This is a genomic window from Aeromonas sp. BIGb0405 (assembly GCF_024807335.1).
Lineage (GTDB): Bacteria > Pseudomonadota > Gammaproteobacteria > Enterobacterales > Aeromonadaceae > Aeromonas > Aeromonas rivuli.
Genome location: NZ_JANUEP010000010.1, coordinates 1 through 91,254, shown reverse-complemented (window position 1 = coordinate 91,254; position 91,254 = coordinate 1). Strand labels below are relative to the sequence as shown.

The 91,254-nt window shown below is 62.3% G+C and carries 87 protein-coding genes, 1 pseudogene and 1 riboswitch; of the genes and pseudogenes, 36 read left to right on the top strand and 52 right to left on the bottom strand.

Annotated elements, in window-relative coordinates:
• Window positions 1-230 (top strand): hypothetical protein (locus tag M2366_RS17175; RefSeq protein ID WP_259270247.1); only part of this gene is annotated, 230 nt, incomplete at its 5' end.
• A gap of 191 nt (window positions 231-421) precedes the next feature.
• Entirely contained in the window at window positions 422-1,618 is a 1,197-nt protein-coding gene (locus M2366_RS17170; RefSeq protein WP_259270246.1) for an NnrS family protein, read from the top strand.
• Window positions 1,619-1,649: 31 nt separating this feature from the next.
• On the opposite strand, the gene M2366_RS17165 is transcribed toward M2366_RS17170, so the two are convergent.
• Window positions 1,650-2,216 carry a helix-turn-helix domain-containing protein gene (locus M2366_RS17165; RefSeq protein ID WP_259270245.1) on the bottom strand — a complete coding sequence of 189 codons (567 nt, stop codon included), beginning with the start codon at window positions 2,214-2,216 and terminating at the stop codon, window positions 1,650-1,652.
• Window positions 2,217-2,303: 87 nt separating this feature from the next.
• On the opposite strand from M2366_RS17165, the gene M2366_RS17160 reads away from it, so the two are divergent.
• Complete coding sequence (locus tag M2366_RS17160) at window positions 2,304-3,449, top strand: benzoate/H(+) symporter BenE family transporter (RefSeq protein WP_259270244.1); 1,146 nt, start codon at window positions 2,304-2,306, stop codon at window positions 3,447-3,449.
• Window positions 3,450-3,527: 78 nt separating this feature from the next.
• Here the strand turns inward: M2366_RS17160 and metF are convergent, their stop codons facing one another.
• A complete protein-coding gene (gene metF / locus M2366_RS17155) occupies window positions 3,528-4,418 on the bottom strand; it encodes a methylenetetrahydrofolate reductase (RefSeq protein WP_005907772.1) in 891 nt (296 codons plus the stop codon).
• Between the two features lie 330 nt (window positions 4,419-4,748).
• On the opposite strand from metF, the gene M2366_RS17150 reads away from it, so the two are divergent.
• Window positions 4,749-5,552: a GNAT family N-acetyltransferase gene (locus M2366_RS17150; RefSeq protein WP_259270243.1), complete on the top strand. Its 804-nt coding sequence runs from the start codon at window positions 4,749-4,751 to the stop codon at window positions 5,550-5,552.
• A 92-nt stretch (window positions 5,553-5,644) separates the two neighbouring features.
• Here M2366_RS17150 and M2366_RS17145 read toward each other — a convergent pair whose 3' ends face one another.
• The 3 genes from M2366_RS17145 to M2366_RS17135 form a co-directional block, all read right to left on the bottom strand.
• Complete coding sequence (locus M2366_RS17145) at window positions 5,645-7,105, bottom strand: ABC transporter substrate-binding protein (RefSeq protein WP_259270242.1); 1,461 nt, start codon at window positions 7,103-7,105, stop codon at window positions 5,645-5,647.
• 8 nt (window positions 7,106-7,113) lie between these two features.
• Complete coding sequence (locus M2366_RS17140) at window positions 7,114-9,093, bottom strand: methyl-accepting chemotaxis protein (protein ID WP_259270241.1); 1,980 nt, start codon at window positions 9,091-9,093, stop codon at window positions 7,114-7,116.
• Between the two features lie 175 nt (window positions 9,094-9,268).
• Window positions 9,269-9,880 carry an OmpW family outer membrane protein gene (locus M2366_RS17135; protein ID WP_042042023.1) on the bottom strand — a complete coding sequence of 204 codons (612 nt, stop codon included), beginning with the start codon at window positions 9,878-9,880 and terminating at the stop codon, window positions 9,269-9,271.
• 328 nt (window positions 9,881-10,208) lie between these two features.
• Between M2366_RS17135 and M2366_RS17130 the strand changes: the two genes are divergently transcribed.
• The gene (locus M2366_RS17130; protein ID WP_259270240.1) at window positions 10,209-10,337 is read left to right on the top strand and encodes a hypothetical protein; all 129 of its coding nucleotides are present in this window, start codon (window positions 10,209-10,211) and stop codon (window positions 10,335-10,337) included.
• Between the two features lie 163 nt (window positions 10,338-10,500).
• On the opposite strand, the pseudogene uvrA reads toward M2366_RS17130, so the two are convergent.
• From uvrA to M2366_RS17090, 8 genes and pseudogenes are all read right to left on the bottom strand, one after another.
• Window positions 10,501-13,320, bottom strand: a pseudogene (gene uvrA / locus M2366_RS17125) (excinuclease ABC subunit UvrA); the annotation flags it as partial.
• Between the two features lie 83 nt (window positions 13,321-13,403).
• Window positions 13,404-13,712: a curli-like amyloid fiber formation chaperone CsgH gene (csgH, locus tag M2366_RS17120; protein ID WP_259270239.1), complete on the bottom strand. Its 309-nt coding sequence runs from the start codon at window positions 13,710-13,712 to the stop codon at window positions 13,404-13,406.
• Window positions 13,713-13,891: 179 nt separating this feature from the next.
• The gene (locus M2366_RS17115; protein ID WP_224431879.1) at window positions 13,892-15,466 is read right to left on the bottom strand and encodes a curlin; all 1,575 of its coding nucleotides are present in this window, start codon (window positions 15,464-15,466) and stop codon (window positions 13,892-13,894) included.
• A 34-nt stretch (window positions 15,467-15,500) separates the two neighbouring features.
• Window positions 15,501-16,022, bottom strand: a complete 522-nt coding sequence (locus tag M2366_RS17110; RefSeq protein ID WP_224431878.1) for an RIP homotypic interaction motif-containing protein — start codon at window positions 16,020-16,022, stop codon at window positions 15,501-15,503.
• Between the two features lie 267 nt (window positions 16,023-16,289).
• Window positions 16,290-17,144: a CsgG/HfaB family protein gene (locus tag M2366_RS17105; protein ID WP_042042026.1), complete on the bottom strand. Its 855-nt coding sequence runs from the start codon at window positions 17,142-17,144 to the stop codon at window positions 16,290-16,292.
• 7 nt (window positions 17,145-17,151) lie between these two features.
• Window positions 17,152-17,550, bottom strand: a complete 399-nt coding sequence (locus tag M2366_RS17100; RefSeq protein WP_042042027.1) for a curli assembly protein CsgF — start codon at window positions 17,548-17,550, stop codon at window positions 17,152-17,154.
• Window positions 17,551-17,561: 11 nt separating this feature from the next.
• Complete coding sequence (locus M2366_RS17095) at window positions 17,562-17,999, bottom strand: curli production assembly/transport protein CsgE (protein WP_259270238.1); 438 nt, start codon at window positions 17,997-17,999, stop codon at window positions 17,562-17,564.
• Window positions 17,999-18,643 (bottom strand): LuxR C-terminal-related transcriptional regulator, encoded by a 645-nt coding sequence (locus M2366_RS17090; RefSeq protein ID WP_224431876.1) that lies wholly within the window; start codon window positions 18,641-18,643, stop codon window positions 17,999-18,001. Before M2366_RS17090 ends, M2366_RS17095 begins: the two co-directional genes overlap by 1 nt.
• Before the next feature lie 552 nt (window positions 18,644-19,195).
• Here M2366_RS17090 and M2366_RS17085 point away from each other — a divergent pair.
• Window positions 19,196-19,783 (top strand): single-stranded DNA-binding protein, encoded by a 588-nt coding sequence (locus M2366_RS17085; protein ID WP_042042028.1) that lies wholly within the window; start codon window positions 19,196-19,198, stop codon window positions 19,781-19,783.
• Window positions 19,784-19,969: 186 nt separating this feature from the next.
• Window positions 19,970-20,707: an ABC transporter substrate-binding protein gene (locus M2366_RS17080; RefSeq protein ID WP_259270237.1), complete on the top strand. Its 738-nt coding sequence runs from the start codon at window positions 19,970-19,972 to the stop codon at window positions 20,705-20,707.
• A gap of 82 nt (window positions 20,708-20,789) precedes the next feature.
• On the opposite strand, the gene M2366_RS17075 is transcribed toward M2366_RS17080, so the two are convergent.
• Window positions 20,790-20,912 carry a hypothetical protein gene (locus tag M2366_RS17075; RefSeq protein WP_157013978.1) on the bottom strand — a complete coding sequence of 41 codons (123 nt, stop codon included), beginning with the start codon at window positions 20,910-20,912 and terminating at the stop codon, window positions 20,790-20,792.
• A 413-nt stretch (window positions 20,913-21,325) separates the two neighbouring features.
• Here M2366_RS17075 and yjbD point away from each other — a divergent pair, with 413 nt between their 5' ends.
• From yjbD to M2366_RS17060, 3 genes are all read left to right on the top strand, one after another.
• Window positions 21,326-21,610 carry a DUF3811 domain-containing protein gene (yjbD, locus tag M2366_RS17070; RefSeq protein ID WP_040319253.1) on the top strand — a complete coding sequence of 95 codons (285 nt, stop codon included), beginning with the start codon at window positions 21,326-21,328 and terminating at the stop codon, window positions 21,608-21,610.
• 490 nt (window positions 21,611-22,100) lie between these two features.
• On the top strand, window positions 22,101-22,313 hold the full coding sequence (cspA, locus tag M2366_RS17065) for an RNA chaperone/antiterminator CspA (protein WP_005316548.1): 213 nt from the start codon (window positions 22,101-22,103) through the stop codon (window positions 22,311-22,313).
• Window positions 22,314-22,639: 326 nt separating this feature from the next.
• Complete coding sequence (locus M2366_RS17060) at window positions 22,640-24,595, top strand: ligand-gated channel protein (protein WP_259270236.1); 1,956 nt, start codon at window positions 22,640-22,642, stop codon at window positions 24,593-24,595.
• 85 nt (window positions 24,596-24,680) lie between these two features.
• Here M2366_RS17060 and M2366_RS17055 read toward each other — a convergent pair whose 3' ends face one another.
• The gene (locus M2366_RS17055) at window positions 24,681-26,057 is read right to left on the bottom strand and encodes an ATP-binding protein (protein ID WP_259270235.1); all 1,377 of its coding nucleotides are present in this window, start codon (window positions 26,055-26,057) and stop codon (window positions 24,681-24,683) included.
• Window positions 26,058-26,061: 4 nt separating this feature from the next.
• On the bottom strand, window positions 26,062-26,784 hold the full coding sequence (locus M2366_RS17050; RefSeq protein ID WP_042042034.1) for a response regulator: 723 nt from the start codon (window positions 26,782-26,784) through the stop codon (window positions 26,062-26,064).
• Window positions 26,785-27,000: 216 nt separating this feature from the next.
• Between M2366_RS17050 and M2366_RS17045 the strand changes: the two genes are divergently transcribed.
• Window positions 27,001-27,336, top strand: a complete 336-nt coding sequence (locus M2366_RS17045; protein WP_042042035.1) for a hypothetical protein — start codon at window positions 27,001-27,003, stop codon at window positions 27,334-27,336.
• 126 nt (window positions 27,337-27,462) lie between these two features.
• Here M2366_RS17045 and M2366_RS17040 read toward each other — a convergent pair whose 3' ends face one another.
• The 4 genes from M2366_RS17040 to M2366_RS17025 all read right to left on the bottom strand — a co-directional run bounded on the left by M2366_RS17040 (window position 27,463) and on the right by M2366_RS17025 (window position 30,463).
• Window positions 27,463-27,870 carry a hypothetical protein gene (locus M2366_RS17040; RefSeq protein ID WP_042042036.1) on the bottom strand — a complete coding sequence of 136 codons (408 nt, stop codon included), beginning with the start codon at window positions 27,868-27,870 and terminating at the stop codon, window positions 27,463-27,465.
• A gap of 176 nt (window positions 27,871-28,046) precedes the next feature.
• Window positions 28,047-28,949 carry a sensor domain-containing diguanylate cyclase gene (locus M2366_RS17035; protein WP_259270234.1) on the bottom strand — a complete coding sequence of 301 codons (903 nt, stop codon included), beginning with the start codon at window positions 28,947-28,949 and terminating at the stop codon, window positions 28,047-28,049.
• An 83-nt stretch (window positions 28,950-29,032) separates the two neighbouring features.
• Window positions 29,033-29,764: a bifunctional 2-polyprenyl-6-hydroxyphenol methylase/3-demethylubiquinol 3-O-methyltransferase UbiG gene (locus M2366_RS17030; protein ID WP_259237408.1), complete on the bottom strand. Its 732-nt coding sequence runs from the start codon at window positions 29,762-29,764 to the stop codon at window positions 29,033-29,035.
• Between the two features lie 216 nt (window positions 29,765-29,980).
• The gene (locus M2366_RS17025) at window positions 29,981-30,463 is read right to left on the bottom strand and encodes a GNAT family N-acetyltransferase (RefSeq protein ID WP_042042039.1); all 483 of its coding nucleotides are present in this window, start codon (window positions 30,461-30,463) and stop codon (window positions 29,981-29,983) included.
• 239 nt (window positions 30,464-30,702) lie between these two features.
• On the opposite strand from M2366_RS17025, the gene M2366_RS17020 reads away from it, so the two are divergent.
• Window positions 30,703-31,737, top strand: a complete 1,035-nt coding sequence (locus M2366_RS17020; RefSeq protein ID WP_259270233.1) for an acyltransferase family protein — start codon at window positions 30,703-30,705, stop codon at window positions 31,735-31,737.
• Here M2366_RS17020 and M2366_RS17015 read toward each other — a convergent pair.
• The gene (locus M2366_RS17015) at window positions 31,709-32,086 is read right to left on the bottom strand and encodes a helix-turn-helix domain-containing protein (RefSeq protein WP_259270232.1); all 378 of its coding nucleotides are present in this window, start codon (window positions 32,084-32,086) and stop codon (window positions 31,709-31,711) included. The genes M2366_RS17020 and M2366_RS17015 overlap by 29 nt on opposite strands.
• 119 nt (window positions 32,087-32,205) lie before the next feature.
• Here M2366_RS17015 and M2366_RS17010 point away from each other — a divergent pair, with 119 nt between their 5' ends.
• Window positions 32,206-32,511, top strand: coding sequence for a monooxygenase (locus M2366_RS17010; protein WP_259270231.1), 306 nt, complete (start codon window positions 32,206-32,208; stop codon window positions 32,509-32,511).
• 19 nt (window positions 32,512-32,530) lie between these two features.
• Here M2366_RS17010 and M2366_RS17005 read toward each other — a convergent pair whose 3' ends face one another.
• The gene (locus M2366_RS17005) at window positions 32,531-33,151 is read right to left on the bottom strand and encodes a porin family protein (RefSeq protein ID WP_259270230.1); all 621 of its coding nucleotides are present in this window, start codon (window positions 33,149-33,151) and stop codon (window positions 32,531-32,533) included.
• A 467-nt stretch (window positions 33,152-33,618) separates the two neighbouring features.
• Between M2366_RS17005 and M2366_RS17000 the strand changes: the two genes are divergently transcribed.
• Window positions 33,619-35,010 (top strand): L-cystine transporter, encoded by a 1,392-nt coding sequence (locus tag M2366_RS17000; protein WP_042042042.1) that lies wholly within the window; start codon window positions 33,619-33,621, stop codon window positions 35,008-35,010.
• 140 nt (window positions 35,011-35,150) lie between these two features.
• On the opposite strand, the gene M2366_RS16995 is transcribed toward M2366_RS17000, so the two are convergent.
• Together M2366_RS16995 and M2366_RS16990 are read right to left on the bottom strand one after the other, a co-directional pair.
• Entirely contained in the window at window positions 35,151-35,816 is a 666-nt protein-coding gene (locus M2366_RS16995) for a hypothetical protein (protein WP_042042043.1), read from the bottom strand.
• A 4-nt stretch (window positions 35,817-35,820) separates the two neighbouring features.
• Window positions 35,821-36,831, bottom strand: a complete 1,011-nt coding sequence (locus M2366_RS16990) for a 5'/3'-nucleotidase SurE (RefSeq protein WP_042042044.1) — start codon at window positions 36,829-36,831, stop codon at window positions 35,821-35,823.
• A gap of 244 nt (window positions 36,832-37,075) precedes the next feature.
• Here M2366_RS16990 and M2366_RS16985 point away from each other — a divergent pair, with 244 nt between their 5' ends.
• Window positions 37,076-37,714 (top strand): exopolysaccharide biosynthesis protein, encoded by a 639-nt coding sequence (locus tag M2366_RS16985; RefSeq protein ID WP_259270229.1) that lies wholly within the window; start codon window positions 37,076-37,078, stop codon window positions 37,712-37,714.
• A 472-nt stretch (window positions 37,715-38,186) separates the two neighbouring features.
• On the opposite strand, the gene M2366_RS16980 is transcribed toward M2366_RS16985, so the two are convergent.
• Window positions 38,187-38,768, bottom strand: coding sequence for a hypothetical protein (locus M2366_RS16980; protein ID WP_042042058.1), 582 nt, complete (start codon window positions 38,766-38,768; stop codon window positions 38,187-38,189).
• A 198-nt stretch (window positions 38,769-38,966) separates the two neighbouring features.
• Here M2366_RS16980 and M2366_RS16975 point away from each other — a divergent pair, with 198 nt between their 5' ends.
• Entirely contained in the window at window positions 38,967-39,602 is a 636-nt protein-coding gene (locus tag M2366_RS16975) for a Vat family streptogramin A O-acetyltransferase (protein WP_259270228.1), read from the top strand.
• Window positions 39,603-39,720: 118 nt separating this feature from the next.
• On the opposite strand, the gene M2366_RS16970 is transcribed toward M2366_RS16975, so the two are convergent.
• The 9 genes from M2366_RS16970 to M2366_RS16930 all read right to left on the bottom strand — a co-directional run bounded on the left by M2366_RS16970 (window position 39,721) and on the right by M2366_RS16930 (window position 49,077).
• Window positions 39,721-40,260, bottom strand: a complete 540-nt coding sequence (locus tag M2366_RS16970; protein WP_259270227.1) for an REP-associated tyrosine transposase — start codon at window positions 40,258-40,260, stop codon at window positions 39,721-39,723.
• Between the two features lie 730 nt (window positions 40,261-40,990).
• The gene (thiH, locus tag M2366_RS16965) at window positions 40,991-42,217 is read right to left on the bottom strand and encodes a 2-iminoacetate synthase ThiH (protein ID WP_259270249.1); all 1,227 of its coding nucleotides are present in this window, start codon (window positions 42,215-42,217) and stop codon (window positions 40,991-40,993) included.
• Between the two features lie 35 nt (window positions 42,218-42,252).
• Window positions 42,253-43,020, bottom strand: coding sequence for a thiazole synthase (locus M2366_RS16960; RefSeq protein ID WP_259270226.1), 768 nt, complete (start codon window positions 43,018-43,020; stop codon window positions 42,253-42,255).
• A 1-nt stretch (window position 43,021) separates the two neighbouring features.
• Entirely contained in the window at window positions 43,022-43,222 is a 201-nt protein-coding gene (gene thiS, locus M2366_RS16955) for a sulfur carrier protein ThiS (protein WP_224431855.1), read from the bottom strand.
• Window positions 43,219-43,992, bottom strand: a complete 774-nt coding sequence (locus M2366_RS16950) for a HesA/MoeB/ThiF family protein (RefSeq protein ID WP_259270225.1) — start codon at window positions 43,990-43,992, stop codon at window positions 43,219-43,221. Before M2366_RS16950 ends, thiS begins: the two co-directional genes overlap by 4 nt.
• Window positions 43,982-45,562: a thiamine phosphate synthase gene (gene thiE / locus M2366_RS16945; protein ID WP_259270224.1), complete on the bottom strand. Its 1,581-nt coding sequence runs from the start codon at window positions 45,560-45,562 to the stop codon at window positions 43,982-43,984. The genes M2366_RS16950 and thiE overlap by 11 nt, the downstream gene beginning before the upstream one ends.
• Entirely contained in the window at window positions 45,559-47,604 is a 2,046-nt protein-coding gene (thiC, locus tag M2366_RS16940; protein ID WP_310508879.1) for a phosphomethylpyrimidine synthase ThiC, read from the bottom strand. Before thiC ends, thiE begins: the two co-directional genes overlap by 4 nt.
• A 278-nt stretch (window positions 47,605-47,882) precedes the next feature.
• Window positions 47,883-47,996: riboswitch (TPP riboswitch) on the bottom strand.
• Between the two features lie 65 nt (window positions 47,997-48,061).
• Entirely contained in the window at window positions 48,062-48,562 is a 501-nt protein-coding gene (locus M2366_RS16935; protein WP_232301911.1) for a hypothetical protein, read from the bottom strand.
• Between the two features lie 98 nt (window positions 48,563-48,660).
• Window positions 48,661-49,077 carry a hypothetical protein gene (locus M2366_RS16930; protein ID WP_042039967.1) on the bottom strand — a complete coding sequence of 139 codons (417 nt, stop codon included), beginning with the start codon at window positions 49,075-49,077 and terminating at the stop codon, window positions 48,661-48,663.
• Window positions 49,078-49,167: 90 nt separating this feature from the next.
• Between M2366_RS16930 and M2366_RS16925 the strand changes: the two genes are divergently transcribed.
• Window positions 49,168-49,836, top strand: coding sequence for a response regulator transcription factor (locus tag M2366_RS16925; protein ID WP_042039968.1), 669 nt, complete (start codon window positions 49,168-49,170; stop codon window positions 49,834-49,836).
• A gap of 67 nt (window positions 49,837-49,903) precedes the next feature.
• Window positions 49,904-51,157: a HAMP domain-containing sensor histidine kinase gene (locus tag M2366_RS16920; protein WP_259270223.1), complete on the top strand. Its 1,254-nt coding sequence runs from the start codon at window positions 49,904-49,906 to the stop codon at window positions 51,155-51,157.
• Between the two features lie 51 nt (window positions 51,158-51,208).
• Here the strand turns inward: M2366_RS16920 and M2366_RS16915 are convergent, their stop codons facing one another.
• Window positions 51,209-52,114, bottom strand: coding sequence for a 1,4-dihydroxy-2-naphthoate polyprenyltransferase (locus tag M2366_RS16915; protein ID WP_259270222.1), 906 nt, complete (start codon window positions 52,112-52,114; stop codon window positions 51,209-51,211).
• Between the two features lie 210 nt (window positions 52,115-52,324).
• On the opposite strand from M2366_RS16915, the gene M2366_RS16910 reads away from it, so the two are divergent.
• The 8 genes from M2366_RS16910 to M2366_RS16875 all read left to right on the top strand — a co-directional run bounded on the left by M2366_RS16910 (window position 52,325) and on the right by M2366_RS16875 (window position 63,210).
• Window positions 52,325-53,626, top strand: coding sequence for an isochorismate synthase MenF (locus tag M2366_RS16910; protein WP_224431847.1), 1,302 nt, complete (start codon window positions 52,325-52,327; stop codon window positions 53,624-53,626).
• A 25-nt stretch (window positions 53,627-53,651) separates the two neighbouring features.
• Complete coding sequence (gene menD / locus M2366_RS16905; RefSeq protein ID WP_224431846.1) at window positions 53,652-55,367, top strand: 2-succinyl-5-enolpyruvyl-6-hydroxy-3-cyclohexene-1-carboxylic-acid synthase; 1,716 nt, start codon at window positions 53,652-53,654, stop codon at window positions 55,365-55,367.
• Window positions 55,336-56,136: a 2-succinyl-6-hydroxy-2,4-cyclohexadiene-1-carboxylate synthase gene (gene menH, locus M2366_RS16900; RefSeq protein WP_404972807.1), complete on the top strand. Its 801-nt coding sequence runs from the start codon at window positions 55,336-55,338 to the stop codon at window positions 56,134-56,136. Before menD ends, menH begins: the two co-directional genes overlap by 32 nt.
• Window positions 56,129-56,989: a 1,4-dihydroxy-2-naphthoyl-CoA synthase gene (gene menB / locus M2366_RS16895; protein WP_404972806.1), complete on the top strand. Its 861-nt coding sequence runs from the start codon at window positions 56,129-56,131 to the stop codon at window positions 56,987-56,989. Before menH ends, menB begins: the two co-directional genes overlap by 8 nt.
• Entirely contained in the window at window positions 56,989-57,918 is a 930-nt protein-coding gene (gene menC / locus M2366_RS16890; RefSeq protein ID WP_259270220.1) for an o-succinylbenzoate synthase, read from the top strand. The genes menB and menC overlap by 1 nt, the downstream gene beginning before the upstream one ends.
• A complete protein-coding gene (gene menE, locus M2366_RS16885; protein WP_259270219.1) occupies window positions 57,911-59,308 on the top strand; it encodes an o-succinylbenzoate--CoA ligase in 1,398 nt (465 codons plus the stop codon). The genes menC and menE overlap by 8 nt, the downstream gene beginning before the upstream one ends.
• Before the next feature lie 178 nt (window positions 59,309-59,486).
• Window positions 59,487-62,231: a collagenase gene (locus tag M2366_RS16880; RefSeq protein WP_259270218.1), complete on the top strand. Its 2,745-nt coding sequence runs from the start codon at window positions 59,487-59,489 to the stop codon at window positions 62,229-62,231.
• 202 nt (window positions 62,232-62,433) lie between these two features.
• On the top strand, window positions 62,434-63,210 hold the full coding sequence (locus tag M2366_RS16875) for a vancomycin high temperature exclusion protein (protein ID WP_224431841.1): 777 nt from the start codon (window positions 62,434-62,436) through the stop codon (window positions 63,208-63,210).
• A gap of 248 nt (window positions 63,211-63,458) precedes the next feature.
• On the opposite strand, the gene M2366_RS16870 is transcribed toward M2366_RS16875, so the two are convergent.
• Entirely contained in the window at window positions 63,459-64,076 is a 618-nt protein-coding gene (locus M2366_RS16870; RefSeq protein ID WP_042039985.1) for a superoxide dismutase, read from the bottom strand.
• A gap of 30 nt (window positions 64,077-64,106) precedes the next feature.
• Complete coding sequence (locus M2366_RS16865) at window positions 64,107-64,550, bottom strand: DUF2753 family protein (RefSeq protein ID WP_224431840.1); 444 nt, start codon at window positions 64,548-64,550, stop codon at window positions 64,107-64,109.
• A gap of 214 nt (window positions 64,551-64,764) precedes the next feature.
• Here M2366_RS16865 and M2366_RS16860 point away from each other — a divergent pair, with 214 nt between their 5' ends.
• Together M2366_RS16860 and M2366_RS16855 are read left to right on the top strand one after the other, a co-directional pair.
• A complete protein-coding gene (locus tag M2366_RS16860) occupies window positions 64,765-65,676 on the top strand; it encodes a triacylglycerol lipase (RefSeq protein WP_042039989.1) in 912 nt (303 codons plus the stop codon).
• On the top strand, window positions 65,673-66,425 hold the full coding sequence (locus M2366_RS16855) for a lipase secretion chaperone (protein WP_224431839.1): 753 nt from the start codon (window positions 65,673-65,675) through the stop codon (window positions 66,423-66,425). Before M2366_RS16860 ends, M2366_RS16855 begins: the two co-directional genes overlap by 4 nt.
• Window positions 66,426-66,487: 62 nt before the next feature.
• Here the strand turns inward: M2366_RS16855 and M2366_RS16850 are convergent, their stop codons facing one another.
• The 4 genes from M2366_RS16850 to sgrR form a co-directional block, all read right to left on the bottom strand.
• Window positions 66,488-67,195: a hypothetical protein gene (locus tag M2366_RS16850; protein WP_259270217.1), complete on the bottom strand. Its 708-nt coding sequence runs from the start codon at window positions 67,193-67,195 to the stop codon at window positions 66,488-66,490.
• 30 nt (window positions 67,196-67,225) lie between these two features.
• Entirely contained in the window at window positions 67,226-67,621 is a 396-nt protein-coding gene (locus M2366_RS16845) for a thioesterase family protein (protein WP_042039991.1), read from the bottom strand.
• 183 nt (window positions 67,622-67,804) lie between these two features.
• Window positions 67,805-69,982 (bottom strand): catalase/peroxidase HPI, encoded by a 2,178-nt coding sequence (katG, locus tag M2366_RS16840; RefSeq protein WP_259270216.1) that lies wholly within the window; start codon window positions 69,980-69,982, stop codon window positions 67,805-67,807.
• A gap of 147 nt (window positions 69,983-70,129) precedes the next feature.
• Window positions 70,130-71,842, bottom strand: coding sequence for an HTH-type transcriptional regulator SgrR (gene sgrR, locus M2366_RS16835; protein WP_259270215.1), 1,713 nt, complete (start codon window positions 71,840-71,842; stop codon window positions 70,130-70,132).
• Between the two features lie 100 nt (window positions 71,843-71,942).
• Between sgrR and M2366_RS16830 the strand changes: the two genes are divergently transcribed.
• The 3 genes from M2366_RS16830 to M2366_RS16820 all read left to right on the top strand — a co-directional run bounded on the left by M2366_RS16830 (window position 71,943) and on the right by M2366_RS16820 (window position 74,228).
• A complete protein-coding gene (locus tag M2366_RS16830) occupies window positions 71,943-72,119 on the top strand; it encodes a hypothetical protein (protein WP_157013858.1) in 177 nt (58 codons plus the stop codon).
• A gap of 111 nt (window positions 72,120-72,230) precedes the next feature.
• Window positions 72,231-73,499, top strand: coding sequence for an O-acetylhomoserine aminocarboxypropyltransferase/cysteine synthase family protein (locus M2366_RS16825; protein WP_259270214.1), 1,269 nt, complete (start codon window positions 72,231-72,233; stop codon window positions 73,497-73,499).
• 102 nt (window positions 73,500-73,601) lie between these two features.
• Entirely contained in the window at window positions 73,602-74,228 is a 627-nt protein-coding gene (locus M2366_RS16820) for a glutathione S-transferase family protein (protein ID WP_259270213.1), read from the top strand.
• A 133-nt stretch (window positions 74,229-74,361) separates the two neighbouring features.
• Here M2366_RS16820 and M2366_RS16815 read toward each other — a convergent pair whose 3' ends face one another.
• Together M2366_RS16815 and M2366_RS16810 are read right to left on the bottom strand one after the other, a co-directional pair.
• Window positions 74,362-75,513 carry an iron-containing alcohol dehydrogenase gene (locus tag M2366_RS16815; protein ID WP_259270212.1) on the bottom strand — a complete coding sequence of 384 codons (1,152 nt, stop codon included), beginning with the start codon at window positions 75,511-75,513 and terminating at the stop codon, window positions 74,362-74,364.
• Window positions 75,514-75,533: 20 nt separating this feature from the next.
• Window positions 75,534-75,695: a hypothetical protein gene (locus tag M2366_RS16810; protein WP_157013861.1), complete on the bottom strand. Its 162-nt coding sequence runs from the start codon at window positions 75,693-75,695 to the stop codon at window positions 75,534-75,536.
• Window positions 75,696-75,756: 61 nt separating this feature from the next.
• On the opposite strand from M2366_RS16810, the gene M2366_RS16805 reads away from it, so the two are divergent.
• Window positions 75,757-76,338, top strand: coding sequence for a hypothetical protein (locus M2366_RS16805; RefSeq protein ID WP_042039998.1), 582 nt, complete (start codon window positions 75,757-75,759; stop codon window positions 76,336-76,338).
• 105 nt (window positions 76,339-76,443) lie between these two features.
• Here the strand turns inward: M2366_RS16805 and M2366_RS16800 are convergent, their stop codons facing one another.
• From M2366_RS16800 to M2366_RS16790, 3 genes are read right to left on the bottom strand one after another with little or no spacing between them, the layout of a single operon-like run.
• Window positions 76,444-77,190, bottom strand: a complete 747-nt coding sequence (locus tag M2366_RS16800; RefSeq protein WP_042039999.1) for an SDR family oxidoreductase — start codon at window positions 77,188-77,190, stop codon at window positions 76,444-76,446.
• 60 nt (window positions 77,191-77,250) lie between these two features.
• Window positions 77,251-77,490 carry a DUF3624 domain-containing protein gene (locus M2366_RS16795; protein WP_042040000.1) on the bottom strand — a complete coding sequence of 80 codons (240 nt, stop codon included), beginning with the start codon at window positions 77,488-77,490 and terminating at the stop codon, window positions 77,251-77,253.
• Window positions 77,480-77,983, bottom strand: a complete 504-nt coding sequence (locus M2366_RS16790; protein WP_042040104.1) for a GNAT family N-acetyltransferase — start codon at window positions 77,981-77,983, stop codon at window positions 77,480-77,482. The genes M2366_RS16795 and M2366_RS16790 overlap by 11 nt, the downstream gene beginning before the upstream one ends.
• Window positions 77,984-78,169: 186 nt before the next feature.
• On the opposite strand from M2366_RS16790, the gene M2366_RS16785 reads away from it, so the two are divergent.
• Entirely contained in the window at window positions 78,170-79,609 is a 1,440-nt protein-coding gene (locus M2366_RS16785; protein ID WP_259270211.1) for a RimK family protein, read from the top strand.
• A 105-nt stretch (window positions 79,610-79,714) separates the two neighbouring features.
• Here the strand turns inward: M2366_RS16785 and rimK are convergent, their stop codons facing one another.
• Window positions 79,715-80,611: a 30S ribosomal protein S6--L-glutamate ligase gene (rimK, locus tag M2366_RS16780; RefSeq protein ID WP_042040002.1), complete on the bottom strand. Its 897-nt coding sequence runs from the start codon at window positions 80,609-80,611 to the stop codon at window positions 79,715-79,717.
• 214 nt (window positions 80,612-80,825) lie between these two features.
• Window positions 80,826-84,497, bottom strand: coding sequence for a methionine synthase (gene metH, locus M2366_RS16775; protein WP_259270210.1), 3,672 nt, complete (start codon window positions 84,495-84,497; stop codon window positions 80,826-80,828).
• A gap of 201 nt (window positions 84,498-84,698) precedes the next feature.
• Between metH and M2366_RS16770 the strand changes: the two genes are divergently transcribed.
• Window positions 84,699-85,973 (top strand): sodium:proton antiporter, encoded by a 1,275-nt coding sequence (locus tag M2366_RS16770; RefSeq protein WP_042040004.1) that lies wholly within the window; start codon window positions 84,699-84,701, stop codon window positions 85,971-85,973.
• Between the two features lie 95 nt (window positions 85,974-86,068).
• Here M2366_RS16770 and metA read toward each other — a convergent pair whose 3' ends face one another.
• Window positions 86,069-87,016 carry a homoserine O-succinyltransferase gene (gene metA, locus M2366_RS16765; protein WP_042040005.1) on the bottom strand — a complete coding sequence of 316 codons (948 nt, stop codon included), beginning with the start codon at window positions 87,014-87,016 and terminating at the stop codon, window positions 86,069-86,071.
• A gap of 142 nt (window positions 87,017-87,158) precedes the next feature.
• Between metA and M2366_RS16760 the strand changes: the two genes are divergently transcribed.
• Window positions 87,159-88,397, top strand: coding sequence for a DUF3391 domain-containing protein (locus tag M2366_RS16760; RefSeq protein ID WP_224431825.1), 1,239 nt, complete (start codon window positions 87,159-87,161; stop codon window positions 88,395-88,397).
• Window positions 88,398-88,527: 130 nt separating this feature from the next.
• Window positions 88,528-89,682, top strand: a complete 1,155-nt coding sequence (locus M2366_RS16755; protein ID WP_259270209.1) for a molybdopterin-binding protein — start codon at window positions 88,528-88,530, stop codon at window positions 89,680-89,682.
• Window positions 89,683-89,722: 40 nt separating this feature from the next.
• Here M2366_RS16755 and M2366_RS16750 read toward each other — a convergent pair whose 3' ends face one another.
• From M2366_RS16750 to M2366_RS16740, 3 genes are read right to left on the bottom strand one after another with little or no spacing between them, the layout of a single operon-like run.
• Window positions 89,723-90,817 carry an ABC transporter permease gene (locus M2366_RS16750; RefSeq protein WP_259270208.1) on the bottom strand — a complete coding sequence of 365 codons (1,095 nt, stop codon included), beginning with the start codon at window positions 90,815-90,817 and terminating at the stop codon, window positions 89,723-89,725.
• Complete coding sequence (locus tag M2366_RS16745; RefSeq protein WP_259237492.1) at window positions 90,814-90,957, bottom strand: hypothetical protein; 144 nt, start codon at window positions 90,955-90,957, stop codon at window positions 90,814-90,816. Before M2366_RS16745 ends, M2366_RS16750 begins: the two co-directional genes overlap by 4 nt.
• A complete protein-coding gene (locus M2366_RS16740; RefSeq protein ID WP_259270207.1) occupies window positions 90,954-91,097 on the bottom strand; it encodes a hypothetical protein in 144 nt (47 codons plus the stop codon). Before M2366_RS16740 ends, M2366_RS16745 begins: the two co-directional genes overlap by 4 nt.
• Window positions 91,098-91,254 lie beyond the last annotated feature (157 nt).

Sequence of the window (91,254 nt, the reverse complement as noted above, 5' to 3'; positions counted from 1 at the left end):
TCACTTCACCAGACATTGAAAATCAAAAATTAATTTTGATGCTCGATGCTGTGAGTGCCCACACAGATTGCTTGATTCAAATTGTTAAAGAGCGTCACGCTTATCGCGTTGAGGAGGCGCATCTTACGCTCCTCACTTCTAAAGTCAAGCGGTTGTTTTCGCTTTTCTTTCGGCGCCCGCTTCACTGTGAAGCTAGCTCATCAGTCCGGCGTGTTGTGCCGTGCTGGTAGGGGCGCATTATAGGGATGGCAGCCGCGCTGGCAAGGGCTTTTTCAGCATAAATGTTCGTTCGTTCAGTTATCCAGCAAAGCGGGTGAAATACCGCCGTTTATGGCTCTCAAGCTGCTGCGCGTGGTTTTTAATTGAACATTTGAAAAGCCACTTTATAATTGTCTTTTCAAATGTTCATTAAGGTCGCCCCATGCACCAGATCCTCGACAGCCAGAAAGAAGAGCGGATCCTTCCCCTGTTTCGCCTCGGCTTTCGTCCCTTCTTCTTATTAGGAGCCCTGTTCGCCACGCTGGCCATGTTCGCCTGGCTAGGTCAGCTCAATGGCTACGTCTCCTTGCCCGGGTTACAGAACCCTGTCTGGTGGCATGGTCATGAGATGCTGTTCGGCTTTGCCGCCGCGATAGTGGCAGGCTTTCTGTTGACGGCGGTGCAGAATTGGACGGCTCATCCGGGCGTGCGAGGATGGCCGCTGGCCCTGGTGGTCGGGCTCTGGGCCCTGCCCCGGCTCTTGCTACCCTGGCTGGGTGAGAGCACAACGGTATTGATGGTGGCCGATCTCATCTGGTTACCACTCTGCGCCTGGTTTCTGGCCAAACCCATCATGGTGACTCGTCAATGGCGCAACCTCTTCTTCGTGCCTCTCTTGTTGCTACTGACTCTGCTCAATGGCGCCAGCTGGTATTGGCGCGCAGACTGGCTATTCGCGGAGCGGGGACTGATCGCCACCGTCTTGCTGTTCATCACGCTGATTGCCGTCATGGGAGGGCGTGTCATTCCCTTCTTTACTGCACGCGGTACCGGGCAAGATAAGGTACCTGCGCAGCCCTGGCTGGAGCGGGCGGCACTCGGCACACTCTGGCTGCTGCTTGCCTGCTGGCTGTCTCTGCCAGGTGACTGGTTGAACTCGGGCCAACTCGCCCCTCTATATATAGTGGCGGCCCTGCTCAACCTGTGGCGGCAACTGCGCTGGCGTCTGCCAAGTACACTACCCCATCCCCTGCTCTGGTCCCTGCATCTGGCGTATCTGTTTATTCCCCTTGGCCTTGCTGCCTTTGCCGCCCAGGCCATGGAGCTCCCCATCACAGCCTCGGCGGCCAGCCACTTTCTTAGCGCCGGGGCGATGGGTACCATGATATTGGCGATGATCGCCAGGGTCTCGCTAGGTCACAGCGGACGAGCCCTGCAGCTTGGCCGCCGCATCATTCTGGCCTTTGTCCTGATCTTGCTGGCTGGCCTGGCGAGACCACTGCTTCCTCTGCTCTGGCCCGCCCAGACCCTGCTTGGCTGGAACCTGAGCGGTGTGAGCTGGGCCCTGGCCTATGCGCTCTTCGTCTGGGTATATGCGCCCATATTGAGCCGCCCCCGACTTGACGGCAGACCCGGCTAAGCGGGTTGGCCGCTGGATGGCCCAGGAGGATTCAGCTCCGGGCGGGATAGTGGATCAGGTTATGGAACCTGGCTGGCTGCTCGCCCAGGTTGCGATAGCCATGGGGGCGGTCGGCGGCAAAGCGCATCGCTTCCCCATTGCCGAGGCGGTGCCACTCCCCCTCGACCAACAGCTCCATCTCTCCGGCGATGACGATGACATGTTCGGTCACCCCCACCTCATGAGCGTCGGATTCGCGCCGATAGCCGGGCAGCAGGGTCAGTTCAAACAACTCAAAGCCGACACTAGCCTCGAATGGAAAGAGCGGAGCGACCAACATTCCCTCCCCGGCGGGCTGCTGACGGATCTCGTCAGCGACCCGTCGCAGGGTTGCACGGCTGGGCTCTGGCGCCGGCTCGATGAAGCTGGAGAAAGAGACCCGAAAGCCGGTCGCAATCTTCCAGAGGGTTGCCACTGTCGGGCTGGATTCGCCACGCTCTATCTGACCGAGCATGGCCTTGCTCACCCCGGTTTCCCGTGCCGCGACATCCAGGCTCCAGCCTAGCTCACTCCTCAGGCCTTTTAATCGTTGTGCCAGATGCTGGCTCATGGTCTGCATGACAACCCCTTGTGCGTTATAGCGCTCAACCTTATACTCAGCCCTTATTGTACGTAATAACGCACAAACTGACACAAGGATGTCCCCATGCCATTCGCACTCCCCCATCTGGTCGCCGGCTTCATTGCCGTGCTGGTCGGTTACACCAGCTCAGTGGTGCTCATCATCCAGGCGGCCAGTGCCGCCGGTGCCGATCCCGCCCAGACCGCCTCCTGGCTCTGGACGCTGGGGATAGGCATGGGCCTTAGTTGCATTGGGCTCTCCCTTTATTACCGCACGCCCATACTGACGGCTTGGTCGACCCCGGGGGCGGCACTGCTCATCACCAGCCTGGGTCAATTCAGCCTGGCAGAGGCCATCGGCGCCTTTCTGCTCTCTTCGCTCCTGATCACCCTGTGTGGCATCACTGGCTGGTTCGAGCGGCTGATGCGGCAGATCCCGGCCAGTCTGGCCGCCGCCATGCTGGCCGGGGTGCTGCTGCGCTTCGGCCTGGATCTGTTCAAGCTCACCCCGACAGACCCGCTGCTTATCGGGGCCCTGTTGCTGAGCTTTATCGTCGCCCGCCATCTCTGGCCACGCTATACCATGGTGGTGGTGCTGGCGGTGGGGGTTTCCCTGTGCGGCCTGCGTGGTCAGTTGCAGCTGGCCGAGATCAGCTGGCAGCTGGCAAGCCCGGTCTGGGTCAGCCCGCATTTTTCCCTCGATGCCTTGTTTGGCATTGCTCTGCCGCTGTTCATTGTCACCATGACCTCTCAGAACATGCCGGGTATCGCCACCCTCAGAGCCCATGGTTATCACATTTCCTCTTCTGCCCTGGTGGGTTGGACGGGATTCATCGGCGTCATATTGGCCCCCTTCGGAGGCTTTGCCTTCAATCTGGCCGCCATCACCGCCGCCATCTGCATGGGCAAGGAGGTGGATCAGGATCCGACCAGACGCTGGGCGGCATCCGTCTGGGCAGGTGGCTTCTATCTGATCAGCGGCTGCTTTGGCGCCACTGTCGTCGCCCTGTTCAACGGTTTCCCGCCAGCCCTGGTGACAGCAATCGCGGGCCTCGCCCTGCTCGGCACCATAGGCAACAGTCTCTACTCGGCGCTGCAACACGAGAGGGAGCGGGAAGCCGCCCTGCTCACCTTCATGGTCACGGCCTCGGGCATCAGCCTGATCGGTGTAGGATCCGCCTGCTGGGGCCTGCTCATCGGCTGGGGCCTGTATCGGTTAAGGCGCAGCTGATCCTCATTTGTGGATCCCTCACATAGCAAAAGGCCAGTGCAGTGCACTGGCCTTTTTGTCGCTGGCAGAGCCACAGGCTCACACCTTGGGACGTACCCCCAGGGTGTGGCAGATGGCATAGGTCAGCTCGGAGCGGTTCAGGGTATAGAAGTGGAAATCCTTCACCCCTTCCTGGCTCAGCACCCGTACCTGATCGATGGCGATGCTGGCACCCACCAGGTTGCGGGTCATCTGATCGTTATCCAGCCCTTCGAAACGCTGGTGCATCCAGCGTGGCACCTTGACGTTGGTGAAACCGGCAAACTTGGCCAGGGTCTGGAAATTGGAGACCGGCAGTATGCCCGGCACTATCTCGGCATCGATGCCGATGGCGGCGCAGCGATCCCTGAAACGCAGGTAGGTTTCCACATCGAAGAAGAACTGGGTGATGGCCCGATTGGCACCGGCATCTATCTTGCGCTTCAGACTCAGCAAGTCTGATTGCGCGCTCCGGGCTTCCGGGTGCCCTTCCGGATAGGCGGCCACCGAGATATCGAAGTCGGCCTCGGCCTTGAGCAGCGCGACCAAGTCCGTTGCATACATCTCCGGCTTGTCGACGCCCTGGGGCAGGTCACCGCGCAGGGCAACGATGTGACGGATACCGCTGTTCCAGTAGTCGCGGGCTATGGTGCGCAGCTCGTCACGGCTGGCATCGATACAGGTCAGGTGTGGCGCGGCGATGAGGCCGGTGCGATCCTTGATGTCCTTGATCACCTTGTGGGTGCGATCCCGGGTACCCGAGTTGGCACCATAGGTCACGGAGACAAACTTGGGTTCCAGTACCTTGAGGCGCTCTATGGATTGCCAGAGGGTATTCTCCATCCCTTCGCTGTTGGGCGGGAAAAACTCGAAACTGACCCCTATGTCACCGCTTAAATCGGCCAGACTCTGGTTGAGTGCTTCAACCTGACGTGCACTGTGAAATCCCATCGCTCTACTCCCTGCCCTGCTCGCTGCTCTTCCTGACGCCAAATGAATGTCTGGACGTCTAAACGTCTTGCTATCTTTAAGACAAACCGCTCGAATGTCAATCAGGAAATGGCTCACCACCAAAATAGGGCCCATATGTGGCCACATTATCTCGTTATTGCGAGTTGGCTCCCATGCCAAAACGCTTTGGCTCAGGGTATGATGGCGGCGGATCGTCCTGGACGCTCTGAATCTGCGTGTGATTGTTTGGCCGGAGCCCCGCTCCGGCCCCTTTTTCAATATCCAGCCTCCCCTGCCGATAACCCAGTATCCCACTAGCAGGAGCTCATCATGGATACCCATCCCGGCTTTGCCACCGACCTGCTGTTCGACCGCTATCAGGGCGAGGTCAGCGCACATCCCCACTTTTGGGCGGTGCGCACCCCCACTGCCCCCGATTACTACTTCGGCAACTACCTGTTGCTGAGCGCGGCCCCGAGCGATCGGGACAAGGGCTGGCTGGAGCAGAGCTTCGACAAGCTGATTGCGACGGATCCCAGGGTACGCCATCGCACCTTCCAATGGCCTCTGGCCGAAGGGCAGAACAGCCGGGTTGCCGGCTTCGTTGCGACCGGTTACCAGTATATGGAGTGCGTGGTGCTGACCCTGGAGCGGGCGCAGTTGCTCACTCCCCCCGACAGCGCAGGAGCCCATATCCGTCCTTTCACGGCGACAGACTGGGCCGATTGGCTCGCCCTGGAGTTGGAGGAACGCGAGCCAGACTACCCGGCCGAGAGTTATCTCGCCTACCTCGAGAGCCGCCAACGGCTCTATCAGACCATGACGGACGATGGGTTGGGCAACTGGTGGGGTCTCTGGCAGGGCGATCAGCTGGCGGCGAGTTGCGGCCTCTTCTTCACCGCAACCCTGGGCCGCTTCCAGCTGGTGCGTACTCGCCAGGCCTGGCGCAACCGTGGCCTCTGCAAGCTGTTGCTCGCCCGGGTCGCCGAACAGGGCCTGATCCGGGTACCACAATTGGTGATAGTGGCGGACGAGCAGTATCACGCCCAGCGGGTTTATCGTGACCTGGGCTTCATCCCCACTGCCCGCATCGCCAGCCTCTGCCGCTGGCCCCGGGAAGAGGAAGCCCCCTGAGGAGCTTGCTCGGCGAGCATCGACATAGAGAAGGGAGGCCTTCGCCTCCCTTCTCTATTTCTGCAACCAGGTTCATCGGGCCCCGCAGCCAGTCACTGATCCCCCTCCAGCTGCTGAACCAGGGCCGCCTCCGTCTGCGGGCTGGCCGCAGGCAAAGGGGCGGCCTCAGCCACAGTGGCCGCACTGCCCTCGGCCTGCACCGGCACTGACGTCTGGGCGGGTGCTGTGGTCAGCGTCTCGTCGATAACCGGGGCTGTCACCAGGGGATCGCTGGAGGCCGCTGGAGCCTCGCATTGGCAAGCGGCGCCCTTGGCCTTGTTGCCCTGATGGGGGGCATACCAGGCCTTGAGCTCCTCTTCAAGCAAGGTCGCCGCCCCTTGCGGCGTCTGCTTGCCCAGCAGCACGGCCTGACTCTGGCTTGCCAACTCATCCCCCAGTTTGGGTTCGCCGCGAGACAGGATCTGCGTCGCAACCCGGATGGTGGAGTCACACTGATCCCGCCACTCCATCATCTCCCGCGCCGCCGGATTGCTCACCTCGAAGAAGTGGTTGGAGAGGGAGAAGAAGCCGGGCAAGGCATTGGTATACAGCTCGGCAAACTGGGCGCTGGTCAGCCACTGCAGGAAGGCCATGGCAGCCTCCTTGTTTTTGCTGGCGGGGTTGAGCCCCATGCCGATGTCGGTGTGATCGGTGAAGAAGCAACCGTCACCATGCTTGGCGACCGGGGGACGCATCACCCCGAAGTCCAGCTTGCCGGTGAAGGGGGCTATTTCCCAGGAGCCCGCCACATAGAAGGCCGCCTTGCCACTGGTGAACAGCTCATTGGTCACGGCGTAGTCCCGCGCTGCGGCACCCTCGCCCAGATAGGGGCGCCAGCGCGCCAGCTCCTCGAACACCTGCCGGTACTGAGGATCGTCGAGTCGCTCCTGGCCATTAACCAGCGCCAGGCGACCATCTTCCCCCTTCCAGTAGTTGGGGCCTATGTTCTGGAAGCCGAGCTCGGAGGCGACCCAGCTCTCGCTGCCGCTCATGGCCAGCGGCACATAACGGCCGTCTGCCTTCACCTTCTCCAATACCTGGAAGAAATCCTCCCGGGTCTCGGGCAGGCTCAGGCCCAGCTCCTTGAAGATCGTCTTGTTATAGAAGAAGCCGTGAATGACGGAGGCCATGGGCACACAGAAGGTCTGAGCCCCGGAATCCGTCTGCCAGGGCGACTGGGCGAAGCTCGGGAAGTTCTCCATCCCGGCCATCTCGGTCAATTCGGCGAGATAACCCGCCTTGAACAGTGCCAGGGAGTCATCAAAGGGGCGACAGGTGATGAGGTCCCCCGCCTTGCCCGCCTTCAGGCTCTGCCACAGGGTCGGCATGTACTCGACGTTCTGCACCCCGTTGAATGTCACCTGGATGCCCGGGTGAGCGGCCTCGAAGGCCGGAATGATCTTCTGCTCCCACAACGCCTTGTCATCTATCCGCCAGCTCTCGATCACCAGCTCACTGGCCATCAGCTGACCACACAACAGGAGACTCAGGGCTCCGATCCACTTGTTAGCCATAAGTCCTCTCATACCTTGAAATGGGCGATCAATTGCTGCTGCTTGGCGACCAGATTGGCGAGCACCTCGCTGCTGCTGGCCGATTGACGGGCTTCCCGCTCCGTCTCGTAGGCCACCTCGGCAATACCGGAGATGTGGCGAGCTACCCCCTGGCTGACCGAGATCTGCTCCTGGGCCGCGTGGGCAACCTGATCCGCCATCGACTTGATGGCGCTCATCCGCTCGGCGATGGATTGCAGGGCCGCATCCATCTGGCGGGTCTGGTCGACACAGCTGCCGGTCTGCTCCTGGCTGCGGCCCATCACCTCGACGACCTGGCTGCTGGCGCTCTGCAAGTTTTCGATCATGGCCTGGATCTCTTCCGTACTGGTCTGGGTCCGGTTGGCCAGTGCCCGCACCTCATCGGCCACCACGGCGAAGCCGCGACCGGCTTCACCGGCCCGGGCCGCCTCGATGGCGGCGTTGAGCGCCAGCAGATTGGTCTGCTCGGCGATGCCGCGAATGACGTCCAGAATGCTGCCGATGTTGTGACTGAACTCCCCCAGCTTGTGGGTGATGCCCACGGCCTCGGCCATGGCACCGGCCAGCTCTTCGGTAAGGCGGCGAGTCACGGCGACCTGCTGCCGACCGGCGCGAGCCTCTTCGTCGGCAAGATCGACTTCGTGTTTGGTGCCATCGGTGGAGCGAGCCACCTCGGTGGCGCTCACCTCCAGCTCGGTGATGGCGGCGGCCACCTGATCGGTCTGGCTCTTCTGATCCTGCACCCGGGCCATGGCTCGCTCGCTGATCTCGGCGGCGCGACTAGCCTCCTCCACCAGATGGCGGGAACCGGCATTGATCTGAGCCAGCAGTTCACCCGTCTTGCCCGCCAGGGTATCGATGGAGCGAGACAGGCTGCCGAACTCGCAGCGACTGCGATAATCGATGCGGCGGGTCATGTCCCCTGCGGCCATCAAGCCAAGCTCATGACCAATGCGCTGCAAGGGGCGCTGTATGCTGCGGGCCGTGGTGTAACCGATCAGCAGCGCGGCGGCGGCAGACACTGCCGCCACCAGCAGGATCCAGATGCTGGCACTGCTGACGGCGTCATCGGCCAGGGAGCGGCTGGAGCTGGCGATGGTGCCGGCACTCTTGCCCATCTCATCGAGCTGGCTCAGGCTGCTGACCAACGCGGCATCGAGCTGCTGGTTGAGTTGAGTCAGGGAGCTGGCCAGCTGCTGGCTCTGGCGCATGGTGGCGAGCAGACCCTGTTTGCCGAGGGCCAACTCCTGCATCCTGTCCAGGTTGGAGACGAAGCGCTGCTTGACGTCGGCGGGCACATCGACCCGCTCCAGCCGCTTGCGGGCCATCTCGATATCCTTGCCGAGCACCCGCTCCAGTTCATTGAGATCCGTGCCTGCATCGGCGCGGCGTATGTTCTTCAAATCCCGGGCGATGCCGGAGGTGATGAGCTCAGCCTTGTTGCGCATGGATCGCTTGGCGGACGCCTGCTGCAACAGCAGATCCGCAGCCCACTGGTAGGTATCTTCCAGACGGATGAAGGCCATCTCCAGCTGGTGACGCTGGGCCAGGGTATCGACCCATTGGCTATGTTGACTCAGCACCTGACCCGCCAGGGCGAAAAACTGTCCCGTAGCCTGCTCCACCCCGGCGAAGCGCGACCGGGCCTCGTCCAGCTCGGTGAAGCGCCCCATCTGCTGACTCAGGGTCTTGAAACCGGCCTGCTGCTGCTCGAAGCGACTGGCCAGCTCAGGCAGGCTGCCGGCCTGTTCGCTGGCCCTGTACTCCAGTACCCAGCGGTTGCTGTCTTGCAACGCTCCCTTGAGGCCCGCCACAGTGATGACCAGAGGGGTGGCCTTATCCGAGACCTGAGAGAGGCCGTCACTGATCCCCCGTATCTTGAGGGCGCTGACGACCCCCAGCAGGACCAACAACAGCAGCATCAACACGAATCCGGCAATGATCCGCTGCACAATAGACAAACCCATGAGACATCCTCACTCGTTGGGGAAAGGGACAGTGCTGAGGGTATCGGCCGGGAAGTGAATAGTTGGAGCCTTGATAGGGGTATTTATGCCCTTGAAACAGCAAGGGTATCAATGGAAACCATAAAAAAGCCCGGCAGCGCCGGGCTAAAGGGACGTGCAGTGCAACTCGCGAGTATTAGAAGCGGTAGCCGACGCCGACCATGAAGGCCACGGGGTCGATGGAGGTCTTGATCCCCTCACCGCCGTTGACGTGCACCTCGGTGTCTATGTCCATGATCCAGGCCGAGCCGTTGACGAACCAGCGGTCATTGATCGCCATGTCGATACCAATCTGACCGGCCACCCCCCAGGAGTCATCCAGCTTGACGTCGGCACCATCCAGGGCACCCTTGCCCTTCTCGCTGAAGAAGGTGGTGTAGTTGATGCCGATGCCCACATAGGGGCGCACCTTGCTTTGGGCATCCCCGAAGTAGTATTGGGCCATCAGGGTCGGTGGCAGCTGTTTGACCTTGGCGACCTCTCCCAGCCCCGGCGTGCTGACCGAGTGGGAGAAGGGGGTGGCGGCCAGGAGCTCGACGCCCCAGTTGTCGGTGATCAGATAGGAGAGGGTCAGCCCGAGCTGCATGTCGTCATCAATCTGGAACTCGCCCGAACCCAGTACATCGTCGCTGCTCTCCTGAGGAGAGACGAAGGCCAGGCCACCGCGCACCAGGATATCCCCGGCCTGATGGGCCATGACGGGAGAGGCAAAGGCGGCTGCGATCATCAGAGGAAGAAACTTGTTCATCACCATATTTCCTTTTTTAGTTTTCGTTCTGTGTTGTAAGCAGGGCGACTATAAAAGGATGTGACTGGCTGGTTATTGATTTAGCGCAAAAGTTACCAATAAATAGATAGATGTACGAAATAGCTTATTCATGCGCAAAGCGCCGCATGTGAATAACATAACCAACTGATTTAAAATGATTAATAATAATAACGTTCTTTATTTGCAACGATTAATGCATAAACGGAATATAAGTTTTGTGATACGAGTTGGCTATTTTTTGATTGCAGCTTGTTATCGGCTAGCGTATTTTCCGCATCCATTGTTGTCGAGTTGTCACCCTGTTTTTATGAAAAAGCCCTATCAGCCTCATCCCGTCACCAGCACACTGGCCGCTATCTTCGGCCTCGGCTCCCTGCTGTTTATCTTCGTCGGCTTCTGTCTCGGGCTCGCCTGGCTGATGGTGCGGACGCACTGAGGCTGGATAGGAGAGAGGGGCCCGATGGGCCCCTCTCTGTTAACGGTCACGTTGCCCGTTGTTCATATGTTGACTGCGGCGGCTATTCGCTCTGCGCTGCCTGGCGCGGTTTGCGCCCCTTGCGCACTGCCGGTTGGCTGGCTTGCCTGGCCCCATGCTTGTCCAGCAAGGGGGCCAGGAAGCGCGCCGTGTGCGACTCCTTGTTCTTGGCAACCTGCTCCGGGGTACCGGTCACCAGGATACGGCCACCACCGGCCCCCCCTTCCGGCCCCAGATCCACCACCCAGTCCGCGGTCTTGATGACATCCAGATTGTGCTCGATGATCACCATGGTATTGCCCCTGTCCCGCAACTGATGCAGCACCTTGAGCAGTTGCTGAATGTCGTGGAAATGCAGGCCAGTGGTCGGTTCATCCAGGATATAGAGGGTCTTGCCGGTGTCGCGCTTGGAGAGTTCCCGCGCCAGCTTGACCCGCTGCGCCTCCCCTCCCGACAAGGTGGTCGCCGACTGGCCGAGCCGGATGTAGGAGAGACCCACGTCCATCAGGGTCTGCAGCTTGCGCGCCACCGCAGGCACCGGGTCGAAGAAGCCACGGGCATCTTCCACCGTCATCTCCAGGATCTCGTTGATGTTCTTGCCCTTGTACTTCACCTCCAGGGTCTCGCGGTTGTAGCGCTTGCCCTTGCAGACATCGCAGGGCACATAGACGTCTGGCAGGAAGTGCATCTCCACCTTGATGACCCCATCCCCCTGACAGGCCTCGCAACGACCCCCCTTCACGTTGAAGGAGAAGCGACCCGGCTGGTAGCCGCGTGAACGCGCCTCCTGAGTGCCGGAGAGCAGCTCACGGATCGGGGTAAACAGCCCGGTGTAAGTCGCCGGGTTGGAACGCGGGGTGCGGCCGATGGGGCTCTGATCGATATCCACCACCTTGTCGAGCTGATCCAGCCCCTCGATGCTGCGATAAGGGGCCGGGGTCGACTCGGTCGCCTTGTTCAGCTCCCGGTGGGCAATGCGGAACAGGGTGTCGTTGATCAGGGTCGACTTGCCGGAACCGGATACCCCGGTGACGCAGGTCATGACCCCGAGCGGAAGATCCAGGTTGACGCTGCGCAGGTTGTTGCCGCTTGCCCCCTTGAGCTTGAGCCAGCGATCGGTGAGCGGGGTGCGCTGCGCAGGGACGGCGATCTCCTTGCGCCCCGAGAGATAGTCACCGGTCAGGGAGTCCGGGTTATTGATGATCTCCTCCGGGGTGCCTTGCGCGACGATGGCGCCGCCATGTACCCCGGCCCCGGGGCCTATGTCGAGCACATGGTCGGCGAGGCGAATGGCGTCTTCATCGTGCTCCACCACTATCACTGTATTGCCGAGATCGCGCAGGTGGGTCAGGGTCTTGAGCAGCCGTTCGTTGTCCCGCTGGTGCAAACCGATGGAGGGTTCATCCAGTACATACATGACCCCCACCAGACCGGCACCTATCTGGCTCGCCAAGCGGATGCGCTGGGCTTCGCCACCGGACAGGGTCTCGGCGCTGCGGGACAGGCTCAGATAGTTGAGCCCCACGTTGACCAGGAAGCCGAGCCGCTCGACGATCTCTTTCAAGATCTTGTCGGCTATCTGGGCACGCTGGCCGGTGAGCGCCAGCCCCTCGAAGAAGGCCAGGGCATCGCCGATGGATTGCTCGGCGATGGCGGAAAGGTTGCGATTATCGACGAACACATGGCGCGCCTCCTCCCGCAGTCGGCTGCCACCGCAGCTGGTGCAGGACTTGTTGGCAATGTATTTGGAGAGCTCTTCGCGCACCGAGTTGGATTCGGTCTCCCGGTAGCGGCGCTCCATGTTGTGCAAGATCCCCTCGAAGGGGTGCTTGCGCACCACCACATCGCCGCGATCGTTCATGTAGCGGAACTCGATCTCGGTTTTGCCCGAACCCCGCAGCAATACTTCCTGTACCTTGGCGGGCAGATCCCCCCAAGGGAGCTCCAGATCGAACTTGTAGTGCTCGGCGAGGGACTTGAGCATCTGGAAGTAATAGAAGCTGCGCTTGTCCCAACCGCGGATGGCGCCCCCGGCCAGGCTCTGGCTCGGGTCGTGGATCAGCTTGGCGGGATCGAAGTACTGCTGCACCCCCAACCCATCGCAGGTCGGGCAGGCTCCGGCCGGGTTGTTGAAGGAGAAGATGCGCGGCTCCAGCTCCGACATGGAGTAGCCGCACTCGGGGCAGGCGAAGTTGGCGGAGAAGGTCATGACCGGCACCTGCTCCTCGCCATCCATGGGCGCCACCAGCACGATGCCGCCGGAGAGGGTCAGCGCCGTCTCGAAGGATTCGGCCAGGCGCAGCGCCAGATCATCGCGCACCTTGAAGCGATCGACCACCACCTCGATGGTGTGCTTCTTGTGCAGCTCCAACGGGGGAGGATCCGAGAGATCGCACACCTCGCCGTCGATGCGGGCGCGGATATAACCCTGGGCCGCCAGGTTCTCCAGCAGCTTGCTGTGCTCACCTTTGCGATCGCGCACCACCGGGGCCAGCAGCATCAGCTTGCTGCCTTCGGGCTGGGCCAACACCTGATCCACCATCTGGCTGATGGTCTGGGCGGCGAGCGGGATGGCGTGGGTCGGGCAGCGTGGCTCGCCGACCCGGGCAAACAGCAGGCGCAGATAGTCATAAATTTCGGTGATGGTGCCGACGGTCGAACGCGGGTTGTGCGACGTAGACTTCTGTTCGATGGAGATGGCCGGGGAGAGCCCCTCGATATGATCCACATCCGGCTTCTCCATCAGGGAGAGGAACTGGCGGGCGTAGGCGGAGAGAGACTCCACATAGCGGCGCTGGCCTTCGGCATAGAGGGTATCGAACGCCAGGGACGACTTGCCGGAGCCGGAGAGGCCAGTGACCACGATCAGCTTGTCGCGGGGCAGAGTCAGGTTGATGTTCTTGAGGTTGTGGGTGCGGGCACCCCGGATCACGATTTTTTCCATCTTGTTGCGCGCTCGATACGGTAACCAGAGCGGGCCAGTATGGCATAGAGACTACTGGATGAATAGACAGTCCAGACGGGAAATCATGGGGAGGAGGGACAATGGAATGTCTGGTCGAGCTCGCTCAGCAACAAGGTTTCCTGCCACAGTTGCAACCGTATTCTGACCTGGTAGGGGCAAGCCAGCCCCAGACTCAATCGCCCCAGGGCATGGGGTTGGTTGGCGACCAGTTCGGCCCCCCCGCTCTGGCGCTGATGACTGCGCCCTCCCGCCCCCTGACTCCAGAGATCAAGGGTGAAGGTCAGGGTTCCCGGCTCGGCGCTGTGCAGGGTCGGTGACACCGTGAGGCCGGTCGGCCCCTGCTCGGCATTGAGGCTTATCTTGGGGATCATCTTGGCCTCCTTGGCCGGGTCAGACTCGCCCGCCCAGACCGTTGGAGACAAGCTGAGCCACAGGAGCAGCATCACTAGCCGCCGGTGCAGGGGAGTGGTCTGGTGACATGAGCCAACCGACCCGTCCCGAGTCCGCCCCAATAAAAAAGGGGCCCGCAGGCCCCCGAATATGCAAATCATCAGTTGCCGCCCTGATAGACATAGGCGTGGTTGTTGCTGCCATAGACATCGACCTGAGCCGTGTTGTAGCTGGCGGTCTGGACCACATCGACCAGGTTGCCACCGCCGTTCATCCCGGCGTTGACATAGACGTCGGCCACATGGTTGTTGCCGGTCTGGCTGACGGTCAGATCGTTGTCGCTGCCCAGGTAGGACTCGACGGAGGCGTTGTTCAAGTCGCCGGTCTGGGTGACCGTCACGGTCGAGCCGGAGTGGGACGCATCGGCATAGGCCCAGTTGTCGTTACCGGTCTGGGTCACGGTCAGCTCGTTGTCCGAGCCCCAGGTCCAGGCGCCTTTGCCTTCCACATCACGGGCGGCGGCAACCTGGTTGCGATCCCCTTGCTGGTCGATGGCGATCTGGTTGTTGCTGCCCGCTTCCTGCACCGCGTTGGCGTAGTTGTCGTCACCGCTCTGATCGATGGTCACCACGCCAGCGGTGCTGCTCGCCAGCTGCTTGACCACGGCCTGGTTGCCGTCCCCCATCTGCTCGACGCTGGCCTGGTTGCCCGCGCCCCGCTGCTCGGTGTCAGCGCGGTTGCCATCACCCACCTGGATGATGGTGCCCTGCTCGCCGACCCCACCCTGGTAGGCAATCGCCTGGTTGTCATCACCCAGCTGATCGATGGTCAGCACATCGTCACGGCCAGTCTGATTGGTGTCGATCTCGTTACGGTTGCCAACCTGAGTCAGGGTGGCACTCTCGTTGGTACCGGCCTGGTTGGCGGTCAGGACGTTGCCCTCACCGGCTCCGGAACCGGACTGGGCCGTTTTCACATAGCCATCGACACCGCTCTGGGTCACATAAGCCTTGTTATCGAGATCGCGCTGCTCGACCTGGGCCTCGTTGCCACTTCCCGATTGAGTCACCTTTGCCAGGGTACCCTCCGGATAGACGTAACCGTAGCTATTGGTTGCCTGGGTGACGGTGGCCTTGTTCAGCTGACCGGACTGGGCCACCTGGGCTTCGGCACCATCGGCAATCTGCTGGGAGACGCTGGCCTCATGGCTGTTGCCAAGCTGGCTGACATTGGCGATGGCTTTATCGGACCAGTAGTTGTTGATACTGGCATCGTTGTTGTTGCCAATCTGGCTCACGGTGGAGCTGGCACCATCACCGTTATCCTGCATCACATCGGCACTGTTGTGGTTGCCGACCTGGGCGACGGAGGCGTGGGAGCCTTCGTTGAACACCTGCTGGGTCACGGTCGCGACGTTGAAGTTGCCCGTGCTCGCCACCTGGGCAACGGATCCTGCGGTGCTGGACTCCTGAGTCACCAGGGCATCGTTGCCTGCCCCGGTCTGAGCCACGCTGGCCTCAGACTGGCTGGTGTTCTTCTGGATGGTTTTCGCCTCGTTATCGGCACCAATCTGGCTGATGCTCGCCTGATTGTGGTTGCTGTCATCGAGCTGCTCGACCGTGGCCAGGTTGTTGTTGCCGGTTTGGGCGACAGTGGCCTGGTTGTTGGCGGAAGCCGCCCAGACGCTGGAAGTAGCCAGTAATACGGCAGAGGCGATGATGGTACGTTTGAACATGATTTCCCTCTCGTGCTTTGGTGTGAGCCTGGGCTCAGTTGGTTTGAACTACTCTCACTTGCTGGTTGGCGCCCGCCTGAATGACGGTGGCCGACAGACCGGAGCCGTTCTGCTCTATGCTGGCCAGGTTGCCATCACCGAGCTGAACGGCCCGTGCCCTGTTGTCATATCCGCTCTGGCTGATCCAGGCCTGGTTGTCCATGCCCTGTTGCCACAGCCACATCTGGTTGCCGATGCCGGCCTGATAGAGCTCGGCGCTGTTACCAACCCCGAGCTGAACGGCATCGACCCAGTTATTGTCACCGACCTGCTCCAGGCTCAGCTGTTGCTGCTGGCCCTGTTGCATCAGGCGGACCTGGTTGTCGTTGCCTGACTGGCTGAGCTGCAATTCGTTATCCGATCCGAGCTGCCAGAGATGGGCCTGGTTGCCCTCCCCCCGCTGGATCAGTTCAAGCTCGTTGCCCTGACCCAGTTCGCTCAGGGAGGCCAGGTCCTGCGCCAATGCGGGCAGGCCTAGCAGACTCATGATCAGCAGGACAGGATTCAGGTATTTCATCTGTGATTACCTTTTTGAAGTGCGGGTCCAGTATCCCCAGCCCCCCTGGCCAGGGCCATCAGCCACACAGCTGATTCGAGGCTGATTCGGATCCCGGGGTTATCTGGGAGAAAAGGCTGAGGTCGCGCTGAGCCACCCCCCTCGTGAACAGAGATGGCGCCGAAGGGAGGGATGGGAAATAAACATAAAAAAAACAGGCCCATGACGGGCCTGTGCTGACGTTTTCGAGGAGTGAGCGCGCTCGCCAGAGGAGGTGCGCTCCTGTCGCTAGAGAATGGGGGCGCTGTCTTGCAGATAGCCCTGCAGTATGGGGTTTTCCATGTCCCGCGCATCGGCAAGCTGCCAGAGGTTGTCTCGTACCCCGTTGGCAATGAGCCGGATCACCGCCGATTCGATGGCAGACATGACACACATCTGTACCGGCTCGTTGGTACTGAAACCCGCCTCCGCCTCCAGCAGCCGTTTGTACTCGACGAAGCGGAACACCCCGGCCTGCACCTGCTGGGAGAGGATGGTCTTGGAGGTGGTGACACTGTTGAGAATGCGACCGGAGCGGATATCGACGGCCCTCAGGTTGACGGTCACCTGATCGACCCGGTATTCGCCACTCGCCCCTATGCCGAAGTACTTGGCCCCGGCACCGCCGGTGCGCACATTGCTGTCATAGGCGACTATGCCCCCCTCGATCAGGATATTGGCCGCCACCAGCGAAGGTAACTGATGCTGATTATTGCCGGGTACATTGGGTTTGTTTTGCGTGGCCCGCACTATCTTGCGCTCGGTCAGCAGGTTCTGCAGCCCTTCCCGCTCCAGGGGCACGAACCACTGGGAGTCCCAGAGCGCCGTGCTCAGCATCGCGACCCCGCCCTGGGTCACGGCCGTGGAGAAGTTGGAGGCCGGGGCTGGCAGATACTGACCGGTCTGATCGCGAAAATCGTAGACGGCAGCCACTATCTTGCCCTTGGGCTTGGGCAGGCTGATCAGCTCTTTATAAGAGATGGATCTCGGCATCAGGGTCGCCTTCTCGTCTGCCTCGGGAGAACCTATATGCGTGGCACAGCCCCCCAGGAGAGAGAGGGTAGCAAGCAAAGGCAGGGCGGCGAACAGGGGTATCCGTTTCATAGCATCCTCAGTCGGCGATCAGGCCATTCACTTCGATCAGGGTGGTTTCATTCGTCGCTCTATCTGTGATGGAGATGGCCAGGGTGCCATCCTCATCCACCACGTTGATCGCGAACTCGTCGGTGACCAGGCTACCGCTTTGGCTGCCATCCTTGCCGACATCGGCCAGCAGCTGGCTCACCAGCCGCGACTGCAGGCTGGAGGTGAGTCTGTCCAGTGCCGAGGTGCCACTGCTGCCACCGGCTGAGGGATCCTTGTAGTCGTTCTGGGCATTGGCCGTGCCCAGCAGGTGACTGCTGTTGAGCGGGTTGCCGCCAAAGCTGGGGTTGACGGGCCGATAGATAAGCTCGGAGGCAGAGGCGGTCATGCTGACCGTCAGCGCCAGGAGCAGGAGGCGTGAGCACATATGCCATGTCCTTATAGTTCATCGTGTTCCAGATCGAAGGTATCCATGAACAGGATGGCGACCTTCTGCTGTCGTAAAACCTCGCTCACCTGAGCCCAGGCCTGCTGCGCGGCAGCCTCCCCCTGACTCCGTACCGGAGAGAGCGCCGTCCTGAACAACACCTTGCGATTGTGGGTGATCCAGATAAGGCTCCCCCAGCGCGCCGTCGGCCGTTCATGTATGGTGATATTCTCTCGGGCATGGGGATCTTCATCCTCCCGCAGCCGGCTGAAGTGGTGATAAAAGCCCTGGCCAAAGCGGGTGAAGGTGCGATCTATGACCAGGCCGCCTATCTCTATCCGGTCGTTCTCCTGCTCGGGTTGCAGGGACTCCAGCGGCGCGTTGGCATCCCCCTCGCTGGCCGCCAGGGCCCCAGAGAGCAACCAGAGACAGAGCAGCCAGCTGCGCATCAGTGGGAGCTCGTCATATCGAGGTACTCTTTGGCCCAGCTCACCGCCTGCAACCTATTCTTGACGTTCAGCTTCTTGAAGACGTTATAAAGGTGAGACTTGATGGTGTGCTCGCTGACAAACAGGGTGTCGGCTATTTCGGTATTGGAGGCCCCCGTCATCAAGTAACGAATGATCTCGCGCTCGCGGACCGTCAGCAGATTCTGGCTGCGCTGAGCCGGCTCCATGCCCTGCCGGTAATAGCTGACCAACTCGCACATCAGATGACGCGGGATCCAGAACTCCCCCTGCATCACCTTCTTGATACCGGCCACCAGACGATCCAGGGGATCCTGACGGAAGAAGAGACCGCTGGTGTTGGGCCACATCAGCAACAAGTCGCGATCCGTGCTGGTTGGCGCATTGAGCAACACTGTGCTGGCCGATTCGAAGGCGGCAATATCCCGGTTCCAGCCAAACTGCTGGCTCGACTTGAGATAGTCCAGATCGATCAGGAACAGGTTGCAATCTTCGATGGCCAGCAGTTGATCGGGATGGCTGATCAACCGTATCGGCTCACCGAGTTGGGCCATCAGGTAGGTAGTGAAGGTCGTCGCCTGAACATTGCCTTCGGTCACGAGTACCAACGGAGTCTCTGTCATCATGGGGCTCTTCCTTGAACGGTGTGCCTGTCGGCTTGCATCGTTTTTATGTGCCAATAATGGTCGCAAGAGAGTAACAAGCCCCGATTTTTACACAGCATTAAAAAAGCATTAGGCGCCATTCAAACCCAAGTGAAACTGTTTTTTTACTAGACAATACAGAGGACTAGGACAGCCCCCCTATTTGGGGGGGGCAAATGAGACATAGATACTCCGGCTGTCATCTCTCTCCGTATCCCTCTGCTATGGGCAATATCTCAAGAACGTGAAGCAGCCCTCACAGCGCCGCTTGCCCGGATCCCGGCACCTGCGTTAGCGTATTGCCGAATACAGAACCCGCGCGTCAAACCCGTTTCGGGTTGCTAAAGATGTGCTATCAACGGCATCAACTGTTACTATGGCGGGCTAATCCGAACGTCGATGGCAGGGCCCATGCCCCATCGACGACAGGCCAGGGCCCCCGCAGGCAAGATGGCGCCGGGCCTGGGCGGCAGCAATATTTTGAGTAAAACCAGACCAGGTAGCTGGTCGGCATATAAAGGTGGAAGAGAGATTATGGCCAGTCGAGGCATCAACAAAGTCATTCTGATCGGTAACCTGGGGCAAGACCCGGAAGTGCGCTACATGCCGAGCGGCGGTGCCGTGACCAACATCACCCTGGCCACCTCCGAAACCTGGCGCGACAAGCAGACTGGTGAGCAGAAAGAGCGCACCGAATGGCATCGTGTGGTGTTCATGGGCAAACTGGCCGAAGTCGCTGGCGAATACCTGAAGAAGGGTTCCCAGGTCTATGTCGAAGGCAAACTGCAGACCCGCAAATGGCAAGATCAGGGTGGCCAGGAGCGCTATACCACTGAAGTATTGGTAGACAGCTTCAGCGGCGTCATGCAGATGCTGGGTGGTCGTCCTCAAGGCGGCGCCGGTCAGGGAATGGGTGGTCAACAGTCCCAGGGCAACTGGGGTCAGCCCCAACAAGCCGCTCCCCAGCAGAATATGCAGCGTCCCTCTGCCCCCCAACAGAATGCAGCGCCGCAACAGAACATGCAGCAGGGTGGTTACAGCCGTCCGCAGCAACAGCCTCAGTCCGCACCGCCGGTTTACAACGAACCGCCGATGGACTTTGACGACGACATTCCGTTCTGACTAATAGCTCTGCAAAGGCCCTGACCATTCAGGGCTTTTTTTTTTGCAAACCTGTGCAACATTGCGTGCATTCCTGACGCAAAGAAGCCGCATCCCCCCCCGATTTCAGCCCAACTCTTGTCCCGAGACAGAGGGCGTGCAAGGGGGCAGGTTATGATGCAGTGAATCGCCATCGAGTAGTGGGACATGATAAAACGCGGGATCCTGATCATTGGGTTAGTAGTGAGTGGATTGCTGAGTGCCGCACCGCTCAAGGTCGGTGTCAGTTTTGCCATTCCACCCTACGTCATAGAAAAACAGGGCAAGGGCATAGAGCTGGATCTGCTGCACACCGCCTTCATGGACAGTGGCTATCAACTCGATTTCCAATATCTGCCCCTGGAACGCACCTTCCGCATGCTGGCCGACGGCAAGCTGGACGCCATCATCAATGTCAGACCCGGCATGCTGGATGGGGCCTTCCTCTCCCGCCCCGTGATCCGCTTCCACAATCAGGTATTCACCCTTGCTCCGCTCACCGTGACCAATCTCACGGCGCTCACGACCCTCAAGGTGACCGCCTTCCAACGGGCGACTCAGATACTGGGCCCCGAGTTTGCCACTATGGCCGCGAACAATGCCCGTTATGAAGAAGTCGCCAAGCAGCAGGGCCAGGTGCACCAGCTGCTGCTTGGCCGGGTTGATGCGGTGGTGATGGATGAGCGCGTCTTCTATTACCATCTGGCGCAGTTAAGGCAGGAGAGAGCCGAGCCCCACATTTATAACCGGGAACGGATACGGGCCAACGCCCTGTTCAAACCCACCCTCTATCACTTCGCCTTCAGGGATGCGGCAGTACGGGATCATTTTGATCGGGCACTGCTGGCGATGCGAGTGGATGGTCGGTACGAGCAGATCTTCGCCAACTATGGCGCCGAACCATGATCCCTGCAGCAAGCACCCGATGAGCGGCAATAGAAAAGCCAGCCCGAAGGCTGGCTTGTGGTACTGGCTCGAGTGAGCTGAGTTACTTCATGACGCTATCACTCTTGAGATCGGCTTTCTGGCGCTTGGCCTCTCGCTTTTCCTTCAGTGACATCTGCGGCTTCTTCTTGCCATCTTTGCCGTTGTGATGTTCTTTGTTACTCATCATCAAACTCCAAAAATGTGACCGACACTCGGGGGGCTAACCCCTGCTGCAATCCGAATCGTAAACTACAGTACTTCCTTGCCTCCCCATTGAGCGGGAAGCAAAATCAGCATACTCCCTAATCAAGGCCGGGATCCATCCCCATTTGCTCCCCCTCCTCATTCCCTTTGCATCGGCTTTTTTGACCTGAAGAGCGAGCAAACCATTCATGCATATCACTATTTAATTTAACGCCTGGCCAGAACCCGCATTTAATGTTCTATCTCTCGTCACAAATATGTCCGGCAGAGAGCCAAGTGAACAGGGAAATAATTCGGCACTAACAGGGGGTAAATGTGATGGCAAGCGGAGAATAAGAAATAATCAGCGAAATGTGATAAGGTATTTCATTCCCAACTTGCCAGGAGAGCCCCGTGAAAAAATTGGAAATGAAAGATCTGACCGATAAAGAAAAAGCCGATATCGCCCAATTGCTGCAAAAGGCACAGGCCAATGCGGATCATCCGCTGACCAATGGCGAGCGCAACAAAATCCGGGAAGAGGGCCGCCTCAAGGTGGTTGCCGATCGCGCCGAAGCCGCCAAAGAGGCCTCTCGCCTTGCTCGCGAGAAAGCCAAGGAACGGGCTCGCAACCAAGTGCTGCCAGAAACCTTCAGCTGGATTGACTCCGTCAGCGACAAGTTCCGCGGCCGCCGCTGACCACTCAGGCTCGTCACCCAGGGACAAAACATCCCGAGTGGCGAGTTCGAGCCTGACCCGGATCGCCCCTTAACCACAATTTTTTCAGGTTTTTTCACCCGACCCGCCCTCCGGCATTATACCCAGTAGGCAGGGGCGATAATTCAGCGCCAAGGCAGGCCATACAAGGTTCTGCCTCTTTTCTCCTCAAAAAGCACCTGAACCATTCAAGTCTCTTTTTTGGGGAAAGTGATCACCAGATCGGCTGCTGAAAGAAATGATTTACGAGATAAAGATTGCCATCACTGAGATGGCATGTTTTAATGTTTCTCGATGGTTCGGTAGTTCAGACCACATTATGTTAGGTAGTCTCTAGTAAAGCAGTGATTAGATAAGAGTTGTCCTCGGATTCCACTTATCAAATAATTCTCCTTCTTTAGTGCGCCATACGTATTCTGACGAAAAATCATAAATTGCCATATGGCACTTAAACACTGTAAAGGAAATTATTATGTCTAACAAAATGACTGGTACCGTTAAGTTCTTCAACGCTGAAAAAGGTTTTGGCTTCATCTCCCCGGCTGACGGCAGCAAAGACGTGTTCGTACACTTCTCCGCTATCCAGTCCACCAGCTTCAAAACCCTGGACGAAGGTCAGCGCGTTGAGTTCACCATCGAGCAAGGCCAGAAAGGTCCTGCTGCTGCCAACGTAGTTGGTCTGTAATTCAAGCCAAGGGCCAGTAACCAGACCCAAGTCTGCTGACTGACCACTGCAAGAATTAAAAAAACCCGCCTAGGCGGGTTTTTTGTTGTCTGAAAGTTGCCTGAAAAACGGTGAAGCCCCCTCCTCCTTGCCCTGACACGTTCCCTCTCTCCTGCCCCCATCAAGATGATAATAGATATCAATTGCGTTTAATTCTCATTTAATTAGAATGCCTGCCGAAACGGTTTCCCCGTTTGAGGCTCAATCCAGCCGTCCCAGTGCGACACCAAGATCCCGGGATGCCATGGCGGATTGAGAAACTTTCCTTCCCAGGAGTTCAGGTTCCCATGACCAGCATACGCATTACCCCCCTTGCCCCTCTGATATTCGCAGCCCTTGCCAGCCAGGCTCATGCCAGCCAGAACGAAGTGATGGTTGTCACGGCTTCAGGTTTCCAGCAGAAGATTGAAGACACCGCCGCCTCCATCTCGGTCGTGACACGCGAACAGCTGGAGAAGCGCGCCTATCGTGACGTCACCGATGCCTTGAAAGACGTGCCCGGGGTTGTGGTGACAGGGGGTGGCAGCAGCAGCGACATCAGTATCCGGGGCATGGGCTCCAAATACACACTGATGCTGGTCGATGGTAAACGGGTCGACAGTCGTGGCACTCGCCCCAACAGCGATGGTCCCGGCATAGAACAAGGCTGGCTGCCTCCCCTGCAAGCCATAGATCGCATTGAGGTGGTACGCGGCCCCATGTCCTCCCGCTATGGTTCCGATGCCATGGGCGGCGTCATCAACGTCATCACTCGCAAGAGCGCCAGCATGACCGCATGGCAAGGCTCACTCCACGCCGACTCCACCTTTCAGGAAGATCAGGAGTCCGGAGATATCTTCCAGACCGACGCCTATGCAGCGGGCGCCTTGGTCGAGGGATTGCTGGGGGTGAGGGTCAATGGTCTGCTCTCCCATCGGGATGAGGATCAATTCGAGAATGGCTTTGCCGAACAGGAGATGCGCAGTGGTACTGCCGTATTCAGTCTGACGCCAGATGAACACAACAGGTTCGACTTCGAGGCCAGTCGCGGCCTGCAAGACAGGGATCGCACACCAGGTGACTCGATTCCCACCAAAGCCAAGCCGAGCCTGAATCGCTACGAGCGCACCAATTACGCCATCACCCACGACGGCCAATATGAGTTCGGCTCATCCTCCAGCTATCTGCAACACGAGGAGAACACCAATCCGGGTCGGCAGATGAAGATGCTCAACACCATAGCCGACACCCACACCCAGTTCATACTCGGCGATCACTATCTGAGCATCGGTGGCCAGTACCGCTATGAGGATCTGCAGGATCAGGGCAACCAGCTCAAGGTGGCCAATAGCGCCGATCAGCTGACGCGCTGGAGTTGGGCGCTGTTTGTGGAAGATGAGTGGGCCATGACCGAGAGCTTCGCCCTCACCGCCGGTGTGCGCCTGGATCAGGACGAGAATTATGGTGACCACTGGAGTCCACGCCTGTATGGCGTCTGGCATCCTGCCGAATTCTGGACCCTGAAGGGAGGCGTCTCTACCGGCTATCGTTCCCCTGACTTGCGTATGTCTGCCGCCAACTGGGGTCAGGCCACCGGAGGTGGCACCCAGGATGGCATCTTGGTCGGTAATGCGGACCTCAAGCCAGAGACCAGCCTCAGTGAAGAGATAGCGCTGCTGTGGGATGGTCAGCAAGGGTTGAATGCCAGCTTGACCCTGTTCAACACCGATTTTAACAACAAAATCTCCGAGGTTCGGCGCTGTTCCAGCAAGAGTGACCCAAGCTGTACCCTGAATGGCTACACCTATGACTTCATCAGCGATCGCATCAACGTCAACGAGGCGAACATGCGCGGGGTGGAGAGCACGGCCAACTGGGCGATCAATACCGATTGGTCCCTGGCCTCCAGTTATACCTACACCCAATCCGAGCAGAAAAGCGGTCTCATGGCTGGCAAACCCCTCAACCAGATGCCGCGCCACATGTTCAATACCTCGGTGGATTGGCAAACCACGGAGCAAGTCAGCCTCTGGTCGCGGGTCAACTTCCGCAGCAAGACCTCGGACTACCAGAGTCGCGCCAAAATGGCTGACGGCACGCCCTCCTACACCTTCTTCGACACGGGATTGGTCTACAAGGCCAACCAGGACTTGAGCGTCACTGCGGGCATCTACAACCTGCTGGACAAGACGGTGGATTACGGCAGCTACGGCACAGTGCTGGACGGGCGCCGCTACAACCTGGGGCTGACCTATCAGTTCTAATCACCATCCCGGCAATACAAGAGGCCCGCATAATGCGGGCCTCTTGTATTGTGGCGAGTGGGGCGTGCTGGCGAGCGTCATCGCCCTAGCGTGGCAGGCTGATCCTGGCTTCCAGTCCCCCTTCGGCCCTGTTATGCAGGGTCAACTCACCGCCGTGCTGGTGCACCAGGGTACGGGCGATGGAGAGCCCCAGCCCCACGCTGCCCGATTCGGTATTGCGGGCCTCGTCCAGGCGCACGAAGGGCTTGAACACTTCGTCGAGCTGGTCATGGGCTATGCCTGGCCCCTGATCGAGCACCCGAATGATCAACTCCTGAGGGCCAGGTTCGAGGCGAACCTCCACCTCCCCCGCGTACTTGAGGGCATTGCCTATCAGGTTCTGCAACACCCGGCGCAGGGTGTTGGCACGGCAGGCGTAGACCAGCTTGCCTTCTGCCTCGAAATGCACCGGCTGACCCATATCGGCATAGTCGTCGCACAGACTCTCCAGCAGGCTGACCAGGTCCAGCTCCCGAGTCTGCTCCTGGGTGCCTTCGTCCCGGGCAAAGCTCAAGGTCGCCGCCAGCATCTGCTCTATCTGTTGCAGGGTCTGCTGAATGCGCTCCTTGTCCTCACCATCGGCCAGAAACTCGCTGCGCAGCCGCAGGCTGGTGATGGGCGTGCGCAAGTCATGGGAGATGGCAGCCAGCATCTGGGTCCTGTCCTGCACGAAGCGATCGAGCCGGGTGTGCATGCGGTTGAATGCCTGGATGGAGTCGCGGATCTCGGTCGGCCCCTCCTCCTTGAGCAGCGCCGTCTCTTCGCCACGCCCCAGCTTGTCGGCATTATGGGCCAGCTGCTTGAGGGGGAGCGTGGCACGGCGAAACAGCCAGATCATCATGCCGATCACCAGACTGGCCACCAGCAGCAGGTTGAAGGTGGTCTGCCGCGACCAGGTCCCCGCCTCCTTGTCTACCAGGGAACTGAACTGCAACCACTGGCCCCCCGGCAGCTCGATGGAGCCGTAGAGCCGCATATCCTGAGGAGGCGGCCCCTTGCGATCGTCCATCATGCGCACATGATGGCGCCAGGCCCGGCTGCGGGGCGCATCCTTGCTCAGCTCGGCACTGATCTCCACCATCAGATCCGGGGGATAGCCCAGCTTGCTGCGCACCAGCGCCTCGAAGCGGGGGCTGCGATTGTCCGGTTGCAGCGGCTCGGGGGCGAGGCGCAGGAACAGGGTCTCGCTGCGGCTCGCCTTCAATATCTCCCGGTGCAACTCGGGGGGGGAGAGGGTCAACAGCCTGACCACAGAGACGATGCGCTGCATGGCATTGCGGCTATTGATAAACCCCAGCGCCTCCTCCCTGTCTGTGCGGTAGATCTGGATGCTGAGCAGCTGGATCAGGATAAGCCCGGCCAGGGCCACCAGCACTATCTGACCGGTGAGCCCCTTGGGCCAGAGCCGCTTGAGGAAGGCCATGGCGTCAGACCTGGGTCACATCGGCGGCGAACAGGTAACCGCCGCCCCAGATGGTCTTGATGAGTTCGGGATTCTTGGGATCCCGCTCCAGCTTGCGCCTCAATCGGCTGACCAGGGTATCGATGGCGCGATCGAAGGCTACCGCCTCCCGGCCCCGGGCCAGATCCAGCAGCTGATCCCGGCTCAATACCCGCTGGGGCCGCTCCAGAAACACCTTGAGCAAGTCGAACTCGGCGGTAGAGAGGCTCAGCCCCACCCCATCCTCATCGAGCAACTCCCGGCGATTGATGTCGAGCAGCCAGCGGTCGAAGCGCAAATCCCGGGACAGCGTCTCCGCGGCGGGTTGCTGATCGGCCTGGGTACGGCGCATCACCGCCTTGATCCGGGCCAACAGTTCGCGAGGATTGAAGGGCTTGGCCAGATAGTCATCGGCCCCCATCTCCAACCCTATGATGCGATCTGTCTCCTCCCCCATGGCGGTGAGCATGATGATGGGCAGCCTGGATTTGACCCTGAGCTCGCGGCACAGGGTCAGACCATCCTCGCCGGGCAGCATCAGATCGAGCACCAGCAGATCGAACTCGCGCTCCTCCAGCAATTTCTTCATCTCGCGCCCATCGCGGGCACAACTGACCCGCATGCCATGCTGCTCCAGAAAGCGCTTGAGCAAGTCGCGGATCTCGCCGTGGTCATCGACCACCAGGATATGGTTGTTCAACTGATTCATGACGCGACTCTCTCTCAGACAAAGGGGCGTGAGCGTAACTGGCCCGATTATACGAAAATCCCCCGGGGGGTTTGTGTCAAACTGTGGCAAATGGGCGGGGTGGCACAGTCTGCTACAAAAAAGCCCCTTGCTGGCAAAGTTCAGACACGGACTGGGTGTTTACTTGAGGTCAAGGCAACACGCCGACTCTGCATTCATCCCTTGAGGAGCAACACCATGAAGAAACTGACCAAGACACTGCTGACCGCCACCCTGATCCTGGGCCTGCCGCTGGGTGCCTATGCCGCCAGCGAAGCCGTCACCACAGCCCAGCCCGGTGCCATGAGCGAGTGCGCCATGAAGGATGGCAAGCATCACGGTGGCCGCCACGACAAGATGGAACGCATGCAGAAAATGACCCCGGAAGAGATCCAGGCTCATCTGCAAAAGCGTTATGACAAGATAGAGGATCCGGTCAAGCAGGCCGAGTTCATCAAGAAGCTGGGCGAGCGCGCCGAGGGCATGACCAAACATGCCGACGCCATGAAGGCGTTCGCCGACGCACACAAGTAAGACCCATCAAGACACAAAAAAGGGGCCTCTGGCCCCTTTTCTTATCCGCACTCTTCTTGCCCGTCTTCATGCAGCCATACAAAAAGGGGCTCATCAGCCCCTTTCTCTCTGCACTCTCCCGTCGGGCTACGCCTTGGGCTTGTCCGCCACCCGCAGGCTCTTGACCGTCTCGCCTTCGAAGCGGATGACCACGTTTTTATTGTCGAGGTTGGCATCCGGCAGCAGTGTCTTGGTGGTCTGAGCCAGGGTCGGTGAACTCTCGTTCAGGGTCGACAGGTCGTAGTTCCACAGCTCCAGTTTATCCTCGGTGCCCGTGCTGGTCGGCGCACCAAACTTCTCCTTGATGCTCTCTTTGGTCGAGACACCGGACTTGATGCCAAGCGCCGTCTGCACGGCATCATTGGTATAGCTATCCGCGGCGCCGAGAGCCATCTCCTTGGTACTGTCGGAGACGGCGCCCGTGACGGCATCGAGCAGGCCAGCCTGTGCAAACAGCGGCAGTGAGGTCAGGGCAATCAACAGGATTTTTTTCATGGCAAGGTTCCAATGAATAGCAGGGAGGGGCTATGAGAACAGTTCGCAATCCTGTTCGTCAAGGTACCAGGCCAAGGAAAGAGTCATCAAGAACGCGACCAAGCGCCCGCCCCATGGGAAAAGCGCCCTGATACCGTCATCGCCCTGGGGCGGGATGGGCCAGAAAGTGTCGTGATTCAGGGTGCCGGACAGTGGGCCGCCTGATTGCGGCCCGCCCGCTTGGCGCGATAGAGCCACTCATCGGCACGGGCTAGCACGGCCCCCGCCTCTTCCCCCGGTTGTATCTCGGTGGTGCCCATGCTGACGGTGATGTGCAGCTCGGGCGTCCTGTCATCCAGCACCATGGCCGCGACGGCGCCACGAATACGCTCGGCCAATTGCCAGAGCCCCTCCCCCTGCAACTGAGGGAGCAGGAGCAAGAACTCCTCGCCACCGCTGCGCACGAAGAGATCCCCCCGGCGCAGCTGGGCCGCAACGCAGGCACAGAACGCTTGCAGCACGCCATCCCCCTGCTGATGGCCATAGCGATCGTTGATCTGCTTGAAGTGATCGATATCCAGCATGATGAGGCCCGCCGTTACGTGGCCCGCCACCAAGCCGGGGAAGTGTTCGAAGAAATAGCGACGATTGTGCAAGCCGGTGAGCTGGTCCGTCTCGCTCAGCACTTGCAGGCGCCGCTGCAGGTCATGCTGGCGGGTGATATTGCGCGTCATCCAGGAGACGGCGCGCTTGCCCTCGTAGCGCGAGGGCAGTGGCGCTATCTTGCCCTCGAAGCGTTGCATCCCCTGAGGGCCCGCCTCGCTATAGATATCCTTTACCTCGGCGGCGGCCAGCTCGTACTCCACCACCTGCACCTGGTTGCTATCGAGGGTGAGGGCAATCTGCGCCATGATCCACGCCGCCTTGTCCGCTGGCAGCATGTCCTGCAAGCGCTTGCCGACCAAGGGGTTGCCATCCTGATAAGATTGCTGCTCTATGCCGCCCAGGTATTCGATGTAGTAACCATCCTCGCTGAGCACGAACAGGGGATCCGGTAGTTGAGCCATCACTTCATAGAGTTGTTCAACCGTCAGCGCCATACGCGGTGTCCTGTCTCTAGATGGTAAGGGGCGCCAGCCAGGCGCCCTTCTGTTATCTCACGGCCCGGGGAGTCGCACCAGCCTCAGGGCTTGCTGGCGGCCACCAGCAGCAACATCGGGCGTTCGGCCTCTTCGCTCAGGGCCGGGTTGGCGGCGATCTGGGCGACGCTCGGCCCCCAATCTTCCACATGGACGAGCCGGAAACCATTTTCGATCAGAGGGTTGAGATAACCGCCCAGGGTACGGTGATACTTGATGACCCCCTCCGCCAACCAGTTGCTCAGCCGTGGCCCTTCGGCTTGATAACTGTTGATGGGCCAGGAGCGCTGGCCGCCCTCATCGTGCAACCAGCCCTGCTGGCGTGGGCAGGTGAAGATGGGATGCTCCACCGAGAACACCAGGCGGCCGCCGGGTCTCAGCGCCGCGAACAATTGACCAAACAGGGGGCCAACCTCGGCCAGATAGTGCAGCGCCAGCGAGCTGTAGATGAGGTCATATTGCGCGCCGTCCAGCGCCAGGGCCGCCAGATCTTCCCGCCGGTAATGAATGGCCGGGTCCCGGGTCAGCTCCGCCGCCCGGGCCAGCATCCTGCTGGAGAGATCGATGCCCACCACTTCGCTCGCCCCCTGCTCCCGGGCGCTGCGGCAAAACCAGCCATAGCCGCAGCCGAGATCCAGCACTCGCTTGCCTGCCAAGGCTGGCAACATGGCCTGCAGCGAAGACCACTCAGGAGCCCCCGCCAAGCCTTGAATTGAGCGGGGCAACTGGGCATAGCCTTCGAAAAAACCCTGATTATCATAGATATTTTGTGACATTTTTCACTCCTGGCACCTGAGGCCATCCTAGCAAACAAGATTCATATGATCACGAAGACCCGGCTGACAACTTGACGATCCACGGTCAGACAATAACGCCCCAGGGGGCCGCCTGGCCTCGGCGACCGGCATCCAGCGCAGGCAACGGCAATGAAAGGGGCCACGGACAGTATCAGCGCCGGCTTGGCGCCCACTACAGTGCCGGTCTGGAGAGGGTCACGAGAGCTTCTTCTGCCAGAACATGGCCCTGCCCAGCTCGGGATCGAGTGCGTAGCCGGCGAAGCCACTGGCCCGATAGGCGGCCTGGGCCACCCGGTTGCCCTCCAGTACCTCCAGGGTCACCTTGCAGCAACCCAGCTCGCGGGCGAGCCGCTCCGCCTCGGCCAGCAAGCGCTTGCCCAGGCCGCGGCCGCGGTAGTCCGGGTGCACGGCCAGATCGTGAATGTTGAGCAAGGGACGGCAGGCAAAGGTGGAGAAACCCTCGAAGCAGGTCGCCACCCCGGCTGGCTGACCATCGACCCAGGCCAGCAGTACATGGGCCCCCTGACGCTTGGCCAGCGTCGCCGCCAATTGCGCCTTCACATCCGCAGGCAGTGCCGTGCCACCGCCCATCTCATCCCTGGCATAGGCATCGAGCAAGAGCACCAGCGCCTCCCCATGTTCCGCCCTGTTCAGATCCGCCCTGATCACCTCTTCCATCCCTGACTCCCTGATCCATGATGAGGCCACAACGACTGTGGCTTGCTGCCCTCGATGGTAAACCCGCCATCCATGGCAGACCAAGCCCTGCTATGCCCTCCCGGGGAGCCAGGTCCGCGCCAGGGTAACAAAGGGTAACCGGCCATCGGCAGGGGTCACAGTTGTCGCAACCCAGGCTGGAGGAGCGTCAGTTGCGACTGCTATGCTGCGCCCCTGATCCAGAGCGCCAACGAGGTATCATGCGCATCTCCAGCATCGAATGCGGGCGAGTCCTGGCCATCCTGGCCGTGATGACCATTCACCTCTCCCCCTTCAGCAATCCGTTCGATCCCACCCTCTGGGACGGCACCCCCTACCTCTGGCTCGGGGCCATCATCAACCAGCTCTGCCGCTTCGCGGTGCCGCTCTTCTTCCTCTGCGCTGGCTACTTCCTGCAACCCGCCCTGGCTGCAGGCAAGCCTATGGCGGTGGCGCTGCGCTACTGCCGCCCCCTGCTGGGGCTTTGGCTGGTGTGGAGCCTTGTCTATCTGCTGGTGCCCTTCAACCCGGTCGCGGCCATGACGGAAGGCTATCTGCCCGCCATGGCGGGCCAGTGGCAGATGCAGCTGGGGGATCCCCTCAACGCCTGGTGGGTGGGGGGCATGATCCACCTCTGGTTCCTGCCCGCCCTGATGCTGGCCGTTCTGCTGCTGGCCCTCTGCTGGCGGGTCAGGCTGCCCCGGCTGGCCATGGTGGCGGGCGCCCTGCTCTACGGGCTTGCCCTGATCGGCGGCTCCTATGGCCCGCTGCTAGGGGGCGAGTGGGCCCTGCTGACCCGCAACGGCCCCTTCTTCTCGCTGCTGTTCGTGGCCCTTGGTGCCGAGCTGCGCCTGCGTGGCTGGCAACCCGATGCCAGGCGCTGCGCCCTGCTGATGGTGGCGGGGATGGGCCTCTATGCCCTGGAGGCCACGGGCTTGCTGCGTTTCACCGCCGTGCCCCTCAATCGTCATGACTTCCTGCTGGGCTCCCTGCCCTGGGCGCTCGGCCTGTTCGGCCTGCTGCTGGCCAACCCAAGCTGGGGCAAGGGCAGCTGGCTGGAACGCCAGGCCCCCAAGGTGCTGGGTCTTTACTGCCTGCACATGATGCTGGTGGTCTGGCTGATGGTGTTCGGCCCCCAGGGCAAGCTGCTGTGGTGGGAGCTGGTGAAGGTGCCGGTGCTGCTGGTGCTCTCCCTGCTCGCCTACCGACTGCTGGCGGCGAACCGGATCAGTGGCTGGCTACTGCGGGCTCGCTGAGGGGGCTAGCGCTGGCCGCTGCGGATCCGCCCTCCCCGGCCAGCAGGTCGGTGTGGGCGAGGGCGAAGTCATGCATCTGTTGCAGCAGGGGGAGAAGGGCTACCCCGAGCGGGCTCAGGGCGTATTCGACCCGGGGTGGAACCTCGGGATAAAGAGTGCGCAGGATGACGCCGTCCGCCTCCAGCTCCTTGAGCTGGGCGGTCAGCACCTTCTGGCTCACCTCGGGCAGGCAGCGGCGCAGGTCGCCAAAGCGCAGGGTCTGGGCCCGCAGATGAAACAGGATGGCCGGTTTCCATTTACCGGCGAGCAGGCGCAGCACCTGATAGGCGGGGCAAGAGAGTGGGGACAAGGGATAGCTCGCAGCTGGTTACTTTGGGGTAACTATGCCACCAAAATGTGCCTTCTTGCAGCCAAAATACCAGCTTCCTATGATACGGACTCCACCATCAAACGCCCAAGAGGTTCATCATGCCCAGCCTGCTGCAGATCCATTTCACCTTCCCCGCCGAGATGATGGGGCCGGCCCTCACCGCCGCCGCCCTGCCGCTGGCCGAGTCCATCACCCGGGAGCCGGGCTTCATCTCCAAGATCTGGACCGAGAATCCGCGCACCGGCGAGGCGGGGGGCATCTATCTGTTCGAAGATGAGAAGAGCGCCCTCGCCTACGCCACCATGCACGAGCAGCGAGTGCTCGCCATGGGCGCCAGCGCGGTGCAGTTCAAGCTGTTTGACGTCAATGAGCCCCTGAGCCGCATCACCTTTGGCATCCCATAAACCGGGCCGGAAAGCGGACTCAGAATCTCAGGGTCAAGCCGATATTGGCCTGCCACTGGGTGATCAGATCCCCCCGTACCCGGAAGGCACAGACCTCGGGATTGCAGAGGAACTGGCTGTCGTCATTGACCAGGGAGCCGTAGCCGCGCACCTCGGCCCGCAGCGCCAGTCGCTGGGTCAGACGGGGTTGCACCCCCAACGCCAACGACATGGAGGGCGCCACCTCGCTCTCATAGGCATCGAAGCGGGTCACCCCGATGCCGGCACCTATATAGGGGGCCATGACGTTGTCGAAGAGGGTGAGGGCGCCGGCGAAGTGCAGGGTGTCCACCGTCAGCCTGTCCGGCTGCTCCGGGGCGATGGGGGTGGATTGATGGCTGTAGAGCAGCTCTATCATGCCGGGGTCGTTGACTTCCTTGCTGATGAACAGGCCCCAGTTGCCCGAGCTCTCCCCCTGCAGGGAGTCAACGGCGGTCGAGACCGGCATGGGGGCCAGCTCATCCATCTTCTCGAAGTCGATCGATGAGCTGTAACCGAGAAAAGGGGTCAGCTGCCAGCCCAGATCGGCGGCCGACTCCTCTCCCCAGCTCTGACCCAGCGGCAGCAACATTCCCACCACCATCACTCCTGCTCTCGTCATGACCATTCCCTGATGTGCATTGGTTGTGCCAGAGCATATCAGAGCCCGCTTCACCCACTCCTAAACAGAGGCTGTATAACGCCATTTTGGCTTGCCGGGCTGACGCGGCCCCGCCGCATCCCCCAACATGTGCGCCACGCCACACTGTCTATCTGGCATGATTCTGTGCCACACAAGCTGGCGGCGCTGCACCACCCTGTGGCAACGGGATGGCCCTTGGTCGCGATGGTGGTGATGGCCGCGCCCCCTCGCGAAGTGCAAGACTGGCAAGGCAATCCCCTCTTGCTTGCCCCGCTGCCATGGCCAGTGGACTCGACAGCTTGCTCAGAAATCAATCCAACAGCCTGATCCTTCTATAAAATTCCATTTCTGTCTAAGCCAGCCTCGAGCGCGCTGGTACCATACGCAGCCCTGCCGGATCCGGGCTCCCCCGTCCGCAGTGACTCAACTCTGCCGCTGGAGGCCCCATGAATCTACCCCTCATCATCAATGTGTTGCTGTTCGCCGCCCTGCTGACGGCCCTGGCCAGACTCAGCAAGCCGAGCTGGAGCCTGTCTCGCAAGGTACTGACCGGCCTGTCGATGGGGGTGCTGTTCGGTTTCGCCCTGCAACTTTGCTATGGCACCGGTCACCCCGTCATCGCCGCCTCCATCGAGTGGTTCAATCTGGTCGGCAACGGCTACGTGCAACTGTTGCAGATGATTGTCATGCCTCTGGTGTTCGCCTCCATACTGAGCGCCGTGGCCAAGCTGCACAACGCCAGCTCCTTGGGGCGCATCAGCCTGCTCACCATAGGCACCCTGCTGTTCACCACCCTGATTGCCGCCCTGATCGGCGTGCTGGTCACCCAGCTGTTCGGCCTGACCGCCGAGGGCCTGGTGCAGGGCGTCAAAGAGAGTGCGCGCCTCGATGTGATTGAGACCAGCTACCTTGCCAAAGTGAGCGAGCTGGGTGTGCCGCAGCTGCTGCTCTCCTTTATTCCCAAGAACCCCTTCGCCGATCTGACCGGGGCCAACCCCACCTCCATCATCAGCGTGGTGATCTTCGCCGCCCTGCTGGGTGTGGCCGCCCTGCAGCTGAAGAAGGAGGATGCCAGCAAGGGGGACAAGGTGCTCGCCGCCATCGATACCCTGCAAGCCTGGGTGATGAAGCTGGTCCGCCTCATCATGACTCTCACCCCCTACGGCGTGATGGCGCTGATGACCAAGGTGGTCGCCAGCTCCAACCCTCAGGAGGTGATGACACTGGGCAGCTTCGTGCTTGCCTCCTACCTGGGGCTGGGACTGATGTTCCTGGTCCATGGCCTGCTGCTCGCCCTGGTTGGCGTCAATCCCCTCAGCTTCCTGCGCAAGGTCGCCCCCGTGCTGAGCTTCGCCTTCAGCAGCCGCTCCAGCGCCGCCACCATTCCCCTCAATGTGGAAGCCCAGACCCGTCGCCTCGGGGTGCCCGAGGCCATCGCCAGCTTCGCCGCCTCCTTTGGCGCCACCATAGGCCAGAACGGCTGCGCCGGTCTCTACCCGGCCATGCTGGCGGTCATGGTGGCCCCGACCGTGGGCATAGACCCCCTGGATCCGATCTGGATAGCCACCCTGGTCGGCATCGTCACCCTCAGCTCCGCTGGCGTGGCCGGTGTCGGCGGCGGCGCCACCTTCGCCGCCCTGATCGTGCTGCCCGCCATGGGGCTGCCGGTCACGCTAGTGGCACTGTTGATCTCGGTCGAACCCCTCATCGACATGGGCCGCACCGCCCTCAACGTCAATGGCGCCATGACGGCCGGCACCATCACCAGCCAGCTGCTCGGCCAGACCGACAAGGCGCTGCTGCACGATGAGCACAGCGCCGAGCCTGTGCAGGGTTAGCAGTATGATGAAGGTGCATGGTTGATATAACACTATGGTGAAGCGGCATGGTTGAACCCTGTCCGCAGCAGATAGCAAACAGGGAGCCTCGGCTCCCTGTTTGCTATCGGTGACTCGGATACCGCGAGAGATGACCCCGACTAACTGCCGGTGACACCGCTCGGCCCGTCCTCTTTGAGCCAGGTAACAGGCAGTGCCTCATGCGGGCTCTGCAGGTTGAGGCTGATCAGCTGACCATGTTCCGTGGCCAGCTCAAGGGGCCCGCTCAGGCCATCGACACCACAGCCATCCTCACTGAACTGATAGCGGCCGCTGGTTGCCCCCTGCCCCGCCTGCCAGGAGCCCGTGCTCTGACAGCGATCACTGGCCAGGGTCAGCCCGCCCCGCTCATTGAGGCTCAGCCGATAATGCTCCCCCTCTGATACGGCGCTGTACTCTCCCACCCAGGACAGGGGATCCACGCTGGCGCCCTCCGCCAGGGGATAGAGGATGAATTCCCCCTGGGGTGAGCGGCAATCGACACGCTCCTGCCCCGCCCGGCACTGATACTCTCCCTGAGCGAAGCTGAGTTCGGCGCTCTCCTGTTCATCCGGGGCATAGCTTTGCTGGTTATCCCGCTCATCCCAGCGGGTCAGCAACTGCCGGCCCTGACTGTCCTGGCTCAGCTCAAACAGGGTGGCACGCCCCGCCTCATCCTGGGTGCTGCCCTTGTATTGCGTCCAGGAGAGGGCGGGGGCCTGGCTCTCATTTTGCTGACAGCCAGCCAACAGCAGGATAAACGGCATGCAGAACAGTAACTTGTTCATGGGTTCACTCCTGAGCCAGACCGAACAGGCGCTGCCGGGTCAACTGCACCTTGGCGCTGGAGGCCTGAATGATGCCATCGAAGGTACTGATGGTGATGTAACCCTGCTTCACCACCACCCCTTCCGACTGTTCATCCTGATCCTGGTTATCCCCTGGGGCTATGGTCACCGCCTGTTTGCCCTTGAGCCCTTGCTTGACCAGGGGACGCACCACGGCCGCCGGTTGACCCGTGGCCTCGGCCGCCTTCTGCGTCAACACATCCACCACTTGCGGATTCTGATCCAGGTCACTGGCAAAGGCCCAGGTCATGCCGCCGCCGTTCCAGCCGATGTCGGTGAACTTGTAGCCGAGGTTGCTATCTATCTCCTCGGGCAGATTGATATTGAGCCCCATATAAGGTGGCAGCAGCGGCTGGCCCGCCGGACGGGTCGCCTCAAGCTGGCGCACTATGTCGACCACCACGGCGGCTATCTTGTGACCCTGACTGGCGTCCGTGCCCGAGTTCTGATGGGCACTGACCGCGATGGCCGGCACCTCCTGAGTCAGGGCCAGAATGGCCGCCCCGATAGTGCCCGAGTTCTCGTTCATGGCCCCCAGGTTGTTGCCAACGTTGGGGCCGGAGATGAGCAAGTCCGGCTTCTTCTGCCACTGGGCCTGGGCCGCGACCTGAATGCCATAGAGCGCCGCCATGACGGGGGTGCCTTCCGAGTAGTCGGCAAAGGATTTGCTGCTGTCCGTCTCCCCCACGCAGTAGATATTCTCTGCCGCCTGGCTCTCATCGACCGGCACCGGTTTGAAGATATTGACCGCCCCGCCCTTGCCGCTCTGCTCGGTACAGGGGGCCGAGATGATCACCTGATGACCGGCCGCCACAAGATCTTGCTGCAGGGTCTGGATGTTGTTGGTCTGCCAGCCATCATCATTGCTGATCACTATGTTGAGGGCCTGGGCCGACTGGGAGAATAGCAGGGCCTGAGCCAGGCTCACGCAGAGAATAAATGGCTTCTTGTTCATGATGTTATCCTTGAAAGCGAGGTCGCCATCCTGACGTTGCCAGATGACAGAAACATGAAATAAGCCACCAACGACATCCTCCAATGGAACCCTTTTCCCTATTTTAATTATTCAGCGAGTGACACTCTCCTTGGCCCAGCGCGGCTCCGACGCCCTATTCATCGGCGATTCACCCTGCCCCCGTATGCTGTGGCGCGCCCGGGCCCCGACAATGCGGCCCCATACTTTTTTCAAGGACACAAACATGGTTGGCATCGAGCTCAAGGATCCTGACGTCCTGCTTTCCCAGACCCTGCGCAGCACAGCCCAGGCCATGGGTGAGGGTCAGATCAGCCTGCGGGAGCTGCTCGGTCTGGTGGGGGAACAGGGCATGCTGCTGTTCTGCCTGCTGCTGACGGTGCCCTTCCTGCTGCCAGTCAGCATTCCCGGTATCAGCAGCGTGTTCGGCCTGCTGATCCTCTTTATCGGTATCGGCATCACCCTCAACCGGGTGCCCTGGCTACCCGCCAGACTGATGGCACGCAGCTTTGCCACCCAGCAGCTCAAAACAACCCTGCACAAGGGCGCCGATCTGCTGGCCCGGCTCGACAAGTTCGTGCGCCCCCGCCTGCTGGTGCTGACCGCCAGCAGCAGTATCAACAGGGGCAACGGCCTGATGATCATGCTGGCCGCCGTCTTGCTGATGATGCCCTTTGGCGCCATCCCCCTCACCAATACCCTGCCTGCCTGGGCCATCTTGCTGCTCTGTACCGGCATGTTGCAGCGTGACGGTCTGTTCGTCGCCCTTGGCTACACCCTGGTCGCGGCCACCCTGATCTGGTTTGCCGTACTGGCCACCGGCGTCTTGATGGCAGGACAAGGGATCTCCGGCTTGCTCGGCTAGGCACAGCCGCCCCGGCGGCGTCATGAAACCACCCTTCGCGGCCCTGCCCCTGGCACTCTGGCCGCGTTTTTATGGTCTGCGATCAGTAGGCATGGGAGAGGCAATACCCGCCGCGACTGCCCCCAGGAGGAAGTCATTGGGTCATGAGTGGAAAGGCAATATGGAGAGGGGGAGTAGCGGCAAGGCCCGATGAGGTCGTCAGCATATGGCGGGCGGCAGGCACTGCCCCCAGGAGGAAGTCATTGGGTCATGAGTGGAAAGGCAATATGGAGAGGGGGAGTAGCGGCAAGGCCCGATGAGGTCGTCAGAATATGGTGGGCAGCAGGTGCCCCCAGGAGGAAGTCATTGGATCATGGGAAGAGCGGCAACATAGAGAGGAGGGCTAGCGGCGGGGCCCGATGAGGTCATCAGAATATGGCGGGCAGCAGACACTGCCCCGTCGATGACCACATAGGGCCAGATAACTCATGGTTCAGCGGTTGGCGGCGCGGCTCTCGTTCCAGAGCAGCTCGCCGCTGTGCAAGTCCATCAGGCTCATGGTGAGTCGATAGCGACTCCCCTCGGAGACCAGATCCCCGTACAGCATGTAACCGGCCCCGGTCTGACGGCCCAGCCGCACCAGGGAGGCTGGATTCATCCCCCCCTGCTGATACTCGAGCTGGCTGGTGATGGCGGAAACCTGACCGGGGTCGGCGAAGCTGAAACCGCCGTGGGACTGGATCCGCTGGATCATGGCCACCGCCATGGACTGGGTGTTGAACGGCTCGCCCGTGCCGTTCTGGGGCGCCATCAGCAGCAACACAGGGCTGCCACCCTGGCTCAGCCCCTGCACCTCGGGGGCTTTCAAGAAGGCATCCGCCATGGCCAGCGCCAGACCGGTCGGCGCCACGGGTTTGGGGGCAGGCTTGACCGCTTCGGGTTCGGGCACCGGCTTGTCCGGCTGACTCACCGGCTGGCTCGGCTCAGTGACCGGCGCCGGAGTGCCGCCATAGGGATTGACCGCACAACCGCCCAACAGCACAGCACTCAGCAGCAACAGGGGACGCATCTTCATCATCTCTTCTCCGTCAAAAATCCGTGTGACGGAGCCCGCGCCCCGCATCAGCTCATGCTAGAGAAAAAGTGGCTTCGGGTCGATGGGCACATGGGCCGGGGGCGACAAAGGCTGGCGAACCGGGGCGAACAAAAAGGTGGCACAGGGCCACAAGGTTCCGTTAGGGTGTTCAAAATCCACAGCCCAGAGGAGCGCCCCATGCACGGCCCCGATCCCGCCAATCCCCACCCCATGACCGGCTTCCCCCAGGTGTGCTTTATCAAGAACACCATCAAGGGGCCCAATATCGAGGTGGGTGACTACAGCTACTACGACGACCCGGAAGACTCCGCAGGCTTTGAGCGCAACGTCCTCTACCACTTCCCCTTCATCGGCGACAAGCTCATCATCGGCAAGTTCTGCGCCATCGCCCGCGGGGTCAAGTTCATCATGAACGGCGCCAACCACCAGAGCTCCGGCTTCTCCACCTACCCCTTCTTTATCTTCGGCAACGGCTGGGAGAGCGCCGCCCCCGCGCCGGGCACGCTTCCTTACAAGGGAGATACCGTCATCGGCAACGACGTCTGGATAGGCTATGAGGCGCTGATCATGCCGGGGGTCAAGGTCGGCAACGGCGCCATCATCGCCGCCCGCTCCGTGGTCACCACTGACGTTCCCGACTACGCCGTGGTCGGCGGCAACCCCGCCAAGCTGATCCGCCACCGCTTCGACGACGACACCATAGCCCGCCTGGGCGCCCTCGCCTGGTGGGACTGGCCGGTGGAGCAGATCAGCCAGAATTTGAAATTGATCAGCGGCGGGGAGATAGCCGCGCTGGAAGCTGCGGCCCAATAAACACCATCAAGTGCCGTAGGGTGCAATGAACGAAGTGAATTGCACCTCAATACACCCAACCACAGGTACCGAAAATGGTGCAATGCGCTCCGCTTATTGCACCCTACGTTGATACCGCTTATGTATTGTCGCGTGGTATTTCATATTCTGGCGTGGCGGTATCTCCCCATGATAAGGGATACCTGCCCTGCTGAACCCAGCGATGGAAGGTGGAATAGGGCCAATCTTTCGGGGCTGTTACCAATCCATGTTTGACGGGATTGATATGTATGTAATCGAGGTGATGATTGAAATCTTCCTGATCGCGGATCAAATGCTCCCAATAACGCCGCTGCCAAATACCCCGCTCACCACGATTCCAGCGTGATTCAGAACGCCCCTCTGTGTTGGGGATGGTTCTTGAAAACTTGCCCTTTATTTGGCGCCAGCGCAGGGGAAAATTTGTATCCCCTTGCGGCAATTCCAACAAGGCGTGTAAATGCTCGGGCAAGACCACCCAGCCGTGGATCCGGAATGGATGGCTCTCTTGCACCTCCCTGACAACCTTCCTCAACAGATCAATCCGTTCGACCAGTAGATGGTTGTTCTGACGTTCAGCCAGCACGACCGTAAAAAACCAGGTTCCCCCCGGTTGCCATGCCCGTTTGTAATTCGCCATGCCTTGCCCAATCCACAATCAACCATGTTGTTAAATGTGGTTCAAACGAAGCAAAACATGGGGTGCAATGAACAACGTGAATTGCACCGTTAGCCGTAGCAAGGCCCTTCATTAGCGGTGCAATGCGCTCCGCTTATTGCACCCTACGATTCTCCATACATCCCGAGGTTATGGCGGGCACGGTATTGGTCCCCCCTCCAATCCGCCGAGGGGAAGGGGCAAGGTCAGGAGCGCCATCAGGGATGATGGCGCAGACGCAGTCGGCACAGGGGCCAGATCGGGAAAGGGCGAGCGCAGCTCGACCCGATTTGGCGCGAGAACAGGATGTTCGAAGCGGGCTTTGGCCGAAGCCATGGATGGCGAAGGCCAAAGGCCCGTCGGCGCATGCCGTCGGACAAGCGGGTGAGCCGAAGGCACCCGACGTAAGTCGGGCGAATAAGCGGGGGAGAAGACCTTTGGTGCATTTTTTGAAGAGAGCGGGTCTTTCCAAAGTCACTCGCCCCGGCCCGAAGGGCGGGCGAAACCCCTTCGAGGCCAGCGGCCTCGCGTCCTGCACGGCAAAGCCGTGCCATCAGGCTAACCGCAGCAGCGGAGTTCGGCCCAACTCCCCAAACATCACGGAACGGACGATTACGCCTACCGGCTAATCGACCCTACATCAGACTTGCCACAGGCACGAAGTCTGGCCGAACTCACCGGGGGCCACCGGTAAAGGGGGGCCTGGCCGCCCCTATCGGCCCAGGAAGGGTTCCCAGTCCTTAAACACCGGCTGCAACCCTGCCTGGCGCACGGCGGCGGCCACCTCCCCTAAGGATCTGTCGTCGTGGATGGCGAACTGCTCCAGCTCTTCTTTATCCCCTTCTGCATAACCCCCCGGCTGGGTGCGGGATTCCGCCGACATCTGGGTGATGCCAAGGCGCAGGGCGCCGTTGCGAAACGCAGGCGACTCCCGGGTGGAGAGGGACAGATCCAGGGTCGGCGAAAGCAGCCGCCAGGCGCAGATCAGCTGCACCAGCTGGCGATCCGTCATGGTCACCTCGGGCTGCAAACCGCCGGTGCAGGGCCGCAGCCGCGGGAACGACAAGGAATAGCGGCTCTGCCAGTGGTGGCGCTCCAGCCAGCTCAGGTGCTCGGCCACGAAATAGCTGTCGGCGCGCCAGTCCGGCGAGAGGCCGATCAGCGCGCCCAGGCCAATCTTGTCGATGCCAGCGCGCCCCAGCCGGTCAGGGGTGGCGAGACGCCACTCGATGTCCTGCTTGTTGCCGCGCAGGTGGTGGCGGGCGTAGGCCGGGGCGTGATAGGTCTCCTGATAGACCATGACGGCATCCAGCCCTAAGGTTTTCAGTTCGGCGTACTCGGCCTGCGACAGGGGCTGCACCTCCATCGCCAGGGTGCTGAAGTGGCGGCGGATCCGCGGCAGGTGCTCACGAAAGTAGTCCATGCCCACCTTGCTCTCGTGCTCGCCGGTCACCAGCAGCACGCTGTCGAAGCCGCGCGCCTTGAGGGCCAGGCACTCGCGCTCAATTTCCTCTGCATTCAACGTCTTGCGCTTCAAGCGGTTGCTCATGGAGAAGCCACAGTAGGAGCAGTCGTTGGCGCAGAGGTTCGACAGATAGAGTGGCACGTAGAAGCCGACTGTGTTGCCGAAACGCTGGCGGGTGAGCCGCTCGGCCAGCTCCGCCATCCGGGGCAGGAAGGGCTCGGCGGCCGGGGAGATCAGCGCCATAAAGTCATCCAGGCCGCGCCGTGGGTTGGCCAGCGCCCGCTCCACGTCCCGCGCCGTCTTGGCGCGGATACTCATGCCCACATGGTCCCAGTCCAGCTCGCGCCAGCGGTCGAGAAAGGAGGGTTCTGCTTCATGCGCCCTCACCCCCGACGCCCTCACCCCCAGCCCCTCTCCCAGAGGGAGAGGGGGGCACAGTGCGGCAGAATCGGGGGACGCGTCGAAAGAGGGCATTGCCATTGGCTCTCGCCCTAAGCCAGCATCATGATTCATAACGCCCCCAGGAAATCAGTCAGGGGGCTGGAGGCCTGGGCCTGGCTGCCGCGCGACCCGAGGCCCGCCTCATAGGCACAGCGACCGGCCTCGCAGGCCAGCGCGAAGGCGCGGCCCATGGCGACCGGATCCCGGCTCACCGCGATGGCCGTGTTGACTAGCACGGCATCGGCGCCCAGCTCGAAGGCCGCTGCCGCGTGGCTCGGCGCCCCGATCCCCGCATCCACCACCACGGGCACCCGGGCCTGCTCGACGATGATGGAGAGGAATTCCCGGGTCACCAGCCCCTGATTGGAGCCGATGGGGGCGCCGAGTGGCATGACGGCGGCGCAGCCCACCTCTTCGAGCCGCTTGCAGAGCACGGGATCGGCGCCGCAATAGGGCAGCACCACGAAGCCCTCTTTCACCAGCTGCTCCGCAGCCTTGAGGGTCTCTATGGGGTCGGGCAGCAGGTATTTGGGGTCTGGGTGGATCTCCAGCTTGAGCCAGTTCGTCCCCAGCGCCTCCCGGGCCAGGTGGGCGGCAAACACAGCTTCGGCGGCTGTCTTGGCACCGGAGGTGTTGGGCAGCAGCTTGACCCCGAGGGCCAGCAGCGGAGTGAGGATGTCGTCATGGCGCTTGCCGGGCTCGAGGCGCTTGATGGCCATGGTCACCAGCTGGGAGCCGCTCGCCGCGATGGCTGCGACCATCAAATCCGGGTGGGCAAACTTGCCGGTGCCGGTAAAGAGGCGCGATGAGAAGGTGTGATTGGCAATGGTCAGCATCTCAGCCTCCGGCGATGGCAGTGAAAAGGTGGATCTCGTCCCCGTCCTTGAGGCGGGTCTCTGGCCAGCGGCTGCGGGGCAGCACGGCGCCGTTGAGGGCCACCGCCACCCCCTGGGGGGCAATCTCCTGCACCGCCAGCAGCTCGGTCAGGCGCTGGCCGGTGGGCAGCGTCAGCTCGATATCGTTCAATCGAATATTCATTGGTCATCCTTATGGCTGCCACACACCGGGCAGGCTGGATCGGCGGGCAGGCGCAGGGTCTGCCACTCATGGGCCAGGGCATCGAAGCGGCGCAGGGTGCCCGCCACCGGGCTGGGGCGCCCGAGCAGCAGTTTGAGCGCCTCCAGGGCCTGCAGGGAACCCATCACTCCCACTAGCGGGCCGGTGACGCCGCTGCTCTGGCAGCTCTCCCTGATTTCGGTGTCCGCCGGGTAGAGACAGGCGTAGCAGGCATGTTCGGGGGCGCTGCGCACCATCAGTTGCCCTTGCCAGCCGACGGCGGCGGCGGAGATCCAGGGTTTCCCCTGGGCCACGCAGGCGGCGTTGATGGCATGGCGGCTGGCCAGGTTGTCGCAGCAGTCGATCACCAGATCCACCTCGGCCACGAAGGCTGGCAGGCTATGGGCGTCGAGACGCTGGTTGATGGCAATCAGTTCCACATGGGGGTTGTGAGCCGCCAACCGCTCCCGGGCCAGCTCCGCCTTGGAGCGGCGCAGCCCCTCCCCGTCGAACAGGATCTGGCGCGGCAGGTTGCTGGAATCCACCACGTCGCCGTCGGCCAGCCACAGGGTGCCGACCCCGGCCCCGGCGAGATAGAGGGCGAGCGGCGAGCCGAGGCCACCCAGACCGACGATCAGCACCGACTTGGCTTTCAGCCTCACCTGCCCGGCTTCCCCTATCTCGGCCAGCATCAGCTGGCGGCCATAGCGCAGATACTCTTCGTCACGAAGAGACGCCTCGTCAGAGCGCATGTGCCACCTCCTGCACCGCTATGGCGGAGCGCGCCGGATCCCCGGCCCCCACGGCGGCCAGCAATCGGGCCGTGGCCCCCTGCCAGTCGTCGCTCCCTGTGATGGCGGAGACCAGGGCGATGCTGCCCACCCCGCTCTCCTTGACCGCCGCTATGCGCTCCTCGCTAATGCCGCCGATGGCGACCGTGGGCCAGTCCTGCATCAGGGCGCGGTAGTGGTGCAGCCGCACCAGCCCCTGGGGGCGGGAGGGCATCTGCTTGGTGTTGGTGGGGAAGATATGACCCAGGGCTATGTAGGAGGGCGCCAGCTCCCGGGCTCGCATCAGCTCGAAGTAGCCGTGGGTGGAGATGCCGAGGCGCAGGCCGGCGGCCTGGATGGCGGCGAGATCCGCGGATCCCATGTCCTCCTGCCCCAGATGCACCCCATAGGCACCGGTGGCGATGGCCTGCTGCCAGTAATCGTTGATAAAGAGCCGCGCACCGAAGCGGCGACCCAGGGCCACCGCCTCGGCGATGGCTGGTGCTACCTCATCGGCGGACAGATCCTTGATGCGCAGTTGCAGTGTCTTGACACCGGCTTCCAGCAACCGCGCCAGCCACGGCACCGAATCCACCACGGGGTAGAGGCCGAGGCTATGTTCGGTCTCGGCGAAGGGGCCCTGGGGCAGACGGGCCGCGCAGTCAGGACAGAGACCGAAACGACGGTCGAGGCTTGATCCCGCCAGCACGGCCCGGGGGAAGTGGGCGAGACTGACCGGCCAGCCGAGGTGGGCGATGGGGCCGGGGCCGACCCCCACCCCCTGCGCCCCTGCCAGCCCCTGCTGCAGATAAGCGCGGGCCAGGGTGATGGCGTCTTCCACCGGGTAATCCAGTGCCACCACGGCGGCGATAGCGCTGGCGTAAGCGCAGCCGGTGCCATGGCCGTGGCGGGTGGCAAGACGAGGAGCCGCGAGCCAGAACTCCCGCTCTGCATCCTGGTAGTAATCGAGGCAGTGATCCCCGCTCCACTCAAGGTGCCCCCCCTTGACCAGCACCGCCTTGGCGCCGAGTTCCCGCAGCCGCGCAGCCCCCGCCCGCACCAGGGCGGGGCTGGTCGCCGGAATGCCGGTCAATGCTTCCAGCTCGGGGCCGTTGGGGGTGATGAGCGACAGACGGGGCAGCAGCTGTTCGCGCACCGCCACCAGCATGTTGGGCTCCGCCATGGGGGTGCCTGTGCTGGCGATGGCGACCGGGTCATAGATCACGAAGGGGGCGTTTATCGTATCGAGCCGCCGGGCCAGCACCTCCACATGGAGCCGGGTCGGCAGCAGGCCTATCTTGATGGCGGCCGGGGGCAAGTCGACGCCGAGGGCGTCGATCTGGGCGGTGAAGCTCTGCATCAGCACCGGATCCACCATCTTCACCGCCACCGAGTTCTGGGCGGTGATGGCGGAGATGACGGTGCAGCCGTGCACCCCGAGCGACTGCATAGTGTGCAGATCGGCCTGGATGCCGGCGCCGCCCCCGGAATCCGAACCGGCTATGGTCCAGACGATGGGTTTGGCTGCCGGTTGTGGCGCCATTGGCTTCATGCCTCTTCCTTGAGGTTGGCGGCTTGATGGTAAATTTCGCCCCCCTTCTCCTTGAACGTTTCCGCCATCTTGGCCATGCCGCTCTCCACCTCGGCCTGCACCCGCTGCTGCTGGCCATCCATGCCCACCAGCTTCACCTCTATGGTCTCCAGCTTGGCGGCATCGAGCTTGGCGGCGTAGTCACGTACGTCCTGGGTGATCTTCATGGAGCAGAACTTGGGGCCGCACATGGAGCAGAAGTGCGCCACCTTGCCGGACTCCTGGGGCAGGGTCTCGTCGTGGTAGGCACGGGCTGTCTCGGGATCCAGCGCCAGGTTGAACTGATCCTCCCAGCGGAACTCGAAGCGCGCCTTGGACATGGCGTTGTCGCGGATCTGGGCGCCGGGGTGACCCTTGGCGAGATCGGCGGCGTGGGCGGCGATCTTGTAGGTGATGAGGCCCTGTTTGACGTCCTCCTTGTTTGGCAGCCCCAGATGCTCCTTGGGGGTGACGTAGCAGAGCATGGCGCAGCCGTACCAGCCGATCATGGCGGCACCTATGCCGGAGGTGAAGTGATCGTAGCCGGGGGCGATGTCGGTGGTGAGCGGGCCCAGGGTATAGAAGGGCGCCTCGTGGCAGTGCTCCAGCTGCTCGGTCATGTTGCGCTCGATCATGTGCATGGGCACGTGACCCGGCCCCTCGATCATCACCTGAACATCGTACTCCCAGGCAATTTTGGTCAGCTCCCCCAGGGTGCGCAGCTCGGCGAACTGGGCCTCGTCGTTGGCATCATAGATGGATCCCGGACGCAGGCCGTCGCCTAAGGAGAGCGCCACGTCATAGGCGGCGCAGATCTCGCAGATCTCGCGGAAATGCTCATAGAGGAAGCTCTCCTTGTGGTGGGAGAGGCACCATTTGGCCATGATGCTGCCGCCACGGGAGACGATGCCGGTGAGGCGCTTGGCGGTCATGGGCACGTAGCGCAGCAGGACACCGGCGTGGATGGTGAAGTAGTCCACCCCCTGCTCGGCTTGTTCGAGCAGGGTATCGCGGAACAGCTCCCAGGTCAGATCCTCGGCGATGCCGTTGGTCTTCTCCAGGGCCTGATAGATGGGCACAGTGCCGATGGGGACTGGGCTGTTGCGCAGTATCCACTCGCGGGTCTCGTGGATGTAGCGGCCGGTGGAGAGATCCATGACGGTGTCGGCGCCCCAGCGGGTGGACCAGACCAGCTTCTCCACCTCCTCCTCGATGCTGGAGGTGACCGCCGAGTTGCCGATGTTGGCGTTGATCTTCACCAGGAAGTTGCGGCCGATGATCATCGGCTCGGCCTCCGGGTGATTGATGTTGCTTGGGATAATGGCGCGGCCGGCGGCCACCTCGGCGCGCACGAATTCCGGGGTGATGTTTTCCGGCAGGCGGGCGCCGAAGCCCTGGCCGGGATGCTGGGTCAGCAGCAGCTCGGAGCGCACCCGCTCACGGCCCATGTTCTCGCGAATGGCGATGAACTCCATCTCCGGGGTGATCATGCCCTGACGGGCATAGTGCAGCTGGCTGACCCACTTGCCAGCCTTGGCGCGGCGCGCCTTGGGCAAGTTATCGAAGCGCAGGTGATCCAGTCCCTCGTCGGCGAGGCGCTCCTGGGTGAAGTGGGAGCTCAGCCCCTCCAGGGATTCGGTGTCGCCCCGCTCCAGGATCCACTGTTCACGCAGACGCGGCAGGCCGCGGCGCACGTCGATCTCGGCCAGCTCGTCACCATAGGCACCCGAGGTGTCATAGACCGGCACGGATTCATTGGCTTCGAACTTGGGGTGCTCCTCGCTGCCACCGATGAAGGTATCGGCCAGGGCGATCTCCCGCAGCCCCACCCGGATGTCTGGGCGCGAGCCCTGGATGAAGATGCGTCTGGAGTTGGGGTGGGCCATGCCCTTCAAGTTATCGATAAAGCGCTGGGCGCTGGCGCGTTGCTGACGACGGCTGGCGACGGCTGGCTTGATCTGTTCAGATACGGCGTTTTCTGAAACGGACTCTGCTTCTGGTGCGGACTGGATGGGGGTAGACATAGCAAAACTCACATTAACTGGTTGAAGTTATGGGTGTTTGCTTGTCTGGAGTTCGAGGAGAAGTGATGAACCAGCGGATAAAGTTTGCTCTCAAGAGGGAGCGAGCCCGGGAGCTGTGCCTCCCGGCTCTGCTGTCTGGATCCCCCCTGTTCGGGCGGGCCGTGCGGCGCCGCGATGGACAGGCTGGACGGGACAGACTCCCTCTCGTGCGCCCTGACTCATCGCGGATTGACCCTTCGATGAGCGGGAGAGGCTTGTCCCTCTCCCCGCGCGGCAACCCACTGGTTACCCTTGTTTCCCTTCGCAGGTTCTAGCCTGATCAGGTTCCACGGATCCCGAATTAACGGTCTCAGCTTCGCGTCGTTCGACGGTCGGCACTCCGACAAGATGGCGCCAGTATAGGTGGGGAAATGGAAAGCACAAGCCTTTAACAACTCCGATCTCTGGCGAGCGGGGTCTACTCCTCCGGATTGGGGATCAATATCTCGAGCAGCCGCCCGTCGGCATCCCGACTCAACACCAGACGGCGACCCTGTTGCAGATCCCCGGGCCCGCCGTTGCGCCAACGGGTCTGAGGCAATATCTCGACAGTACCCAACGCCTGCAGGGTCAGGCGATGACCGGCCACGGCCAGCAGGTTGGCCTCTGCCCGCTGCCAATGACCCTGCTCGTTGGCGTGCCATGAGGATCTGGGGCGGATCTGCAAGGCGATGCCATCCCGGCTCAGGATAGCCAGACGAGCACCTGGTCTAAGCCGTTCCAAAGCCATCTCTCCCATATCCGCACTGCCCAGTTCCAGCTCGGCCCCTTGAAACTGCAGAGTGATCCCATCTTGTCGTTCCAGCTCGACCAGCCAGAGTTCATCGGCGCAGGCGGTCTGATACACGAGAGGGAGTGATAGCAGCAAGCCCATGACTGGGCGGATGATGGGCAGGAGCGTGGAAAAAAGAGAGGGCATGGCCACCTCGATGACGGAGCAGGGTCTGCTAACTATGGTTCCTGGCGCCGGATCCTGCCGTTGAGGATGGATGACTTGGCACGGCCACCCCTCTGGCCTCAGTCATCTTCGCGACACTGGCTCAGACGCTGGCCATCGAAGCGACACTCCAGCTCCAGCCAACGCCCTTCAAACGGAGTCAGACTGCCATCCGAGGTGATGTAGCCCCAGATCCGCCCTTGTGCGACCGGCCCTTCCAGCTCCATCTCGTCGGTCTCCTCCAGGGCTTCCACCTCGCGGATCAACCTCTGCTCCCCCTGTACCACCCCCTCCAAGTCAACCCAGGTCCCCCCCAGATCATCCTCGCTCAGCCCATCCTTGAAACGGGCCTGCCCATCGAGCACGAAGGGGATGCCATTGACCATCAACTGGCCCAGTTGCCAGGTGGTACGACCGGTCAGCTTGAACTCGGCCGACTGTGCAGTGCCAAGTGGCAACAAGATCAGCAGCAGGAGAGCGCAGAGAGACTTCTTCATCGGGGATCCTCGGGGTTACACTGCCATACAGGATGTCTTATCCGGTGTGAAATGGCCGTGAAATATCGGTCAAGATCAGGAGATCAACCCATGAAAATATTGGTGGTGGAAGACAATCCCCAGGTGGCAGAAACCATCATGGATTATCTGGCGCTGGCGGGGCACAGCATGGACTGTGTCTATCACGGCCAGGCCGCCCTGCAACTGCTGGCCGAGCAACGCTTCGACGTCATCATCATGGATGTGATGATGCCGCGCCTCGATGGGCTGAGCACGGTCGAGCGGCTGCGGGCCGATGGCAACGCCACCCCGGTATTGTTCCTCACCGCCCGTGACAGCCTGGATGACAAGCTGGCCGGCTTTCGAGCGGGCGGCGATGACTATCTGGTCAAGCCGTTTGCCATGGAGGAGCTGGAAGTTCGGCTTCAGGCGCTGGCGCTGCGGGGTGCCCGAGTCGATGTGGGACAGCTCAGCTTCGGCGACCTCAAGGTGGATCCCGCCAACGGCCTCGCCACCCGGGCCGGCGTGACGCTGAGACTCGGCAAGATCCCGTTCCAGATCCTCACCCACCTGGTGCGTCGCGCGCCTGCGCTGGTGAGCCGCCAGGAGCTGATCGACAACGTCTGGGGGGATGAGGAGCCCGATTCCGATGCCCTGCGCAGCCACATCTACGCCCTGCGCAACGCCCTCGACAAGCCCTTCCCCAGCCCCATGCTGGAAACCCTGCACGGTCAGGGTTACCGCTTGGTCACCCCATGAATCACGCAGACCCGCGCCCTGTCAGCCCGTGGCCAGGGGTCATGACCCCATTCAGCAAGGTGACAAGATGAGCCTGCCCAGTTTACGCCGCCGCCTGATCCTGAGCCTGAGCGCGGCGGGTCTGTTGCTGCTGACCCTCATCAGCCTGCTGATGGTGGTGGCCGAAGACAAGATGGAAGAGCTGAGCCTGCAGCACTGGCTGGAAGCCGAAGTCACCCGCTACAACGATGACTGGTTGCGACTCGGGCTGGCGGCCCCGGCCCCCAGCCCGCGCCAATTCTCCAGCTACTGGACCGAGCGGGGTCGCCTGCCAGCCTGGCTCAAACCCTATCAGAGCCCGGGCTTCTTCGAACACCAGCTCGGCAAGGAGGACAAACACTTCCTGGTGCGGCCCCACCCATCCGGCCAGGGCTTGCTCTATCTGGTGTTCAATGACGATGCCGATGACTATCTGGATCCTTATGAAGACAAGTTGCATCTGACCACCCGCCTGATCGGGCTGGCCCTGCTGCTGGGTTGTATCGGCTTTGGCATCTGGCTGGTGCGCCTGATCTCCGGGCCCCTTGAGCGATTGCAGCAGAGGGTCGCCCACCTTACCCCGGGCAGCGAGGATTTCATCCCCGACGCCCCCTGGCAGGAGCTGCGGGACATAGAGCAGGCACTGCTGGCTGGCAAGCAGGAGGTGGCCGCCGTGTTCGCCCGGGAGCAGGAGTTCAGCCGCTTCGCCAGCCACGAGCTGCGTACCCCCAACATGGTGATCCAGGGCTCGGCCGCCCTGCTCGGCAAGGTAACAGACTTGCCCGCCCCCGCCGCCCGGGCCACCAGCCGCATTCGCGCCGCCAGCGAGGAGATGGCGCTACTGACCGACACTTTCCTGCTGCTGGGTCGCAAGGAGACGGTGGAGCGCTCAGCTCAGCGCGTCGCGCCGCTGATCCAGCGGGAGCTGGCCCGCCTCGCCCCCCTGCTGCAACGCGAGCCCCTGGATATCCGCCTCGACCTCGATGCCCAAAGCGAAGTGCAGGCCCCCCTCTCCCTGCTCGCCATTGCCCTTGGCAACCTGCTCAAGAATGCCCTGAGCTATGCCGAGGGCCACATCGAGATAGTGCTCAAGGGGGATCATCTCACCATCAGCAACCCCACGGCAGCGGCGCCGGATCAGATCCTCGGCTACGGCTGCGGCCTCACCATCATAACGCGCATCTGCGATAAGCTCGGCTGGCAGATAACAACCCGCCTGGAACAGGGGCTGTTTTGCGCCAGCCTGCGGATGAGCGACACCCGGCCGGTTAGCCCGCGCGAGATGCCACCGCCTTCACCATGAGAAGAGGCGCCCCAGGGCGCCTCTTCTGCACATGACGTCAAGGGCAGGTACTCAGGAGAGCGCCAGGCCGACGGAGAGCAACAGACTGTAGAGAAACGCGCTGATGGCGGTCTTCTTGAGGGCGCCGGTCAACACCTCACCGTCATAGCTCTGGCGCAGGGTGCGCGCGGCATCGGTGAGCGGCTTGAGGGCGGGCAGGAAGATCCAGGGCCAGGGGCTGGCAGGCTGAATCAGCAGAAAAGCCATGGTGGCGAGCAATGCCGCCCCCAGCAGGCTCCAGTGGTAGGCGATGGCACGGTTGCGACCGAGCCGCACCGCCAGGGTGATCTTGCCGCTGGCGGCGTCCGTCTCGATGTCGCGCACGTTGTTGATGTTGAGCACGGCGGTGGCCAGCAGGCCGCAGGCGGTGGCGGGCAGCAGCAGATCCCACTGCAGGCTCTGGGTGAACAGATAGTAGGAGCCGAGCACACCGAGCAGGCCGAAGAAGAGGAACACCGAAATATCGCCGAAGCCGCGATAGCCATAAGGGGTCTTGCCGACCGTGTAGGTGATGGCCGCGATGATGGCGGCCCCCCCCAGACCGACGAAAGCGAGGATCTGCAGCCACTGCTCACCGAAGACAGTGATCAACAGGGCGAGGCCGCTCACCACGGCGGCCAAAGCGGTCAGCCCCATGGCCAGACACATCTGCTGCCTGGTGATAAGTCCGGAGACCACGGCGCGCTGGGGGCCGATCCGCTCGCCATTGTCCGCCCCTGAGACAGCATCGCCATAGTCATTGGCCAGATTGGAGAGGATCTGCAGCAAAATGGCGGTCAGCAGGGAGAGCACCATGATGCCAAGATCGAAGGCGCCACGACTGGCGGCCAGGCCCGACCCCAGCAAGATGGAAGAGCAGGCCAGGGGCAGGGTTCGCAAACGCGCCGCCAACAACCACACAGAGAAGGTATTTGTCATATTTTGATGGCCAAACAATCAGATATTGATCGTGTTAAGGGTTATCGAAACGGATTTGGGTATACTTGCCAGCCTGGGAGCCGGGCTCCCTCGGGCAATGTACATGGATGAATGGGCAGATAATATATAGGAATAATCGCCCTTTTGGCATCAACCAGCGGCCGACACCCGCCCATTAGACCGCTACCCCAAGGCTCGGATACGAAATCCATGTTGGCTCAGACCCATATCAAGGAACAACTGGACGCCCTGCGTCACGACAAGGCCTGCGGCCTGGCAAGAGTGCGCGTGGCTATTGAGGTGGACTCTTTCCTCGGCTGGCTCAACGCCCAGACCCTGTACCCACGCATCTACTGGCATGCCAGGGGGAGTGATAAACCCCACTATGTGGCCCTGGGTTGCATCCACGAACTGACCGGGCCCGAGCAGATCCAGCAGACCTTTGCCCATGACAATCAGGATGAGAGCCCGCGCTATTACGGCGGCCTCGCCTTCGATCCCAGGCAGCATGACTGGCAGGGCTTTGGCTCCTGTCGCTTCGTGCTGCCACGCATCGAGCTGATACGCCGGGGCGAATGCACCCACCTCTGCCTCAATCTCTGGTTCGATGAACACAACCGGGAAGCCGAGCTGGACAGCGCCATCGCAGCCCTCGCCAGCCTGCAACCCGAAGCGCCTCTGCCGCCCCTGCTGCCCCAGCAGTGGCAACGCCACGACAGCCCGGATTTCCCCCAGTGGCAAACGCTGGTGGCGGCGGTCACCGCCCCCGACTTCCAGGCGCAAACCCCGAAGGTGGTGCTCTCCCGGGAGAGCCGGCTCGAGGGGGCCAGGGTCAATCCCTGGAGCCTGCTGGCAAGCTGGACGCTGCAGGCCGAGGAGTGCTTCCAGTTCGGTTTCCAGTTCGAGCCAGAGCAGGCCTTTATCGCCTGCTCCCCCGAGCGTCTCTATCGCCGGGAGCAGCGCCACCTCTATACCGAAGCGCTGGCGGGCACCATACGCCGCTGCGGTGACGAGGCGGCGGATGCCCTGCTCGCCGCCGAGCTGATGGGCGATGGCAAGAACCGGCTCGAGAATCGGCTGGTGCAGGCCGACATACTGCAACGCCTCGCGCCCCTGACCCATGACGCCACCCTGACCGAGCCTCGCGTACTGAAGTTGCGGCTGCTGCAACACCTCAAGTGCGACATCGAGGCCGAATTGCATCCCACCGTGAGCGACGGGCAACTGCTGGCGGCCCTGCACCCGACCCCGGCGGTAGGCGGTGCCCCCCGGGAAGCGGCCCTGCGCTTTATCCGCGACCATGAACCCCATGCTCGCGGCTGGTATGCGGGCGCCTGTGGCATGCTGAGCCGGGAAACCTCGGAATTCAGCGTCGCCATTCGCAGCGCCCTGATCAGGCCCCAAACGGTCACCTTGTTCGCCGGGGCAGGCATAGTCGCAGGGTCAGAGCCTGCCGCCGAGTGGGCCGAACTCGACAACAAGATAGCCAACGTCCTGTCCCTGCTGGGATAGCACCAACCCCCATAGCGAGAGCCTCATGTTCGCGAGCCGTCATGCCACCTTCAATCACGTCTGGTCCTCCCTCCTGCTGGAGGAGCTCCATCGCCTCGGGGTACGCGACCTGGCGCTGGCCGCCGGATCACGCTCGGCACCGCTGACCATGGCGGCGGCGGCCCACCCCGGTTTTCGCCGTCACCTGCACTTCGACGAGCGGGGACTGGGCTTCATGGCCCTGGGGCTGGCCAAGGGCAGTGGCCGCCCGGTTGCCATCATCACCACCTCGGGCACGGCGGTGGCCAACCTCTGGCCCGCGGTGGCGGAAGCCCAGCTGACCGGGGTGCCCCTGATCCTGCTGACCGCGGATCGCCCCCCGGAGCTCATCGACAACGGCGCCAATCAGGCCATAGATCAGCAGGGCATCTTCGCTCGCTACCCCGTCTATCAACAGAACCTGCCGAGCCCAAGCCCAACCATCCCCGCCGCCTTCGTGCTGAGCTCGGTGGATCAGGCCCTGGCCAGGCAGGCGCTGACCCCGGGGCCGGTGCACTTCAATTGCATGTACCCAGAGCCCCTCTACCCGGGGGATGAGTATCTCGATGTCAGCGAGTATCTGGCTCCGCTCGGCGACTGGCTGCAGTCGGATCGGCCCTGGAGCCCCTGGCAGACGAGTGACACCCCCTGCCCGGCCCAGCCGGATTGGTCTGAATGGAGTACCAAGCGAGGCATCATCGTCGCCGGTCGCATCGAGGATCCCGCGCAGGCCAGCGCCATCGCCGCCCTGAGCGAGCGGCTCGGCTGGCCGCTATTGGCGGATCTGCAGAGCCAGCTCCACTTCGATGATCGCAATCTCGGTCACCATGATCTGGCCCTGCAAGATGACCACTTTCGTGCCGAGCTGGCCCGGGCCGAGGTGTTGCTGCAATTTGGCGCCCGCCTCATCTCAAAACGGCTCGGTCAGTTTATCAAGAGCCATCCCTGGCAGGATTACTGGCTCATCGACCCCCAACCGGCCAGGCTCGACCCCGACTATCGGCTGCGCCGCCGCCTGCTCTGCTCCCCCGCCGCCTTCATGGCCGCCCACCCCCAACCCTCGGCTCATGCCCCCTGGCACCGACTGCACGACGTGCAGCACGCCAGCAGCCAGAAGATAGCCGCCGCCTGCGATCGCTTCTCCGAACTCGGTGTGTGTCACCGCCTGGGGTCGCTCATCGAGGGGCAGCTGTTTGTCGGCAACAGCATGCCAGCCCGGCTGATGGACATGCTCGGCGAAACGGGCAAGGGCCCCTGCCGGGTGATGACCAATCGCGGCGCCTCCGGCATCGATGGCCTGATCGCCACCGCCTACGGTTTCGCCCAGACCAGCCCCGAGCCCACCACCCTGCTCATCGGCGATCTCAGCGCCCTGCACGATCTCAACAGTCTGGCCCTGCTCACCAAGGCGCAGGCCCCCCTGGTGGTCATCATTCTCAACAACGATGGCGGCAGCATATTTCGCATGCTGCCCGTGCCCAGGGGCGAGCTGCTGGAGCATTACTACTGCCTGCCCCACGGACTGGGCTTTGCCCAGGCCGCCGCCATGTTTGGCCTGGGCTATCATGCCCCGACCACATTGGCGGAATTTGAACATGCCTATGTTGCCGCCTTGGAAAACCGCCCTCGGGAAAACGGCGCAATCCTGATTGAAATCAAGGTACCGAGCCGCGAAGTGGCCGAGGATCTCCATGCTCTGGGGGTGCAGATCCGTGGCCACTGAGCCGCTGTCCGCCGACAGGGTGCCCCTGGTACTGCTCCATGGGCTGCTCGGCGATGGCCGCGACTGGCAGCCGGTGATGGATGCCCTGCCAGAATGCCCGATGATTGCGCTGGACTTGCCTGGCCATGGTGACAATCGGGGGCTCGGAGTGAATGGCTTCGAGCAGGCTGATCAATGGCTGTGCGCTGCGCTGCGGGCGAGAGGCATCTCCCGTTACCGGCTGGTGGGTTACTCCCTCGGCGGTCGGCTCGCCCTCTATCACGCCAGCCAGCAGCCTGCCGGTCTGTGCGCGCTGCTGCTGGAGAACAGCCACCCGGGCCTGCCGCAGGCAGAGCGGGCCGCCCGCATCGCCCACGACGAGGGCTGGGCCAGACGCTTCGACACTGAACCTCTGGCCCAGGTGCTGGCAGACTGGTATCGCCAGGAGGTGTTTGCGGATCTTGATGAAGGACAAAGAGAGCGGCAGCGAGCCAGACGACTCGGCAATGACGGTCGCGCCGTCGCCGCCATGCTCAGAGCCACCTCCCTCGGTCAGCAGCCAGATTTGGCACCCTGGTTGGCAGCCACCCCGTTGCCGGTCGCATATCTCTCCGGCCAACGGGATCGGAAATTTCACAATCTGGCTTGCCAGCTGGGGAGCCAGAACCCCAGAATCAGACACTTGACGCTGGATGGCGGCCATAATCTGCACGCCAGCCAACCCGCGCAATTTGCCCGGATCCTCAGGGAGTGGGCAGGACAACAACGAGAAGAGAGCACAGATGATTGAAGCAATGACGGAAGCGGAACTGTACGCCCCCATTGAGTGGCAGGATTGTTCTGCCGGTTACGAGGACATCCTCTATCACAAGTCTCAGGATGGCATCGCCAAGATCACCATCAATCGTCCCCAGGTGCGCAACGCCTTCCGCCCCCGCACCGTCAAGGAGATGCTGCAGGCCCTGGCCGATGCCCGTTACGACGATCATATCGGTACCATCATCCTGACCGGCTTCGGTGAGAAGGCATTCTGCGCCGGTGGCGACCAGAAGATCCGCGGCGACTACGGTGGCTATCAGGATGACGAGGGCACCCATCACCTCAACGTGCTCGACTTCCAGCGCGACATCCGCACCTGCCCCAAACCCGTGGTCGCCATGGTGGCCGGTTATGCGGTCGGCGGTGGCCACGTGCTGCACATGATGTGCGATTTGACCGTCGCGGCGGACAACGCCCAGTTCGGCCAGACCGGCCCCAAGGTCGGCTCCTTCGACGGCGGCTGGGGTGCCTCCTACATGGCCCGCATCGTCGGCCAGAAGAAGGCGCGCGAGATCTGGTTCCTGTGCCGCATGTACGACGCTAACCAAGCCCTCGACATGGGGCTGGTCAATACCGTGGTACCCCTGGCCGAGCTGGAGCGCGAGACGGTGCGCTGGTGCCGGGAGATGCTGCAAAACAGCCCCATGGCCCTGCGCTGCCTGAAAGCGGCCCTCAATGCCGACTGCGACGGTCAGGCCGGTCTGCAGGAGCTGGCGGGCAATGCCACCATGCTGTTCTACATGACCGAAGAGGGCCAGGAGGGTCGCAACGCCTTCAACGAGAAACGCCGCCCCGACTTCTCCAAATACAAGCGCAACCCCTGATGAAATATGCCCTGTACCGCTACCAGCTCCCCTTTACCCAGCCCCTGAGCTTCCACGGCCGGGTCGAGTCGGTGCGCCAGGGCCTGTTGCTGCGCACCCCCCTGGGTTGGGGCGAGATAGCCCCCCTGCCCGGCTTCTCCCAGGAATCCCTGGCCGAGGCCGAAACGGAGGCCAGAGCCAGCCTGGAACAGCTGGCCCGGGGGGAGACACCGGCCCCGCGCCTGCCCTCGGTGCAGTTCGGTTTTGACTGCGCGCGCCGCCACTGGCCCGCTCAGGACAAGCCGCTGCCCGAGCCTTATCCGCTGATCCAGGGCGCCCCCCAGGATCTGCTCAAGCACTGGAAGGAGTGGCTGCACCAGACGCCAGCCAAAGCCAAGCTGAAGGTGGCCCGCTATCCCATGCGCGACGAGCTGGCGCTGATCCGCCTGCTGCTCGATCGGCGCCCCACTCTCAATCTCGTGCTGGATGCCAACCAGGGTTGGACCCGAGAGGAGGCCTGGGCCTTCTGCGGCCACCTGGATCCAAACCGCATCGAATACCTGGAAGATCCCTGCGCCAGCTTCGAGGATATCGCCTTCGTCGCCAGCCGTACCGGCATGCCCGTCGCCCTCGACGAGTTGCTGGTACAGGGCAAACCCTGGCAACCCATCCCCCAACTCAAGGCGCTGGTGCTCAAGCCCATGCTGCTCGGGGCGCTGGCCAACAGCGAGGCACTGGTGGCCCGTGCCCGCGAACTGCGGCTGAAAGTGATCGTCTCATCCTGCTTCGAGTCGGGAGTGGGGCTGGGTCAACTGGCCCGCCTCGCCGCCGAGTGGGCGCCGGATCAGGCCCCGGGTCTGGACACCCGCCGCTGGCTCGCCAGCGATCTGCTGGGGGCAGATGGCGAGCCCGATCCCGCCTGCCTGGAGACCCTGTACCTGCGTGATTGAACAACCCCCCTCGACTCACTGCCCGGTACGCCACTGGGCTGGGCTAGCCCCGACCCGCATCGCCATTCATGCCGCCACCCCGCTCAGCTATCGGCAACTCGATGAGCGACTCAACAGTCTCTGCCAACAGCTGGCACAAGCGGGAATCCACAGAGGGGATCACTTGGCCGCCTTGGTGCGCGGCGCCCTGGACGATGTGCTGCTGGCATGGGCCTGTGTGCGCAGCGGCATTCTGTTTTGTCCCCTCAATCCGGCCTTTCCCCTTGCCAGACAAGGGGAGCTGGCCCATCAGCTGGCCGCGACCGCCTTCTGGTCGGCAGATGAGACACCGGCTGGCCCATGGCAATCGCTCAGGCTGGATTTCAACCATGCACTTCCCGCCACCGGCCAGACCCTCTCATGGGATCCCGATGGGCTGAACAACATGGTGCTCACCTCGGGGTCCAGCGGCACCCCCAAGGCGGTGGTGCATCGCCTCGCCAATCACCTCGCCTCGGCCCGGGGCTCGGCCAGCCTGATCCCCCTCGATGGCGACTGTGGCTGGCTGCTCTCCCTGCCGCTGTTTCACGTGGGCGGCTACGCCATCCTGTTTCGGGTCTTCCTGGCGGGGGCCAGTCTGGTGCTTGACGATCGCAGCCAGCCCCTCAAGGAGCGCCTCGAACGCCTGCCCATCACCCACCTCTCCCTGGTGCCGACCCAGCTCTGGCGCCTGCTGGCGCAAGGCTTCGACCCCGCCCGCACCCGTTTGCGCGAACTGCTGCTCGGCGGCGCCGCCATCCCGCAACCGCTGGTGAACCGCCTCACCACCATGGGCTTTACCCCCAAGTCGAGCTATGGCCTCTCCGAGATGGGCAGTCAGGTCTGCACCGGCCAGCCTGCCGCAGCGGGTGTGGTCGGCTTGCCCCTGCCGGGGCGGGAAGTCTGCATCCAGCAAGACGAGATCTGCGTGCGCGGCGACACCCTGTTTGCCGGTTATTTCAGGGAGGGGAGGCTGGAACGCCCCCTGGACGAGGAGGGCTGGTTCCACACTCGGGACAAGGGCCACTTCAACGCGGACGGGGAACTGGTGGTGGAGGGGCGGCTCGACAACCTGTTTATCTCCGGGGGCGAAAATATCCAGCCCGAGACCATAGAGCAGCGACTGGTGGATCACGGCGCCGTGGCCCAGGCGCTGGTGGTGCCCATCCCGGATGAAGAATGGGGCCAGCGCCCCGCCGCCTTCATCGACTGGCACGGCGAGCCCGTGCCCCACGCCGAACTGGCCGCCTGGATCAGGCAGGCGTTACCCGGCTTTATGGTGCCGGACCGCTGGCTGCCCTGGCCGGATCTCGGCGGCAGCCTGAAACCCTCCCGCACCCTGCTCGCCCGGAGCCTGCAAGCCGGGGACTGAGAGCGCCCCCCAAATGGCGCTGAGTCCTTGCTATCACGCCAGCCCCTTATGGGGCTCATTTTGTTATTCACCAGATTAAATACATGATTTATAAGACCAAGATGGTCAGTTGATACCCTTTTGGGGCCCTGTACATTGCCCGCGCTAACCACGCAGACAATAACGCAAAGGGATAACAATGAACTATCTGGGTACAAGGCTGCTGCTCCTGGCAGCTCCCGGCCTGCTCGCCACCTCGGCACTGGCCAACTACTCCCCCGACTGGCAAGAGTACCGGCTGAACGGTGAATCCAGCCGCCAGCTGAGCGATCGGGTCACCGAAGTGACCTACGAGCTCAGCGCTCGCGATGACAATGCCCCCTATCAGCAACTGAGGGTCTACCGCCGCTTCGACTGGAACGATAGCGACCTCAGTGCTCTGGCGGAGCAAGCCTGCGGCGAGCCCCAGCTCAGGATTGAGCAGGGCTGGCAGATCCGCTATCGCAGCTGCGAGGAGGTGGTGCCTTTGGGCAAGGCCATCCCGGCCAGCAGCTATGACTTTGGCTACGGCCTGAAACAGGGCCGCTGGGAACCGCTGACGGGCACCCCGACCGCCCCGCGTCAGGACAGTCTGCCGCTCCCCGAGCGCATCATACTGGGTCACAGCGAGCAGGAGCTGGATCGCTGCGAGCTCAATACCGAGGGGCGCTGCGCCGAGCAGCTTTGGCAGTACCAGCCCCGAGACTGGCAACAGCTCAGCGTGCTGGAGGAGACCCCCAATGAGCGGGATGGCCGCCTCGAGCAGATCTTCTTCCGCCTGCAACCCGTGCCAGGCAGTCAGGCCGCCAGCCAGATCCGCGAGCTGCACCTCTGGCGTCAGTACAGCTGGCAGCTCGGCGAGAGCAAGACCCAACAGGAGTGCGATGAGCCCCAGACCCGCCAGGAGGGGGACAACACCATCAGCTACCGGGTGTGCCGCCAGATCCTGCCCGCCGGCAGCGAGGTGCAGGTGGTGCTCAAAGACAGCGGCTATCAATTCCCGGTCGGTGGCAGCGAGTGGCAGGCCCTGCCGGACACCAGCGCATGGCAGGAGAGTCGGGTGCTCAATCGCCCCATAGTGCTGGCCAGCAAGGAGGAGCAGCTCGATTGCCACCGCGCCGATGGCCGCCCCTGCGCCGAGCCGGAGCAGCCGGGCACGGATCTGCTGGATGCCGAGGCCGCCAGGATAGTGCAGGATGCCAGCGGCCAGCCCGCTCCCGTCTGGCAGGAAAACTATGGCCACGACGACCGCAAGCTGCTGGCGGTGTCGCGGGGCATGCAGAGTCTGCTGGCGGCCAATCAGCCCGCCCATCCGGCCATGAAGCTGCTGCTGGAATATGTGCGCGCCCACAACTATCACAACCATGGCAAGCACAAGGAAGATGGCCCGGCCGCCGCCGAGGCGCTGGCCGAGGCCCTGACCGCGCTAGGCGCCCATCCGCTGCTCTACCCGGAGCAGGCCAGCGATGAGGTGGGCGCCGTCATGGGGGCCTGGAGCATAGCCCTCCATGGCCAGTTCAAGAGCCCGGCGCTGCAGAGCCGTTTCGGCACCCTGCTCGGCCAGTTCAACCAGATGCTGGCTTATAGCACCCGCCACGCCAGCGAGATCAATGGTCAGCATGCCTGGGCCACCGGCCTGTTCGATCTGCTCAACTTCCTCGACTTCGCCAGTGACCATAGCGACGCCTTCGCCGCCGACTTCCGCCAGCAGGATGGCGAGCTGCGCAAACAGCTGCACGCCCTCGCCATGAGCGAGCTCGCCTTGTGGCAAGGACGGGACGGAGCGGATCTGTTCCTGCTCAACAACGTGCTCGATGCCTATACCCGCCTCTACCGGGTCGCCCGTTATACCCGTCCGGACGAGAGCGAAGGCTATCGCACCCTGCTGGATGGCTCAGTCATCGCGCTCATCCGTCATCACGGCCTGATCCCGGGTGGCCAGCAGAGCCAGACGCTGCTGGACGACATGTCGCTGACCCTCTCCACCTACTACCTGACCTACACGGATCGCACCGGCGAGGCCTGCATCAGCGGTGACTTTGCCGGACTCTGCACCCCGATCCGGCTGGAGGATGTGCTGCCGTTCGAGCACACCTGCTCGCCGACCCTGCGCCTGCGGGCCCAGCAGCTGAGCCAGGCCGAGGCCGACGGCATCTGCCGCGAGCTGGGGGCCGAGGAGCTGCAGTTCCATCGGCAGCTGGAAACCGGCTGGCAGCCGGTGGCGGACGATCTCAACGAGGCACTGGAGCTGGTGATCTTCGACTCCTCCGCCGACTGGAAGCGCTACGGCAGCGCCCTGTTTGGTGGTGTCTCCACCGACAACGGCGGCATCTACATCGAAGGGGATCCGGCCCGTCCCGGCAACCAGGCCCGCTTCTTCGCCTATGAGGCCGAGTGGAAGCGCCCGGCCTTCCAGGTGTGGAACCTGCGCCACGAGTACGTCCACTACCTGGATGGCCGCTTCAACCAGTACGGCAGCTTCGGCCACTACCCCCTCAACCGCACCACCTGGTGGTCGGAAGGGTTGGCGGAGTTCATCGCCCACGGTCAATGCTTCGCCCGTGGCATGGACAACGTCGCCGGTCGCCCGGCGGCCGAACGACCGAGCCTGGCCGACATACTGCATCTGGATTACGACAAGGGGGGCGAGCTGGTCTACTCCTGGTCCTATACGGTGCATCGCTTCCTCAGCGAGACCGGTCGCGGTGCCAGCTGGCAGGCCATGGCCCAGGCCCTGCGCAACCCGAATCAGCAGCAGGCGATGAGCGACTTCGAGGCCGAGCTAGGTGCGCTTATCGCAAGCGACAGCGAGGCCTACCAGCAGTGGCTCGGCCGCGAGTTGCTGCCCTGGTGGGAGTCCAACAAGGAGTCCGACGAGTGCAAGGCGAACGACTCCGCTCATTGAGGATGAGGGTTAGCAAACAGGGGCAGCCATCGCTGCCCCTTTGCACAAGTTTCGTACTCTATCAAGGGGTTAGAAACGATGTGCTGCGACAGGTACAGGCTGCTGCCCACTCGAATAAGGCCATTGCCCATGACGGGGGCAACCAAGATGTAATAGAATGACGGCCACGCTGTTTCACCCTCAAGCCAGACTCTGACCGCCCATGACGAAGCTTCGCAAGATACTGCTCATCTGCCTCTGCCTGTTGCTGGGCTCTGCCGCCCTGCTGCTGGTTTACGGGGAGTGGGCCGTGTCCGGGAGCCGTCAATACACCTATGACGATGTCGACAAGGTGCCCTACAACAGAGTGGCCCTGGTGCTTGGCACCTCCAGATACCTGGTCGGCGGCGGCACCAATCAATATTTCCAGACCCGGATCAAGGCGGCGAGCGCGCTCTATAACAACGGCAAGGTGGACTACATCCTGGTCTCAGGCGACAACGCAACCCTGCAGTACAACGAGCCGCGCCAGATGCGCCGCGCCCTGATCAAGGCGGGGATTCCCGCCAAAGCCATCTATAGCGATTACGCCGGTTTTCGCACCCTGGACTCCATGGTGCGCGCCAGGGAGGTGTTCGGTCAGGAGCGCTTCACCGTGGTCTCCCAAGCCTTCCACAATGAACGCGCCATCTTCATCGCCCGCCACTTCGGCATAGAGGCGGTTGGCTTCAATGCGGAAGATCCCAGCGCCTATCAGGGCATCCGCACCCGTGTGCGTGAAGTCTTCGCCCGGCTGATGGGGCTGCTCGATCTCTATATCCTCGACAAGGGCCCCAAGTTTCTCGGTCAGCCTGTCAATATTGGCGAGCCCATCCCCTGTCGCCCGCTCAGCACCCTGGGGCTGAGCCAGCCCTGCCTGCCGTTGCCAACCGAGCCCCTGGCCAGTGGCGAGCAGGTGCTGATCCCGCCTTCGGCAGCGAGTGCGACCCAGGTCGAGTGACCCGGTTCACACCCTTGCAGCCATTGGCCAGCAACAAGCTGATCCCGCCTTCGGCAGTGAGTGCGACCCAGGTCGAGTGACCCGGTTCACACCCTTGCAGCCATTGGCCAGCAACAAGCTGATCCCGCCTTCGGCGGCGAGTGCGACTCTGGCCGATTGATTCGACTCAATGCCATCAGCTAGCAAGAGAAAGACCCGCCTCGGCGGGCCTTGCTATATGGGCTCACAGCAGACTTGGCACTGCCTGCTTAACGTGCCAATGCCTGTCGATAATGCTCTGCCACCTGCGGCCAGTCGATCACCTCATAGAAGGCGGCAATGTAGTCCGGGCGCTTGTTCTGGTACTTGAGGTAGTAGGCATGCTCCCACACATCCAGACCCAGCACCGGGGTCAATCCCAGCATCAGCGGGCTATCCTGGTTGGCGCTGCTCTCGACCTGCAACTTGCCAGCCGGGGTGACCACCAGCCAGGCCCAGCCACTGCCAAAGCGGGTTAGAGCCGCCTGGGTGAACAACTTGGTGAACCCTTCGAAGCCGCCGAGATCCCGCTCGATGGCCACCAGCAACTCCCCCTCTGGCAGGCCGCCCCCCTGAGGGCTCATCACCTGCCAGAACAGGCTGTGGTTGGCGTGGCCGCCACCATGATTGCGCACCGCACCTTGCAGGCTGGCGGGCAGGCTGTCGATGCCGCGCAGCAGTTGCTCGAGGGGCCTGTCTGCCCACTCAGGCGCAGTGGCCAGGGCGGCGTTGAGACCGTTCACATAGGTTTGATGGTGGCGGCTGTGATGGATCTCCATGGTGAGCGCATCCAGGTGGGGCTCGAGTGCATCATAGGCATAGGGCAGAGCGGGCAGGACATGATTCATGGCAACTCCTTGCGACTGGGTAATGGGCGATCAATGAAGAGTGTGGGCGCTGCGCCCCTGACAATGGCACTGGTCGAGGCAGGCCTGGATGACGACGTTGGGTCCCCGTTTGCGCAGGAAGGCAAGCAGCTCCATCTGGGTGTGGCGACTGTGATTGAGGGCCGCCACCCTGAGTGCGTTGCGACAAGAGGGTGAATGGGACAGCTGCAGCAGTTGTTGGTGAGCCTGACAGAGCAAGGTGGTGGCATTCGACTCCTCACCCATGGCCATCATCAGGTCGGCCAGGTTATGACAGGCGACGACCAGGGCGGCAACCACCTCATCCGCATCCTGCCAGCTCAACAACTGCTGCTCGGCCAGGCGCAGGGCCTGCCGGTAACCGGGCAGAGCCGCCAGGTGATTGCCCTCGGCAAAGTGGTGATTCGCCAGCCGGGTATGTTGCCGCCACTGGGCCATGGGATCCTGTCTCGCCATCTCTGCTCCACCCACAAGTTGAATGATATTAATTATCATTTCATACTAATCCGCAGGAAACAAGCAGACCCGGCCAACCCCATATGGGGGAGCCACGACCGAGGCTGACCGTTTAGTGATCCCCCGCACAGCCCGGTTCCCCTGCGGAAGCCATGCTGCTCGGACTGGCATGATGCCGGACGTGGTCCATGACCCTATCAACAAGGATGCTGATATGAAGAGATGGTTGTTACTGCTGCTCTGCGCCCTGCCCCTGCTGGGTCAGGCGAGCGGCTATACCCAGACCCGTTACCCCATAGTGCTGGTCCACGGCCTGTTCGGTTTCGACAAGCTGCTGGGGGTGGATTACTTCTACGGGATCCCCCAGGCCCTCGGTCGGGATGGCGCCAAGGTATATGTCGCCCAGGTCTCTGCCACCGCCAGCTCGGAGCTGCGGGGCGAGCAGTTGCTGACCCAGGTGCAGCAAGTGCTGGCCGTGACCGGTGCCGACAAGGTCAACCTCATCGGCCACTCCCACGGCGGCCCCACCATTCGTTACGTGGCCTCGGTCGCCCCCGAACTGGTCGCCTCGGCCACCAGCGTCGGCGGCGTCAACTTCGGCTCAGAGATAGCGGACAAGGTGCGGATGCGAGTCCTCCCCGGCTCGGCCGGGGAAGCGCTGGCGGCCTCCGCCGCCTCCGCCCTGTCCGGGGTCATCTCCCTGCTGTCCGGCACCGCCACCCTGCCTCAGGATCCTCTCGCAGCCCTGGATGCCCTCACCAGTACAGGGGCTGCCCGCTTCAACGCCGCCTACCCGGAAGGCCTGCCCAGCCGCTACTGTGGCGAGGGGCCCCTGCGCGCCGATAACGGTGTCTACTACTTCTCCTGGAGCGGGCGCGGCAACCTGACCAATATCCTGGATCCCGTGGATCCGGCCCTGGTGCTCACCGGCACCTTCTTCAGCGAGGCCAATGATGGTCTGGTGGGGGTCTGTAGCAGCCACCTCGGCAAGGTGATTGGCACCGGCTACCGGATGAACCATCTGGACGAAGTGAATCAATCATTTGGCATCCATCATCTGTTCGAGACGGATCCGGTCAGCCTCTACCGTCAACATGCCAACCGCCTCAAGGAGATGGGACTGTGAAGAGCAACACAAGGCTGCTGACACTGGCGATAGCCAGCCTGTTGCTCGGCCTGCTCGGCTATTGGCTGAACCAGGGGCAGGACAAGCCCCCGGCTCCCGACCCATCCAGCCTGCGCCAACAGCTCGTCGAGCACCTCGCCAGCGGTCAACCCATCGCGGATCCCCTGCTGAGGCGCTATCAGGCATTTCTCCAGCAAGAGGCCAGACTGGCCCTGCCCCAGGCCCCGGATCTCGCCAGCCTGAGCCAGCTGTTCGACTCCCGCGAGCAACTGCGCCAACGCAGTTTCACCCCCCAGGAGCAGGCCAGATTGTTTGGTGAGGAGAGGCTGATGGAGCAGTGGACCCTGAGGCGCAAGGGGCTGGCCGAGGCGAGTCCCGCCGAGCAGGCGGCCCTTGGGGAGGCGCTCGACATCTGGCTCGCCGAGCAGCCGGACTGGTTTCAGGAGGCGGAGGCCAATGGCCGGCTGATAAGCGATCTGCAGCACATGGCGCACCTGCCCCCCGAGGCCCGGCGTCTCGCCATGCTGGAACGGGTCGGACCCGAGGCACAGGGCCGATTGCAGCAACTCGACCAGGATAGTCAACACTTCGAACGGCAACTCGATGGCTATCTGGGAGCGTTGGCGACCATGACAGACCCGGATCCCCAGACCCGCCAGCAGTTGCTGGCGTCATGGTTTCCCGAGCAGCAGTGGCGCCGGGTGGCGGCCCTGACCCGGCTGCGCCAAGCGCAGACCCCCTCACAATGACAGAGGGGCCCTGGGGCCCCTCTGTCATTGTGATAAAGAGCGTCGCCGCACGGCGAGCATCATCACTGCGGCTTGTTGGCTCCGGGCAAGGGCTGCCAGGTGAGGCGAGTGACCCGTCCGGCCTGCAGATCGCAGCGCAGGGAGAGCGGCTGCCAGCCTTTATCGAGGCGCAGATTGACGGCCCCCACCACCTGCTCTTCGCTCACCTTGAGCCCGGATTGCTCCGAGGTCACCTTGTCCCCACCGGTCAGAGCCATCAGCTTGTCGTTGCACAGCCAGTGGGCGAGCTCCGCCCCCTTGAGCTTGATGCTGGCATCCCCTTTGGCCAGACGCAGCTCCCCCGGACTCAAGGCAAAGAGCGCGGTCAGCTCGGTGGCGCGCTTGCTAAGCCAGGCTTCACGCTGCTGCATGCTCATCTTGCTGACGAACTCGGCCGGTTCACCCTTGGCATCCAGCCACTGGGTCAGGGCACCTTGCTCATCGAAGCCAAATTGGGCCTCGGGCTCCTTGACCCCAAACAGCTTGCCGCCTTTGAAGTAGTAACGGCTCTCGCCGACCAGCTTGCCCTGCTCGTCACGAATGGGCACGGCAATGATGACCGGGGGGCCATCTATCCAGGCCTGGATCTCGACACCGTCATGACTGAACAGCCGGGTATCCAGAGCACTTTGGGCACCTTGCTCCATCAGGGTGAACTGTTGTGCGAGAGAGGCCGCCAGTGCGGGCAGTGAACCTAACCCCAAGGTCAGGGCGATGAGGATCTTGCGCATAGATATCCTGTGATTGGCCAATGGCCAAGGTTAACGCTCGAGTAACCAGCTCCTGAGCCCGTCCCGCTGCGCTTCGCTCAGCGCCACGGACTGGCGGGTCTGGTAGTCAAAATGGATCAGGGTCGTCTCACCGGTCACCGCCAGCTCGCCCTCCTGCCAGGCCTCCTGCCAGAGGGTGAAGGAACTGCTGCCGATACGGCTCACCCCCGTCTTGATCAGCACCGGCTGACCGTAGAACAGCTCCCGTTTGAACTGCACCGTATAGCCCGCGATGATCAGATGCCAGTCATGGACATCCAACTCGGGGGAGAAGATGCGAAACAGGGGGTCCCGCGCCGATTCGAACCAGACCGCTGGCACTGTGTTATTGATATGCCCCAGGGCATCCGTCTCCTGAAAACGGGGGAAGATCTGCATTTCCAGCATGGGTGACTCCTTGTCAGTGGATGAGCGGGGGCTGGCCATCATCGGCTGACAGGATGTTACCGATATCCGGCCTCAAAGGACAGGGATGCCCCTGGTCAGACGACGTCACTGCGCCATATCAAGGTATGTGGCAGACAAAAAAATGCCCCGCACAGGGTAGTGTGCGGGGCAATGAGGTCGAGCTTAGCTTATCAGGTCGAAGCGATCCGCATTCATCACCTTATTCCAGGCCGCGACGAAGTCACCCACAAACTTCTCCTTGCTGTCGTGCTGGGCATAGACCTCGGCATAGGCACGCAGCACCGAATTGGAGCCGAACACCAGGTCGATCCGGGTCGCCGTCCACTTCACCTTGCCACTCTTGCGATCCCGCACCTCATAGAGCTGCTTGCTGGTGGGATGCCAGAGATTGGCCATGTCGGTGAGGTTGACGAAGTAGTCCGTGGTCAACGCCCCTTCACGCTCGGTAAAGACCCCGTGCCGGGTACCGCCATGGTTGGTGCCAAGCACCCGCATGCCCCCGACCAGCACCGTCATCTCATGGGCGGTCAGCCCCATCAGCTGGGTGCGATCCAGCATCAGCTCCTCGGCACTGACGAGGTACTCCTTCTTCAGCCAGTTGCGATAGCCATCGTGCAGCGGCTCAAGGGGCTCGAAGGAATCGACGTCCGTCATCTGCTCGCTGGCATCACCGCGACCCGGGTAGAAGGGCACTGTCACCGGCACCCCGGCCGCCTTGGCCGCCAGTTCGACGCCCACATTGCCCGCCAGCACTATCACATCCGCCACGCTCACCTTGGCGGCCGCGGCAATGGGTTCCAGCACCTTGAGCACCTTGGCCAGTCGGGCGGGCTCGTTGCCTTGCCACTCTTTCTGGGGCGCCAGGCGGATGCGGGCACCGTTGGCGCCACCGCGCATGTCCGAGCCACGGAAGGTACGGGCGCTGTCCCAGGCGGTGGCGACCAGTTCCCCTACGCTGAGGCCACAGTTGCGGATCTGCTCCTTGAGGGCCGAAATGTCGTAGCCACTGCGGCCAGCAGGCACAGGATCCTGCCAGATCAGATCCTCTGCCGGCACATCAGGTCCCAGATAGCGCGCCTTGGGCCCCAGATCCCGGTGGGTCAGCTTGAACCAGGCCCGGGCGAAGGTATCCGAGAAATAGGCAGGATCATCGCGGAAACGCTCGGCTATCTTGCGGTATTCGGGGTCGACCTTCATGGCCATGTCGGCATCGGTCATGATGGGCATGCAGCGGATCGAGGGATCCTCCACATCCACCGGCTTGTCCGCTTCCTTGATGTCGATGGGTATCCACTGCCAGGCCCCTGCCGGACTCTTGGTCAGGGTCCACTCGTGGCCGAACAGCATATCGAAGTAACCGTTGTCCCAGCGGGTCGGTTGCGTCGTCCAGGCCCCTTCGATGCCGCTGGTGACCGTATCGCGGCCGACGCCTCTGCTGGTCTTGTTGAGCCAGCCGAGCCCCTGATCCTCAATCTCGGCCCCTTCCGGCTCAGGACCAAGCTGCTTGGCGCTGCCATTGCCGTGGGTCTTGCCGACGGTGTGGCCACCGGCCGTCAGGGCGACCGTCTCTTCATCATTCATCGCCATGCGGGCGAAGGTGACGCGAATGTCTTGCGCCGTTTTCTGTGGGTCCGGGTTGCCATCCACCCCTTCAGGATTGACGTAAATGAGCCCCATCATCACCGCCGCCAGCGGGTTGTCGAGGTCTCGCACCCCTGAGTAGCGGCTGTTGGGGTTGTCGCTGGGTGCCAGCCACTCTTTCTCTGCACCCCAATAGATATCTTTCTCCGGATGCCAGATATCCTGGCGGCCGAAACCGAAGCCGAACGTCTTGAGCCCCATGGACTCATAGGCCAGGGTGCCAGCCAGCAAGATGAGATCCGCCCAGCTGATCTTGTTGCCGTATTTCTGCTTGATGGGCCACAGCAGGCGCCTGGCCTTGTCCAGGTTGGCGTTGTCTGGCCAGGAGTTGAGCGGCGCGAAGCGCTGGTTGCCTGTGCCACCACCGCCACGGCCATCGGCGATGCGATAGGTACCGGCGGCATGCCAGGCCATGCGGATCATCAGGCCGCCATAGTGGCCCCAGTCTGCCGGCCACCAATCCTGGCTGTCGGTCATCAGGGCGATCACATCCTGCTTGAGGGCGGCCACGTCCAGGGTTTTGAGCTCTTCGCGGTAGTCGAAGTCGGGCCCGAGGGGGTTGGTCTTGGTATCGTGCTGATGAAGGATGTCGAAGTTCAGGCTCTTGGGCCACCACTCCATATTGGCCATCTCGGTCGTCGTGCTGCCTCCGTGCATGACCGGGCATCGTCCTTGGGAATGTTCTGAATTGTTGCTCATCATTTTCCTCACTTGCTCTGCTTTCCATAACCAGAATCAGCATGGCACATGAGGATGATCTCTTCTGTGATCCCCCTACCCCTTCCTGGCTTTTTGAGACGCAACATAATAGTCAGGAGGGGCGGCGGCAACAATGCGCGCCGCGAGCTAAGCCGTGCCCTCCTCCTCGGCGGCTCCGTTCGCCAGCTCGGGCCGCAGCCAGGCACTGCGAAAATCGAACCAGCCCAGCGCCGTCATGCGCACCCCGTGCACCCCGACCCGGCTCTCCAGCTCCAACCAGTGGTGAAACAGCGGCACAAACCAGGCTTGCTGCTGCAACCGGGCGAGCAGGAGCCGTGGCCCGGACTCATGACCAGATGCACGCCAGGCGGCCAGCCCCTGCCACAGGGCGCTCTGCTTGCTCCAGACCCTTTGCAACAGGGGGGTCCCCTGCAGCCAGGCATAGGGGGCGAAAGGCCCTTCATGCTCCAGGTTGAGGGTGCCGAGCCAGAGATCAACATCCTCATCTTCGCCGCTGACCCAGCGACCGTAATCCAGGGTACGCACCTCCAGCGCGATGCCCCGCTCTGCCAGCAGGCTGGCCATGGCGCCGGCGCACTCGTGAAACTCCAGATGCTGGTTGAAACAGGCCAGCACCAGTCGCCTTGGCAGGGCCGCGGGTTCGGGCTGAGGTGGCGGCAAGGCTTCACGCCAATGGGGTAGCAAGCCTAGCGCACTGGTCCAGCCCCGTTGCAACTCGGGGGCCACCCTGGCCATCAGGGCGACCGGATTGAGCAGGGTCAGCAGCCAGCGCCGCAGGGAGAGATCGGCCAGGGCCGCTGACCTGTCATCTTGCAACAAGAAGTAGCAACCGGACTCGAGTTCTGACTCACCCTGCATGGTACCCAGCTCGGGGCTGTCGCTGCCGAGGCGCAGGTGGCTCTCCAGCCGCTCCGCCAGTTCGGGCAGCATCCAGATGTCTATCTCGTCGAGCAGGGCACGCAGACCGAAGTAATCATCGAAGGCGGTCAGCCGGAGCTGCAAGGGATCATTGGCGCCAACCTTGTAGGGACCTGTGCCGACCGGGCGCAGGGCAAAGCCGGGCTGATCCTTGAGTTCCCGCGGCAAGATGGCAGCCATGGGCTCGGCCAGCAGATGGGGCAGCCAGGGATCCGGGTTGGCGAGGTGTATGTCCAGGGTACGCGGCCAAGGGTGATCAAAGCCGACGATATGCTGGAACAGGGGGCGATCCCCGAGCGCGGCCAGGCTGTCGATCACATCCTGGATATCCAGGGACCGGCCATGGTGAAAGCGCACCGCAGGCCTCAGATAAAAACGCCAATGACAGGGGCTCAACAGCTCCCAGTGGTGAGCCAAATCCCCCTCGATTTCCCCATTTTCCTCATTTCGCCGGGTCAGGCCGTTGAACAGCTGACGGGCCAGATGCACCTCGGAACGACGCAGGGGGCCGCTCGGCAGCAGGCCAGGCAGTGGCCGGTAATAGGGTACTCGCAGGATCTGACGCCCCTCCCGGGTCGCTTGACCCAGCTGCTCATAGAGCAAGGGGGTGACCAGATCGAGCCGCTCCCCCGCCAACGCCATGGCCTGAGCGAGCTGGCCCTGGCTCAGCAGAGCCCGCAATCTGCGCTGCAGGGATCCCTCCTGGCTGTCGAGCAGTTGCAGGGTGGATCGCTTGCCACGCCCGGCCCGGGCCGACCAGCTGAGCCACCCCTCCTGCTCCATGCGTCGCAGCAAGAGCCGGGCGTTACGGGGAGTACAGCAGAGCAGCTCGGCCACCTCGGCCAGGCTGAGTTCCAGTCGATCCGCCTCAAGCAGGCGGCTCAGACGCTGAAAATGCTGATAGAGACGGGGGCTGGTCATAAAAGAGGAAATCCTGGTTGGCTAAGTCGTCAGTTTTTACTTCCGCATTTTAGCTCAATACTGCTGGCGAACGTGAGAACCACAGCACAGGAGCACTCAAATGAACTCAGTACAGCCCCTCAAACCAAGCCGGATCCAGCAAGGGATGCGCCGTTACTTCAAGCGGATCCTGCCCCGCCCACTGTCGCTGGTGGAAGATCCCATGGCCCAGCTCAATCGCCTGATGCAGTGGGACATGCACCAGATCGACGACAAGGAGTACCGTCGCCGCCTGTAGCAGAGATGCGCAATAGCTTTGCCAATACGGTCTGTTTACAACGAGTGAGGGCCTGCTAGATTGGACGTCTATCCATCCATAATGGCGACGACGTCCAACAAGGAGTGTGTGATGAAAGATGCGACCCTGGCCCTGCACCACGGCTTTTCCCACGATCCCGCCACCAAGGCGGTGGCCGTGCCCATCTACCAGACGGTGGCCTACGAGTTCGACAGCGCCCAGCACGGGGCGGATCTGTTCAACCTGGCGGTGCCCGGCAACATCTACACCCGCATCATGAACCCCACCAACGACGTGCTGGAGCAGCGAATGGCCGCCCTGGAGGGGGGCATCGCCGGGCTGGTGGTCTCGGCGGGGTCTGCCGCCATCACCTACGCCATTCAGGCGCTGACCGCCGCCGGCGACAACATCGTCTCCACCCCCCAGCTCTACGGCGGCACCTACACCCTGTTCGCCCACATGCTGCCGAGTTTCGGGGTCGAGGTGCGTTTTGCCAGGGATGACAGCGCCGAGGCCATCGCCGCCCTCATCGACGACAAGACCAAGGCGGTCTATTGCGAGAGCATCGGCAACCCGGCGGGCAACATCGTCGATCTGGCGGCCTTCGCCAGGGTGGCCCACGCCCGTGGCGTGCCGCTTATCGTCGACAACACGGTCGCCACCCCGGTGCTGTGCAAGCCCATCGAGCACGGCGCCGACATAGTGGTGCACAGCCTCACCAAGTACGTGGGCGGTCACGGCAACTCGCTGGGCGGCGTCATCGTCGACTCGGGCAAGTTCCCCTGGGCGGATCACGCCGAACGCTTCCCCCAGCTCACCCAGCCGGAGCCCTCCTACCACGGGGTGGTCTACACCGACGCCTTCGGCCCTGCGGCCTTCATCGGCCGGGTGCGCACCGTGCCCCTGCGCAATACCGGTGCGGCCCTGGCCCCCATGAACGCCTTCCTGCTGTTGCAGGGGCTGGAGACCCTGAGCCTGCGCATGGAGCGCCACGTGGACAACGCCCTGCGGGTCGCCCACCACCTCAAGCATCACCCCAAGGTGGCCTGGGTCAGCTACGCCGGCCTGCCGGATCACCCCCACTATCCGCTGGCGGAGAAGTACATGGGCGGCCGCCCCTCGGCCATCCTCTCCTTCGGTCTGAAGGAAGGGTATGAGGCCGGGGTGCGCTTCTACGATGCGCTCAAGATCTTCAAGCGACTGGTCAATATCGGCGACGCCAAGTCCCTGGCCTGCCACCCCGCCTCCACCACCCATCGCCAGCTGAGCGAGGAGGAACAGACAAAGGCGGGGGTCAAGCCGGAGATGATCCGGCTGTCGGTGGGGATCGAGGCCATCGAAGACATATTGGCGGATCTGGATCAGGCGCTGGCGGCCTGAATCAGTACAGAGCGGGCATCTGCCCGCTCTTTTTTGTCTGCCGGTGAACCAGTCACCACGCCGGCGCGTATCATGCCCTTCCGCCACCCCATCGAGGTTCCCATGATAGTCCTGCATCACCTGAACAAGTCCCGCTCCCAACGCATCATCTGGCTGCTCGAAGAGCTGGGGCTGCCTTACCAGATAAAGGCCTACCAGCGCGATGCCGCTACCTTTTTGGCCCCCCCCGAGCTCAAGGCCATTCATCCCCTTGGCAAATCCCCTGTCATCGAGTTTGACGGGCGGATCCTGGCAGAATCCGGCGCCATCACCGAATACCTGATCGCCCGCCATGCTCCCCACACCCTGGCTCCTGATCCCGAGAGCCCGGAGTACGCCGACTACCTGCAGTGGCTCCACTTCGCCGAGAGCTCAGGCATCTTGCCGCTGCTGCTGGACATGTTCGTGCGCAAGGATGGCAGCCCGATGCGCTTCCTGCCGGGCTACGCCCAGGTGGAGTGCGCCAAGGTGCTGGGCTATCTCAATGAGGTGCTGGCGACTCGCCACTATCTGGTGGGGGATCGCCTCTCCGGCGCCGACATCATGAACTCCTTCCTGGTCGATCTGCTGGCCCAGGGCGGCCAGCTGGCCCAGTTCCCGCACCTTAAGAGCTACTGGGAACGCCTCAATACCCATCCGGCCCGTCAAAAGGCGGCAGCCCTGGAACGCGAGCTGGATCAGAGCGCCTGAGCCCCCGGCACGCCACCACAACATGCAAAACGCCCCGAATGCGGGGCGTTCTCTTTTCAGCTCGGGAGCCGAGGGATCTGAGTGCACAGGGAAGATCCTGGCAACCTCTCCCCCTTGGCTCCAGCGCCCGGGCTTAGAGGGCGTGGGAGAGGATCCGCGCCACCTTGTCCGGATCTATGTCCTGATGCTCACCCAGCGCCGTCAGTTCGAAGCGCTTGAGGTTGGAGCAGATGGCCGGAATGCAGCTCTCGTTGAGGCCGTAATCCGACAAGCGGGTGCCGACGCCCATCTGCTGGAAGAACTGCTCGGTACGGATGATGGCCTCCTCGATGCGCAGCGCCTTGTCCTCCCGACTCGCCTGCCAGACCCGCTTGGCATATTGGCACAGCTTCTCCTGCTTCTGGGCAGATTGCTCCCGCAGCAGGGAGGGCAACACCACCGCCAGGCTCTGGGCGTGATCCAGCCCGTACAGGGCGGTGAGCTGGTGACCGATGGCATGGGTGGACCAGTCGTGGGGCACACCGCGGCCGATCAGGCCATTGAGGGCCAGGCTGGCCGCCCACATGATGTTGGCGCGCACCTGATAGTTCTGCGGCTCGGACAGGGCCAGGGGGCCATTGTCGATCAGCACCTGCAGCAAGCCCTCGGCCAGTCGATCCTGCACATCCCCCCCGACCGGGAAGGTGAGGTACTGCTCCAGGATATGGACGAAGGCATCCACCACGCCGTTGCCCACCTGGCGCACTGGCAGGCTGTAAGTCGTCGTGGGATCGAGCACCGCAAATTGCGGCAGCACCAGCGGATTGTAGAAGGAGAGCTTGGCATCGCCCCGACTCACCACGGCAGCGGGATTGCTCTCCGAGCCGGTAGCGGGCAGGGTCAGCACGCAGCCAAGGGGCAGAGCGTGCTCGAAAGGTGCATTGCTCTTCAATATGTCCCAGGGATCCTCGCCCTGATAACAGGCGGCGGCAGCGACAAACTTGCTGCCATCCACCACGGAGCCGCCACCCACGGCCAGCAGGAAATCGATCCCCTCGCGTTTCACCAGGGCGACCGCCTCCATCAGCTGATCGTACTGGGGGTTGGCGCCTATGCCGGAGAACTCTTGCCAGTCCAGACCCGTTAGCGCAGCCACCAGCTGGTCATAGACGCCGTTGTGTTTGATGCTGCCACCGCCATAGAGCACCAGCATGCGACTGCCTGCCGGGATAAGGTCGGGCAGGCTGGCAATCTGGCCTTCGCCAAAGCAGACCCGGGTCGGATTCGAGTATTGAAAGTTGTACAAGGCAGGATCCTCACAGATGGTCAAACGGGGAGCGTTGTGCCGTCATTGTGCCCCTGCCGCCCCATGAGGTCAAAAAACGAGAGCTGACCATCAAAATGAAGATTGTCACCAATCTCAATGAGGTAGCCAAGCGCGACTCTGTTATGGTCGTTCAGGGCAAGACTCCGGTAAATAAGCATCATGCCGCGTCATCTTTCACAGAGGCCCGCTTTGCCACTACTTCCCAGCTATGAGGTGTTAAAAATGAAATTGAAGCATGCATGGATTGCCGCCCTCTTCACCCTCTCGACCGGCCTGGCCCAGGCAACCGAGCTCACTGCCGAAGTATTGAGCGCGCCAGGTAAGGCCAACTTGATGGAGGTCATGACCGCCTCAGCGACCGTCACCGCCATCGACATGGCAAGCCGCAAGGTCAGCCTGAAGAATGCCGCAGGGGATCTGTTCGACATAGTGGCCGGTGACAAGGTCACCAACCTGCAGAGCCTCAAAGTCGGTGACACTATCACGCTGGAGTACCTGCAGATGCTGGATCTGGAGCTGCTCAAAGGCACCGCCGGGGTGAGAAAGCGCATCGTGGAAGTGGCTGCGGATAAAGCCGCCGCGGGTCAGACCCCAGAGGCGGGCGTTGGCGCCAAGGTCACCCTCTATGGGGACATCATCGCTCTCGACAAACAGCAGCAAACGGTCACCGTCAAAGGTGTGGATCACACCGTCGTCGTGAAGGTCCAGAACCCGGATCAGTTTGCCCTGATGGCAAAAGGCGATCAGATCAAGGCAATTCAGACCCAGGCGGTGGGGATCAGCATAGCGCCAGCCCAGAAATAACCCCCGGGCGAGCGCTTCCCATCGCCCGTCAACATCAGTCCGCATAACAGAAGAGGCACCCTGGGGTGCCTCTTCTTGTTTGGTCAACGCAATACCTGTGACCCCTCAGCCACGGCTGATGTGCAGGGGGCCGAAGGTCTGGGCCACCGGCATGATCTCGATGCTGTTGATATTGACGTGGGCGGGCTGCTCGCCGATCCAGAGCACCGTATTGGCGATGTCTTCTGGCAAGATAGCCTGTACCCCCTGGTAAACGGTCGCCGCCTTGGCATCGTCACCATGGAAGCGCACGTTGGAGAACTCGGTGCCACCGCACAGGCCGGGCTCCACATTGGTGACCCGCACCGCCGAGCCGGCCAGATCGGCACGCAAATTCAGGCTGAACTGCTTCACGAACGCCTTGGTGGCGCCATAGACGTTGCCACCCGGATAGGGGTAGGTGCCCGCGATGGAGCCGATATTGATCACATGGCCGCGGTTGCGCGCCACCATGCCCGGCAGCAGCAGCCGGGTGACCAGAGTCAGGCCACTGATGTTGGTGGCTATCATCTGCTCCCAATCATCAAGATCCGATTGGTGGGCCGGTGCCAGCCCCAGGGCCAGACCGGCATTGTTGACCAGCAGATCCACCTCGCTCCAGCTTGCGGGCAATCCCTCGAGGGCGGCGCGAGTGGCCGCCTTGTCCTGCACGTCAAACACCAGCGGCAGAAAGCTGTCACCCAGCTCATCGGCCAGGGCTGCCAGACGCTCGGCGCGCCGTCCTGTGCCAATCACCTTGTGACCCGCCTGTACCAGCGCGCGGCTGATCGCCTCACCAAAACCGGACGAGGCGCCCGTTACCATTGCAATCATCTGAGCCTCCTTGGCTGCTATTCAAATCGGTTATCGAAGATTCTCATCTCTTGAGATGTGTCAGTCGAGCTCGCGTCCCCCGACCTTGCGCCAGATAAAAACCAGCAGGTGCAGCGCAAACAGCAACGAACCGGCGAGTCCGAACAGCAGGGCCGTCAAGGCATGAACCGAGCGGTCTGCCCCCAGCCACCACCAGGCGGCCCACCCCATCAGGCCGATGACCAGGGTCTGGATGGCGCAGACCGGGCAACGGCCCAGCTTGGCGCGGATCGCAGTCGCGAGACAGGCCTCACAGCTCACGGAGATAATCCGGGATGGCGACAGCGCCCGCCCTTTTGGGTTCACGCAGTCGCAGCACCAGTCGATGGGCATGCTGATCCCGGCCGTAATAATCGGGCAGTCGTTGCTGGGCCTTGAAGCCGAGCCGCTGATAGAGAGGCAGCGCCTCATCGTTGCCATCGGCCACTTCGAGCCGGATGGCCCCCCATCCCTGGGCCTTGCCTTTGGCGATCACCTGCTCAAGCAGACGACGGGCCCAGCCCTGGCGCCGCATCCGCCAATGAATGGCCAGGGTCTGGATCACCAGTCGATCCCAGCCTTTGTGTTCCAGCAGGCAGAGATAGCCCATCAGCTGGCCCTTGGTATCGTGCAGCAGCAGGGTGCGCCCCTTGGCATGACCGAGCAGATAGTGCCAGCGATTGCGGCCAAAGGCGACCTCGGGTGGGAAGCAGTAACGCTCCAGTTTTACGATGGCGCCCAGATCATCGGGAAGGGCGGCGCGCAGGGTCAACACAGGGAAGTCCTCGTTTGAGTTATTTATCTTCAGCACCAGAAATGCGACTTGTATCACAAGTTACCAAAGCGTCATATTAGGCACTCTAACCTCTTGTCCCCCCTCGCGCCATGGTCGTGCTGTCGGTGCATCGAAGCCCACCGGGGATACTGCCATACCGGCAGTCCGATCCCTGGAGCCGAAAATATGAGTACCTATGTCATCGTCGAGGAGCCGGGGGACTGGCCCTGTCACGGCGATTATCTGCTGACTGCCCGTTCCTATCTGCAACATGGCCTGCCCACTACCGGGGGACGCGGTCGCATCATCAACCTCTGCCGCAGCCTGGATCACCTGAGCGCTGGCTACTACTGCTCACTGCTGGCCCAGGCCCGTGGCCACCACTGTCTGCCCGGGCTGCAGGCCATCAGTGTGCTGCAACCCCAGCAGCCCCCCGCCAAGCTGTGGCGCAAGCTGCAATGCTGGCTGGCCCAGCAGAATGAAGACAGGATCCGGGTGCGCGCCATCTTCGGACAATGCGAGCAAGAGGCGCTGGCGGGGCTGGCTCGCTACTACTATGGCCTGAGCCAGCTGCCGCTCCAGGAGCTGACCCTGAAACGCGGCCGCCACGGCTGGTCGGTGCGCCAGCAGCAGAGCCTGTCACCCCTCGCCCTTGGCGAGGGGGAGCGCGCCCTGATGTTGAGTCATGTCCAATCCCTGGTCGGCGATCGGGCCGAACCCAGCACACCGCGCTACCAGCTCGCCATCTTGGCCGATCCTGGCGATGGTCGCGCCAGCAGCGATGATCTCGCCCTGGCTCGCTTCATCCGGGCCGCTGCCGTGCAGGGGATCCACGCCGAGCTCCTGACCCCCAATGCCATCGAGCGACTGCCTGAATTCGACAGCCTCTGGCTGAGATCCGAAACCGCCGTCGGCCACTACACCTTCGAGTTTGCCCGTCGTGCCGAGCAGCTCAAAATGCCGGTCATCGACAGCTCCCGCGCCATTCTCGCCTGCAGCAACAAGCTCTATCTCTATGAATTGATGGTGCGCAGCGGCGTGGCCATGCCCCCGACCATGGTGGTCACCCGGCGCGGTCGCCATCAGGTCGAGGAGCTGGTGCAGCGGCTCGGCCTGCCTTTGATGGTGAAGATCCCGGACGGCGCTCAGGGACGGGATCTGGCCATGGCCAGTGACGAGCCGCAGCTCGCCCGTCTGCTGGAGGAGGGCTTGAGCCGCTCCGCCCTGCTGCTGGTGCAGAGCCGGATCCCGGCCGAGTTTGACTGGCGCATCGGCTTTCTCGACGGCTCCCCCCTGTTTGCCTGCCGCCGCTACCGTCCCGAACCCGGCAACCGAATCCGCCGCCGCAAGCACCCCCTCGACATGAGCCGGATCGAGGCGATAGCGATGAACGAGGTGCCGGAGCGGGTATTGCAGATGGCGCGCCGGGCCGTGCATCAGCTCGGCAACGGCCTGTTTGGCGTGGATCTGCGTCAACAGGGGCAGGGCTGTGTGTTGCTCGAGATCATCGACAACCCCTGGATCCGCGGCGACATCGAGGATAAAGAGGCGCCGGATCTCTACGATAGGCTGGCCCTGGCATTTCGCGAGCGCCTTGAAAACCGGGGGCAGCAGGCCCTGACATGAGCCCACCCTGGTGCCTCTGCCCCGCACCGGATATGACAGAGGGGAGCCCTGGCTCCCCTCTGCTATTCAGTCCCGCTGACCCATTGCAGGTGTCAGCTGGGGCACTTACTCCGCCGGCTTGTGTTTGCGACTCGCCTTGAGCTCCAGATACTCGATGATCTTGCCCGCCACATCCTTGCCGGAGGCCGCTTCCACCCCTTGCAGGCCGGGGGAGGAGTTCACCTCCAGCACCAGCGGGCCGCGGGCGCTGCGCAGAATGTCGACACCGGCCACGTCCAGTCCCATGATCTTGGCGGCCTGCACCGCCGTCGCCCGCTCTTCCGGGGTGATCTTGATGGCCTCGGCCGTGCCGCCGCGATGCAGGTTGGAGCGAAACTCCCCCGGCTGCGCCTGACGACGCATGGCGGCCACCACCTTGCCATTGACCACCAGGCAGCGAATGTCGGCCCCATCGGCCTCGCGGATAAACTCCTGCACCAGAATATTGTTATTGGTCTGGATGAAGGCTTCGATCACGCTCTCGGCGGCCTTTTGGGTCTCGCACAGCACCACCCCTATCCCTTGGGTACCCTCCAGCAGCTTCACCACCAGGGGGGCGCCCCCCACCATCTTGATGAGATCCGGCACATCATGAGTGCTGTGGGCATAACCTGTCACCGGCAGGCCGATGCCGTGGCGCGACAACAGTTGCATGGCACGCAATTTATCCCGGGAGCGGGAGATGGCCACCGAGCTGTTGAGGGCCATGGTGCTCATCATCTCGAACTGGCGCAGCACTGCGGTGCCGTAGAAGGTGATGCTGGCGCCAATGCGCGGGATCACCGCATCGTAATTGCCAAGCTCCACCCCTTCATAATGGATGGAGGGATTATGGGAAGCGATATTCATGTAGCAGCGCAGGGTGTCGAGCACCTCGACCTCATGACCACGGGCACGAGCCACCTCGACCAGACGGCGAGTGGAGTAGTTTCTAGGCTCACGGGATAAAATAGCAATCTTCATGAAAGTTCCGCTAGGAGGCAGTGCCTGGGCAGGATAGGGCGGGAGAGTATAAGGTGCCACAGCCCTATGACAACGCCAATCGTTTATCCTGACAACAAGACAATCCACACAAAAAGTGCAAAAACTCGGTCTCTGTCATCCAGATGTAAAACGGCGGCTCCAGAGTGGGGCCGCCGTTTTCATGGGCCTATGGCCAGTCGGGCCGAACCGCGCCTCAACCCAGGTTGGGCCCCAGCCAGCGCTCGGCCTCGGCCAGGCTCATGCCCTTGCGCATGGCATAATCCTCGACCTGATCTTGCTGGATCTGCGCCACCGCGAAGTACTTGGCTTGCGGGTGGGAGAAGTACCAGCCCGATACCGCGGCACCCGGCCACATGGCGTAGGATTCGGTCAGCTGCATGCCGATCGCCTGCTCTACATCCAGCAGCTCCCAGATGCTGCCCTTCTCGGTGTGCTCGGGGCAGGCCGGATAGCCAGGGGCTGGCCGTATGCCCTGATAGTTCTCGCGAATGAGATCCTCCTTGCTGAGCGCCTCGTCCGCGGCATAACCCCAATGCACCTTGCGCACCTGCTCGTGCAGGTATTCGGCAAAGGCTTCGGCCAGGCGGTCACACACCGCCTGCACCAGAATGGCATTGAAATCATCATGCTGCGCCTTGTAGGCGTTGGCGATGGCCTCTTCCCCTATGCCACCGGTCACCGCGAAGGCACCGATCCAGTCCGGCTTGCCGCTCTCCTTGGGTGCCACATAGTCCGCCAGGCAGTAGTTGGGGAAGCCCTGCTTCTCGCTCTGCTGACGCAGGTGATGCAACACCTTGCGCACCTCGCTGCGTGACTCATCGCTATAGACCTCGATGCTGTCGCCGACCCGGTTGGCCGGGAACAGCCCTATGATGCCGGCGCAACGCACGCTCTGATCACGCTCGAGCAGATCCAGCATGGCGTTGGCCTCGGCGAACAGCTTGGTCGCCTCCTCGCCTATCACCTCATCTTCCAGGATGCGGGGATACTTGCCCGCCAGCTCCCAGCTCAGGAAAAACGGCGTCCAGTCGATGTAGGGGCGCAGCACCGAGATGGCAATGTTCTCGAATTTTTGTACCCCAGGCTCGCGGGGGGCGGGGGGCTGATAGTTCACCCAGTCCAGCTGCTGGCGGTTGGCGCGGGCGTGGGCCAGGCTGACCGGCTTGGATCTCGGCTGCTTGCGGGCATGCTGCTCCCGGGCGATTTCGTACTCCTTGTCGATGCGGGCGACGAAGGCGGGTTTGAGCTCGGGGTTGAGCAAACTCTGGGCCACCCCGACCGCCCGGGAGGCGTTCGACACATAGACCACGGGCTCGGAGTAGTTCTGCTCTATCTTCACCGCTGTGTGGGCCTTGGAGGTGGTGGCACCGCCGATCAGCAGCGGCAGCTTGAAGCCCTGACGCTCCATCTCCTTGGCCACGTGCACCATCTCGTCGAGGGACGGGGTGATGAGGCCGGACAATCCGATCATGTCGGCATTCACTTCCCGGGCGGTTTTGAGGATCTTCTCGCAGGAGACCATAACCCCGAGATCGACGATCTCGTAGTTGTTGCACTGCAGCACCACCCCGACGATGTTCTTGCCGATGTCGTGCACGTCCCCCTTGACGGTGGCCATCACTATCTTGCCGTTGCTCGACCCTCCCGACTTTTCCGCCTCTATATAGGGTTGCAGGTAGGCGACCGCCCGCTTCATCACCCGGGCAGACTTGACCACCTGGGGCAGGAACATCTTGCCCGCGCCAAACAGGTCGCCGACCACGTTCATGCCATCCATCAGCGGCCCTTCGATCACGTGCAGCGGCTTCTCGGCCCCGGCCCGCGCCTCTTCGGTATCCTCTTCGATGAAGTCGGTGATCCCCTTGACCAGGGCATGCTCCAGCCGCTTGCCCACCGGCCAGCTGCGCCACTCCTGATCCCGGGGATCCTCGGCCTGGGCGCCGGCACCGCGATACTTCTCGGCGATGGCCAGCAGATCCTCGGTGGCGTTGTCGTTGAGGTTGAGCACCACGGCGATCACTTTCTCTTTCAACTCCGCCGGAATGTCTTCATAGATGGCGAGCTGACCGGCGTTGACGATGCCCATGTCCATGCCGTTCTGGATGGCGTGGTAGAGGAAGACCGCGTGGATGGCTTCCCGCACCGGCTCGTTGCCCCGAAACGAGAAGGAGACGTTGGAGACGCCGCCGGAGATCATGGCGTGGGGCAAATTATCCTTGATGTCCTTCACCGCCTCGATGAAGTCCACCGCGTAGTTGTTGTGCTCGTCGATGCCGGTGGCGATGGCGAAGATGTTGGGATCGAAGATGATGTCTTCCGGCGGGAAGCCGACCTTGTCCACCAGCACCCGGTAGGCGCGCTGGCAGATCTCGAACTTGCGGGCCCGGGTATCGGCCTGACCCTGCTCGTCGAACGCCATGACGATGACGGCGGCGCCGTAGCGACGCAGCAGCTTGGCCTGCTCGATGAACTTCTCCTCCCCCTCCTTCATGGAGATGGAGTTGACCACCGGCTTGCCCTGCACGCACTTGAGCCCCGCCTCCAGCACCTCCCACTTGGAGGAGTCGATCATCACCGGCACCCGGGCGATGTCCGGCTCGCCGGCGATGAGGTTGAGGAAGCGCACCATGGCCGCCTCGGCGTCCAGCATCCCCTCGTCCATGTTGATGTCGATGATCTGGGCGCCGCTCATGACCTGCTGCTTGGCCACATCGAGGGCCTCGTCGTAGAGCCCCTCTTTAATCAGTCGCTTGAACTTGGCCGACCCGGTGACGTTGGTGCGCTCCCCCACGTTCACGAACATGGACTCCGCGGTGATGATCAGCGGCTCCAGCCCCGACAGACGGCAGGCCACCGGCAGTTCGGGCAGGGCGCGCGGCTTGATGCCCGCCACCGCCTCGCTCATGGCGCGAATGTGGGTCGGGGTGGTGCCACAGCAGCCCCCCACCAGATTGAGGAAGCCGCTCTGGGCCCACTCGCGGATATGGGCCGCCATCTCATCGGCATCCAGATCGTACTCGCCGAAGGCATTGGGCAGACCGGCGTTGGGGTGGGCGCTGACATGGCTCTCGCTGATCCGCGACAGCTCAGCCACATATTCCCGCAACTCGTCCGGGCCGAGCGCGCAGTTGAGGCCAAACGACAGCGGTTTGACATGGCGCAGGGAGTGGTAGAAGGCTTCGGTGGTCTGGCCGGAGAGGGTGCGGCCGGAGGCATCGGTGATGGTGCCGGAGATCATCACCGGCAGGGCATAGCCCAGCTCTTCGAACACCCCTTCCACCGCGAAGGCGGCCGCCTTGGCGTTGAGGGTGTCGAAGATGGTCTCGATCAGAATGATGTCGGCGCCGCCCTCGATCAGGGCGTGGGTCGATTCGGTGTAGGCGGCCACCAGCTGGTCATAGGTGACGTTGCGTTTGCCGGGATCGTTCACGTCCGGCGAGATGGAGGCGGTGCGGTTGGTGGGGCCCAGCACCCCCGCCACGAAGCGCGGCTTGGTCGGGTCCTTGGCCGTCCACTCATCGGCGACGGCGCGGGCCAGACGGGCCGCTTCCAGGTTGATCTCCGCCGAGAGGGCTTCCATCTCGTAATCGGCCATGGCGATGGGGGTGGCGTTGAAGGTGTTGGTCTCGAGGATGTCGGCCCCGGCGGCGCAATATTGATCGTGGATCTCACGAATGATCTGGGGCTGGCTGAGCACCAACAGGTCATTATTGCCCTTGATGTCGGTATGCCAGTCGGCGAAGCGCTCGCCCCGGTAATCCGCTTCTCCCAGCTTGTAACCCTGGATCATGGTACCCATGGCGCCATCTATGATCAGGATCCTCTGCGCCAGACAGGCCTGTAGACTCTTGTTATTTATCGACACCGCTCTTCCCTCTTACATCCATGCAACTGCGTGGCTTCATCCTAACAGCAAAGGAAAAAAATGGAAATCTAGCCGTCTATCTGTCTAAAACTTTCGTCTCGATACCCAAAAGTAGGTAGTGAGTAAACTATCACCACAGAGTACCCTATGCCCGTCCTATAGGGACTCGTGCTTGCTGTAACTCCAACGAGAAAAATAACTATGAGCGTCTACTACACTCTCTGCTTCTTGGCAGCATTGGCGATTCTTATCGCCTTCGCCAACCAATATGTCCTCAAAATCCAGACCACCATCGCCATCACGGCGGGCTCCATGCTGATCTCCTTGTTGATGGTCATGTTCGGCAAGCTGGGTTGGTTCAATCTGGAACCCCTTGCCGTCTCCACCATGGAGAGCATCAACTTCCAGGACTTCCTGCTCAAGGGGATACTGGGCTTCCTGCTGTTTGCAGGCGGGATAGGGATCAACCTGCCAGCACTGCGGGATCAGAAGTGGGAAATCACCATTCTCGCCCTCTTCTCCACCCTGCTGTCGACCTTCCTCATCGGCTACGGCTTCTGGGGCATCTCGGCGCTGCTGGGCTGGGAAATTCCTTTCATCTACTGCATGTTGTTCGGGGCACTCATCTCCCCCACCGACCCTATCGCCGTGCTGGCCATCGTCAAGAAGCTCAAGGCGCCACCCCAGATCGCCATCCAGATCGAAGGGGAATCCCTGTTCAACGACGGTGTGGGTCTGGTGATCTTCGTCACCGTCTTTGCCGTGGCCTTTGGCGGCAGCGAGCCCACCTTCTCGGGGGTGGCTTCCGTCTTCATGCATGAGGCCGTCGGCGGCATACTGTTCGGTCTGCTGCTTGGCCTGTTGGCCCACGTCATGATCAGCGCCACCGATGATGGTTCCCTCGAACTGTTGCTCACCCTCTGCATCCCGACTGCCGGTTTTGCCCTGGCCAACATCATGGGTGTCTCCGGTGCCCTGGCCATGGTGGTCACCGGTATCATGATCGGCAACTGGACTCGTCACACCGGCTTCTCCGAACAGAGCAAGCACTATCTGGATCACTTCTGGGAGTTGATGGATCAGTTCCTCAATGCCTTGCTGTTCCTGCTGATCGGTCTGGCGATAGTGTTGCTCGATATCGGCTGGGAGTTCTGGCTGTTGCCCATCATCGCCATTCCACTCTGCCTGGCTGCGCGTTTCATCAGCGTCTCCCTGCCCTATGTGGCGTTTCGCAAGTTCCGCAGCTACAACACCTTCTCCATCCGCATCCTGACCTGGGGCGGCCTGCGGGGCGGCCTGGCCATGGCGATGGCGCTGGCATTGCCAACCGACACCATGATGCTCCCCTCAGGGGTGGACTTGCGCGAAGTGATACTGATCATGACCTATGCCGTGGTCATGTTCTCCATCGTGATCCAGGGGATGACCATCACCCCCATGATCGAAAAAGCCAAGCGGGCCCACGGCGATTACTGAGCTGACTGATAAAGGTTGCACTCAGACCGCCCTGCAAGGCCAAAAAAGCCGCTCATTGAGCGGCTTTTTCATGGGGGAGAGACGGCAAGTCACCCTCAGTTGCGGGGCTTCTCGTAGGTGAACACCTTGCCGATATCTTCCAGGCGATAACTGGTGAGCTGGTAGACGTAGTAGTTGAGCCAGTTGGCAAACAGCAGGTGACCATGGCTGCGCCAGCTGGCGCGCGGCGGCTTGGCCGGGTCATTGTCGGGGTAGTAGTTGACCGGCACCATGGGCTCGAGTCCCGCCTCGAGATCCCGTTTGTACTCCCCATCCAGGGTCAGCACGTCATATTCGGGGTGGCCGGTGACGAACACCTGGCGGCAATCCTTGGTCGCGGCGAGATAGACGCCAGCCTCCTCGGACTCGGCAAAGATCTGCAGGTCGGTATGGGCGCGGATGAGATCGCCATCGAAGGCGGCATAACGGGAGTGGGGCGCCACGAAGTCGTCATCAAAGCCGCGCAGCAGCGGCTCGTTCTCATCCAGCCGGTGGTGGCGATAGATGCCGGACAGCTTCTCGCCATGGGTCTGCTTGTCCATGCCATAGAGCGCCTTGAGCGCCGCCTGCACGGCCCAGCACAGGAAGAGGGTGGAGGTAACATGTTCGTGGGACCACTCGATGATCTCGACCACCTTGTCCCAGTAGATGACCTCTTCAAACTCCACCCGCCCCAGGGGGGCCCCGGTGATGATCATGCCGTCGTAGTTGTTGCCACGCACCTGCTCAAAATCGTGATAGAAGTTTTCCAGATGCGCCTGGGGCGTGTTCTTCGACTCCCGATCGTCTATGCGCAGCAGATCGACGTCTACCTGCAAGGGCGAGTTGGAGAGCATCCGCATCAGCTGGATCTCCGTCTCTATCTTCTTGGGCATCAGATTGAGAATAAGCACCCGCAGCGGGCGTATGTTCTGGGTGACGGCCCGGGATTCCGTCATGACGAAGATGTTCTCCTGCCCCAATACTTCGGCGGCGGGCAACTGATCCGGGATCTTGATGGGCATGCTGACTCCCTGTACTGCATCGGTAAGAATGTCTGGACATCTAGAAGCCTATAATAAAGCACCCGAGCTGTCATCAGATACCTTTGTGTTCACCCCTGCCATTGACTAGCATACGGCTCAAGCGCCCCTCATTCCGAGCACCATGGCTGGCATCACCATTTCAGTAGACAGGCTGCAAGTCGGCAACTATGTCTCCCTGCCTCTGGGCTGGCGTGAGCACCCTTTCCTGTTTTCCAGTTTCAAGATAAAGAGTGAGGAAGAGATAGCGCTGATCCGTCGACTCGGCTTGCAACAGGTCACCCTGTTCCCCGACAAGAGCGACAGCCCGCCTCTGCCTCCGGATAGTGTCGCCCCCGTTGAGATCCCAATGTCAGAGCGGAGCAGCCAACAAGAGGCGATGCAGCAGGATAAAGAGGAGCGCATCGCCCGGTTGCAGCAATACCGCCATGACGTACAGCAGTGCGACAAGCAGTTTCAGCACTCTCTGAGCCAGGTACGCAGCCTGATGGGCAAGGTGCAGGCCCGTCCGCTCAATGCCATCACCGAGGCGAAAGATCTCATCGATGCCATCACCAGGCAACTGCTGGCGGCGGACGATCTGGTGCTGCACCTGATGGCCGAGGGTGACGTGGACGACCAGCTCTACTACCACTCCCTCAACGTCAGCGTGCTGAGCATGATGCTGGCCAAGGAGTGCAATCTGGGGGCTGAACAGATAAGCCAGGTCGGCATGGGCGCCCTCTTCCATGACATCGGCAAGCTGAAGATCCCGAGCCAGATAGTGCGTAAACGCGAGCCACTGACCAAGCCGGAGCAAAACCTGCTGGCGCAACATGGCCGCTATGGCCTCAGCCTTGTCAACCTGACCCCATCCTTTCCCGAGGAGGCCAAGGGCATAGTGCTGCACCATCACGAGTACCTGGATGGCAGCGGGCCCCTGGGACTCAAGGCCAGCCAGCTCGATCCTCTGACCCAGCTCGTTTCCCTGATCAATGAATATGACAATCTCTGCCACCGCCATGCCAAGGTGCCTTTCTCTGCCCTCTCCAGCCTCTACAAGCAGCGCAAGGGCCAATTCAACCCCGACTATCTGGCCCTGCTGATCCGCCTGCTCGGCATCTATCCTCCGGGCAGCGTGGTACAGCTATCCAATGGCCAGATTGGCTTGGTCATCGCCATCAAGGGCAGCAGCCTGCTCTATCCGAGCGTACTGCTCTATGACCCGGGCATTCCACGTCAGGAGGCGGCCATCATCGATCTGAGCCAGGTCGGACTCACCATCGCCAAGGTGATCCACCCCAAGCGCCTCCCCCCCGCCGTGTTTGAATACCTGAACCCGCGCACTCGCATCAGCTACTACTTCGACCCCAAACCGAAATAGTGGCCGGGATGGATCCTCTGGATAATCTTCCCGTGGGGCCGCTACAATCCCATGCTGCCTGGCGCCCTGTCCCGACGACACGGCAAGCTGGCCGCCCCCCACGTTAAACCAGCCTCATCAGGAATCTGTCATGCACATAGAGATAATCAGCACCGGGGACGAGATAGTGACCGGCCTGGTGGTGGACACCAATGCCGCCTGGCTCAGCGCCCTGCTGCTCGAACAGGGGTGGCAGGTGCGGCGCCGCCATACGGTGGGCGATAACATGGCCGACCTGGTGAGCCTGCTGCGCGAATGCGCGGCCCGCGCCGAGCTGGTGCTGGTCTGTGGTGGTTTGGGGCCCACTGCCGACGATCTGACCGCGCAAGCCGCCGCCGAAGCCTTTGACGCGCCGCTGGCGCTCTACCCTGACTGGCTCGAGGTCATCAAGGCGCGCTATGCCAGCCGGGGTCGCCCCATGCCTGCCAGCAACGCCAAACAGGCCTGGTTGCCAGGGGGCAGCGAGATTCTCGATAACCCGGTCGGCACCGCCTGCGGCTTCCTGGTCCGCCATGGCCAGAGCCGACTCTTCTTTACCCCAGGGGTGCCTTTCGAATTCAAGCAGATGGTGCGCGAGCAGATAGTGCCACGGCTACGCGGTGCGGGAAGTGCCCGGGACACCGAGCTGCGCCGCTTCTACAGCTTCGGCATCTCGGAGTCGGCCTTGAGCGACCAGCTCGATGCCGCCCCCTGGCCCGCCGGGATCGAGCTCGGCTACCGCTCCGCCATGCCGCTCATCGAGCTCAAGCTGATCGGTCACGGGGCGAGTGCGGCAGACATGGCGATCGCCGAGGCCCGGCTGATCCAGGCGATCCAGCCCTGGCTGGTAGGGCGAGGGGATCAGGCTCCCTGGTTGCAGATACTGGCAAGCCTCGACGAGCACCAACCCCTGCAACTGATTGAAGGGGCCAGTCAGGGGGCCCTGCTGGCCCTGTGCCGGGATCGGGTCGGGGTGAGCGCCAGCTACCGCCAGGATCTGCCCCAGGATCTGGCACGGCTCGAGGGGCCAGCGCAGGGACTGGCGCTCACCATAGGCCGCGCCGGCCCCGAGGGGGTGCCCCTGCTGCTCTCTCGTGATGGCCGCCATTGGGGGCAGACCCTCAGGGTCAATCACCCGGATCCCGCCAGTGGCCGACGCCTGCTCGCCTTCGCCGCCCTCGACATGCTGCGCCGCCAGCAGGCAGCTCTGCCGGTTATCGCCGATTATCCCACCCTGCCCCGCAGCGCCCGGCGTCTGCCCGAGTGATGCCACAGACCCCGGCAATCCGGGGTCCTCTTCCACCACCTCAATCCAGGCTCTTCTTGAAACGATGGGCCGCCAGCAGCAGCACTATGGCGGCGAAGCCCCCTAGCCAGAGGGCATCCTGCCAGAGCGATGCCAGCTCGCCCCCCCGTAGCACTATGCCGCGAATGATGCGCATGAAGTGGGTGGCGGGCAGCAATTCGGCGACCCACTGGGCGGGCACCGGCATCCCCTCGTAGGGAAACATGAAACCCGACAACAGGATGGAGGGCAGCAGTACGAACACCGTCATCTGCATCGCCTGCAACTGGGTCTGAGCCAGGGTCGAGATGAGCAGCCCCAGGGTCAGGCTGGCGGCGATGAACAGCAGGGTGGCCAGCAGCACCTGACTCAGGGCCCCGTTGATCGGCACGGCAAAAATGAGGTGGCCCAATCCCAATATGATGGCGACCTGGACAAGGCCCACCCCGATGTAGGGCAATATCTTGCCGAGCATCAGCTCCAGCGCCGTCACCGGGGTGGTGATGAGCAGCTCCAGATTGCCCCGCTCCCGCTCGCGCACTATGGCCGCCGAGGTGAACATGATCATGGTCATGGTGAGGATGACCCCGAGCAGACCCGGCACTATGTTGATGGCCGAGCGGCGCGAGGGGTTGAAGTAGAGCACCGTCTCCAGACTGACCGGAGGTTGAGTCAGGCGGGCGTCCAGCTCGGTGAGCGGCATGCTGCGCAGGCCAAGCAGGGCACTGGCGATCAGGGTATCCGAGCCATCGACCAGCCACTGCCCCACGGGGCGCCCCTCACCGAGCCGCCTCGGCAAATCCGCCGGCAACACCAGCACGGCGCGCACCTCCCCCCGGGTCAGGGCCGATTCAGCCTGGTCGACGCCCTCATAGTGGCGCGCGATGCTGACCACCTGGGTCGCCTTGACCGCCTCCACCAACAGACGGGCATCCGCCGTGCGACTCATGTCGAGCAGACCAACCGGGATATGGCGCACATCGGTATTGATGGCATAGCCAAACAGCAGCAGCTGGATCAGGGGGATCATCACCACCATACCAAAGGTGAGCCTGTCCCGGGCGAGCTGACGCAGCTCCTTCTGGGTAATGGCCCATAGCCGCAGCCAGCGGGTCATGCCCTCACCCTCGTCGTGACTTCCGTGATATTCAGGCAACAGGGGCTCATCACCGCCCAGACGCCAAAGGTGAGCCTGTCCCGGGCGAGCTGACGCAGCTCCTTCTGGGTAATGGCCCATAGCCGCAGCCAACGGATCATGCCTCCCTCCTCGTAGTGACTTCCGTGATATTCAGGCAACAGGAGCTCATCACCGCCCAGGCGCCAAAGGTGAGCCTGTCCCGGGCGAGCTGACGCAGCTCCTTCTGGGTAATGGCCCATAGCCGTAGCCAGCGGATCATGCCTTCACCCTCGTCGTGACTTCCGTGATATTCAGGCAACAGGGGCTCATCACCGCCCAGGTGCCAAAGGTGAGCCTGTCCCGGGCGAGCTGACGCAGCTCCTTCTGGGTAATGGCCCATAGCCGTAGCCAGCGGATCATGCCTTCACCCTCGTCGT

Excerpts from the sequence above, each read along its gene's own strand:
- M2366_RS17170 (WP_259270246.1), top strand. The coding sequence starts at position 422 with ATGCACCAGATCCTCGACAGCCAGAAAGAAGAGCGGATCCTTCCCCTG.
- M2366_RS17165 (WP_259270245.1), bottom strand. The coding sequence starts at position 2,216 with ATGCAGACCATGAGCCAGCATCTGGCACAACGATTAAAAGGCCTGAGG.
- M2366_RS17160 (WP_259270244.1), top strand. The coding sequence starts at position 2,304 with ATGCCATTCGCACTCCCCCATCTGGTCGCCGGCTTCATTGCCGTGCTG.
- metF (WP_005907772.1), bottom strand. The coding sequence starts at position 4,418 with ATGGGATTTCACAGTGCACGTCAGGTTGAAGCACTCAACCAGAGTCTG.
- M2366_RS17150 (WP_259270243.1), top strand. The coding sequence starts at position 4,749 with ATGGATACCCATCCCGGCTTTGCCACCGACCTGCTGTTCGACCGCTAT.
- M2366_RS17145 (WP_259270242.1), bottom strand. The coding sequence starts at position 7,105 with ATGGCTAACAAGTGGATCGGAGCCCTGAGTCTCCTGTTGTGTGGTCAG.
- M2366_RS17140 (WP_259270241.1), bottom strand. The coding sequence starts at position 9,093 with ATGGGTTTGTCTATTGTGCAGCGGATCATTGCCGGATTCGTGTTGATG.
- M2366_RS17135 (WP_042042023.1), bottom strand. The coding sequence starts at position 9,880 with ATGAACAAGTTTCTTCCTCTGATGATCGCAGCCGCCTTTGCCTCTCCC.
- M2366_RS17130 (WP_259270240.1), top strand. The coding sequence starts at position 10,209 with ATGAAAAAGCCCTATCAGCCTCATCCCGTCACCAGCACACTGGCCGCT.
- csgH (WP_259270239.1), bottom strand. The coding sequence starts at position 13,712 with ATGATCCCCAAGATAAGCCTCAATGCCGAGCAGGGGCCGACCGGCCTC.
- M2366_RS17115 (WP_224431879.1), bottom strand. The coding sequence starts at position 15,466 with ATGTTCAAACGTACCATCATCGCCTCTGCCGTATTACTGGCTACTTCC.
- M2366_RS17110 (WP_224431878.1), bottom strand. The coding sequence starts at position 16,022 with ATGAAATACCTGAATCCTGTCCTGCTGATCATGAGTCTGCTAGGCCTG.
- M2366_RS17105 (WP_042042026.1), bottom strand. The coding sequence starts at position 17,144 with ATGAAACGGATACCCCTGTTCGCCGCCCTGCCTTTGCTTGCTACCCTC.
- M2366_RS17100 (WP_042042027.1), bottom strand. The coding sequence starts at position 17,550 with ATGTGCTCACGCCTCCTGCTCCTGGCGCTGACGGTCAGCATGACCGCC.
- M2366_RS17095 (WP_259270238.1), bottom strand. The coding sequence starts at position 17,999 with ATGCGCAGCTGGCTGCTCTGTCTCTGGTTGCTCTCTGGGGCCCTGGCG.
- M2366_RS17090 (WP_224431876.1), bottom strand. The coding sequence starts at position 18,643 with ATGATGACAGAGACTCCGTTGGTACTCGTGACCGAAGGCAATGTTCAG.
- M2366_RS17085 (WP_042042028.1), top strand. The coding sequence starts at position 19,196 with ATGGCCAGTCGAGGCATCAACAAAGTCATTCTGATCGGTAACCTGGGG.
- M2366_RS17080 (WP_259270237.1), top strand. The coding sequence starts at position 19,970 with ATGATAAAACGCGGGATCCTGATCATTGGGTTAGTAGTGAGTGGATTG.
- M2366_RS17075 (WP_157013978.1), bottom strand. The coding sequence starts at position 20,912 with ATGAGTAACAAAGAACATCACAACGGCAAAGATGGCAAGAAGAAGCCG.
- cspA (WP_005316548.1), top strand. The coding sequence starts at position 22,101 with ATGTCTAACAAAATGACTGGTACCGTTAAGTTCTTCAACGCTGAAAAA.
- M2366_RS17060 (WP_259270236.1), top strand. The coding sequence starts at position 22,640 with ATGACCAGCATACGCATTACCCCCCTTGCCCCTCTGATATTCGCAGCC.
- M2366_RS17055 (WP_259270235.1), bottom strand. The coding sequence starts at position 26,057 with ATGGCCTTCCTCAAGCGGCTCTGGCCCAAGGGGCTCACCGGTCAGATA.
- M2366_RS17050 (WP_042042034.1), bottom strand. The coding sequence starts at position 26,784 with ATGAATCAGTTGAACAACCATATCCTGGTGGTCGATGACCACGGCGAG.
- M2366_RS17045 (WP_042042035.1), top strand. The coding sequence starts at position 27,001 with ATGAAGAAACTGACCAAGACACTGCTGACCGCCACCCTGATCCTGGGC.
- M2366_RS17040 (WP_042042036.1), bottom strand. The coding sequence starts at position 27,870 with ATGAAAAAAATCCTGTTGATTGCCCTGACCTCACTGCCGCTGTTTGCA.
- M2366_RS17035 (WP_259270234.1), bottom strand. The coding sequence starts at position 28,949 with ATGGCGCTGACGGTTGAACAACTCTATGAAGTGATGGCTCAACTACCG.
- M2366_RS17030 (WP_259237408.1), bottom strand. The coding sequence starts at position 29,764 with ATGTCACAAAATATCTATGATAATCAGGGTTTTTTCGAAGGCTATGCC.
- M2366_RS17025 (WP_042042039.1), bottom strand. The coding sequence starts at position 30,463 with ATGGAAGAGGTGATCAGGGCGGATCTGAACAGGGCGGAACATGGGGAG.
- M2366_RS17020 (WP_259270233.1), top strand. The coding sequence starts at position 30,703 with ATGCGCATCTCCAGCATCGAATGCGGGCGAGTCCTGGCCATCCTGGCC.
- M2366_RS17010 (WP_259270231.1), top strand. The coding sequence starts at position 32,206 with ATGCCCAGCCTGCTGCAGATCCATTTCACCTTCCCCGCCGAGATGATG.
- M2366_RS17005 (WP_259270230.1), bottom strand. The coding sequence starts at position 33,151 with ATGACGAGAGCAGGAGTGATGGTGGTGGGAATGTTGCTGCCGCTGGGT.
- M2366_RS17000 (WP_042042042.1), top strand. The coding sequence starts at position 33,619 with ATGAATCTACCCCTCATCATCAATGTGTTGCTGTTCGCCGCCCTGCTG.
- M2366_RS16995 (WP_042042043.1), bottom strand. The coding sequence starts at position 35,816 with ATGAACAAGTTACTGTTCTGCATGCCGTTTATCCTGCTGTTGGCTGGC.
- M2366_RS16990 (WP_042042044.1), bottom strand. The coding sequence starts at position 36,831 with ATGAACAAGAAGCCATTTATTCTCTGCGTGAGCCTGGCTCAGGCCCTG.
- M2366_RS16985 (WP_259270229.1), top strand. The coding sequence starts at position 37,076 with ATGGTTGGCATCGAGCTCAAGGATCCTGACGTCCTGCTTTCCCAGACC.
- M2366_RS16980 (WP_042042058.1), bottom strand. The coding sequence starts at position 38,768 with ATGAAGATGCGTCCCCTGTTGCTGCTGAGTGCTGTGCTGTTGGGCGGT.
- M2366_RS16975 (WP_259270228.1), top strand. The coding sequence starts at position 38,967 with ATGCACGGCCCCGATCCCGCCAATCCCCACCCCATGACCGGCTTCCCC.
- M2366_RS16970 (WP_259270227.1), bottom strand. The coding sequence starts at position 40,260 with ATGGCGAATTACAAACGGGCATGGCAACCGGGGGGAACCTGGTTTTTT.
- thiH (WP_259270249.1), bottom strand. The coding sequence starts at position 42,217 with ATGCCCTCTTTCGACGCGTCCCCCGATTCTGCCGCACTGTGCCCCCCT.
- M2366_RS16960 (WP_259270226.1), bottom strand. The coding sequence starts at position 43,020 with ATGCTGACCATTGCCAATCACACCTTCTCATCGCGCCTCTTTACCGGC.
- thiS (WP_224431855.1), bottom strand. The coding sequence starts at position 43,222 with ATGAATATTCGATTGAACGATATCGAGCTGACGCTGCCCACCGGCCAG.
- M2366_RS16950 (WP_259270225.1), bottom strand. The coding sequence starts at position 43,992 with ATGCGCTCTGACGAGGCGTCTCTTCGTGACGAAGAGTATCTGCGCTAT.
- thiE (WP_259270224.1), bottom strand. The coding sequence starts at position 45,562 with ATGAAGCCAATGGCGCCACAACCGGCAGCCAAACCCATCGTCTGGACC.
- thiC (WP_310508879.1), bottom strand. The coding sequence starts at position 47,604 with ATGTCTACCCCCATCCAGTCCGCACCAGAAGCAGAGTCCGTTTCAGAA.
- M2366_RS16935 (WP_232301911.1), bottom strand. The coding sequence starts at position 48,562 with ATGCCCTCTCTTTTTTCCACGCTCCTGCCCATCATCCGCCCAGTCATG.
- M2366_RS16930 (WP_042039967.1), bottom strand. The coding sequence starts at position 49,077 with ATGAAGAAGTCTCTCTGCGCTCTCCTGCTGCTGATCTTGTTGCCACTT.
- M2366_RS16925 (WP_042039968.1), top strand. The coding sequence starts at position 49,168 with ATGAAAATATTGGTGGTGGAAGACAATCCCCAGGTGGCAGAAACCATC.
- M2366_RS16920 (WP_259270223.1), top strand. The coding sequence starts at position 49,904 with ATGAGCCTGCCCAGTTTACGCCGCCGCCTGATCCTGAGCCTGAGCGCG.
- M2366_RS16915 (WP_259270222.1), bottom strand. The coding sequence starts at position 52,114 with ATGACAAATACCTTCTCTGTGTGGTTGTTGGCGGCGCGTTTGCGAACC.
- M2366_RS16910 (WP_224431847.1), top strand. The coding sequence starts at position 52,325 with ATGTTGGCTCAGACCCATATCAAGGAACAACTGGACGCCCTGCGTCAC.
- menD (WP_224431846.1), top strand. The coding sequence starts at position 53,652 with ATGTTCGCGAGCCGTCATGCCACCTTCAATCACGTCTGGTCCTCCCTC.
- menH (WP_404972807.1), top strand. The coding sequence starts at position 55,336 with ATGCTCTGGGGGTGCAGATCCGTGGCCACTGAGCCGCTGTCCGCCGAC.
- menB (WP_404972806.1), top strand. The coding sequence starts at position 56,129 with ATGATTGAAGCAATGACGGAAGCGGAACTGTACGCCCCCATTGAGTGG.
- menC (WP_259270220.1), top strand. The coding sequence starts at position 56,989 with ATGAAATATGCCCTGTACCGCTACCAGCTCCCCTTTACCCAGCCCCTG.
- M2366_RS16880 (WP_259270218.1), top strand. The coding sequence starts at position 59,487 with ATGAACTATCTGGGTACAAGGCTGCTGCTCCTGGCAGCTCCCGGCCTG.
- M2366_RS16875 (WP_224431841.1), top strand. The coding sequence starts at position 62,434 with ATGACGAAGCTTCGCAAGATACTGCTCATCTGCCTCTGCCTGTTGCTG.
- M2366_RS16870 (WP_042039985.1), bottom strand. The coding sequence starts at position 64,076 with ATGAATCATGTCCTGCCCGCTCTGCCCTATGCCTATGATGCACTCGAG.
- M2366_RS16865 (WP_224431840.1), bottom strand. The coding sequence starts at position 64,550 with ATGGCGAGACAGGATCCCATGGCCCAGTGGCGGCAACATACCCGGCTG.
- M2366_RS16860 (WP_042039989.1), top strand. The coding sequence starts at position 64,765 with ATGAAGAGATGGTTGTTACTGCTGCTCTGCGCCCTGCCCCTGCTGGGT.
- M2366_RS16850 (WP_259270217.1), bottom strand. The coding sequence starts at position 67,195 with ATGCGCAAGATCCTCATCGCCCTGACCTTGGGGTTAGGTTCACTGCCC.
- M2366_RS16845 (WP_042039991.1), bottom strand. The coding sequence starts at position 67,621 with ATGCTGGAAATGCAGATCTTCCCCCGTTTTCAGGAGACGGATGCCCTG.
- katG (WP_259270216.1), bottom strand. The coding sequence starts at position 69,982 with ATGAGCAACAATTCAGAACATTCCCAAGGACGATGCCCGGTCATGCAC.
- sgrR (WP_259270215.1), bottom strand. The coding sequence starts at position 71,842 with ATGACCAGCCCCCGTCTCTATCAGCATTTTCAGCGTCTGAGCCGCCTG.
- M2366_RS16830 (WP_157013858.1), top strand. The coding sequence starts at position 71,943 with ATGAACTCAGTACAGCCCCTCAAACCAAGCCGGATCCAGCAAGGGATG.
- M2366_RS16825 (WP_259270214.1), top strand. The coding sequence starts at position 72,231 with ATGAAAGATGCGACCCTGGCCCTGCACCACGGCTTTTCCCACGATCCC.
- M2366_RS16820 (WP_259270213.1), top strand. The coding sequence starts at position 73,602 with ATGATAGTCCTGCATCACCTGAACAAGTCCCGCTCCCAACGCATCATC.
- M2366_RS16810 (WP_157013861.1), bottom strand. The coding sequence starts at position 75,695 with ATGATGCTTATTTACCGGAGTCTTGCCCTGAACGACCATAACAGAGTC.
- M2366_RS16805 (WP_042039998.1), top strand. The coding sequence starts at position 75,757 with ATGAAATTGAAGCATGCATGGATTGCCGCCCTCTTCACCCTCTCGACC.
- M2366_RS16800 (WP_042039999.1), bottom strand. The coding sequence starts at position 77,190 with ATGATTGCAATGGTAACGGGCGCCTCGTCCGGTTTTGGTGAGGCGATC.
- M2366_RS16785 (WP_259270211.1), top strand. The coding sequence starts at position 78,170 with ATGAGTACCTATGTCATCGTCGAGGAGCCGGGGGACTGGCCCTGTCAC.
- rimK (WP_042040002.1), bottom strand. The coding sequence starts at position 80,611 with ATGAAGATTGCTATTTTATCCCGTGAGCCTAGAAACTACTCCACTCGC.
- M2366_RS16770 (WP_042040004.1), top strand. The coding sequence starts at position 84,699 with ATGAGCGTCTACTACACTCTCTGCTTCTTGGCAGCATTGGCGATTCTT.
- metA (WP_042040005.1), bottom strand. The coding sequence starts at position 87,016 with ATGCCCATCAAGATCCCGGATCAGTTGCCCGCCGCCGAAGTATTGGGG.
- M2366_RS16760 (WP_224431825.1), top strand. The coding sequence starts at position 87,159 with ATGGCTGGCATCACCATTTCAGTAGACAGGCTGCAAGTCGGCAACTAT.
- M2366_RS16755 (WP_259270209.1), top strand. The coding sequence starts at position 88,528 with ATGCACATAGAGATAATCAGCACCGGGGACGAGATAGTGACCGGCCTG.
- M2366_RS16750 (WP_259270208.1), bottom strand. The coding sequence starts at position 90,817 with ATGACCCGCTGGCTGCGGCTATGGGCCATTACCCAGAAGGAGCTGCGT.
- M2366_RS16745 (WP_259237492.1), bottom strand. The coding sequence starts at position 90,957 with ATGATCCGTTGGCTGCGGCTATGGGCCATTACCCAGAAGGAGCTGCGT.
- M2366_RS16740 (WP_259270207.1), bottom strand. The coding sequence starts at position 91,097 with ATGATCCGCTGGCTACGGCTATGGGCCATTACCCAGAAGGAGCTGCGT.